This window comes from Breoghania corrubedonensis (assembly GCF_003053845.1).
GTDB classification, from domain to species: Bacteria; Pseudomonadota; Alphaproteobacteria; order Rhizobiales; family Stappiaceae; genus Breoghania; species Breoghania corrubedonensis.
On record NZ_QAYG01000001.1, the window covers coordinates 859214 to 974556 of the forward strand.

91 protein-coding genes and 1 tRNA gene (1 of these 92 cut by a window edge) are annotated in these 115343 nt (G+C 64.1%); 42 read left to right on the top strand and 50 right to left on the bottom strand.

Features of this window, described 5'->3' with window-relative positions; translation table 11 throughout:
• Positions 1-870, top strand: the 3' portion of a protein-coding gene (locus tag C8N35_RS03810) for a DUF1839 family protein (protein WP_107988255.1). The gene continues 144 nt to the left of window position 1, outside the view; only the last 870 of its 1014 coding nucleotides appear in the window; its start codon lies beyond the left edge, outside the window; the stop codon is at positions 868-870.
• A gap of 63 nt (positions 871-933) precedes the next feature.
• On the top strand, positions 934-3375 hold the full coding sequence (locus tag C8N35_RS03815) for a glycosyl hydrolase 2 galactose-binding domain-containing protein (protein WP_107989064.1): 2442 nt from the start codon (positions 934-936) through the stop codon (positions 3373-3375).
• Positions 3376-3424: 49 nt separating this feature from the next.
• Here C8N35_RS03815 and C8N35_RS03820 read toward each other — a convergent pair whose 3' ends face one another.
• Positions 3425-4720, bottom strand: coding sequence for a lipopolysaccharide biosynthesis protein (locus tag C8N35_RS03820; RefSeq protein WP_107988256.1), 1296 nt, complete (start codon positions 4718-4720; stop codon positions 3425-3427).
• Positions 4721-4925: 205 nt separating this feature from the next.
• On the opposite strand from C8N35_RS03820, the gene C8N35_RS03825 reads away from it, so the two are divergent.
• Positions 4926-5606 (top strand): polysaccharide deacetylase family protein, encoded by a 681-nt coding sequence (locus tag C8N35_RS03825; protein ID WP_107988257.1) that lies wholly within the window; start codon positions 4926-4928, stop codon positions 5604-5606.
• On the opposite strand, the gene C8N35_RS03830 is transcribed toward C8N35_RS03825, so the two are convergent.
• Complete coding sequence (locus C8N35_RS03830; RefSeq protein WP_107988258.1) at positions 5603-6511, bottom strand: glycosyltransferase family 2 protein; 909 nt, start codon at positions 6509-6511, stop codon at positions 5603-5605. The genes C8N35_RS03825 and C8N35_RS03830 overlap by 4 nt on opposite strands.
• A gap of 239 nt (positions 6512-6750) precedes the next feature.
• Here C8N35_RS03830 and C8N35_RS03835 point away from each other — a divergent pair, with 239 nt between their 5' ends.
• A complete protein-coding gene (locus C8N35_RS03835; protein ID WP_170122014.1) occupies positions 6751-8505 on the top strand; it encodes an alpha/beta hydrolase family protein in 1755 nt (584 codons plus the stop codon).
• Positions 8506-8514: 9 nt separating this feature from the next.
• On the opposite strand, the gene C8N35_RS03840 is transcribed toward C8N35_RS03835, so the two are convergent.
• From C8N35_RS03840 to C8N35_RS03855, 4 genes are all read right to left on the bottom strand, one after another.
• Entirely contained in the window at positions 8515-10113 is a 1599-nt protein-coding gene (locus tag C8N35_RS03840; protein WP_170122015.1) for a GumC family protein, read from the bottom strand.
• 151 nt (positions 10114-10264) lie between these two features.
• Positions 10265-11566 carry an O-antigen ligase family protein gene (locus C8N35_RS03845; RefSeq protein WP_107988261.1) on the bottom strand — a complete coding sequence of 434 codons (1302 nt, stop codon included), beginning with the start codon at positions 11564-11566 and terminating at the stop codon, positions 10265-10267.
• Between the two features lie 114 nt (positions 11567-11680).
• Positions 11681-13087: a glycoside hydrolase family 5 protein gene (locus C8N35_RS03850; protein ID WP_107988262.1), complete on the bottom strand. Its 1407-nt coding sequence runs from the start codon at positions 13085-13087 to the stop codon at positions 11681-11683.
• Positions 13084-14313 (bottom strand): glycosyltransferase, encoded by a 1230-nt coding sequence (locus tag C8N35_RS03855; RefSeq protein WP_107988263.1) that lies wholly within the window; start codon positions 14311-14313, stop codon positions 13084-13086. The genes C8N35_RS03850 and C8N35_RS03855 overlap by 4 nt, the downstream gene beginning before the upstream one ends.
• Positions 14314-14529: 216 nt before the next feature.
• Here C8N35_RS03855 and C8N35_RS03860 point away from each other — a divergent pair, with 216 nt between their 5' ends.
• Complete coding sequence (locus tag C8N35_RS03860) at positions 14530-15744, top strand: glycosyltransferase family 4 protein (protein WP_245926649.1); 1215 nt, start codon at positions 14530-14532, stop codon at positions 15742-15744.
• Between the two features lie 166 nt (positions 15745-15910).
• Positions 15911-16702, top strand: a complete 792-nt coding sequence (locus C8N35_RS03865; protein WP_487277088.1) for a WecB/TagA/CpsF family glycosyltransferase — start codon at positions 15911-15913, stop codon at positions 16700-16702.
• A gap of 85 nt (positions 16703-16787) precedes the next feature.
• Here the strand turns inward: C8N35_RS03865 and C8N35_RS03870 are convergent.
• Positions 16788-16863 (bottom strand) — tRNA-Ala (locus tag C8N35_RS03870).
• Positions 16864-17089: 226 nt separating this feature from the next.
• Complete coding sequence (locus C8N35_RS03875) at positions 17090-17548, bottom strand: TIGR02300 family protein (protein ID WP_146177341.1); 459 nt, start codon at positions 17546-17548, stop codon at positions 17090-17092.
• Between the two features lie 287 nt (positions 17549-17835).
• Between C8N35_RS03875 and aroA the strand changes: the two genes are divergently transcribed.
• The 8 genes from aroA (at position 17836) to C8N35_RS03915 (ending at position 25871) form a co-directional block, all read left to right on the top strand.
• Positions 17836-19185, top strand: coding sequence for a 3-phosphoshikimate 1-carboxyvinyltransferase (gene aroA / locus C8N35_RS03880; protein WP_210203376.1), 1350 nt, complete (start codon positions 17836-17838; stop codon positions 19183-19185).
• A complete protein-coding gene (gene cmk, locus C8N35_RS03885) occupies positions 19182-19799 on the top strand; it encodes a (d)CMP kinase (protein ID WP_107988266.1) in 618 nt (205 codons plus the stop codon). The genes aroA and cmk overlap by 4 nt, the downstream gene beginning before the upstream one ends.
• A gap of 399 nt (positions 19800-20198) precedes the next feature.
• The gene (gene rpsA, locus C8N35_RS03890) at positions 20199-21914 is read left to right on the top strand and encodes a 30S ribosomal protein S1 (RefSeq protein ID WP_107988267.1); all 1716 of its coding nucleotides are present in this window, start codon (positions 20199-20201) and stop codon (positions 21912-21914) included.
• A 314-nt stretch (positions 21915-22228) separates the two neighbouring features.
• Positions 22229-23236, top strand: a complete 1008-nt coding sequence (gene sppA / locus C8N35_RS03895; protein WP_107988268.1) for a signal peptide peptidase SppA — start codon at positions 22229-22231, stop codon at positions 23234-23236.
• A complete protein-coding gene (locus C8N35_RS03900; protein WP_107988269.1) occupies positions 23233-23535 on the top strand; it encodes an integration host factor subunit beta in 303 nt (100 codons plus the stop codon). Before sppA ends, C8N35_RS03900 begins: the two co-directional genes overlap by 4 nt.
• 379 nt (positions 23536-23914) lie before the next feature.
• Positions 23915-24283: a lipopolysaccharide assembly protein LapA domain-containing protein gene (locus C8N35_RS03905; protein WP_107988270.1), complete on the top strand. Its 369-nt coding sequence runs from the start codon at positions 23915-23917 to the stop codon at positions 24281-24283.
• 76 nt (positions 24284-24359) lie between these two features.
• Entirely contained in the window at positions 24360-25322 is a 963-nt protein-coding gene (gene lhpI / locus C8N35_RS03910; RefSeq protein ID WP_107988271.1) for a bifunctional Delta(1)-pyrroline-2-carboxylate/Delta(1)-piperideine-2-carboxylate reductase, read from the top strand.
• A gap of 159 nt (positions 25323-25481) precedes the next feature.
• Positions 25482-25871 carry a DUF302 domain-containing protein gene (locus tag C8N35_RS03915; protein WP_107988272.1) on the top strand — a complete coding sequence of 130 codons (390 nt, stop codon included), beginning with the start codon at positions 25482-25484 and terminating at the stop codon, positions 25869-25871.
• Positions 25872-25886: 15 nt separating this feature from the next.
• Here the strand turns inward: C8N35_RS03915 and C8N35_RS03920 are convergent, their stop codons facing one another.
• The 9 genes from C8N35_RS03920 to ahcY all read right to left on the bottom strand — a co-directional run bounded on the left by C8N35_RS03920 (position 25887) and on the right by ahcY (position 41570).
• Entirely contained in the window at positions 25887-26504 is a 618-nt protein-coding gene (locus C8N35_RS03920) for a trimeric intracellular cation channel family protein (RefSeq protein ID WP_107988273.1), read from the bottom strand.
• Positions 26505-26812: 308 nt separating this feature from the next.
• A complete protein-coding gene (gene grpE / locus C8N35_RS03925) occupies positions 26813-27469 on the bottom strand; it encodes a nucleotide exchange factor GrpE (RefSeq protein ID WP_107988274.1) in 657 nt (218 codons plus the stop codon).
• Between the two features lie 235 nt (positions 27470-27704).
• A complete protein-coding gene (gene trxA, locus C8N35_RS03930) occupies positions 27705-28025 on the bottom strand; it encodes a thioredoxin TrxA (RefSeq protein ID WP_107988275.1) in 321 nt (106 codons plus the stop codon).
• 103 nt (positions 28026-28128) lie between these two features.
• Positions 28129-31623 (bottom strand): double-strand break repair helicase AddA, encoded by a 3495-nt coding sequence (gene addA / locus C8N35_RS03935; protein ID WP_107988276.1) that lies wholly within the window; start codon positions 31621-31623, stop codon positions 28129-28131.
• Positions 31623-34730, bottom strand: a complete 3108-nt coding sequence (gene addB, locus C8N35_RS03940; RefSeq protein WP_107988277.1) for a double-strand break repair protein AddB — start codon at positions 34728-34730, stop codon at positions 31623-31625. The genes addA and addB overlap by 1 nt, the downstream gene beginning before the upstream one ends.
• Before the next feature lie 74 nt (positions 34731-34804).
• Entirely contained in the window at positions 34805-35539 is a 735-nt protein-coding gene (locus C8N35_RS03945) for a nucleotidyltransferase family protein (protein WP_107989067.1), read from the bottom strand.
• Positions 35540-35594: 55 nt separating this feature from the next.
• On the bottom strand, positions 35595-37106 hold the full coding sequence (gene tsaE / locus C8N35_RS03950) for a tRNA (adenosine(37)-N6)-threonylcarbamoyltransferase complex ATPase subunit type 1 TsaE (RefSeq protein ID WP_170122016.1): 1512 nt from the start codon (positions 37104-37106) through the stop codon (positions 35595-35597).
• Between the two features lie 136 nt (positions 37107-37242).
• Positions 37243-39912, bottom strand: coding sequence for a sensor histidine kinase (locus tag C8N35_RS03955; RefSeq protein ID WP_245926650.1), 2670 nt, complete (start codon positions 39910-39912; stop codon positions 37243-37245).
• 263 nt (positions 39913-40175) lie between these two features.
• Positions 40176-41570, bottom strand: coding sequence for an adenosylhomocysteinase (ahcY, locus tag C8N35_RS03960; protein WP_107988278.1), 1395 nt, complete (start codon positions 41568-41570; stop codon positions 40176-40178).
• Between the two features lie 288 nt (positions 41571-41858).
• Here ahcY and C8N35_RS03965 point away from each other — a divergent pair, with 288 nt between their 5' ends.
• Positions 41859-43181, top strand: a complete 1323-nt coding sequence (locus C8N35_RS03965; RefSeq protein ID WP_107988279.1) for an SAM-dependent methyltransferase — start codon at positions 41859-41861, stop codon at positions 43179-43181.
• 131 nt (positions 43182-43312) lie between these two features.
• Here C8N35_RS03965 and C8N35_RS03970 read toward each other — a convergent pair whose 3' ends face one another.
• The 5 genes from C8N35_RS03970 to C8N35_RS03990 form a co-directional block, all read right to left on the bottom strand.
• Complete coding sequence (locus C8N35_RS03970) at positions 43313-43612, bottom strand: HPr family phosphocarrier protein (protein WP_107989070.1); 300 nt, start codon at positions 43610-43612, stop codon at positions 43313-43315.
• Between the two features lie 86 nt (positions 43613-43698).
• Positions 43699-44100: a PTS sugar transporter subunit IIA gene (locus C8N35_RS03975; RefSeq protein ID WP_107988280.1), complete on the bottom strand. Its 402-nt coding sequence runs from the start codon at positions 44098-44100 to the stop codon at positions 43699-43701.
• A gap of 350 nt (positions 44101-44450) precedes the next feature.
• Positions 44451-44954 (bottom strand): HPr kinase/phosphorylase, encoded by a 504-nt coding sequence (locus tag C8N35_RS03980; RefSeq protein ID WP_107988281.1) that lies wholly within the window; start codon positions 44952-44954, stop codon positions 44451-44453.
• Positions 44955-44968: 14 nt separating this feature from the next.
• On the bottom strand, positions 44969-46750 hold the full coding sequence (locus tag C8N35_RS03985) for a stimulus-sensing domain-containing protein (protein ID WP_281261771.1): 1782 nt from the start codon (positions 46748-46750) through the stop codon (positions 44969-44971).
• A gap of 154 nt (positions 46751-46904) precedes the next feature.
• Entirely contained in the window at positions 46905-47603 is a 699-nt protein-coding gene (locus C8N35_RS03990; RefSeq protein WP_107988283.1) for a response regulator transcription factor, read from the bottom strand.
• 327 nt (positions 47604-47930) lie between these two features.
• Here C8N35_RS03990 and C8N35_RS03995 point away from each other — a divergent pair, with 327 nt between their 5' ends.
• The 9 genes from C8N35_RS03995 to C8N35_RS04030 all read left to right on the top strand — a co-directional run bounded on the left by C8N35_RS03995 (position 47931) and on the right by C8N35_RS04030 (position 56391).
• A complete protein-coding gene (locus C8N35_RS03995; protein ID WP_107988284.1) occupies positions 47931-48674 on the top strand; it encodes a HugZ family pyridoxamine 5'-phosphate oxidase in 744 nt (247 codons plus the stop codon).
• 330 nt (positions 48675-49004) lie between these two features.
• The gene (locus C8N35_RS04000; protein ID WP_107988285.1) at positions 49005-50621 is read left to right on the top strand and encodes a phosphoenolpyruvate carboxykinase; all 1617 of its coding nucleotides are present in this window, start codon (positions 49005-49007) and stop codon (positions 50619-50621) included.
• A 161-nt stretch (positions 50622-50782) separates the two neighbouring features.
• Positions 50783-51154, top strand: coding sequence for an XdhC family protein (locus C8N35_RS04005; RefSeq protein WP_107989071.1), 372 nt, complete (start codon positions 50783-50785; stop codon positions 51152-51154).
• Between the two features lie 40 nt (positions 51155-51194).
• Positions 51195-51923: an XdhC family protein gene (locus C8N35_RS04010; protein ID WP_107988286.1), complete on the top strand. Its 729-nt coding sequence runs from the start codon at positions 51195-51197 to the stop codon at positions 51921-51923.
• Positions 51920-53581, top strand: coding sequence for an NTP transferase domain-containing protein (locus tag C8N35_RS04015; RefSeq protein ID WP_107988287.1), 1662 nt, complete (start codon positions 51920-51922; stop codon positions 53579-53581). Before C8N35_RS04010 ends, C8N35_RS04015 begins: the two co-directional genes overlap by 4 nt.
• 23 nt (positions 53582-53604) lie before the next feature.
• Positions 53605-54315, top strand: a complete 711-nt coding sequence (locus C8N35_RS23560) for a hypothetical protein (RefSeq protein WP_146177342.1) — start codon at positions 53605-53607, stop codon at positions 54313-54315.
• Positions 54316-54465: 150 nt separating this feature from the next.
• The gene (locus C8N35_RS04020; RefSeq protein ID WP_428977099.1) at positions 54466-55068 is read left to right on the top strand and encodes a L,D-transpeptidase; all 603 of its coding nucleotides are present in this window, start codon (positions 54466-54468) and stop codon (positions 55066-55068) included.
• A gap of 35 nt (positions 55069-55103) precedes the next feature.
• On the top strand, positions 55104-55640 hold the full coding sequence (locus tag C8N35_RS04025; protein WP_342753477.1) for an OmpA family protein: 537 nt from the start codon (positions 55104-55106) through the stop codon (positions 55638-55640).
• A 538-nt stretch (positions 55641-56178) separates the two neighbouring features.
• Complete coding sequence (locus C8N35_RS04030) at positions 56179-56391, top strand: hypothetical protein (RefSeq protein ID WP_107988289.1); 213 nt, start codon at positions 56179-56181, stop codon at positions 56389-56391.
• Positions 56392-56419: 28 nt separating this feature from the next.
• On the opposite strand, the gene recF is transcribed toward C8N35_RS04030, so the two are convergent.
• The 7 genes from recF to mutM form a co-directional block, all read right to left on the bottom strand.
• Positions 56420-57559, bottom strand: coding sequence for a DNA replication/repair protein RecF (recF, locus tag C8N35_RS04035; RefSeq protein WP_107989073.1), 1140 nt, complete (start codon positions 57557-57559; stop codon positions 56420-56422).
• A 208-nt stretch (positions 57560-57767) separates the two neighbouring features.
• Entirely contained in the window at positions 57768-58886 is a 1119-nt protein-coding gene (gene dnaN / locus C8N35_RS04040; RefSeq protein ID WP_107988290.1) for a DNA polymerase III subunit beta, read from the bottom strand.
• Positions 58887-59155: 269 nt separating this feature from the next.
• Positions 59156-60646: a chromosomal replication initiator protein DnaA gene (dnaA, locus tag C8N35_RS04045; RefSeq protein ID WP_107988291.1), complete on the bottom strand. Its 1491-nt coding sequence runs from the start codon at positions 60644-60646 to the stop codon at positions 59156-59158.
• A gap of 311 nt (positions 60647-60957) precedes the next feature.
• Positions 60958-61404 carry a rhodanese-like domain-containing protein gene (locus C8N35_RS04050; protein WP_107988292.1) on the bottom strand — a complete coding sequence of 149 codons (447 nt, stop codon included), beginning with the start codon at positions 61402-61404 and terminating at the stop codon, positions 60958-60960.
• A gap of 1218 nt (positions 61405-62622) precedes the next feature.
• Entirely contained in the window at positions 62623-62886 is a 264-nt protein-coding gene (gene rpsT, locus C8N35_RS04055) for a 30S ribosomal protein S20 (RefSeq protein WP_107988293.1), read from the bottom strand.
• Between the two features lie 339 nt (positions 62887-63225).
• A complete protein-coding gene (locus tag C8N35_RS04060; protein ID WP_107988294.1) occupies positions 63226-63999 on the bottom strand; it encodes an enoyl-CoA hydratase in 774 nt (257 codons plus the stop codon).
• Between the two features lie 371 nt (positions 64000-64370).
• Entirely contained in the window at positions 64371-65279 is a 909-nt protein-coding gene (gene mutM / locus C8N35_RS04065) for a bifunctional DNA-formamidopyrimidine glycosylase/DNA-(apurinic or apyrimidinic site) lyase (protein ID WP_107988295.1), read from the bottom strand.
• A 228-nt stretch (positions 65280-65507) separates the two neighbouring features.
• On the opposite strand from mutM, the gene ubiE reads away from it, so the two are divergent.
• The 3 genes from ubiE to C8N35_RS23565 all read left to right on the top strand — a co-directional run bounded on the left by ubiE (position 65508) and on the right by C8N35_RS23565 (position 68666).
• A complete protein-coding gene (ubiE, locus tag C8N35_RS04070) occupies positions 65508-66290 on the top strand; it encodes a bifunctional demethylmenaquinone methyltransferase/2-methoxy-6-polyprenyl-1,4-benzoquinol methylase UbiE (protein ID WP_107988296.1) in 783 nt (260 codons plus the stop codon).
• A complete protein-coding gene (gene ubiB / locus C8N35_RS04075; protein ID WP_107988297.1) occupies positions 66291-67874 on the top strand; it encodes a 2-polyprenylphenol 6-hydroxylase in 1584 nt (527 codons plus the stop codon).
• A gap of 393 nt (positions 67875-68267) precedes the next feature.
• The gene (locus tag C8N35_RS23565) at positions 68268-68666 is read left to right on the top strand and encodes a hypothetical protein (RefSeq protein WP_146177343.1); all 399 of its coding nucleotides are present in this window, start codon (positions 68268-68270) and stop codon (positions 68664-68666) included.
• Positions 68667-68683: 17 nt separating this feature from the next.
• Here C8N35_RS23565 and C8N35_RS04080 read toward each other — a convergent pair whose 3' ends face one another.
• A complete protein-coding gene (locus tag C8N35_RS04080; protein WP_107988298.1) occupies positions 68684-69352 on the bottom strand; it encodes an alpha-ketoglutarate-dependent dioxygenase AlkB family protein in 669 nt (222 codons plus the stop codon).
• 405 nt (positions 69353-69757) lie between these two features.
• Here C8N35_RS04080 and dnaK point away from each other — a divergent pair, with 405 nt between their 5' ends.
• The 7 genes from dnaK to hslU all read left to right on the top strand — a co-directional run bounded on the left by dnaK (position 69758) and on the right by hslU (position 77831).
• On the top strand, positions 69758-71674 hold the full coding sequence (gene dnaK, locus C8N35_RS04085) for a molecular chaperone DnaK (RefSeq protein WP_107988299.1): 1917 nt from the start codon (positions 69758-69760) through the stop codon (positions 71672-71674).
• A gap of 405 nt (positions 71675-72079) precedes the next feature.
• Positions 72080-73219, top strand: coding sequence for a molecular chaperone DnaJ (dnaJ, locus tag C8N35_RS04090; protein ID WP_107988300.1), 1140 nt, complete (start codon positions 72080-72082; stop codon positions 73217-73219).
• 191 nt (positions 73220-73410) lie between these two features.
• A complete protein-coding gene (locus C8N35_RS04095; protein ID WP_107988301.1) occupies positions 73411-74013 on the top strand; it encodes a class I SAM-dependent methyltransferase in 603 nt (200 codons plus the stop codon).
• 161 nt (positions 74014-74174) lie between these two features.
• Positions 74175-74759: an NADPH-dependent FMN reductase gene (locus C8N35_RS04100; protein ID WP_107988302.1), complete on the top strand. Its 585-nt coding sequence runs from the start codon at positions 74175-74177 to the stop codon at positions 74757-74759.
• 135 nt (positions 74760-74894) lie between these two features.
• Positions 74895-75446, top strand: coding sequence for an ATP-dependent protease subunit HslV (hslV, locus tag C8N35_RS04105; protein ID WP_107988303.1), 552 nt, complete (start codon positions 74895-74897; stop codon positions 75444-75446).
• Positions 75433-76530, top strand: a complete 1098-nt coding sequence (locus tag C8N35_RS04110; protein ID WP_107988304.1) for a hypothetical protein — start codon at positions 75433-75435, stop codon at positions 76528-76530. Before hslV ends, C8N35_RS04110 begins: the two co-directional genes overlap by 14 nt.
• Positions 76527-77831, top strand: coding sequence for an ATP-dependent protease ATPase subunit HslU (gene hslU, locus C8N35_RS04115; RefSeq protein ID WP_107988305.1), 1305 nt, complete (start codon positions 76527-76529; stop codon positions 77829-77831). Before C8N35_RS04110 ends, hslU begins: the two co-directional genes overlap by 4 nt.
• 40 nt (positions 77832-77871) lie before the next feature.
• Here hslU and C8N35_RS04120 read toward each other — a convergent pair whose 3' ends face one another.
• From C8N35_RS04120 to dctP, 5 genes are all read right to left on the bottom strand, one after another.
• Positions 77872-78762, bottom strand: a complete 891-nt coding sequence (locus tag C8N35_RS04120) for a hydroxymethylglutaryl-CoA lyase (RefSeq protein WP_107988306.1) — start codon at positions 78760-78762, stop codon at positions 77872-77874.
• Complete coding sequence (locus C8N35_RS04125; protein ID WP_107988307.1) at positions 78759-80036, bottom strand: hydroxymethylglutaryl-CoA reductase, degradative; 1278 nt, start codon at positions 80034-80036, stop codon at positions 78759-78761. The genes C8N35_RS04120 and C8N35_RS04125 overlap by 4 nt, the downstream gene beginning before the upstream one ends.
• 25 nt (positions 80037-80061) lie before the next feature.
• On the bottom strand, positions 80062-81375 hold the full coding sequence (locus C8N35_RS04130; protein ID WP_107988308.1) for a TRAP transporter large permease: 1314 nt from the start codon (positions 81373-81375) through the stop codon (positions 80062-80064).
• Complete coding sequence (locus C8N35_RS04135; RefSeq protein ID WP_107988309.1) at positions 81375-81875, bottom strand: TRAP transporter small permease subunit; 501 nt, start codon at positions 81873-81875, stop codon at positions 81375-81377. The genes C8N35_RS04130 and C8N35_RS04135 overlap by 1 nt, the downstream gene beginning before the upstream one ends.
• Positions 81876-81975: 100 nt before the next feature.
• Positions 81976-83028, bottom strand: coding sequence for a TRAP transporter substrate-binding protein DctP (gene dctP, locus C8N35_RS04140; RefSeq protein WP_107988310.1), 1053 nt, complete (start codon positions 83026-83028; stop codon positions 81976-81978).
• A 702-nt stretch (positions 83029-83730) separates the two neighbouring features.
• On the opposite strand from dctP, the gene C8N35_RS04145 reads away from it, so the two are divergent.
• Both C8N35_RS04145 and C8N35_RS04150 read left to right on the top strand, forming a co-directional pair.
• Complete coding sequence (locus C8N35_RS04145; protein WP_107988311.1) at positions 83731-85428, top strand: phage tail protein; 1698 nt, start codon at positions 83731-83733, stop codon at positions 85426-85428.
• Between the two features lie 74 nt (positions 85429-85502).
• Positions 85503-92996 (top strand): LamG domain-containing protein, encoded by a 7494-nt coding sequence (locus tag C8N35_RS04150; protein ID WP_107988312.1) that lies wholly within the window; start codon positions 85503-85505, stop codon positions 92994-92996.
• A 25-nt stretch (positions 92997-93021) separates the two neighbouring features.
• Here C8N35_RS04150 and C8N35_RS04155 read toward each other — a convergent pair whose 3' ends face one another.
• The 7 genes from C8N35_RS04155 to pdxR form a co-directional block, all read right to left on the bottom strand.
• Positions 93022-94329 carry an NAD(P)/FAD-dependent oxidoreductase gene (locus C8N35_RS04155; RefSeq protein WP_107988313.1) on the bottom strand — a complete coding sequence of 436 codons (1308 nt, stop codon included), beginning with the start codon at positions 94327-94329 and terminating at the stop codon, positions 93022-93024.
• Positions 94326-95963: a GMC family oxidoreductase gene (locus C8N35_RS04160; protein WP_107988314.1), complete on the bottom strand. Its 1638-nt coding sequence runs from the start codon at positions 95961-95963 to the stop codon at positions 94326-94328. The genes C8N35_RS04155 and C8N35_RS04160 overlap by 4 nt, the downstream gene beginning before the upstream one ends.
• A gap of 10 nt (positions 95964-95973) precedes the next feature.
• On the bottom strand, positions 95974-96834 hold the full coding sequence (locus C8N35_RS04165) for an ABC transporter permease (protein ID WP_107988315.1): 861 nt from the start codon (positions 96832-96834) through the stop codon (positions 95974-95976).
• Positions 96835-96852: 18 nt separating this feature from the next.
• Positions 96853-97725, bottom strand: coding sequence for an ABC transporter permease (locus C8N35_RS04170; RefSeq protein WP_107988316.1), 873 nt, complete (start codon positions 97723-97725; stop codon positions 96853-96855).
• Entirely contained in the window at positions 97722-98882 is a 1161-nt protein-coding gene (locus tag C8N35_RS04175; RefSeq protein WP_107988317.1) for an ABC transporter ATP-binding protein, read from the bottom strand. The genes C8N35_RS04170 and C8N35_RS04175 overlap by 4 nt, the downstream gene beginning before the upstream one ends.
• 119 nt (positions 98883-99001) lie before the next feature.
• The gene (locus tag C8N35_RS04180) at positions 99002-100072 is read right to left on the bottom strand and encodes an extracellular solute-binding protein (protein WP_107988318.1); all 1071 of its coding nucleotides are present in this window, start codon (positions 100070-100072) and stop codon (positions 99002-99004) included.
• 250 nt (positions 100073-100322) lie between these two features.
• Positions 100323-101804, bottom strand: coding sequence for a MocR-like pyridoxine biosynthesis transcription factor PdxR (gene pdxR / locus C8N35_RS04185; protein WP_107988319.1), 1482 nt, complete (start codon positions 101802-101804; stop codon positions 100323-100325).
• 168 nt (positions 101805-101972) lie between these two features.
• Between pdxR and C8N35_RS04190 the strand changes: the two genes are divergently transcribed.
• Both C8N35_RS04190 and C8N35_RS04195 read left to right on the top strand, forming a co-directional pair.
• Entirely contained in the window at positions 101973-103079 is a 1107-nt protein-coding gene (locus C8N35_RS04190; protein WP_107988320.1) for a mandelate racemase/muconate lactonizing enzyme family protein, read from the top strand.
• Positions 103080-103082: 3 nt separating this feature from the next.
• The gene (locus C8N35_RS04195; protein WP_107988321.1) at positions 103083-104573 is read left to right on the top strand and encodes an aldehyde dehydrogenase family protein; all 1491 of its coding nucleotides are present in this window, start codon (positions 103083-103085) and stop codon (positions 104571-104573) included.
• Between the two features lie 12 nt (positions 104574-104585).
• Here C8N35_RS04195 and C8N35_RS04200 read toward each other — a convergent pair whose 3' ends face one another.
• Genes C8N35_RS04200 through C8N35_RS04220 form a run of 5 tightly spaced genes read right to left on the bottom strand, consistent with a single transcriptional unit; the run spans position 104586 to position 108040 of the window.
• Positions 104586-105293, bottom strand: coding sequence for an energy-coupling factor ABC transporter ATP-binding protein (locus C8N35_RS04200; protein WP_107988322.1), 708 nt, complete (start codon positions 105291-105293; stop codon positions 104586-104588).
• On the bottom strand, positions 105290-106039 hold the full coding sequence (gene cbiQ / locus C8N35_RS04205) for a cobalt ECF transporter T component CbiQ (protein ID WP_107988323.1): 750 nt from the start codon (positions 106037-106039) through the stop codon (positions 105290-105292). The genes C8N35_RS04200 and cbiQ overlap by 4 nt, the downstream gene beginning before the upstream one ends.
• Positions 106015-106632 carry a cobalamin biosynthesis protein CbiL gene (locus C8N35_RS04210; protein ID WP_107988324.1) on the bottom strand — a complete coding sequence of 206 codons (618 nt, stop codon included), beginning with the start codon at positions 106630-106632 and terminating at the stop codon, positions 106015-106017. The genes cbiQ and C8N35_RS04210 overlap by 25 nt, the downstream gene beginning before the upstream one ends.
• Complete coding sequence (gene cbiM, locus C8N35_RS04215) at positions 106629-107243, bottom strand: cobalt transporter CbiM (RefSeq protein WP_107988325.1); 615 nt, start codon at positions 107241-107243, stop codon at positions 106629-106631. Before cbiM ends, C8N35_RS04210 begins: the two co-directional genes overlap by 4 nt.
• A 23-nt stretch (positions 107244-107266) precedes the next feature.
• Positions 107267-108040, bottom strand: a complete 774-nt coding sequence (locus tag C8N35_RS04220) for a DUF4198 domain-containing protein (protein WP_107988326.1) — start codon at positions 108038-108040, stop codon at positions 107267-107269.
• Positions 108041-108178: 138 nt separating this feature from the next.
• Here C8N35_RS04220 and nikR point away from each other — a divergent pair, with 138 nt between their 5' ends.
• The 3 genes from nikR (at position 108179) to C8N35_RS04235 (ending at position 111527) form a co-directional block, all read left to right on the top strand.
• Positions 108179-108652 (top strand): nickel-responsive transcriptional regulator NikR, encoded by a 474-nt coding sequence (gene nikR / locus C8N35_RS04225; protein ID WP_107988327.1) that lies wholly within the window; start codon positions 108179-108181, stop codon positions 108650-108652.
• 383 nt (positions 108653-109035) lie between these two features.
• Positions 109036-110322: a glycerate kinase type-2 family protein gene (locus tag C8N35_RS04230; RefSeq protein ID WP_107988328.1), complete on the top strand. Its 1287-nt coding sequence runs from the start codon at positions 109036-109038 to the stop codon at positions 110320-110322.
• A gap of 80 nt (positions 110323-110402) precedes the next feature.
• Complete coding sequence (locus C8N35_RS04235) at positions 110403-111527, top strand: CaiB/BaiF CoA transferase family protein (RefSeq protein ID WP_107988329.1); 1125 nt, start codon at positions 110403-110405, stop codon at positions 111525-111527.
• Between the two features lie 63 nt (positions 111528-111590).
• Here the strand turns inward: C8N35_RS04235 and C8N35_RS04240 are convergent, their stop codons facing one another.
• Positions 111591-111950 carry an ArsC family reductase gene (locus tag C8N35_RS04240; RefSeq protein WP_107988330.1) on the bottom strand — a complete coding sequence of 120 codons (360 nt, stop codon included), beginning with the start codon at positions 111948-111950 and terminating at the stop codon, positions 111591-111593.
• Between the two features lie 281 nt (positions 111951-112231).
• On the opposite strand from C8N35_RS04240, the gene C8N35_RS04245 reads away from it, so the two are divergent.
• Positions 112232-112711: a glyoxalase superfamily protein gene (locus C8N35_RS04245; RefSeq protein WP_107988331.1), complete on the top strand. Its 480-nt coding sequence runs from the start codon at positions 112232-112234 to the stop codon at positions 112709-112711.
• Positions 112712-112866: 155 nt separating this feature from the next.
• Here the strand turns inward: C8N35_RS04245 and C8N35_RS04250 are convergent, their stop codons facing one another.
• Both C8N35_RS04250 and C8N35_RS04255 read right to left on the bottom strand, forming a co-directional pair.
• On the bottom strand, positions 112867-113940 hold the full coding sequence (locus tag C8N35_RS04250; protein ID WP_107989074.1) for a LacI family DNA-binding transcriptional regulator: 1074 nt from the start codon (positions 113938-113940) through the stop codon (positions 112867-112869).
• A gap of 247 nt (positions 113941-114187) precedes the next feature.
• Positions 114188-115174, bottom strand: a complete 987-nt coding sequence (locus C8N35_RS04255) for a DMT family transporter (protein WP_107988332.1) — start codon at positions 115172-115174, stop codon at positions 114188-114190.
• Positions 115175-115343 lie beyond the last annotated feature (169 nt).

The window sequence follows — 115343 nt, forward strand, 5'->3', positions numbered from 1 at the left end:
GGCCTGCCGCCGCAGGCATGCCTCGGATTCGCCGTGACGCAGGATTTCGAAGGCGACCAGTTCACCTTCTTCAAGACGCCGTTGGAGGATCTGGAAAGCCTGTTCGGCATCCGGGTCACCGAACTTGCGATCTACGACCTCGTTGAGCGGCACGTCACCGAGCAGATCGCGCGCGGACGGCTGACACTCGTCGAAATGGACAGCTACTACCTGCCCGACACCCAGGGCACGGCCTACCACAAGGAACATGGCAAGACGACCGTCGCCATCAACCGGCTCGATATCGGGAACCGGACGATGGACTATTTCCACAATCTCGGCCTGCACCGGCTGGAGGGCGAGGATTTCGACGGGATCTTCCAGCGGAAGGCCGAGCCGGATGCGGCGCCTTTCCTGCCCTACACCGAATTCGTCAAGTTTCCGGCCGAATTCCCGGATCAACGCCAGGTCGTTTCCGGTGCGCGGGAGCTTCTGCGGCGCCATCTCGAGCGGCGCCCCCAGGCCAATCCCATCGCCGCCTTCGGGGAGGTTTTCGCCGGGCAGGTGGCGTCCGTCAGCGCGCGACCATTCGGCTTCTTCCATCTCTACGCCTTCAACACACTGCGCCAGCTTGGCGCAAATTTCGAACTCTTCTCCAGCCATCTGGAATGGCTTGCCGGCAACGCTCACGAGGGTCTCGACGCAGCGATCGAGGATGCCCGCCAGATCTCGGCGACTGCCAAGATCGTCCAGTTCCAGCTTGCCCGCTCGGTGATGCGCAAGAAATTCGACAAGCTCGCACCGGCGCTGCAGCCGGCGGCGGAGGCGTGGGACAGGCTGATTGAACGGCTGGAAAGGGCTTCCCGCCAGACGAAAATCCGGGCCGCCTGAGGGCCTTCACAATCGAACGGAACGGATATGGCGCGCCGGGCATTCGCATCCGATGATCAGCCCATGCGGCTTGACGAGGGCTGGCAACTGACGCTGAGCGCACCGGACGCGGCCGCCGGCCCGGCCGATCTCGCGACGTTTTCCGACAGGATCGCGGCCCGCGTGCCGGGCACGGTCGCCGGCGCGCTTGCCGCAGCCGGGCATTATCGGGCCGAAGATCCCCTCCCCCTGCACGACAAGGACGCCTGGTTCGTTTGCCAGGTTGATGTGGCCAATCCCGGTGCGCGTGCCCTTCGTCTGGACGGCCTTGCGACGATCGCGGAAGTCTACTGGAACGGCGAGCAGGTGCTTTCCAGCGACAGCATGTTCCTCGCGCACGAGGTCTGCGTCGAGGCGCGGGCTTCCAACGAACTGGCGATCTGCTTTCGCGCGCTTGGCCCCCATCTCTACAAAAAGGGTCCGCGTGCGCGCTGGCGGCCGCAACTCGCCGTCTCGCAAGGCTTGCGGCTGATCCGCACGACATTGCTTGGCCACATGCCCGGCTGGTGCCCCGACGTTCACGCGGTCGGGCCGTGGCGACCGATCTCGCTGATGAAACCGGATGGCGCGCTGGTCACCGTCAAGCGCCTTGATGCACGGCTTGGCGCGGATGGAGCGGGGCTCCTGTCTCTCGTCTTCTCCATGGACGGTTCACAAGATACCGCGTTCCTCCATTGTGCCGGAGCGACGGCAACGGCCACCCTTGCCGATGACGGCGACTGGCGGGCGGAGCTTCGCATCCCCGAAGTCGCGCCCTGGTGGCCGCATACCCACGGCGATCCTGTCCTGCACGACATCGAGATCGAGGCCGGCGGCTTGCGCTTTGATCTCGGCCGCACCGGCTTCCGCCGCATCGAGGTGGACAAGGGAGGCGATGGCAAGGGCTTCGCGCTGAAGATCAACGGCGTCGATGTCTTCTGCCGTGGCGCGGTCTGGACGACGCCCGACATCGTCAATCTGCCGTGCGATCGCGAGAGCTATCGCCACCTTCTCGATCTTGCCCGTAAGGCCGGCATGAACATGCTGCGCATCGGCGGCACGATGACTTACGAGGGGCCGGAGTTCTTTGCTCTGTGCGACGAGCTCGGGTTGATGGTCTGGCAGGATTTCCAGTTCGCCAATTATGACTATCCGGTCAAGGACGAGGCCTTCGTGGCCTTGGTCGAAGCCGAGGCGCGCCAGTTTCTGGAAGCGACACAGGCGTGTCCCTCGCTTGCCGTTATCTGCGGCGGCAGCGAGATCTACCAGCAGGGCGCCATGCTCGGTCTGCCGGAGGAACGCTGGAAGGGGCCGCTGAGCGAAACCCTGCTCGCCGGGATCGCGAAAAACTTGCGCCCGGATGTTCCCTATGTGGCGAACTCGCCGTGTGGCGGGGCCCAGCCGTTTTCACCCAATGAAGGCATCGCCCATTATTACGGCGTCGGCGCCTATTTGCGCCCGCTCGAGGACGCGCGGCGCGCCAACGTGCGCTTTGCCGCCGAATGTCTTGCCTTTTCCAATGTCCCGCAGCAGCGAACGCTCGATGCGCACTTGTCCGTCAGGCCGGGGCATGATCCACGCTGGAAGGCCCGGGTGCCGCGCGATCGCGGGGCCGGTTGGGATTTCGAGGATGTGCGCGACCACTATCTCACGCGGCTTTACGGCGAGGATCCGGCGGCGCTGCGCTATGGCGATCCGGGCCGCTATCTCGATCTCTCCCGGGCCGTGACGGGCGAGGTGATGGAGGCGACATTCGCCGAATGGCGCCGCGCGGCCTCCTCGTGTGGTGGCGCTCTGGTGTGGACGTTTCAGGACCTTCTGCCGGGCGCCGGCTGGGGTGTCGTCGATGCAACCGGCGAACCGAAGCCCGCCTGGTATGCGCTGAAGCGCGCCTTCCGCCCCGTCCAGATCGCGCTCACCGACGAGGGCACCAACGGGCTCGCCATCCACACGATCAACGAAACGGCGGACGAGCGGAACCTGATCCTATCCATCGCCTGCCTGCGCGAGGGCAGGACGCCGGTCGTTTCCGGACGCAGGGAGCTTGCCCTTGCGCCGCGCCAGTCCATGGAAATCGCCGCGACCGATCTCTTCGGCGCCTTTTTCGACACGACCTACGCCTATCGCTTCGGTCCGCCCTCGCATGACGTGACGGTGGCGCGCCTGAGCGATCCCGCCACGGGGGAGAGCGTGGCCGAGGCCTTCCATTTCCCACTGGGTTTTCCGCATGCGCAAACGGCTCTGGAGCTTGGCGTCGGCGTGGAAGGAAACGAGCGGGACGGCTGGCGCATGCGCCTCACGGCGGATCGATTCGCGCAATCGGTACATGTCGCGGACGAGAATTTCCGGCCCGATGACGACTGGTTCCATCTGGCACCGGGAACGGAAAAGGTCATCTTGCTGACACCGCGCGACGACACTGTGAGCGGGGCCACACCACAGGGGCTCGTCGCCGCACTCAACGGCAGTGGAACTCAGTTCTACTGAGATACGGGCCTACTGAGATGTGCAGATTGCGTCTTCTCGCAAGTCCGCCTCAGGCCTTTTGGTTCTTCTGCCTGAGAACGATCGCCCACGTCACGATGATCAGCACGACCTGGAGCGCGAAGCGCATCAGGGCCGCGCCAACGAGGCCGCCCGTCGTCGCGCCGAACCAGACGACAGGGATCAGCGCCAGGCTGGTGACGATCAGCAGCGACATGCGGATGGTCTGAAGGCCGACCGCCCGCAAGATATCGGCACCGACGCCCGAAAGCCCCATCAACAGCGGATAGAGGGCCAGCGTTCTCACCACACCGGGCGTGTCGGCGAAATCCGCGCCAAGGATCAGCGGAATGTAATCAGCCCCCACGAACAACACGATGGCGACGGGGATGGCGAGCCCCGTGGCGATCGGCAACAGCTTGAGCCCGAAGGCAATGGAGCTGCCGCGCCCGGCCTCGGCGTAACGGAAGTGACGCGTGTAGGTGGCGTAGAGAAACGCCCTGACCGGCGCCGAAGCCGCATCGATGATCCGGAACCCGGCCGCGTACTGGCCGCCGGCGGCAGCCCCCAGCGCATGCACGACGACGGGCTTGTCGAGATCCTTCATGCTACCGATGGACAGGAATTCCAGACAATAGAGACCGCTCAGCTTCAGGTCTTCGCGCACGATCGTGAGCACCGGGCGTCCGAGGTCGCGGATCACGAAGAAGATCGCGACAGAGGCGGAAACGGCACCGGAGGCGAAGAACCACCAGGCCCAGACCTCCACGGTCAGGCCGGTAACGAGAAGCGAGGCGGCGAGCAGGAAGACAAGTTTCGACGCGGCCGCGAAAACGTTGATGAACAACTGCCGGTGCGCCTTGTCGAAGGCCATGTAGGCATTGGCGGACAGGACGACGAGGCGGGTGAACAGGAGATCGGACAAGGAGATGATGCACAGCGGCAGCAGGGCGATCGCATCGCCGAGGAGGTAGTGCAGGAAGAAGAGCGTCGGCAGACCGACGAGCGGAAAGGTCAGCGCCATCATCACCAGCGAATGGCCGAAATAGACGGGAAACGATTTCGGATCCACGGCGACACGCTGAACCAGCAGGTATTCGCTGCCAAGGCCGATGACCAGCGCGGCGATGATCGAAACGCTGGTGATGCTCACGAACACGCCGTAGCCATGCGCGCCGAGCGTGCGCGAGATCAGCATGAAGAAGCCGAGCTGGATCACCAGCTGCAGGCCGAAATTGATCGTGTAGGAGATCGTGTTCGCCACCAGCGGCGAGCGCCGGATGCGCCGAAAGAGGGCGACGGCTCGGGTTTGCAGCTTCTCCCCGGTACTGGATGGTTCTGTCGGCATTTTCGTTCCGAAAGGGGATGCGATCGCGGTGCGCGGGCGGTCCTGGGGAGAACACGAGTGAGCCTGAGCGGCATCGATAGCATGCCGATCTTCCGACCGGGTTAACACATAGGCGCATCGTGCAGTGGAAGAAGGCTCACGAGCTGTTGACCATTGCGTGCCATGATCGGCCCGGAACACTTTGCGAAATGGACGAAAGCGACAGATGCTGGCCAGAACCCTCGTTCTCACCTTCCACGGGCTCGGCGAGCCGATCGTCCCCCCGTCTCCCGGTGAAGGCCGGTATTTCGTTGCCTGCGACACCTATCGGCGCACCATTCATGCCCTTTGCGAACTCGAGGACAAGAACGGCATCCGCGCCCGCGTCACCTTCGATGACGGAAATCTCTCCGACTACACGCAAGGAATGCCGGCGCTGATCGAGGCGAAACGATCCGCGACGTTCTTCGTTCTGGCGGGCCGCATCGACCAGACCGGCTATCTGAGCGGCGCGCAGCTTCGCGAGATGGTCGCGGCCGGCATGACAATCGGTACACATGGCTGGGATCATGTCGACTGGTGCGGGCTCGACGCGGCGGGCCGCACGCGGGAAATGGTCGACGCGCGCCGCAAGATCGAGGACGCGGCGGAGTGCGCGGTGAATGAGGCCGCCATTCCGTTCGGGCGCTTCGACAAGGCCGTGCTGGCGCAGCTCAAGCGGCTCGACTATGCCCGCATCTACACCTCGACCGGCGGGCTATCGCGCGACACCGCCTGGTTCTGCCCGCGCTGGTCGGCCACCGACACGTTCGACCCGCAGCGAGACCTGCCTGCACGCGTCGGCCCCGGCCAGGTGCTGCGAGGCACGCTCTATGCCCCGCTGCGACGTCTGCGCTATCGCATCTAGTCGGGCTGCTTGTAGAGCTGGGCAAGCGGCAGGCCCAGAACCGAGCGTATTTTCCCCAGATTGAGCGCCGTCTTCTGGCGCATGCGGAAGGATGCCGCGCGGTCGAGCGGACGCAACAGCAGTGCCAGGGCGGACGCGACACCGACCTTTACCATCGCATCGAGCGCGAACAGCAATTGTCGGAGGAGACCGGAATGCTCCGCCCTGCGGGCATTGGCGTAAGACTGGCCGGAGCGAACGGCACGGCGCAGGACATAGGATGGCGCAAGCCGTTCCGGCGGCACGTGCTCGTGAGCGCGCGCATCGTCGGTGGCGACAATGACGGCGCCATGGGCGGCGGCGGCGGCGAAGAAGGCCGTATCCTCACCGCCGCTCACGCCGAGGGTGGGATCGAAACGCAGCGCGAGACGGCGAGCGAGACCCGTCTTCATCAAGGTATTGCCGCCGCGACCGGTGATGAGCCTTTTGCCCCGATGGCCCCAATCGTTGTAAAGCGGATTGGCACGGACGAACCAGTCTGGCGTGTCGGCGGGATAATCCGGATAGACCGGACCCACCACCACGTCGGCATCGAAGTCGCGGGCGGCGGCCATCAATCGCGACAGCCAGTCGGGCTCGACCCACTCGTCGTCATCGACGAGTGCGATCCAGTCGCCGGTGGCCGCATCGAGCAAGGCGTTTCGCGCGACGGAGATGTTGCCCGCGGCGACGGGCAGGCAGGTCACCGCGAGATTGCCGAGATCCAGACCTTCCACCACACGCGTTGCGGCCCCATCTCTGGAATCGTCGGCCACCAGAACGGAAACGGCGACGTCTGGCTCAAGCGAGAGACCGGCAAGCGAGCGTACCGTGTCGGCAAGCGACGGGCGGCCGATACTGGCGATGGCGATCGAGACGGCTTCCATCGGGGCGCGGGGCTCCTCGGTCGGTTGGCCGGAAATGGCGGGAGAAAATGTCAGGCACGTTACCCTCGGTATCTTTGACGTACCATTAAAGGAAGGCTAGGGGTTTTGCCGTCTAGTGGAGCCGCGAGCGCCCGTCGGGTCCACCTCCGCCAGGCCACTCGCCGACCTCGCCGTTTTCAGGGATCGCGGACCAGGCAATGAATGTTCTTCATCACGAGTTTTCCGAAACGAGCGGCAAAATGGAGACAATGACAGTGGCACCCGCCGAGCCGGTCGTTTTCGACGGCCTCGCCGGGTCCTTTCACGCGGCGCGCGGCGATACCGCCATCTTGCTGCTCAGCCCGTGGGGCTATGAGGAACTCTGTTCGCGCAAGAGCTATCGCATCCTTGGCGAAACCCTGGCGGCGCGCGGCTATCCCACCCTGCGCTTCGATTATCCCGGAACGGGAAATTCCGCCGGTGAGAGCGCCGGCATCGAGGACGAACGGAGCTGGCGCGACGCCGTTCGCCGTGCCTTCGACGAAGTCGGCAAACTGTGCACACCGAGCCGTGTGATCGTCATCGGTCAGGGGGTCGGCGGCGCGCTTGCGGCCGATCTTGCGAGCGAAACAGATGTTGCCGGTCTCGTTCTGCTGGCGCCGGTCGCTCAGGGACGCGGCTACCTGCGCGAACTGACCGCCTGGACCGCCATGACGAAACCGACGTTTCTCGTCGATGCGTCCGACGGACCACAAGGCGGGCTGATGGCGGGCGGATCCGTGCTTTCGGCGGCGACCGCGAGCGAGATTCGATCGCTCAATATTCTGAAGGCGCCCGCACCGCGCGTCTCGAAGGTCCTGCTGGTCGAACGCGACCACCATCCCGGAGACGCGAAACTCGCCGCCAATCTTCTGGAAAAGAGCGTCGCCGTCGACCGTCTGCCCTTCGAGGGGTATGTCGACTACGTCTCCAACCCGACGCTCTCCATCGTTCCGGTCACGACGATAGAGGCGGTCACGTCGTGGATAGCGACCCAGTTCCCTGCATCCGCGACGGCCAGTGCTCCGACCCAGGGAGCCTTGCCGTCAACGCTGCAGGAAGCGGACTACGAACAGACCCTCGTGCGGTTCGGAGCGAACGGGATGTTCTTTGGCGTTTTCACGCGTGCCCTCGCCCGACCGAACGAAACGGCTTTCCTGTTCCTCAATTCAGGCTATGACCATTCGGTCGGCTGGGGCCGTTCGACCGTTGATTTCGCGCGCGCACTCGCATCCTCGGGTGTGACCTCGCTGCGAATGGATGCGGCCGGGATCGGCGAAAGCCGGCTGTGGCCGGGACAAGCACCACAGGTGCTTTATGGCGACCGGCAACTCGATGACGTGAAGACCGCACTTGACTGGTTGACCGGCACGGCAGGGGTGGAAAAGGTCGTGCTGGTGGGCCGCTGCAGCGGCGCCTATCTCGCGCTCATCGCGGCCGAAGCGGATCCGCGGGTCACCGGTCTCGTCGCCATCAACGTACGCCGGCTGGTCTGGGACCCGGACGAGGACGTCGAGACGACCTTGCGCGAACCGATCCAGACGCTCGACACATACCGGCGCAAGATGGTCGACAAACGGATGCTGAAGCGCCTCCTGACAGGAGACCTGCCGCTATCGCGGGTGGTGACGCGGCTCGCCAGCGCCGTTTCACGCGTGCTCGACAGAAAACTGGCGCCGGTGCTTCGCGGCGCCTCACGTCATTACCGGCTCAACCGGATCGTCCAGTCCAGGTTCAAGGCGCTGCGGGAACGCGGCGTTCCTGTCAGCCTGATATTCTGCGAAGGCGATCGCGGGGTGCAGGATGTCCAGGCGTGGTTCAAAGAGGACTTCTCGGGCCTTGCGCCTTACGAGAATGTCGAACTGTCGATGATCGCCAACGCGGACCACAATCTGACGCCGCTCGCCTCGCGCGCCGAGGTGCTGGAGCTGTTGCGCGGCTTTGCTTCGTCACAGAGATTGCGTGCGAGGAAATGACCCGTTGAGTCAATGATGCGGGTCGGGCTCGGCGTAATACTCGTCCAGAGCGTCCAGAATCGCGGCAACAGCCTTGCGGTCGGCCTCGGGAAGATGTCTGAGCCGCGGAATGCTGTTCAAGACCGCGAGCATTTCGCCGTTCTCGGCCACGTCCTTATCCGGCACCAGATCGCGCGGAAGGAGGCCTTCCTTCGTTGCTGCATAGGTCGCGGGCGCCGGTTCACGCCGCAGGCTTGCCGAAACCTGTCGGATCACCTCGCCCCCCACCGCCAGAGCGGTACCCAGTAGCAGACCAAAAGCCGCGGCAAGAGCAACCAGCAGCTTCTTCTTCGGCCAGACCGGGTATTCCGGCGGCTGTGCGGGAGCGATCACACGCGCGCTGGGAGCAATCACCTGGTCGAGTTCGGCGATCTCCTTCGCCCGGCCCAGAATATTCTGGTAGAGGGAGCGCGTCGTCTCTGCTTCGGTTTCCAACGCCCGCAGCCGGATCGAGGCCGCATCGCTGACGTTTGATTTCGAGACGGAGGAATTGACCTCGCTTTCGAGATTGGCCACGCGCTCACGCGCCACGTCATATTCGATCCTGGCGGTATCGGCGATACGCTTCGTCTCCGCGCGAAGCAAACCCTCGATCCGCTTGACCTGCGCCTTGGCACGGATCAGGTCGGGATGGGAAGGCAACAGCTGCGCCTCCAGATTGGCTTCCTGGCGCACGGCGGCGGTATACTGGTCACGCAGACGCGAGACAGTTTGCGAGGAATTCTGTGAAGTGGAGAGGCCGTTGATCGCTTCCGGGCTGATGCCCTTTTTCATGACGGCGGAGATTTCGTTGTAGCGGGCTTTCTTCTCCGCCACCTCCGCGCGTGCTTCGGTAAGCTGCGAGTTGAGATCACCCAGTTCCTGATTGACGAGAAGCCCCTTGTCGCCGGTGCTCTGCAGGCCGTTCTCCTGCTTGAATTGCTGGACTGCAAGCTCGGCCTTGTGCAACCGTTCACGCAAGCCGATCAGACGCTTGTCGATCTGCTCCGTCACCTCGATCGAGGACGTCTCCTTCTGCCGCCTCTGGTCGGAGAGAAAGCTGTCCGCGATCGCCTGGGAAAGCTGGGCGGCCTTTTGCGGGTTCTTCGATTCCACCGAAATCGAGACGACGAAGGTCAGCCCTTCGCGCTTCACGCTGAGCGCCTTGCCGAGGAGCATGACCGACTTGTTCTCGCGCTGCGTCTCGCTCGCAGCCTTGTCGGCCGGTTCGATGTGAACCAGCGCACGCACGAGAGCGGTCAGCAGGTTTGGCTTTCCCTCCGCGCCGAATTCCTCATCCTCGACAAGGTTGAACCGGCGCACAACGGGCCGCAATACCGTGTCGGAGGAGATCAGCGCCACCTGGCTGTCGATAACGCCGCTTTCGTTCCCCGATCGTGAGGCGATATTGGGGTTTTCGAAGGGCTGGCGGACCGAGGGATCGATCATCACAAGCGTGGCGGCACGATAGACCGGCGAGACAAGCAGAGTAAAACCGGCCGTCAGCCCCGCAAGCAGAAAGGCCGTCGCCAATACCAGCCACATGCGTCGACGCAGGATCGTTGCGATCGCATGGATGTCGATCGGCATCTGGCTCGGGGGCATGTCGGGATGAACTTGCACGGTCGCGGGCCTGGGAACTAGAAAACAGTCTTAACCGTTGGTAACGCGCTTTGGTTAGGACTTCGCTAACATCGCGGCGTTGGGGCTGGAAGAAACCGGCTGGATCCGGGCACGCGCGTCAACGCACGCGGCGCTTGCCCGATGCCTGTGGCAGAAGCGCGGCCAGGACAAAGAGCATCCAGGTCAGCGAATACCCGCGAAACCAGCTGCTCTCCAGCATGTTGTGACACACCACGGTGACGACCAGCGTCATCGACAGCCAGCAAAGAGCAGGCCGCAGCGCGATCGCACGGGCGGCGGAGAAGAGAGCGGCGAGAATCAGCGCGATGAGGATCGACAGGCCGATCAGGCCGGTTTCCACGAGAACGTCGAGATAGCCGTTGTGCGACTGAAGCAGCCCGACGACAAAACCCGGCGCTTCACGCTCCACGATCGACCCGGCGCCAATCCCCCAGAAAGAGGAATATCCCTGTCCGAATAACGGATTGCGGGAAATGACGTCGACAACGAAGCTCCAGATAACGGTACGGCCGGTGAAGGTTTCGTCACCGAAGAGCAGCATGGAAAGCTCCTCGAAGCCGAAACGCGTCATGGCTGAGACATAAAACCAGCCAGCAAGGCCGAGCGCGAGGCAGAACAGCAGGAACAGGGCGACGTTCATCCGGAACGGACGGGTGATCAGAATGGCCACATAGATCAATATCGGCAGCAGGACCGCGAGGCCGAGCGACGTCTTGGATTTGCTCTCCACCAGCGCATAGAACGCAGCGACGGTCAGCCCGAGAAAGACAACCCTCAGCCGACCGCGCTTCGCCGCCGCACCGTAAATGCAGAAGAGCACAGAGAACGCCATGGCGGCGCCCAGGCCATTCTTCTGCGAATAGATGCCTTCATGACCGATCGGGCCCGGGGGCGTCAGCAGCACATCGGCGAAATTCACAAGCACCGTCACGGCGATCACGAAGAGGATGCGATCGAGCGTTTCGTCGCGATCGTCCGCCAGCACCGTGGAGATGCCCAGCGCCAGCACGACGATCGCCTGCAGGACGAGACGCCGGAACGCGATCCCCGGCACCGGCGACCAGAACACGGAAAGCGCGGCGAAAGCCAGATACAGCAACAGCAGCAATGTCACCGGATTGGTGAGCAACCGGCCGATATCCTTGAGATTGTGCCACGCGGAGCCGATGGCGGCGCCGAACACGCCGATCCAGAAAAGCTGGTTGAGGACGTTTGATTGGGACGCGGCAACGTTGATATCCACATCGCCGCCGGAATTGCCCCATTGCATGAGAAACGGAGAGATGAGGAACGCGTAGGCCATGATGATCGCTGGAATCCAGCGCAGCACGAAGCGGGCGGAGGCGCTCGCCTCCCGCTCGTGCGTCAGGATGGGTCCGCTGTAGCGATCGTCTGTCACGGGGCTTCGTCGAATTCCGCCTGCTGCTGCCGGTGTCGGCGTTTGCGCAAAGACAATAGCATTCCCCGCGATTCGGCACAGCGCGGGTTCATGATGTCTGTGAGAGCCGGGCGACTAGCGGCCAAGCGCCGAGATATCGAGGCCAAGGGCTTTCGCCGTTGCGATGTCAACAACACGGCCCGCATTGTCGGCAAGCAGGCCGAAGCCTCTCGTATAGTCCCACAATGCCCAGCCGAAGCCATGACGCTCGGCCGCCGCGCGCACGTCCGTGAGCCAACGCAGCCGGCTGCCGTCATCGACAACGTCGTCCGGCCAGCGGATCGCGCTGAACTCGCCGACGACGATCCGCTCCGGCGCGATACCGTGCTCCTTCGCCCAGGCGGTGACCATGTCGAACCGTTTGCCGATCGTTGCGGGCCCCGGGTTCTTGGTCGCGTAATAGTTGTTGATTTCCCGCCGGGCCGCATCAAGGGCGTCTGCCGGCTGAGGCTTTCCCTCCTTCGCCAACCGCGCGAGATGTTCCCTGGTCTGGCTCAGCGTCCGCTCGATCGTGCCGTTTGCGCCGGGGTAGCTGACGCCGGCGAGATAACGAGCTGGCGGCGAGGCCCACGGCAACGACTGGTGGGTGAAGAAATAGGGCTCGTAGAAATGGAAATCAAAGAACGTCGCGTCGTCGTAGGCGGCGGGATCGAGACGGACGAGGCCGTCCACCGATGACCAGCACCCACCTGTCAGGACCACCGGCATGTCGGACGCGACGGCGCGCACCGCCTCGAAGAGGCGCCTTTGCGAAACGGTCCAGTCTTCGCCATCGCCACGCACGCAGTCCGGTTGCGGCTCGTTCATCAGTTCAAGGGCGAAACCCTCAGCCGGCTGGTCGGACAGGAGGCGGGCGACGGTTTGAAGGAACGTCCGGTAGCGCGCGAATTTCACCCCGCGCGGATCCGCTAGGATGTCCCTGGGCCGCCAGGTGGAGGAATAGGTGGCGGGATGGATGTCGAGCAGCACGGACAGTCCATGGCCGCGCAGCCGCACGACCCACTGCCGCAGATCATCCAGCAACAGACGCCGATCGCTCTCGCCTGCTGCCAGAAATGGCCCGACATCGACGGGAAGGCGGACGAAGTCGAAGCCGAGACTGACGAGACGGTCGAGTTCGTGATCCGAAATTTCGGCCAGATCGCCTGCAAATGGTGGCCAGAGATAGTGGCCGGGCCGGGCCGGATCGGAGCGGGAAAAGCTCTGCTGCCGGGAGAGATTGACACCACGGCGAAAGAGGGGAAGTGCCGGCACCGTGGCGGCCTTGGCTGGTGCATGCGCCTTCCCGGCGACCGCCACCGGTCCCGGCGTCGTTTCCGCGGCTGCGACCTGGGCAGGCGACGACACCTCTTGCGGTGAGCGCCAGTTCTGCGGCGCGGGCGTCGGCATGGTGAACGCCAAGGCAATGACGCCCAGCGACAGAATGCCTGTGAGAGAGACGAAAAGCGTCCGCCAATATCCGCGACCGGATCCCGCGCTCATGTCGCCCCCCCGGCGAAAGTCAACAGATCGTGGTGGTAGCGCTCCAACACGGCATCGGGATCGAACCGCGCCAGCAGCTCTTCCCCGCTCTTGCCGATGGTCGCGCGATAGATGTCGTTGCGGGCCAGCAGCAGATCGAGCCCGGCCGCGATTTCGGAGACGTTTCCGGGGGGGACGGCAACGCCGACGTCCAGGCCGTCGAGATAGCCGTCTATGCCCGTCCCACGCCCGTAAAGGATGGGAATACCGGCGAACAGCGCCTCCAGATAGACCATCCCGAAAGTCTCGTTGAAGCTCGGCAGGACGAGGCCGAGATAATGCGGCAGGACCGATGTCAGCGCGTCGTTGTCCATGCGGCCGAGCAGGCGCACGCAACCGTCGAGGCCCGCCTTGTCGATCTGCGCCTTGACGGCGGCGATACTCTTTTCGCTGCCGTCGCCGATCAGGTCGAGGCCGACTTCCGGGTGCGCGGCATGATGCATCCGGAAGGCTTCGAGCAGGCTGCGAAAGCCCTTGCGCGCGCGGATATCCAGATTGAACACGCTGACGAAGCGCGGCTGTGGCTCGCAAGCAGGGATCAGGGCCCCGGTGTTGCCCACGATATTGGGCAGAAGCGCCTGCTTTTCCGCATCGATGTTCAGGCGCGCTTCAAGGATCGGCCGGAACCAGGCGGAGACGTAATAGATCCGTCGCGCACGATCTACGATCTTTTGAAGAAGCGACCGGTAGGCAGGCTTGAAGCGCAGAACCTTGCTCTCCGCCTCCCCGCGCACGGAAACGAGGAGGGTCACGTCGCTGCCAAGATGCTCGGCGAGCCACAATCCCGCTATTCCCTCGAAGGCGAACTTGTGGGCGTGGATCACAGCCGGACGCAGGCCTTCGCGCTCCAGCATGCCGGCAATCCGCCGCCCGACCGTCCTCATGGCCCGCGCGAGACCTATCCCGAGGGGCGGCGCGAAGTAGCGCAACGCGAACAGGCGCACGCCATCCACCATGCCGCAATCGCGAAGATAGGTCTTGTCGGGGCGGCTTGTACGGGTCGTGGAAACGACGATGTGCTGTACGTCGGGAGTGCCTGTGACAAGCCGCTTGATCGCGGTGGTCGTCGGACCGCGATAAGGATCGGGGTAGTCCGCACTGATATGCAGGACCAACGGCCTGTCCGCCGGGACGGTCTGTTGCGCGCGTTCGTTACAGGCAGCCGTCGCGCCCTGCACGGTTGTCATTGAAGGGGACTCCGGCTCGTCGTCGGGAACACTTGTCGGGCACGGACTTCCGCCGTCTCCTGTTCACCACGATAGGTCGCTCCGGTTAAGAACTCGTGGCGGGACCTGATTGCGACATCGTTAGGATGGCTGGAGGGAAATTTACGTACGATCCATCATTTCGTGCCATTTTCCCTTACGATCGCGACGCAGGCTGGAGCGTTTTGGATGAACACTTTGCTGCACGAGACGAGCGATGCCGCAGAGATATCTGACGTTCTTCCCACGCCCCCGGTGAATCAATCGCTGGACTCGCGAGAGATCGTTCATGTCGTGCGGCAGTACGCTCCGGGCATTGGCGGGCTGGAAGAGTTCGTAGCCAAACTGGCTGCGCGACAACTCCAGACATTTCGCAAGGTCCGTGTCTTGACCTGTAACAGAATCTTCGCCGCTCCGGGAGCCAGACTGCCCGCGCGCGAAGTCATCGACGGGGTCGAGGTCGAGCGGCTGCCCTATATCGGATCGCGCCGATATCCGATCGTGCCAGGGCTCTGGCGGGCGCTCGCGTCGACGGACATCGTCCATGTTCACGCGATCGACTTCGCCTTCGACGCGCTCGCCCTTACCAGGGCCCTGCATCGCAAGACCGTTGTCGCGACGACCCATGGCGGGTTCTTCCATACAAGCAAATTCGCGACATTGAAGACGATCTGGTTCAACACGCTGACGCGGGCATCCGTGCGCGGCTACGACGCATTGGTGTGTTGCAGCGAATCGGACCTGACCCGCTTTGCGCCCATCGCCGACGGGCGGGCGCAGATGATCGTGAACGGCGTGGACGTCGAGAAGTTTTCAGGCGCCAGCGCGCCGGACCTCACCCGCAACCTGGTGACGCTCGGACGTTTTTCCTCCAACAAGCGACTCGACCGACTGATCGACGTCATGGTGCATTTGAAGAAAAACGATCCGGCATGGCACCTCGATATTTGCGGCGTCCCCGGAGACGTTTCGGAGGAGACCCTCAGGGCGCAGATCACGCGAAACCGGTTGGAAAAACAGGTTGAGGTGCATGTCGGCCTTTCGAGCGAGGCATTGCGCGAGGTACTGGAGCGGTGCAGCTTTTTCGTCAGCGCATCGGAATACGAGGGCTTCGGCCTCGCCCTGATCGAGGCGATGAGCGCGGGCCTGGTACCGGTGGTCCACGCCAACGCAGCCTTCCAGGCATTCGCCGCTGTCCATGCAGGTGTCGTCACATGCGACTTCGCCAGACCTGAGGAAGCCGCGCAGCGGATCCTGCAGCGCCATGACGCCGCCGCGGCCAATCTGGAGTGGCTTCGGCAGCAGTCGGTCGATGCGGCGCGACATTATTCGTGGGATCGCGTAAAACTCGAGTACGACCGTGTCTATGCGACGGCTCTTGAGGGCCACGCCCGCGTGGGGTCGCAGTTTTGAAACCGGAAGCGCCCGCAAGGGCACGATATTTGGCCCCTTTTCCCGGTTAATTTCATCGTTAAGAGTTCGCTACGCTGATTTACTAAGAATTATAGCAATTCTTGTTTTTCGCCCACGGCACAAATAACCAGTATCCATTGCAGTTCCCAGTCAAGGTGGCTTTCTCGTGCTTTCCGACGTCAAGACATCTGACCAGCACGACGACTCTGCGATCCGGATTGGTCCACTCACCCTCCGGAGAATGGAGCGTGAGGATGCGATCGCGCTTGTTCGCACGTCTGTGGAGCAAGGCTCAAAGCTCGATATTGCGATCTGCAATGCGCACACGGTTCTGATGGCTCTGGACGATAACTCCTACGTCGACGTCCTGAACCGCATGACGCTGCTGAACGACGGGGTTGGCGTCAACCTCGCGAGCCGCATCCTGAGCGGCCGGGGATTTCCCGACAATCTCAACGGCACCGATCTGGTACCCGATATCCTGGCCAATGTCGGGGTGCCGCTCCGCATTTTCCTATTGGGAGCATCGCCCGCGTCGCTTGAAGGAGCGGCACGACATATCGCGCAAGCCTATCCCCATCACGAGATCGTGGGCTGCCGGGACGGGTATTTTGCGGGAGAGGACGTGGAGACGATCGTCGAAACGATCAATGCGGCACGGGCCGACCTGCTGCTGGTGGCGATGGGAAATCCCCGTCAGGAACGATTCATCGTCGCCAACCGGGAGAGGCTCACTCCCAAGGTTTGCATCGGCGTCGGCGCCCTGTTCGATTTTCTGTCAGGCTCGGTCGCGCGCGCGCCGCGATTTTTCCGGACAATGGGGCTCGAATGGCTGTTCCGGTTCCTTCAGGAGCCGCGCCGGCTTGGACGGCGGTACTTCATCGGGATTCCGCGCTTCCTCCTGGCCACCCTGCGCTTTCCGCGTCAGCGAAACAGGCCGAACCACCCGACCTGCTGAGACGCGCCTGAGCGCGCGCACGCGACGGAAAAAGCCCTTCGGATCAAGGGTTTTCGTCAAAAGATCAACGACGAAGAAGGGGAAATGGTGGAGCCAATCGGAATCGAACCGACGACCTCTTGAATGCCATTCAAGCGCTCTCCCAACTGAGCTATGGCCCCACTTGTTACCGGGTGTTGGGGACGGCCCCGGTGCCGTTCTGCGGGGCGGAAAATAGCCGCGCCCGCAAGGATGTCAAGCGGAAGATCGATCTGTTTTCAACCGAATGCCGTCAGGCCATCGTTTCCTGCCGTCAGACGCCGATCTTTGCCTGGGGATAATGGCGTGGATCAGCGCCTTCGCGCCGATCCACGCCGAGGGCAGGACACGCGCCGAAACGCGAACCCTCTATTCGTCGTCTTCGCGCTCCAGGACGATGCCGGGGACGTCGTCGTCGTCCTCGTCCTCGTCATCGGGCAGGAAGGCGTCATCGTCGCCGTCGGTGTCGTCGATATCCTCGATCTCATCGTCGTCGATATCCACTTCGGTCTTGCCGGTGGTGGTTGCCTCTTCATCGGCATCCTCCAGCGACACGACTTCTGCGCTTTCGACCGCCAGATCCTCGTCGTCTTCCACCGCCACGGGCGCAACCTTGGCAGGTTTGCTGGCTTTGGAAGGCCTGGGCCCGGTCGCGGCCGGGCTCACGATGGTGCCGCATTTCGGGCACGTGATCGGAGATCTGTTCAGATCGAAGAATTTAGTTCCGCAACTGGGGCACAGTTGCTTTGTCCCAAGATCCGGTTTCGCCACGATTTCAAACCCTGTGTAATCTGCAAATCTGTTGCTGAGCTGCGTCCCCATAACCATCGAAACGCTCGCCTGTCAAAGCGTAAAATGGGCCCTACGCGAAAACCCGATTGCCGAGATGACGAACCTCGACCGGCATGCTAGGAAACCGTCGCGCCGCAGTCGGCCCCAAAGTGTCCTGCTATCCGGGCCGACCTGCCCCGGACCGGGACTGCGATCAAAGCCATATGCTGCAGGCGCTTGCGGCGGCCACACGGCCGACGGGAAGAAACATGCATCCCCCCCTGACGCGCCGGGTCGAGGCACCTGGAAGACAGGCGCGAGCGATGAGGAAAACGAGCCAACTCATGAGCCATGCGACGAAGCCGATGATCGCCCGCGCGGGCAACCCGCTTGCCGGCACCATCCGCGTGCCGGGCGACAAGTCGATTTCCCACCGTTCACTTATGTTTGGCGCCCTCGCCGTCGGTGAAACGCGGATCGAAGGCCTGCTCGAGGGGGAAGACGTGCTCGCCACGGCCGCCGCGATGAAGGCTCTGGGCGCGAATGTGCACCATGACGGGCCAGGTTCGTGGCGTGTGGACGGCGTCGGCGTCGGAGGCCTTTGCGAACCCGAGCTACCCCTCGACTTCGGCAATGCGGGGACCGGCGTGCGCCTTGCGATGGGCATGGTCGCGAGTCACGCGCTTACGGCCACCTTCATCGGCGACGCCTCGCTTTCGCGCCGGCCGATGGGCCGTGTGCTCGATCCCTTGCGCGACATGGGCGCGGAAGTTCTGGCGCGCTCCGGCGACCGCCTGCCGCTGACCATACGCGGCCCCGAAACCGCCCTGCCGATCAGCTACCGCGTGCCGGTTCCCTCCGCGCAGGTGAAATCGGCGGTGCTGCTTGCCGGCCTTAACGCGCCGGGCATTACCACCGTCATCGAACCCATTCCCACCCGCGACCATACCGAGCGCATGCTTATGGGCTTCGGTGCGGAACTGGTCAGTGAACAGACCGCCGACGGCGCGCGCATTCTGCGGCTTACCGGTCAGCCGGAACTGAAGCCGCAGGCGATCACCGTTCCCGGCGACCCTTCCTCCGCGGCTTTCATGATCGTCGCGGCGCTCGTCGTGCCGGGGTCGGATGTAACGGTGGAAAACGTCCTCCTCAATCCGCACCGCACCGGGCTCCTCAAGACACTCGAGGAAATGGACGCCGATATTTCCATCGAGAACGTGCGCGAGACCGGCGGCGAGACGATTGGCGATGTGTGCGCCCGTCATTCGCGGCTGAAGGGCATCACCGTGCCGGCGGACCGCGCGCCTTCGATGATCGATGAATATCCCGTCCTGGCCATCGCCGCCGCCTTTGCACAAGGTCGGACCCGCATGCTCGGTCTGCACGAGCTGACGGTGAAGGAGAGCGACAGGCTCGCCGCCGTCGCCGACGGGCTGGCCGCCAACGGCGTGCCATACGAGAAGGGAGAGGACTGGCTTGAGGTCACCGGCGCGCAGAGCGTCAAGGGTGGAGGAACGGTCACCACCCATCTCGATCACCGCATCGCCATGAGCTTCCTTGTGCTGGGCCTTGCCAGCGACTCCCCTGTGAGCGTCGACGATGGCGCCCCCATCGCCACCAGCTTCCCCGCCTTCACCGACCTCTTCGCCGGGCTCGGCGGCCGGATCGACGTCCAGACGGAAGACGCGGCATGATCATTGCGATCGACGGACCAGCAGCCTCAGGGAAGGGCACGCTCGCGCGCCGGCTGGCGGAGCGTTTCGGACTCAACCATCTCGATACCGGGCTAACATACCGCGCGGTGGCAGCGAAAATGCTGGCCGAGGGCCTGCCGCTCGACGACGAGGCGCAGGCGGCCGCAGCCGCGGCCAGCCTCGACTTCTCCACCCTTGAGCGCGAGGCGTTGTCGCTGCACGAGATCGGCGAAGCTGCTTCCAGGATCGCGGTCATGCCTTCGGTGCGCCGGGCGCTGGTGGAAGGCCAGCGCCGTTTCGCGCAGGTTTCGCCCGGCGCCGTTCTCGACGGGCGCGACATAGGCACCGTGGTGTGCCCGAAGGCCGACGTGAAGCTCTTCGTCACCGCCTCGCCGCAGGTGCGCGCGCGACGGCGTACGGACGAACTTCAAGGACGTGGAATTGCCGCCGCCTACGACGATATCCTCGCCGATCTGATCCGCCGCGACGAGCGCGACAGCACCCGCAACGACTCTCCGTTAAGACCAGCGGACGATGCGCACTTGCTCGATACCTCGGAAATGGATATAGAGACCGCGTTCCGTAAGGCTGTGGATATCGTCGGCAGTCTGTGAGGGCGGAACTGCGAAGGGGGCACCTTGGGGTCGCGCCCTTTTTGGCATTTCGGGCCACAGGCCCAAACGGGAGGTGATCTTCATCCGGTCAGACCGGTTCGATCCATCCTTTTTTGTTGCCAATGCGGCCTTCGGCCCTCACGCGGTTGCCTAGGCAACCGGCCGCTCATGGCCTCCCGCCTTTCGGACACCCAGGGCAGGTTCTTTTCGATCGGACGGTTTCGCCCGAGCGAAAAGCGCTTCTGGTAATCGAACGAAGACCGCCCGCAGTCCAGACGCCTGCGCCGGCCGTTCGCCTCGTTGCGAACGGATGTCTCTCCAAGGAGGGGCCGGCTGGACCTTGCGGACAAACGCAACACGAACCACCGGCGCATGCCAGTCATGGCTTATGGAGTTTCAATGACCGCTTTGAATCCCTCTACCGAGGATTTTGCTGCCCTGCTCGACGAGACTTATGGCGGCTCCGAGATGCAGGAAGGCACCGTCGTCAAGGGGACGGTTATCGCCTTTGAAAAGGACCTCGCCGTCATCGACGTCGGGCTCAAGGTCGAAGGCCGCGTGCCGCTGAAGGAATTCGGCGCCAAGTCACGCGATGGCGAGATGAAGATCGGCGACGTGGTCGAGGTTTACCTGGAGCGCGTGGAAAATGCGCTCGGTGAGGCCGTCCTGTCGCGCGACAAGGCTCGTCGCGAGGAAAGCTGGATCCGTCTGGAAGTTTCCTTCGAGAAGGGCGAGAAGGTCACCGGCCAGATCTTCAACCAGGTGAAGGGCGGCTTCACCGTCGATCTCGACGGCGCCGTGGCCTTCCTGCCGCGCTCGCAGGTGGACATCCGCCCGGTGCGCGACGTCGGCCCGCTGATGCACACGCCGCAGCCGTTCCAGATCCTGAAGATGGACAAGCGCCGCGGCAACATCGTCGTCTCGCGCCGTGTCGTCCTCGAAGAGACCCGCGCCGAGCAGCGCTCCGAGCTGGTCCAGAGCCTCGAGGAAGGCCAGGTCGTGGAAGGCGTGGTCAAGAACATCACCGATTACGGTGCGTTCGTCGACCTCGGCGGCATCGATGGCCTGCTGCACGTCACCGACATCGCGTGGCGCCGCATCAACCATCCGTCCGAGGTTCTGTCCATCGGCCAGACGGTCAAGGTGCAGATCATCCGTGTCAACCAGGAAACCCACCGTATCTCGCTCGGCATGAAGCAGCTGGAAGCGGATCCGTGGGAAGGCATCGAGGCCAAGTATCCGGTCAGCGCGCGATTCACGGGTCGTGTCACCAACATCACCGACTACGGTGCGTTCGTGGAACTGGAGCCGGGCATCGAAGGCCTGATCCACGTTTCCGAGATGAGCTGGACCAAGAAGAACATCCATCCGGGCAAGATCGTCGCCACCTCCCAGGAGGTCGAGGTGATGGTGCTCGAGGTGGATCCGGTCAAGCGCCGCATCTCGCTCGGCCTCAAGCAGACCCTGCAGAACCCGTGGGATGCCTTCGCCGAGAAGTTCCCGGCCGGTACGGTCGTGGAAGGCGAAGTCAAGAACAAGACCGAGTTCGGTCTGTTCATCGGCCTCGACGGCGACGTCGACGGCATGGTCCACCTCTCCGATCTCGACTGGAACCGTCCGGGCGAAGTCGTCATCGAAGAGTTCAAGAAGGGCGACGTCGTCAAGGCCCAGGTTCTGGACGTCGACGTCGACAAGGAGCGTATCTCGCTCGGCATCAAGCAGCTTGAGGGTGATCCGTTCGACACCGCGGCCGCCGGTGAAGTCCGCAAGGGCGCCGTCGTCACCTGCGAGATCGTCGAAGTGAAGGACACCGGTCTTGAGGTGAAGCTCGCCGACAGCGACCTGACGGCCTTCATCCGCCGTGCTGATCTGTCGCGCGAACGCACCGAGCAGCGCCCCGAGCGCTTCTCTGTCGGCCAGAAGGTTGATGCCCGCATCACCCAGTTCGACAAGAAGACCCGCCGCATCTCCCTCTCCATCAAGGCGCTGGAAATCGCCGAGGAGAAGGAAGCCGTGGCTCAGTACGGCTCGACGGATGCCGGCGCTTCGCTTGGCGACATTCTCGGTGCCGCGCTGAAGGCGCAGCAGGATACCGGCGAGGAAGACGAGGAATAGGTCTCTCCTCGATCGCATGAAATCGGGGCCCGCGCGGTTGACGCGCGGGCCCTTTTCTTTTGAAGTAGCGCCGCTGGCACTCCCGTTCGCGGGTCTGCCGCGTTTGCGGTCCGTTTTCGACCAGATTGTACTGTCAGTATCCTCAGGTACCCGCCCGACCCCATGACGGCGGAGCGCTCCTTGAGCCACACTTTCGGAGACACCCTTCGCCAGGATGAGCGGCGAAGTGGACGGCCCGTCACTTTGAAATCGAGCGATGCCTGCGCACCGGGCTCCGGTTTTAGCGGGGGTTCGCTCCAAGAGGCAGATAGCCCATGACGTCCGATGCCGACATGATCGTCGACCGCCGCCGCCTGCGCCGAAAACTCACTTTCTGGCGAGTCTTCGCAATCCTTGGCATCACCGCCGCGATCATCGTCGCAGGCGCCTATGCGTTCGGGGTCGAGGGCGGAGCGAAAAGCCGGCCGCATATCGCGCGGCTCGATATATCCGGTCTCATAACCGACGATCGCGACCGTCTGAAACTGATCGACAGAATGACCAAGTCCGACGCGGTGAAAGGCGTCATCGTCACGGTCAACAGTCCCGGCGGATCGACCACCGGCGGGGAGGGTGTCGTCGAGGCACTTGCAAAGCTGCGCGCGAAAAAGCCCGTTGTCGCCCATATCGGCACGGTCGGCGCCTCGGCCGGTTACATGATCGCGATCGCCGCCGACCATGTGATCGCACGCCGCAACTCGATCACCGCATCCATCGGTGTGCTCTTCCAGTTCGGCAACGCCGCAAAGCTGCTGGACACGATCGGCGTCAAGATGGAAGCGGTGAAGAGCGCGCCGCTGAAGGCTGAGCCCGATTTCTATTCCGAGACAACTCCGCAAGCGCGCGCGATGCTCGCCTCGCTTGTCAAGGACAGCTACGACTGGTTCGTCGATTTCGTCGCCGAACGGCGCGGCCTGGACCAAGAGACGGCACGCGGCCTCGCCGATGGCCGCGTCATGACCGGCAATCAGGCGCTCGAAGCCAAGCTCATCGACGAAGTTGGCGGCGAGGACGATGCCCGGCAATGGCTCGTCAGCAAGAAGGGGCTCGATGCCGGACTGCCGGTCATCGACTGGCGCAAGGACGACACGGGACTGGGCGGCCTCGGCTTTACGGGTAAAGTCGCACAATTGTTCGGCAAAGGGGTAGCGGAAGCGGTGTTCGGCTCCACCTCGATCCGTAAAATAGTGCTGCCGGAAGCACTTATGCTTGACGGTCTGGTATCTGTTTGGCAGGCTCCTTCGATCGCCGAGACAGAAATGACCGGGGGGGCGAACGAATGATAAAATCCGAACTCGTTCAGCGCATCGCAGAACAAAACCCGCACCTGTACCAGCGCGATGTCGAAAACATCGTCAATGCGATCCTGGATGAGATCGTCGATGCGCTGAAGGGCGGAGACCGAGTGGAACTGCGCGGCTTTGGCGCCTTTTCGGTCAAGAACCGCCCTGCCCGTATCGGCCGCAACCCGCGCACCGGACAGAAGGTCGAGGTCACGGAGAAATACGTGCCCTTCTTCAAGACCGGCAAGGAAATGCGCGAACGTCTGAACGGCGGCAAGGATCTCGGCGCCGACGACTGAGACCCTTTCGCGTCGCCGCACGACCCCGGCGAAGATCCTGACGGCTTTTGCCCGCCTCGGCCCGACCGGTCATATTTGAGGGTCCCAACTCCTGTGGGGCCGTCATTCTGGGAGGCGGCCACGTTTCCGCCTCGCGCCCAGCGATCTGCCCTTGCAGGCCGTTTGCCCGGGCCATCGCTTTGAGAACGAGTGTTTGCGACAATCGAGCCCCTTGCCGGCTCCAGGCGGATTCTAGCGCCACCGCTGCGTCGGCATGCAGCACATCGCGGCATTTCCCCCCACTTGCCGCTTGCCCCCCGTTCGCTGCATCATAGGTTTGATTTGCGCTGCTTCGCGCCCAGGTGGGCGACGAGGCCCAACAGCATGAGGTTCCCCCGCCGTGCTTAAACGGATCGTCAAGACCATCCTGCTCCTGCCGGTCGCCCTGTTCGCCGTGCTGGTCATCCTGCTTGCCGTGGCAAACCGTCACGAAACGATGCTGTCGCTCGATCCGCTTTCGCCGGGTCAGCCGGCTTTCTCCATCACCGTGCCGCTCTTCTGGCTGCTCTTCGGCGCGCTTGGCATCGGCATCGTGCTGGGCGGCCTCGGCGCGTGGGCCCGACAGGCCAAGTGGCGCCGTCAAGCGCGTCACAAGCGCCGCGAGGCCGATAGCCTGCGCCACGAGACGGAGCGGCTGAAAGAAGAGGTTCAGGCCGCAAACCCGGACCGTCCCGGCCTTCCCGCTCCAGGCGACAAGCGCGCTGCCTGATATTTCGCGCGCCTGGCTCGTACCGTACCGCCGCTTTTTGCGGCAACAGACCGATACTGCAAGTCTTGGGTAGACGATGCGCGTCATAACAGCGTCTGAAATCAACGGCATCATGACCTTCCGCGATCTGGTGGAGACGCTCAGAAGCGCCTTCCGCGCGGAGATAGAGACGCCTGTGCGCCACCATCACACCATCGCTCGCCCGGACGGGGCGGATGCGACGTTGCTGCTGATGCCCGCATGGAACGATTTCGCCGCACAGGGTCATTCCCAGCGTGGCTATATCGGCGTGAAGATCGTCTCGGTCTTTCCCGACAATTCGAAAGTTTCCAAGCCTTCGGTCATGGGCACCTACATGCTCATGTCAGGCCAGAGCGGCGAACCGCTTGCGGTGATGGACGGACAGGCGATCACCCTGTGGCGCACTGCGGCTGCCTCCGCGCTTGCGGCAAGCTATCTGGCGCGCGAGGACAGCAACCGACTGCTGATGGTCGGTGCCGGCGCCCTGTCGCCCTACCTGATCCGCGCGCATGCCTCCGTTCGGCCTCTGAGCGAAGTCCTGATCTGGAACCGCACCCCCGCCGCGGCGGAAAAGCTCGCCCGCGCCATAAACGGCAAGCACGGGCTTACGGTGCGCGCCACCGAGGATCTGGAAGGCGGCGTGCGCGGGGCTGATGTCGTCTCGTGTGCGACGATTTCCTCCGAGCCGCTTGTCAAGGGCGACTGGCTCTCCCCCGGGACCCATCTTGATCTGGTCGGCGCCTTCCGTCCCGATCTTCGCGAGAGCGACGATGCGGCGGTCACAAAGGCACGGCTTTTTGTCGATACGCGCGGCGGTGCGTTGTCGGAGGCTGGTGACATGGCCCAGCCGATCGCGGCCGGGATCATCTCCGCCGAGGACGTGGCAGCCGATCTCTTCGAGCTTTGCCGCGGCGAAAAGGCCGGGCGGCGGTTCTACGATCAGGTGACGCTTTTCAAATCGACGGGTACCGCGATCGAGGATCTTGCCGCGGCCATCCACGTCTTCCTCAAGGCCTGACAAAGCCTGCCATATGCGTTTTCATCTGCGGCGGATCCCGTCGTCGGGCCGCGTGACCTTGCTCCAGCGCCATCGTGCCCCATCTCTATTAGGGGACGTCCTTGCTCCGGTAAACGGCTATAGCCGCGACCGGAGAGACGAAAGAGATGGAGGTGCGCCATGGTTTGCCACATCGCCCGCAAGATCGACAGTCCGTTCGACACCGTGCTCCAGCGTACGAAGGACGCGTTGAAGGCTGAAGGCCTGGAGGTCGTTTCCGAACTCGATCTGAAGAGCATTCCCGCCGGCAGCCTCGGCGGCCGTGAAGCTCCGCGCTCCGGGGAGGTCTCGGGAGATTTCGCCCACACAGGTGCCCGTCGCCTGATAATGGCGCAGGACGAGACCGGCGTTCTTCTTCCCTGCAACATCATCATTCGACAGACGGAAGACGGCGTGGAGGTTTCCGCCATCGACCCGGAAGAGGAACTCAGCCGGATCGAGAACGGGCGGAGTGCCGAACTCGCAAAGCCCGTCCGTGACAAGCTGCAATCCGCTTTCGCAGCGATCTGACCCGGCAACCGGCCCCTATTCGTTTCCCGGTGGTCGGTAGCCAGGAAGCGACCAGCCGAACTGGATCGCGCCCGCGCGCAATCCGAATGCGATGACACCGGAGACAATCGCCGCCGGCCAAGGTGGCATTGTGGCCTCAACCATCATCACATAGGAGAATGCGCCGCCGAAGGCTGCGGTGAGATAGATCTCGCGGTTGATGATGGCGCTCGGCTGGCTGGCGATCGTGTCGCGGATCACGCCACCGAAAGCCGCCGTCGCGACCCCCATGAGCACGGCAACCACCGGTCGGTCGATGATGGTCAACGTCTTGGCCGCACCCATCACCGAATAGCTCGCCATGCCCACCGCATCGGCCCAGCGCAGCGGCTTGCCGAGCGCCTCTCCCAGATGCGCGAGATACCAGGTGGCAATGCCGGCCGCGATGCAGATGAGCAGATAGGTCTGGTCACCCACCCAGAAGACCGGCGCACCCAGCAACAGATCGCGCAGCGTGCCGCCGCCAATCCCCGTAAAGGTCGCCAGCAGGACGAAGGCGAGGATATCGAGCTTCAGGCGCGAGGCGACAATGCCGCCGGAGATGGCGAAGACCGCCACGCCGATGAAGTCGAGGATCTGAAGAAGGTTTGCCATGGTACAGGCTAGCTCGAACGGGCACGGCGGGGAAATGGCGCGGTCGCACGCGACGGCAAAATCAAAATCGCACAAGCCGGGAGTGATGCAAAAACCATGATGATTTCACGGGTCTGGCGAGCCTGACCGGGCCGCCATCGCGCCGCGTGCTGGCGAAAGAGGATCATTCAAGATGGCGACACGGCCGCCGGGCCTTTCCTGAAGCCCGACAACACACGGGATCGTCATCTTGAAGAAGCGCGCCAGCTCCTTTCGAAGAAGGGGGCAATCGCACCTGTCCCGCATCTTTCGCTCTCGCGAAACGCGGCTTACGCGGTCTTGTCGATTGTCTGGCCGGCTTCACCTGCGCCTTCGGGCTTCGATGGCGCCTTCGGGCCGCCGCGCGCCACGCCGACCATGGCCGGGCGCAGAACACGCTCGCCGATGACATAGCCGGTCTGGACCACCTGCACGACCGTGCCGTTCGGCACCTGGTCGTTCGGCACCTCGAACATCGCCTGGTGGAAATTCGGATCGAACTTCTCGCCCGAAGGATCGATCTGCCGCACGCCGTGCTTTTCAAGCTGGTTCAGCATCTCGCGCTCGGTCATCTCCACGCCTTCGAGCAGCGACTTCAAGCCGTCATCGGCGTTGGCGCGCATCTCTTCCGGTACGGCATCGAGAGCCCGGCGCAGGTTGTCGCCGACATTGAGCATGTCGCGCGCAAAGCTTGCGACCGCATAGGTCTTGGCGTCGGAGATTTCGCGTTCCGTGCGCCGGCGAAGGTTCTCCATCTCCGCAAGCGTGCGCAGCATGCGGTCCTTCATCTCGGCGTTTTCCGTTGCAAGGGCGTCGGCATCGATCGGGCCGTCATCGTTGGCCGCACCCGATTGTCCAGCTTTCGGGCCGCCAGCAGCGCCGCGCGCATTCTCCTCGGCGGGATCCAACGCGGCTTCGTTTTCGGTGTTCTTGGCTTCGTCGCTCATAGTGTCCCCGTCTTGGAAACGGCAGGAATAATACCGATTGTGGCTCGCATTTGAGGGTTCCGGCACAGAAAATCAAGTCCGTATAGCCGGCGAATTCCGCGCAAGTGGCTGTCAGCACCACAAAGCACAGCATAAACGCAAAGGCCCCGGCGCCGTTGGCACCGGGGCCTTTCAGGAAAACGCGACCGTCGATCGGGCTTGCTTCAGCAGGATCTGCCTCCGCACGAACGACCGATCAGAGAGCGCTCTTGATCCAGTCCGCCAGCCGGCTCTTCGGCGCCGCGCCCACCTGGGTGGCGGCCAGCTCGCCGTTCTTGAACAGGAGCAGCGTCGGGATCGAGCGCACGCCATACTTGATCGCCGTGTTCTGGTTCTCGTCGACGTTCAGCTTGGCGATCTTGACCTGCCCTTCCATCTCGCTGGCGATCTCGTCGAGCGCCGGTGCGATCTGCTTGCAGGGGCCGCACCATTCCGCCCAGAAATCGACGACGACAGGCTCGGAAGAATTCAGCACATCCGTATCGAAGGACGCATCGGTGACCTTTTCAGTCGCCATTGGAAAACCTCTTCGGTTTGAGGGTCGCGCAACGCGACCCGTGTTGGGCCAAAAGTAGGAAGGCGGGCACGAGGCGTCAAGCGAACGCACCGCGACAACACCGTCAGGCCATGACAGACAATCCCTTCACGGCGGAAACGAGCACGTCTTCAGGGATCTCCATCAGACGCGGGGCCTCGGTCCACAACAGAATCGCCCGCACTTTGCGGTCAGGATAGAGCCGCGAGACGAGCATGCGATAGACCGCGAGCTGGGCGACATAATCATCCGAAACCGCTTCCAGCAGTAACGGGGGATCGGCGTTGGTCTTGTAGTCGATGATGAGCACGTCACGCGAGGTGGCGACGAGCCGGTCTATCTGCCCGGAAACGGCAAAGGTCTGCCCCTCGCCATTGACGAGCGTCCCGACGATCGGGACCTCCGCCCGGCTGCCGGCAGAAAAAACCGCTGCGAAAGCCGGATCATCGAGCACCGCGAAAACTTCGCGCAAAAGTGCGTCACCGCGATCAGCAAAGTGCTCATCGAGCGCGCTTTCGAGCAGGCTCCGTGCCCGCTCGCGCCGTTCCGACGCGTCGATATCGGGCAGCGACTGTAACAATCTGTGGACGATCTGTCCGCGCACCAGTCCCCAGTGGCCCGGATCGAGCGCGGCGGCCAGCGCGTGGCGCGGCTCCGGTTCCTCGATGGAAACGGCCAGCAGATCGACAGCACGAGAAGGGGCGAGACGGCGCGGCAGTCGGTAGGCATCGGCCGTGCGCGTTGCCCAGTCCGGGAGCGGCGCGGTCGCTTGCGGCGCGCGTTCCTCGTGCTCGCGCTCCTGGTGCGAAGTCTGATCCCTGTCATCGGGCGTATCGCCGGTATACGGCCTTTCCTTGTGCCAGCTGCGCGCCACCACCTCCCCGGCCGCATCGCGGGTCTCCTGCGCGCCGGGCGACAGAGCATGGTCCACGAGAGCGTGCCAACAGCCCTCCGACGGACCGCGCGACCCGGCGAAACCGCAAACGACCAGCCGGTCGCGCGCGCGCGTCATCGCCACGTAGAGAAGCCGGCGATATTCCTCTTCCGCCGCCTCCCGCACGGCGCCGATCGCCTCCGCATGCCATGCGGTCTGATCGCCGGACGCGGGCTTCCAGACGAGGGCCGGTGCCGCAATCGGGTCATTGGACAATGAAAAAGCGAGCACGTCCGGATCGTGGCCGTGATGGGCCGGCTTGCCACCCGAATCGACCAGAAAGACAATCGGGGCTTCCAGCCCCTTGGCACCGTGCACCGTCATGATGCGCACCGCGCCGCCGGCACCCTCCATCTCGCGCTTGATCTGGGTCGGGGCGGCGGTCAGCCAGGCGAGGAAGCCCTCGAGCCCCGGCACGCCGGTGCGTTCGTAATCGAGCGCGAGGTTCAGGAATTCATCCAGAACGTCATCGACCTCCTGCCCCAACCGCTCGCGCATGCGCCGGCGCCCGCCATCGGCACCCAGTATGCGGGCATAGAATTCATAAGGAGGCACGAAGTCCGCCCGCGCCCGCCAGTCCTCCAGCGTCGTGAGCGCGCCTTTCCAGATGTTCTTGCCATCGGCGCGCGCGCGCAGCGCCTGCCACAGGGTGCGTTCGCCGCGTTCGTACGCAATCTGGAAGAGATCATCGTCACCGAACCCGAAGAGCGGGCTCTTCAGCAGCGCGGCAAGCGACAGGTCGTCCTCGGCGAGCAGCACGAAGCGGCCGAGCGCGACGAGATCCTGAACCGCGATGTGTTCGCTCAAGGTGAGCCGGTCCGCGCCGGCCACGGCGACACCCGCCACCTTCAGCGCGCGGTTGAGGGCCGCGACGAAGGCACCACGTTTGCGGACCAACACCAGTACATCGCCGGCGTTCGCGGTTCCCTCGTGCTGCCAGCCGGCGACGGTGGCGGCGATGCGCTCCGCGACGCGGATCATCGGGCTTCCCGGCCCCGCGTGATCGAGCGGTCTTTGCCAGTCGTCGGGCGGCTCGGTCTTTTCCTCCCACGCCATTGGCCAGATCTCGACAAGCCCCGGATCGTTGCGCCGGACGGCCTCGTGTACCGGCGCCTCGCCATCACGCGAGAGCCCCTTGCGCACGGCCTCGTCGGCAAAGACGAGATCGACCGCCCCCAGCACATCCGCCGTGGAGCGGAAGGAGAGCGTCAGCCGCACATCGTGAAAGAGGCCGCCGCCCTCACTCGCACGGCGCTGGAAATAGCGCCGCATTTCCGCGAAATAGGCGGGTACGGCGCCCTGGAACGAGTAGATCGACTGTTTCTCGTCGCCCACGGCGAATAGCGTGCGGGTAACGGAGCGCGCGCCCGCGCCGGCGAAGAACTCCTCGGCAAGCGCGCTTATCACCTGCCACTGGCGCGGGCTGGTGTCCTGCGCCTCGTCGACCAGAATGTGATCGAGGCCCTGATCGAGCTTGTACTGCACCCACGCGGCCGCCTCGCGGGCGGATAGCAGATTGGCGGTCTTGACCACCAGATCCTCGAAATCGAGCAGCCCACGCTGGCGCTTGTCGCGCTCATAGTGCTGAAGGACGGCATCGGCGAGCCGCATCAACGCACCCGTCCCCTCCATGGTTACAATGGCCCGGCGGCGCTCGAACAGCGCCACGAGACGCGCCGCCTCGTCTGTGAGCCTTGAGACGACCTCGGGAAAGGCCTGCTGGATCGCCTTTGTCGCCGAGGTCTTTAACGGCTCGCCTTTTTTGGTGAGGAAAGCGGACAGATAGGCGCGGCGGCGCTCCTCCTCGGAAGAGGCGGAGATCGAGGCATCCAGCGCCTCGGCCTTGGCGAGATCGGTCTTGGCGCCGGTCCTCAGCGCCTCGGCGATCGCCTTGCGGCGTTCAGGCTCGATGCCCCCGTTCAGAATTTCGGCGTCGCAGGCGGCGACCGTTTCGCCGGGGGCTATACCGAAGGCCGCCGACAGGGCCACCAGCCCGTCTTCCAGCGTTCCCGCCTCCACGATCCAGCGGCGCAGATCGTCACGCTTGGCGATGACGGCGTCGACCACGTCGGCCACCTTGCCGTCGGACATGAGCGCGATGAGGCTGGCGAGCGCACGGCCGAGCGGGCCGTCCTCGTCCTCGGCCGCCTGGTGGAGCACCCGGGCGCGGGCCTCGGCCAGCAGTTCGTCCTGCACGCGCTCGTCGAGCACGGTGAAGTGCCCGGCGACATTCGCCTCCAGCGGAAACTGATGGAGAAGCGATTCGCAAAAGGCGTGGATCGTCTGGATCTTCAATCCGCCGGGCGTTTCCAGCGCAGTCGCGAAAAGCCTGCGGGCTCGAGCGAGCTTGTCGGCCCCCGGTTCGGGCTCGCCCATGTCGGTGATGGCGGCCACGAGCGCCTCATCGTCGAGCGAGACCCATGTCGCCAACGTATCGAAAACGCGCGAGGCCATTTCCGCCGCCGCCGCCTTGGTGAAGGTCAGGCACAGGAGGCGCGAGGGATTGGTGCCATTCAACAACAGCCGCACGACCCGGCGGGCGAGCACGAAGGTCTTGCCCGCGCCGGCATTGGCGCTCACCCATGCCGAAGCTTCGGGATGAGAGGCGTTGCGCTGACGCTCCAGCGTGACGGCCGGGATTTCCATCAGCTCTCCCCCTCCTCGCCAACCGACCATTCGCGCACCCGCGCCAGATGATCGTAGTCGCCGTCCATGCGGCCTTCGAATTTCGGGCGTGCGCGCGAGAGATAGCCGGTCTCCGGCCGGTCATAGGCGCCGATAAGTCCCGTCAGACGTTCAAACGAATCCTCCGCCAGGTCCGCGAGATCGACGTCTTTGGATTGCGCCGACTTGTATTGCCCCGGCTCCGTGCCACCGGAAAGCCGGATATAGGCGATCTCGGAAACGGGGGTGTCCGCCGGAATGTCCTTGAAGCCGCCGCGCACCGCCATGGCGGCTTCAAGCGGCAGCTGCGGCGCGAAGAGGCTCGCCACCTCCTTGGCAGATGGCGGCGTGCCGGTCTTGTAGTCGAGCAGCACGAGCGAACCGTCCTCCGCGAGGTCGATGCGGTCGGCACGGCCAGTGAGGAAGAATGGGCCGGCGGGCCCCACGATCTCCACACGTCCGGCGACTTCCGGATGGCGAGCCGCGATCCCGCTCCGTCCAGCCTCGAATTCCAGGACGAACCAGCCGGCGATACGTTCGAAACGCGGCCACCAGAGCGCATGGATCTCGGGAAAGGCGGCTAGGGGCGCGAAGCGTTCGCGTCCAAGTTCAAGGAGTCTGTCGAGGGCGGCCTGATCGAAGAGGCGGCGCCATTCATCGATGAAATCGGCGAGCACGTCGTGGATCAGCGTGCCGCGTTCCGCCGCCCCGGGAACGCCGCCGAGCGGGTCGACCGGATCGAGCTTCAGGATATCGCGGGCAAACAGCGCGTAGGGATCGCGGATCCAGGTTTCCACGGCGGTGACGGAAACCTTGCGCGGGCGCGCTTCGACCGGCGGTTTCGGCCAGGGCCGCGCGGCCGGGCGCACAGGCCCACTGGCGGCATCGAGCGCGCGGGCCCAGTCGAGAAAGCGCACGCCCCGCACCTCCATCGCCTTCGCGGTCTGATTGCCTGCCAGCGTCAGCACCCGCTGAAGCCAGCGCGAGGCGACCGTGGGGGCGGAGCCCGAACGCGCCGCGCGTGAGAGAACAACCCGCCGCGCGCCAAGCCCTTGCGCAAAATCATGGGCGGCGAGGCCGATGCGCCGTTCCGGCGGTTCCAGCCCGACCTCGTGCTTCATCGGCCGGTTGAGCCAGGGATCGTTGCGGGTGGTTGCGGGCCATGTCCCTTCGTTGAGCCCGGCCAGCAGCAGCACGTCGGGCCAGTGAAGACGCGCCTCAAGCGGCCCCCAGATATGGATGCGCGGATCCGCCGGCGCGCGGGTATGAACGGGGACACCGGAGATCAGCGCATCGAAGACGGGCGACCAATCGGCGGCCGGAATGGCGAGGCCGGCAGTGCCCGCCTCGACAATCCCCGTCAGCGCACCGGCAAGCGCCTCGCCCGCCTCACCGGAAAAGAGAGCGATGTCGGAGCCTGTCTCATCGGCTGCGAGCGCCTTCAGGCAGGCTATGGTGCGCTCGGCGAGGATCTCGACCGGCACCAGCCCGCGCCCTTCGAAAAGCTCCTCCAGCGGCCTCAGAGCCCCGGCAAGACGCCGACAGAGATCACGCGCCTCGCTCCACTCCGCTTCCGACAGGCGGCGCCAGCGCGGCAGACGGGTGGCGACGGCGGCCTCCGCTTCGGCCGCATCGAGCGCCTCCGTCAGTCCCCGCGTGCCGTGCCGCGCCCGAGGCCCGCGCAGGATCGCACGCTCCAGAGCCCGTGTGGCGTTGCGAATGGAGGCTGCCGGCAAGGACAGTCGGCAGAGAGGGTGCTTCAGGAGCGCCAGCAAGGTGACCGGCTCCAGCCCGTCGAGTGCCGCGGCAGTGGCGAGCCTTGCAAGTGTCGCCGGCGGAGACCGGTCAAGCGGCTGGCCAGCGCTGTCGTCGACGGCAAGATCCCATCGCCGCAATTCACCGGCAACCCGGCGCGCCAGCATCCGGTCGGGCGTCACCAACGCGGCCTGACGGCCCTCATGGACCGCCTCGCGTAAGGCGAGCGCCAGAGCCAGAGCCTCTTCCGCCTCGTTGCGGGCAACGATCAGCGACACCTCGGCAAAAGCCTGAGGCGCACGCTCGATGACGGGCTCCTTCAGGAACTCCCGCCAGGCGTCGGTCGTCTCTGCCGGGCGCAGCGCCTCGGCGGCGATCATTTCGCGATCGGCAAGATCCGACGAGGCGGGTCCGGTGAGATCCACCACCTGACCGCGATCCGCGTCCAGATGCATCAACAGCCGCTTCAGCCCGTATTGCGGGTGGGAGGGAACGGGGTCGGTGACGTCGGTCAGAGCCCGCCAGACGGCCTCGTCCATGGCGCGGTCGAGCCCCGGCAGGATGACGGCTCCCTGCTCCAGATGCGCCACGACCTTGATCAGATCGGCGGTGGCCGGAACGGAGCCCGTGGAACCAGCCACGATCACCGGCCCTTTGGGCGGGTTTGCCGCAAGCCGGGCCGCCTCGCGCCGGATAAGCGCGGAACGGCGGGCATTGGGATCCATGCAGCCGTTTTCGGCCAGATAGGCGGGCCAGATCTCGGTGGCGATCTTCAGGAATTCCAGCGTGATCTGCCAGTATTCTGCATAGTCATCGGGAACCAGCGACTGGATCGCGGACCAGTCCGCCTCCTCCGTCTCGATCTGGTCCATAAGAGAGAGAAGATCGCCGGCAAGCCATGCGGCATCGGCGGGCGATGCGGGAATGGCGATCGTCTCGCCGGGCTTGAGCTTCAGGATCTCGCGGCGGACCTTCGTGGCCCAGGCGAGGATCAGCCGGGTCATGGCGATCCTCCGCTCCATGTCGCTCATGGCGGGGGGCAGCGGCTCGAGGTCGGCGCTCGCGTGCAGCACCAGTTCGCTTTCGTCAACGCCGCCGAGCGGGCGTATGCGCGGCAGCAACGCCACATGGCCACCGAAGGCACGCTGAAATGCCTCGCGAATGGAGCGCGCCGCGCGTCGTGTCGGCAGGTAGATGGTGGCGTCGGCCAGCGCCAGCGGATCGCGGCCGGGCGCAAAGTCCGGCACCATCGACCCGTCGAGAAGACGGTCGACCAGCGTGTCCAGAAACGGCGCGGTCGACGGGATCGTGAAAAGGCGCGGTTCGGCCGGCATGGTCGCTCCCAAAAGGAATCAGCACCGGGAGCTTAGGGTATTTCGCAGGTCGGCCGAAACGCCTCTTGCGACCCTCAGGCCGCGCTTTCGCGGATCTTGGTTTCGGCCTTGGCGATCGCATCGGGCGTGCCGACGTGCAGCCACAGACCATCCATGCGCACGCCGTAGAGCCGGTCTGCCTCGATCGCCTTGTCGAAGAGCATGTTCAGCGAAAAGGCGCCTTCGGGGGCACCCTCGAAGAGGCGCGGGTGAAGAAGAGCGGTGCCGGCATAGACGAAGGGCGCCACCTTTCGTTCCTCGCGCCGCGCGAGCAGACCGTCACGCTCCATGACGAAATCGCCCGGGCCGGCATATCCCACTGTCTCGACGGTGGAGGCGAGCATCAGCAACGCCTCCATCCGGCTTTCATCCCAGGCCTCGAACATGACCTCCAGATTGGGTCTGGACCCCTCGATCCAGAAGCTGTCCGAATTAAACAGCAGAAAGGGATCGGGACCCAGCTTGTCGAGCGCTCGGACGATACCGCCGCCCGTCTCCAGGAGCGCGCCGCGCTCGTCCGAGATCTCGATCTTCGGCGAGGAACGCCGGGCGAGATGAACCTCGACCAGATCCGCCAGCCAGTGGACGTTGACCACCGCCGTCTCCACGCCCGCATCGACCAGCCGGTCGAGACTGCGGTCGATCAGCGCCTTGCCGGCGACTTCGACGAGCGGCTTGGGTGTCGTGGCGGTCAGCGGGCGCATGCGCTTGCCGAGACCGGCAGCAAGGATCATCGCCCGTTTGGGGCGGAACGTTTTCTTTTCAGTCATTTCTTCAATCTTCGAAGGCCGTTTTCCGGCCTCATCCATTTTCCGTCGCGGATTTCTATCGCGGTGCGAATCGATCGTACCAGAGCTTTATGTCGGAAAGCTCCGGGTGCGAAAGGGAGCGTTCCAGATAGGCAAAGAGCCGCGGCATGTGAACGAGATAGCCGGGCTTGCCGTCGCGCCGGGCAAGGCGCGTGAAGATGCCGATGATCTTGGTCACGCGATGCGCGGCCAGAATAGCGTAGTCGCGCCGCAACGCCGCTTCGTCGAATTCCGGATCCCGCGAACGGCGGATATCGACATAAGCCTGCACCAGCACCTGCTCCAGTTCGGCGGGCACGGTGACGCGCGCGTCCTGCGCGAGCGAGGCGAGGTCATAGGCTTCCGGTCCGATCACCGCGTCCTGGAAATCGATCAGTCCCAGCCGGTCTCTGCCGCCCGCCTTGCCGTTGCGCCAGATCAGGTTCGGCGAATGATAATCGCGCAGCACCCACGTCGTCGGCGATGTTTCCATCAGGCAAATCAATCGGTCCCAGCCCTTCCGGAAGACAGTGGCGGCGTCTTCGGAGACCGGCGCGCCGGTGACATCGGGCACGTACCAGTCGAGATAGAGTTCCGCCTCTATCATCAGGGCGTCGCGATCGTAGCGGGGCAGACAGTAGCGCGAGCCTTCGCCGACAGGAACTTCGCCCGGCCAGACGCGGGCATGAAGGTCCGCCAGCAATTCCACCGCTGCTTCATAGCGCTCCGCGATCGGAGCCCCGTCTGCAACGATCGCGCCGCGCCCCAGATCCTCGATCAGCAGGAAGCCTTCCTCCAGATCCGCGGCATATATTTCCGGTGCCCGGAACCCCGCGTTGCGCAGGGCCGTGCCGATCGCAACGAAGGGGCGCACATCTTCCGCCAGATGCGCGATGCGGCTGTAAGGCTTTCCCTCGCGCACGGGCGGTCCGTCGGGTCGGGCCGGTGCGTTCATCGCGATGGCGTGGCGCGCCGGCGTATCGACGGTCTCGTAGCGCCTCGCCGATGCGTCCCCTTGCAGAAAACGCCGGGTCGCATCTCTCCAGCGCGCATTGTGGAGAAAGGTGCGCAGCTGAAACGTGCGCGGAAGACGCTCCGCCCAGTCTCCGGCATCGGCCGAAAAGGTCGCGACGCGGGAATTGGCATCCGCGCCCGGTTCCAGCACCAGCCAAAGCGTATCGGCCGGCAGCATTCCCTCCGCCCGCTCCGGCCATTCGATGAGAACCGCCCCTTCCGCCAGCATATCGTCAAGACCAAGCTCCACGATTTCTTCCGGATCTTCCGTTCGGTACAGATCGAGATGCGCAACGGGGAAGCGCGCAAGATCGTATGGCTGGACGAGCGTGAATGTGGGGCTTGGGACCTCAAGTTGCGGATCGTCGGCAAGGATGCGCAGCAGGGCCCGGGCGAGAGTCGTCTTGCCGGCACCGAGATCGCCGTGCAACGCCACCGCGTCGCCCGGGCGCAAGATCATGGCGAGATCTTCGGCCAGACGATGCGTGGCGGCCTCGCTGGCAAGATCGACACGCAGGGGGCTCAGGTTGGACACGGCGGCTTTCTCGGGCGTTGTTGGAGCGTGCAAGCTTATAGCGCGTGTCTGATCCTGCGGTGAAGAGCAGGACACCAGTCAGCGGGGGCCGGCGCGGCGGCTTGCGAATGCCACATGCGGGAAGTCCGCAGCGCCGCTACTCGGCCGCGTCGCGCTCCGGCACCTTCGGCCTTTGCGGGAACTTGGCAACGACCGTGGTGCCAACGTTCTCCTCCGACTGGATCTCCACCGCCCCGCCGTGCAGTTCCACGAAGCTCCTGACGATGGCGAGCCCGAGGCCCGCACCGCGCCGGCGGGAGCCGGAAGTGTGGCCGACAAAGCGCGAGAACACGCTGTCGATGTGTTCCTTGGCGATGCCGCAGCCATGATCACGCACGACGAACCTGATCTCGCTGCCATTGCGGGTGCAGGCGAGTTCCACGACGCCACCTTCTTCGGAATAGCGGATCGCGTTGGATATCAGGTTGAAGAGCACCTGACGCAGACGCCGCTCGTCCGCGACGAAGGCGCCGATATCATCCGGCACGTCGACGCGCAGGTCGATATTGGCATCGACCAGACGATCCTTCACGCCTTCGATGGCGCCATCGACCGCATCGGCGATTTCGACCTCGCCCAGATCAAGTTCCATGATGCCGGCATCGATGGTCGCGAGATCGAGAATGTCGTTGATGATCGCCAGCAGCGCGGACGACGACGACATGATGTAGTCGGTGTATTCCGACTGTTTCGCCGTCAGCGTGCCGAACTTGGGATCGGACAACAGCTGGGCGAAACCGATGATATTGGTCAGCGGCGAGCGCAGCTCGTAGGAGACGTGCTGGACGAAGGTATTCTTGAGCTGGTCGGCCTCGCGCAGGGCCTCGTTCTTGTCCATCAGCGCGCGCTCGACATTGACCGAATCCGTCACGTTGACGAAGCCGACCAGCGTGCCGCCGTCGGGCAGCGGCACGGTGGTGTAGTCGAGCACGTTGCCGTCGGGGCGCTGCATGCGGCCAGAGGCGCGCGCGCGGTTGTCGGCCAGTCCGGTGATAGTCGTCGTCAGCGCCTTCCAGGCATCGGGATCGGGGAAGAGCCGCGCGCAGGTGCCGAAGACGGTCGAGACGTGCGGGCTCTCGCCGAGATCCTCATCGCAGAGCCGCCAGAAGGAGGCGAACGCGGGGTTCCAAAGCCTGAGCCGTCCGTCTGAGCCAAACACGGCGACGGCCTCGGTCAGGTGGTCGAGCGTCTCCCCCTGCACGCGGATCAGCGCGTTGTAGCGGCTTTCCAGTTCGATGCGCTCGGTGACGTTCTCATAGATGTAGGTGACGCCCCCCTTGGCATGCGGGTTGGCAATAACGCGCAGCGTCTGGCCATCGGGCAGATGCCACCACACTTCGCGCGGCTCCAGCGACTGGTAGCTCTCCAGATGCTTCTTCTGCCATTGCCGATAGTCGGCCTGTTCGGGCAGCTTGCGCGCCGCGCGCATGGCGTCGAGCACCGCGCCGTCGTCCGGTCCGCTTTCCAAGAAGGCGGGATCGAGGCCGAACAACGTCTGGAAGGCAGCGTTGTGGAACTGCAGGCGGCGATCGGGGCCGAAGATGGCGACGGCGGTGGCGAGCTGATCGAGCGTGCGGGCGTGAAATTCCACCGTACGCTTCAGTTCCCCGCGCATCTGTTCCAGTTCGGACGTATCGAGCGCCATGCCGGCACTGCCGGAGGAACGGGCGATATCGATGACATCGAAGACGTGCCGGCGGCCGGCGGCGACGACCGGCAGGCGGGACTTGAAGCGGCCGTCGTCGTCGCGCTCCTCGCTCATGGCACGCCGACCGGCGGCATCGAGAAGCTCGATATCCTGTTCGACCGCGTTTCCGGCTTCAGCTTCCACCGCGGCCGCATAGGCGCGGTTGACCCACGAGATGTGACCTTCGGGATCGCGCAGCCAGACGGGACCGTCCAGCGCATCGAGCAGCGCCTTCAAGGTCGTCATGTCGGAGTTGAGGCGGGCGTGATCGTGCGCGAGGTCCGCGTGACGAGCGCGCTCGCCTGTCAGGTCGCGCAGCCGCAGCACGGCCCAGCCGCCGGCGGTACGGCCCGATGCCTCGATGAAGCCGCCCTGACGGGCCTGCAGCGTCAACGTGAAGGCCGTGCCGTCCTCGCGCAGCGTCTCAAGAAGCCCTTCCAACCGCGCGGCGCTATCGGGCTTGAGCCACGTTCCGAAGGCCAGCAGCGAGGCCGGGCTGCGCGGCGCACCGCTCGCCCCGTTGAGACCCCCGAGCACAATTGCTTCCGCCTCACGCGAAGGCCAGACGACAAGGCGCTGGTCGTCCGTATCCAGAACACCTTCCAGCCTGTCGAGGCGCAACTTCAGGTCGCCGTTTTCCGTGGTCAGCCGTTCGATCTGACCCTGGGCACGGCGACGGATGCGCATCATGCCGGCGGCACTGGCAACGCCGAAGGCAATGGCGCCGACAAGGGCGGCGAACCAGATCACTTCCAGAGAATTGAGCGGGCCGGAAAGATCCGAAAAACCCGGCAGCGCGGCGGCCGCGGGAAAGGCCAGACCACCAAGGACGGGAACAGCGACGGCAAGGCTCGTCGAGGAACGCAGAGTGCGGATGACAGACCGGCGGAGACCATGAGCCCGCGTGCGCGCGGCGCCATTCGCACCCCTGCACGGTTCAGTGCGCGATCCATCGGCGCACTGTTCCATGCGGACAATACGAGGTTCGACGCTTGCCGCGCCGCCTTCCTGAATGTCACATGGAATCCGCCCGTGCCGTGCCGCATTGGTGCGCGCACGGATCTTGCCGCAGTCCGGCATCGAAACCGTCCCCTCCGCCGCTGGAGGCGTAATTGAAACCCCGAATCCCGTCGCCGTCTGCCTCGTGCGGCGTGTGATTCGCGTTACCATAACGCGTTTGGGAATCAGGCAGAAGAGTACCAACCCCTAAAACAAAAAGCGGAGCGCGCCTGTGACGCACTCCGCGAGTCAATCCCGGGGTTTGAGTCAGGCCGGAGCAGTGGAAAACCCTTGGACAACCAATAGCGTTGCCGCGGTGCCCACAATCCCTGGCCCGAACCCGATCAGTATTTGTAGAGTTCGCTCTTGAACGGGCCGGTCTTTTCGACGCCGAGATAGGCGGCCTGGTCGTCGGAAAGCACGGTCAGCTTCGCACCCAGCTTGTCGAGGTGCAGACGGGCGACCTTTTCATCCAGGTGCTTGGGCAGGACATAAACCGAGTTCTTGTACTGATCACCCTTGGTGAAGAGCTCGATCTGCGCCAGCACCTGATTGGTGAAGGAGGCAGACATCACGTAGCTCGGATGACCGGTGGCATTGCCGAGGTTCACCAGACGGCCCTCGGAGAGCAGGATCATGCGCTTGCCTTCCGGGAACTCGATCAGATCCACCTGCGGCTTCACGTTGGTCCATTTGTAGTTCTTCAGGCTTGCGACCTGAATCTCGTTGTCGAAATGGCCGATGTTGCACACGATCGCCATGTCCTTCATGGCGCGCATGTGGTCGATCGTAATGATGTCCTTGTTGCCCGTCGCGGTGACGAAGATGTCGGCCGTGGGGGCGACTTCGTCCAGCGTCTTGACGTCGAACCCGTCCATCGCGGCCTGAAGGGCGCAGATCGGATCGATCTCGGTGACGACGACACGTGCGCCGGCACCAGACAGGCTCTGCGCGGAGCCCTTGCCCACATCGCCGTAGCCGCACACGACCGCAACCTTGCCGGCCATCATCACGTCGGTGCCGCGGCGAATGCCGTCGACGAGCGATTCACGGCAGCCGTAGCGGTTGTCGAACTTCGACTTGGTGACGCTGTCATTGACGTTGATCGCGGGGAAGGGAAGCTCGCCGCGCTTCTCCATCTGATAGAGACGCATGACGCCGGTGGTGGTCTCTTCCGACACGCCCTGGATCGAGTCGCGGATCTTCGAGTACCAGCCCGGGTTCTTGGCCAGACGCTTCTTGATCGTGGCGAAGAGGGCTTCCTCTTCCTCGTTGGACGGCTTGTCGAGGACGCTCGGGTCCTTCTCCGCCTTGGCGCCGAGCAGGATGAGCATGGTGGCGTCGCCGCCATCATCCAGGATCATGTTGCAGGGCTCACCCTCGAACTCGAAGATCTTGTCGGCGTATTCCCAATACTCTTCCAGCGTCTCGCCCTTCACCGCAAAAACCGGAACGCCCGACTTGGCGATTGCCGCGGCAGCCTGGTCCTGGGTGGAGAAGATGTTGCACGAGGCCCAGCGCACTTCCGCACCCAACGCCACCAGCGTCTCGATGAGGACGGCCGTCTGGATCGTCATGTGCAGCGAGCCGGCGATGCGCGCGCCCTTGAGCGGCTTGGATGCACCGTATTCCTCGCGAGCCGCCATCAGGCCCGGCATTTCGGTCTCGGCGATGTCGATCTCGGTGCGGCCCCAGTCTGCAAGGGCGATGTCTTTGACGATGTAGTTGGTCGCGGTCATGAGAATTCCTGTGGTTGCGTGAACCGGAAATGGACGGAACGGGGCGCAGCCCCTCCACGTCCTGCGGCCGGAAGCCGGCCAAAACGATCGGCCGCGTTATAACGCCGATAGGGAAATGCGGCAATAAGGATATAAAGATTTCTTTATATTGATGGCCGAGACGTTAATTTCGCATGGCCGGCGTAGAGTTGCCCCCGACAGGCCGTCGCCATTTCCCCCACCAGGAATGCTAGAAGGACTGGATGGCTCGGCTTGTGGCCTCACAGTTTTGGAATAGGGGATAGCGAAATGAACGAGACGACGGAACGGCAGGGCGACGCGCGGCTGGCGGGTTCCTTGCGTCAGCTCATCGCAATGGTGCGAGCGAATCTCGACGCGCATTTTTCGCTTCGCCTGTGGGACGGGTCGGTCGAGCCGCTGGGACGTGATGTCGTTCCCGGGCTGATGCTAACGATCAACGAACCCGGCGTGCTGCCCTCGCTGCTCCGCCGGCCGTCGCTGGACCGGCTGATCCGCCACTACGCGCACGGCCATATCGACATCGAAGGCGGCACGATCATCGACATCGGCGCCCCCTTCGCGCTCGACAAGTCGGCGCGGCGGCAGTTGCGGCGCGTCGGCAAGCTGGCACTCGCCAAGGCGCTTTGGCCGGTCCTCATCGCGCGCGCCATTTCCCCCGACGAGACGCGCGGCTTCGGCGCCGCGGCCGACGGCAAGAGCCGTCAGACCAGCGACAACAAGCGCTTCATCAACTTCCACTACGACGTCGGCAACGATTTCTACGACCTCTTCCTCGATCCCGAGATGCAATATTCCTGCGCCTACTTTCCCACGCCCGAGACCGAGCTCGAGGCGGCGCAGCTGGCCAAGATGGACATGACCTGCGCCAGGCTTCGACTGAAGCCCGGCGACCGGCTGCTCGACATCGGCTGCGGCTGGGGCGGACTGCTGTGTCACGCGGTGCAGCATTATGGCGTCATCGGACACGGGGTGACGTTGTCGGAGGAACAGCTCGCCTTCGCGACGGCCAAGGCCAAGCGCCTGGGGCTCGACGACCGCATCACTTTCGAACTGAAGGACTACCGGCATCTCGACGGCACGTTCGACAAGATCGTCTCTGTCGGCATGTACGAACATATCGGGCTCGACAACATCCCGACCTATTTCGACACGGTGCGCCGATTACTGCGGCCCGACGGACTGTTCCTCAACCACGCCATTTCGCGCCGCGCCAAGCGCAAGCGTCACCGGCTGATCAAGCGGTCGGAACAGCGCGCCTTGCAAAAGTATATTTTTCCCGGCGGCGAGCTCGACGATATCGGCCACACAGTGATGGAAATGGAGCGCGCGGGCTTCGAGGTGCAGGATGTCGAGAACTGGCGGCGTCACTACGAGACGACAACGCGGATCTGGTGCGAACGGCTGACCGCGCGCCGCGCGCAAGCCGAAGCGCTGGTCGGTCCCGAACTCTACCGGCTGTGGGTCGCCTATCTGGGTGGCTGTTCGCTGGCGTTCCACCGCGGCTCGGCGCGAATCTACCAGACGCTTGCAACCCGGAGTGCGAAGGGGATACCGCCGCTGCCCCCGACGCGCGCAGATTTGTACTACTAGCGCCTTGATTCTATGGAGAATTTATCGAGACGGAAGGAAACCTTCCGTCTCGTTTCATCCCCCAGAACACCAGGCCTGAAAGTGGAAACCGGTTTCGGGGCCGATGCCAAAACAAGAAACTGAAGAGCCGCTCAATCCGTCTCGCCGAACCCCTCTTCGACCAGCTTCGTGACCGCCTCCAGAACGGCTTCGGCTTCCCTGCCCGCGACAGCCACATGAATGCAGCAGCCGGGGCTGGCGGCAAGCATCATCAGACCCATGATCGAGGTGCCTCCAACCGTCTGGCCGTCCCGCGAGACCTCCACCTGCGCGTCGAATTGCTCGACCAGCTTCACGAGCTTGGCCGAGGCGCGCGCATGAAGCCCGCGCCGGTTCACAATCCTGAGATCGCGTTCCTGCTCGGGCTTTTCGATGCGGCCGTGGCGGGACATGTCGTCCACTTCCGCCTCTTCGGCCAGCGCCGCCTGCTGTTGCTGCCCGGCGGACGGGCGATCATCATGCATCACGGCGCAGCCTCCTATTGACCCGACAGAACCTGACTGGCGACGGAGATGTATTTCCGCCCTGCCTTGCGGGCCTGTTCGACGGCGTCGGCGAGCGTGGTGTCGGCCCTGACACTCGCCAGCTTGATCAACATCGGCAGGTTCACGCCGGCGACCACTTCAACGTTCTTGCCTTCCATTACGGAGATGGCGAGGTTGGAGGGTGTCCCGCCGAACATGTCGGTGAGCAGCACGACGCCCGCGCCCTCGTTGACCCTCTCCACGGCGGCCAGGATATCCTGACGCCGTTGCTCCATGTCATCGTCGGGACCGATGGAGATGGTCGCGATCCGCTCCTGCGGACCCACCACATGCTCCAGCGCCGACTTGAATTCCTCTGCCAGTCGCCCATGCGTGACGAGGACGAGACCTATCATTGCTGACCCGCTTGCTTGTTTGTCGCCGGCGCACCGGACCGCTTGAGGCTATGGTCCGGCCAGAAGCATCGGCCGAAATCCCGGCGCACCCAGTGTCTCAGACACATCGCCCGGCCCGACATCAGATACTCCAACGCACAGCCCCCTAACGTTCCGCGTATCGCCGCCATTCCCGGTCCCGCCAGCTCGGCTTTCGAAGCCCGGCCCGGCACCGTTGGCCTGTTTTTCGGAACGCTCATCTTGGCGAGGCTTCGCCGCAGTGCAAGAAAAATCGCCAGCCGACCGGTCAAATTTCGTGCGACTGCGGCCATGGAGCCGGAGAGATGCAGGAAATTGCGGATAAAGTCCCTTCAAGGCATCCCGGCTTGTGTGCCCAATCGCGGCGCAGGAACGGGCGCGCGCCCGTGCAAAGAATGCTGCAACGCGGCCAGGGTCAGTGCCATGGCCTGCCCGACATCGTGTTCGGGCGCCGGCTGGCGCGCAAGCGTCACCCCGTTGACGACAGTGCTCAAGGTGTCTTGCTCCGGCATGCGGACAATCGTCTTGGCCGGAACCAGGTCGACCACGAGACGTACAACGGCGGCAGGCAGATAGGGCATGGGCCGGATGCCATGTCCGCGCTGTTCGATCAGACCGGCAATCGCCGGCGGCACCCGGGCAACGAGCCGTCCCCCGGAGACCTCAAGCGCGACACGATCATCGCCGACAAGCGCGGCGAAGTGTCCGGCTCCTTGCGCATGTTCCACCAGCGAAAGGCCCAGAGCCGACTTTCCAGACCCCGACGGTCCACGGATCAGCACGCCGGCGGTTCCGATAACGACGCAGGTGGCGTGGGTTGCTGCGGTAATGCGCATGGCCGGGGCCTTTCTCAGGAAATCCGGTGGGCGGGCAGGCAAACGGTGAAACGCGCCCCCAGTATCCGCTCATTTCCTTCCCTATCCGTTTCCACCCTGTTGCTTGCGGTGATGGTGCCGCGATGCGCCTCCACGATCTGGCGCGAAATGGAGAGCCCGAGGCCGGAATTGTTGCCGAATTCCTCGCCCTCCGGACGGTCGGTATAGAAGCGCTCGAAGATGCGCTCGGCGACGTCCGGCCGGATGCCGGGCCCCTCGTCGTCAACCGTGATGATGATTTCGCGCCCCTCGCGCCTGGCGGTCACGGTGACGTGGCCATCGGGTGGAGAGAACGAACGGGCGTTGTCGAGCAGGTTGTTGAAGACCTGGCCCATACGCGACCCGTTGCCGCGCACCTTGAAGGCATGCGTCTCGCGCGGCTTGACGAGGTCGAGCACGACCTGCGGCTGGCCCTGGCGACGCACCTGCTGGGCAACGTGGACGATCCCCTCCAGCAGTTCGGCGATGTCCAGCGGCTCGGAATTGGAACGGGCCAGTTCGGCGTCGAGGCGGGAAGCGTCGGAAATGTCGGAGATCAACCGATCGAGCCTGCGCACGTCGTGCAGGATCACGTGCAGCAGGCGTCCGCGCGAATCCTCGTTGCGTGCCAGCGGCAGGGTTTCCACCGCGCTCCTCAGCGAGGTCAACGGGTTCTTGAGTTCGTGCGAGACATCAGCCGCGAAGCGCTCGATCGCGTCCATCCGGTTATAAAGTGCGTTTGTCATGTCGCGCAGCGTGCGCGCGAGATTGCCGATCTCGTCCTGCCGGCCGGCGAATTCGGGGATCTCCTGACGCGAATCGACGCCGCGACGCACCCGCTCGGCGGCTGCCGCCAGCCGGCGCACGGGACCGGCGATCGTGCCCGCAACGAGCACCGCGAGCACGGTGGTGACGATGGCGGCAACGAGAAAGACGCGCAGAATCGCCCATCGTTCGGCAGCGACGATGTCGTCGATATCCCCGCCCTGGGTCGACAAGAGCAATGCCCCGAGCACCGCGCGAAAGCGCTGGACCGGCACGGCGACGGAGACGATCAGTTCGCCCTTTTCCGAAACCCGGACGATGGAGGCCGGCGACCCGCCAAGGGCGGCCACCACCTCCGGATAGCTGCGGCCGCTGCCGCCGCCGGCTTCCTCATAGAGTGGCAGATCACCGCGACGCAGCCAAAGCTTGATCTTCTGCCAGATGCTCTCCAGCCAGCCGGTCGTGTCTTCCTTGGTGGAGGGCAGGTCGAAGCGCAGGATCTGTCCGCGCGCGTAAAGGTGGCGGCTGTCGAGGATCAGCGTCCCGTCGGGATCATAGATGCGCGCGCGCGTCTTGGTGGGGGAGATCAGACGCCGCAGCACCGGTGCAACGCGCTCGGGATTGATCGGAAAATCGAGCGCGCGCGACTGCTCGTCATTGGGCGAGAGGCTCTCGCCGGCCTGAAGCTCCAGCAGCTTTTCCGGATCGATGGTGATGGCGTCGGTGTCGACCGTGGCCGACGCCGCGATCGCGCCTGCGATGATCTGCCCCTGTATCAGCAGGCTCTGGACGCGCGCATCAATCAACCCCGCGCGGAACTGGTTGAGGTAGAGAATGCCGGAAGCGAGCGCCAGAAGAGCCGCTAGATTGAGGACGACGATGCGTCGGGTGAGACTGGAAAAGACGTAGGTGGAGAGCACCGAGCCCACGCGCACGAGCAACCGCCGCCGCACCCTGCGGCGTTCCACGCGGCGCTTTTCGCCGGCATTCGCGGCTTCGGTGCGCGTATCGATGGTCGTCACTCCGGCTCAGAAACGTCATTCGGCTCGCGGAACCGACCACTGGTGACAGCGGCAGGCCGGTTTTGCCGCGCCGACACGGGTCAAGTCAATCTCCGCCCGGCAGGCGAGCACCTCACGAGAAACCGGCAGGACCGAACTGGATCGTTCAGCCCTCGCGGAACCGGTAGCCGACGCCGTAGAGCGTCTCGATCATGTCGAATTCCTTGTCGACAACCTTGAACTTCTTGCGCAACCGCTTGATGTGGCTGTCGATGGTGCGGTCGTCGACATAGACCTGATCGTCATAGGCAGCGTCCATCAGGGCGTTGCGGCTCTTGACCACGCCGGGACGCTGGGCGAGCGAATAGAGGATGAGGAATTCGGTGACGGTCAGCGTCACCGGCTGGCCCTGCCAGGTGCAGGTGTGGCGCTCCTGATCCATCACGAGGAGGCCACGCTCCAGAGTGCGGGCATCCTCGCCCTTGGGGGTGGTCGCATCGCGCGGCTGGGCACGGCGCAGGACCGAACGCACCCGTTCCACCAGCAGGCGCTGGGAAAAGGGTTTGCGGATAAAATCGTCGGCGCCCATCTTCAGGCCGAACAACTCGTCGATCTCATCGTCCTTGGAGGTGAGGAAGATCACCGGCATGTCGGTACGCTGGCGCAGCCGCCGCAGCAACTCCATTCCATCCATGCGCGGCATCTTGATGTCGAGGATGGCGAGATCGACCGGATCTCCCGTCAGCCCGTCAAGCGCAGAAGCACCGTCGGTATAGGTCTGCACCCGGTAGCCTTCTGACTCCAGGGCGATAGAGACGGACGTGAGAATGTTGCGGTCGTCGTCCACAAGAGCAATCGTGGGCATGAGGCGAGCCTGTTTTCCTGTTCTATCAAGAATACCGTCTTCCGGTCGCGTTTGGCGACTAAAATGCGAACAAATTAAGGCACATGCCCCGGAGATCGATTGAGTGCAGCTCGCACATATGCATTAAACAACTGGAATCAATAGGCAAATTCAAAACAAAGCGAAAAAGCCGCATGAGAGGCTTTGTCCGCGTCCGGTCCTGAGCGCGCTCGGCGGCTCGCCGCTTTTCATTGAACACGCGCACCGCGCTGGACACGGGCTGCGCGCATCGCCGATCCTTCCGGCGACGTATTCCCTGCCCGCCCCGAACGGAGCCCGAACGCCGCGATGAACGAGACAGACGATTTCCAGCCGATTACCGCAGCACGCAAGATCCTGCGCAGCGCCGCAACCGGGGCTCTCGCCACACTCGAGGTTGAGGGCGGCGCACCCTACGCCTCGCTGGTTACCGTGGCCACCGACTTCGAAGGCGCGCCTGTGCTCTTGCTGTCCGATCTCGCGCTTCACACCCGCAACCTGAAGGCGGATTCGCGTGTGAGCCTCCTTCTGGAGGAGCGCAACGCCTTCGAGCCGTTGCAGGGCGCCCGGCTGTCGCTTGCGGGAACGATCGCCCGCGTGGACGAAGACGCCCGCGTCCGCCGCCGCTTTCTTGCCCGCCACCGGGATGCGGAAGACTATGCGGGCTTTCGCGATTTCGGCTTTTACCGGGTGACGGTCGAACGCGGACACCTTGTGGCCGGGTTCGGCAGGATCAATGACATCGCGGGCAAGGATCTGCTGAGCGACGTCGCCGGCGCCGATGCACTCGCCGCAGCGGAAGAAGATATCGTCTCGCACATGAACCAGGACCACGGTGACGCGTTGACCCTTTATGCGACACGGCTGATCGGGATGAAGGGAGATGTCGGTGAGGAAGGCTGGATAATGACCGGTTGCGACCCGGACGGGATCGACCTTCGCAACGGCGACGGACAACACAACGTCCGCCTCGCCTTCGAGAGATCGGTAACGGACGCCTCCGGGATGCGCACGATGCTGGTGGCATACGCAAAGACAGCCAGGCATCGTTGAGCGGTCAAATTCTTTACCGCTACGGTACTCAAAGGAAGACGACCACAACTAAATCGATTTAGACGCCTGATTATGTTGAGGCCGAACCTTGTCCGCCGCAGAACGATCAACTAACGTCGCGCCACTTGGCAGCCCTTAGCCGGGTCTGCCCGGAACCGGGAGGGACAAACACGATTCCGCTCCCCGCATCGCGCCGCAGCGTGTCGCGGCACGACGCCTGCAAAACAACAAAACGGCCATAGGTCGGGTCTTGGTCTCAGGTGTGTCAGGAACCGGAACAAGAAGAAAATCCGGGCAGGAACGCGCAATGCAATCAGGGTATCTTCGAAGATGAAAGAAACAGGACTTCGCAACGCAGCCAGGGGCGCGGACCTTGTAGGTCTGACCAGCGCTGCCGGAGTGCACTGGAACCTGCTGGAACCCAAACTCTATGAGGAAGCCATCCGTCGCGGCGAAGGCGAGATGGTCGCCGGTGGTGCCTTCGTTGCCGATACCGGCCAGCACACCGGCCGCTCGCCGAAGGACAAGTTCGTCGTGGAGGACGATCTCACCCGCGACGTGGTATGGTGGGAGAACAACCCGCCCATGTCGACGGCCCACTTCGACGTGCTGTTCGAGGATTTCCGCGCCCATGTGGCCGACCGCGAGCTCTTCGCCCAGGATCTCTATGGCGGTGCCGACACGACCCACCGCATCGCCACACGCGTCTATTCCGAATACGCCTGGCACAACATCTTCATCCGCAACCTGCTGCGCCGGCCGGACCGCAGCGAGCTCGCCGGTTTCGACCCCGAGTTCACCATCATCGACCTGCCGAGCTTCCGCGCCGATCCCGCGCGTCACGGCTGCCGGTCGGAGACGATCATCGCCTGCAATTTCTCAAAAAAGGTGATCCTGATCGGCGGGACGGAATATGCCGGCGAGATCAAGAAGTCGGTCTTCACGATCCTCAACTTCCTGCTGCCGCCCAAGGGCGTCATGCCGATGCACTGCTCGGCCAATGTCGGTGACGCGAACGACACGGCGATCTTCTTTGGCCTGTCGGGCACCGGCAAGACGACGCTCTCCGCCGATCCCACCCGCACACTGATCGGCGACGACGAGCACGGCTGGTCGGAAACCGGCGTCTTCAACTTCGAGGGCGGCTGCTACGCCAAGACGATCAACCTGTCGGCGGAAGCGGAGCCGGAGATCTACGCCACCACCGGACGTTTCGGGACGATCCTGGAAAACGTCGTGATCGATCCGGAGACGCGGCTACCGGATTTCTCCGACAGCACCAAGACCGAGAACACCCGCTGCGCCTACCCGATCCACTATATCCCGAACGCCTGCCCGACCGGGCTGGCGCCGCAACCGAAGAACATCATCATGCTGACGGCGGATGCCTTCGGCGTGATGCCGCCGATCGCCAAGCTGACGCCTGCCCAGGCGATGTACACGTTCCTGTCCGGCTATACTGCCAAGGTGGCGGGCACCGAGCGCGGCGTGACCGAGCCGCAGGCAACGTTCTCCACCTGTTTCGGCGCGCCCTTCCTGCCGCGTCATCCCTCCGAATACGGCAACCTGCTGCGTGATCTCATCGCCCGATACGGCGTCGACTGCTGGCTGGTGAACACCGGCTGGACCGGCGGCGCCTACGGCACCGGCTCCCGCATGCCGATCAAGGCGACGCGCACGCTGCTGTCGTCCGCCCTTGACGGGTCGTTGCGGAACGTGGAGTTCCGGACCGATCCGAATTTCGGCTTCGAAGTGCCGGTGGAGGTACCGGGCGTCGACAGCTCGATCCTCGACCCGCGCTCCACCTGGGACGACAAGGACGCCTTCGACACACAGGCGAAGAAACTCGTACAGATGTTCATCGACAACTTCGCGCAGTTCGAGGACCACGTCGACGCCGCCGTGCGCGATGCCGCACCCAGCGGGCACAAGGCTGCGGCCGAATAAGGCCGACCCTCATTCAAGATCACGACAGGCGTCCGGAGGGATCCGGGCGCCTTTTTCGCTTCGGGACGAGACTTGCCCAACATCCCCCTTCCTCCCGTTGCGGCCGATCCTATATGCTTGCGCTCAAGGACAGCGGGAAACGGCGCGGGGAGAATGCCCAGATGACCAGTTCCACCCATTATCAGTCGGCCAATCATCAGGCTCTTGAAACGGTTCCCGACACGCTCGACGTGCTCGCCGTCGCCGAGGGCTGGCGCGCGGCCGGGCGCGACGTGGCGCTTGCGACCGTCATGGAGACTTGGGGCTCGGCTCCGCGTCCCGTGGGCAGCCATCTCGTCATCGACGGCGAGGGCAATTTCGAGGGCTCCGTTTCGGGCGGTTGCGTCGAGGGCGCCGTCGTCGGCGAGGCGCTCGACGTTCTGGAGAACGGAAAGCCGCGCATGCTGGAATTCGGCGTCGCCGACGAGACGGCCTGGAAGGTCGGACTTTCCTGCGGCGGGCGTATCCGCGTCTATGTAGAGAAGGTCGACTGATGATCCGTCCCGATCTTTCCCTCGCACCGGAGCTGACGCCATGGATCTTGCGCTCCTGAAGCAACTCAACAGGGAACGCGCCGCCCGGCGCGGCTGCATCCTGGTGAGCGAAATAGCCACCGGCGCCCAACGCCTCGTACTGGAAACCGATGATACGTCTGCCGATCCACTGGCGGAGGAATTCGCCGCCCGGTTTCGCTCCGGCAAGTCCGGCATGGTAAGCGACGAGGCGGACGGTCAGGTGTTTCTCAATGTCAGCGTGCCGCCGCCCCGGCTCGTCGTGATCGGCGCGGTACACATCTCGCAGGCACTGACGCCCATCGCGGCAATCGCCGGCTTCGACATGGAAATCATCGACCCGCGCACGGCTTTCGCGAGCCCCGAACGGTTTCCCGATGTGCCGCTTCATGCGGAATGGCCCGAAGACGTGATCCCCCGAAAGGTCTCGCTCGACCGCTACACCGCCCTCGCCGCGCTCACCCACGATCCAAAGATCGACGATTATCCGCTGATCAAGGCGCTCTCCTCCGGCTGTTTCTATGTCGGCGCGCTGGGCAGCCGCAAGACGCACGCGTCCCGTGTCGAGCGGCTGACGAAAGCCGGCGCGAGCGAGGCGGATCTCGCCCGCATCAAGGCGCCCATCGGCGTGAATATCGGAGCCGCGAGCCCTGCGGAAATCGCAGTCGCCGTGATGGCCCAGATCATCGAAGAATTGCGCAAGGGCGCGCGCGCCAGTGTGCCGGCGCCCGTCCGCGAGGCAATGGCGTGATCTTCGCCACCCTGCCGCTGGCAGAATGCGAAGGGGCGACCCTCGCCCATTCGCTGAAAATACCCGGGCTCGTCCTGAAGAAGGGCACAGAACTTACCGCTGCCCATATCGCCGCGCTCAGCGAAGCTGGTGTCGGGGAAATCACCGTCGCGCGGCTGGCGGAGACGGACGTCAAGGAAGACCGGGCCGCGGCCCTCATCGCCGAGGGTGTCGCCGGACCCGGCGTGACGGTGGAGCGCGCTTTCACCGGCCGCGCCAACATCTTCGCTGATGCCGCAGGTGTACTCGTCGTCGACCGTGCGGGCATCGACCGGCTCAACCGCATCGATCCCGCCATCACGCTTGCCACTTTGGGAGAATATGCGCCGGTGGAAGCCGGCCGCATGGTGGCGACGGTCAAGATCATCCCCTATGCCGTTGCCGGCGATCTGGTGGCCACGGCCTCCGCGCATGGACAGGAAGGCCTTCTGCGCCTTGCGCCCTACCGGGCGATGAAAGTCGCGCTCATCTCGACCCGGCTGGCATCGCTGAAGGAGCGGACCATCGACAAGACGGTGGCCGTCACGCGCGAGAGGTTGAGGCCTGCGGGGGCGAAGATCATCGCCGATATCCGCATTCCGCATGAGGCCGGGGTTCTCGCCGAAGCCCTGCGCAAGGTGCGCGCCGAGGGCGCAGAGCTTGTCATCGTTTTCGGCGCCTCGGCAAATGTCGATCTCGGCGATGTGGTGCCGCGCGCGATCGAGGCGGCCGGTGGCCGGGTGGAGCATTTTGGCATGCCGGTCGATCCCGGCAATTTGCTGGTAATGGCGCGCCTCGGCGACATTCCGGTAATCGGCGCACCGGGATGCGCGCGCAGCCCCAGCGAAAACGGTTTCGACTGGGTGCTGAGACGTACGCTTGCCGGCCTCGCCGTTACGGCAGACGATCTGACCGGTCTCGGTGTCGGCGGGTTGTTGATGGAGATCGTCTCGCGTCCGCAACCGCGCCGGGCCCCGCAGCCGGATATTTCCGGGGCCGCAGCGCCGCGTGTCGCCATTCTTGTGCTGGCCGCCGGTCGATCCACTCGCATGGGCGGGCCGAACAAGCTCCTCGCCACGATCGACGGTGAACCGCTTGTGCGCATCGCCGCGCGCCATGCGCTCGATGCGGATCCGGCCTCGGTAACGGTCGTCACCGGGCACATGGCGGACAAGGTCGGCGCGGCGCTCTCGGGGCTCGACGTCGCCATCGTCCACAATCAGGATTACGCCGAAGGCCTTTCCACCTCGCTCAAGGCCGGTATCGCGGCGCTGCCCGGGGAGATCGACGCAGCACTCGTCATGCTCGCCGACATGCCGCAGGTTTCACCGGAGATCATCACCCGTCTGATCGATGCCTACGATCCGCCGGCCGGCGCCCTCATCGTCGTACCGACGGTTGCCGGCAAGCAGGGCAATCCCGTTCTCTGGTCGAAACGCTATTTCGCCGATCTCATGACGATCCAGGGCGATGTCGGCGCCCGCCACCTGATCGGCACAAACGCGCAATCCGTGGTGGAAGTGGAGGTTGGCGAAGCCGCCCGGCTCGATCTCGACACGCCGGAGGCCCTGGCAGACGTGGGTGGGGAAATCGTCCGGACTCTCAATGTTCCTGCCACCTACGTAGTAGAGGATAAATAATATAACTTGGAGATTTATTTGAAATGCTTATAACGAAATATTGCACACCTGACGCCAGACAACATATTCTCTCTGGTAATTTCAAGATCGGCTCATTGTCAGAATATAGAAGTTCTGAAGCTGGTGGAGGACTAATGGCAGATCGAGGAGAAGGGATGGGAGAAATTGGCCTGGCTGGAAATTCGCTTATCCGTTCCGGTCGATTTGGTTCCTTTAATTTCTCGAATGTAGGCCTATCAGGCGATAGGCCATTCTTCACACAAGGATTTTCAATAGATGCGCACGTATACTGCACCTCAGTTGGCGGATACAATCGAGACACGCACATGAATATTCGAAATGGAACAAGATCGTATTGTGCAAACCCTAATTACAAATCTTTTATTGTTTTGGATCTAGATTATCTAATTAAAGCCTTCGAAGAAATAAAGTATTCTATGAATAAAGATGACACTAATATATATAATGGAGAAGTTAGGTATTGTTCGAGAGAAAAGGTGATTAGAAGTGAGAATTCAAATGTCAACTCAAGTGGCAATGATGTAGAAATGCATATGAAAGATATAATATTTATTAAACAAGATATTTTTCAAGTTGAAAATGAATATAGAATATCTATTTTTAGTATAAATAACGATAAATTATTGAAGAGTGTATATACAAGAGATATGAGCGAGTATATACAGAAATTATTTGTGCGTTCGATAGTAGACAAAGGTGCAAATCTCGAATAAAATGTGAAATATATTTTTGAAATTAAAATGTAAATATTGATAAATTATACTTTCTTGCTTTATGATTAAAGTAATCATCACCTTTCGAAAGAAATATAGCTATGAACCGACGCACCCTCTTCTGTGGGGCCGCCGCATGTTTGGGGGGCAATTGGCTTCAGCTTTAGCTCCTTACAGTCGCGCAGCCCCGCCTCCGCCGCCGTCTGGTTCTCCGGCACCGCGGAAGATGAGGGTTTCCAGTACCGTCGCACCAATTTCGGCACCATCAAGCCGCAGTGGCGACGACAGATGGTGAAGTATTTCTCCAGCGAGCCGCCGGGAACCGTGGTGGTCGATACCAAGCACCACTTTCTCTACTGGATCTGGGAGAACAACATGGCGCTGCGTTACGGCGTGGGCGTCGGCAAGGAGGGCTTCCAGTGGTTTGGCCACGCCCGCGTCGACCGCAAGGCGCTGTGGCCGCGCTGGGTGCCGCCACCGGAAATGCTGGAGCGCAAGCCGAACCTGCCGAAACTCGTCAAGGGTGGCGCGCCGAACAATCCGCTGGGACCACGTGCGCTGTATCTTTATCGCGACGGCCGCGATCTCGGCTACCGGCTGCACGGCACACTGGAGCCGTGGAGCATCGGCAATGATGTGTCCTCAGGCTGCGTGCGGATGTTCCCCGAGGACGTCATCGATCTTTATCAGCGCTGCCCGATCGGAACCCGCGTGCTGGTGCTGGAACATATCGCGGCCGCCAAGGAAGGCTGACGACGTTCGCAAGGGGCAAGGGGGGGCTGAACGCAGTGGCGAAGGGCAGCGGTCGTCTGGTGGCGGCATGGATTACGGCGGGCGTACTGGCTGGGCTTGGTGCGGGGTGCGCTGGGGGGCCGTTGACGGGCGGCGGCGACACGCCGGATACGACCAACGCACCTGCCGATGGCTTTGCGCAGGTGGCGCCGGGCTCGAAGCAGGACTTCATCATGAATGTCGGCCGGCGGACCTACTTCGCCGGGGGGGCGGCGGATCTGGACACGACCGCCAAACGCACGCTCGACAAGCAAGCGGTCTGGCTGCGAGCCCATCCGGAGTGGTACGCCAAGCTTCAGGGCCATGCGGACGATCCAGGAAATGCAGCCGCCAACCAGACCCTTTCCGCCAAGCGGGCGGAAGCGGTGATGTCCTATCTGGTCGCTCAGGGTGTGCCCGCCACACGCCTGTGGGCCAAAGGGTATGCGCGTCAACGCCCGGTGCGCGCATGTTCCGAAATCGAATGTACGGCACAAAACCGACGGGTCGTTACCAACTTGCGGCGCGAAAAGGATGAATCCGCCCCCGATTGACACGGGCAGTTCAAACCCCATTTACCCTTGCGGCAACCGCATGGCCCGTATGTGCAAGCTGCAATTGTGTCACAACTTCGGGCCGCGTATGCTCGCTTCAGGTGAACCGGATCCGGAATTCCGGTCGGCGGGAGGCAGAGCCTGATCGACGATGGAAGCCCCGGAAAGCGCGTCTCGTTGACGCCGATGCCATCAGGTTCCTGGCGCATCCACAGGTCTGACGGCATGGCAAAGCGTTCTTGGCACTTTGCCAGACGGTTCAGAAGTCATGACAGCACCACTGAGAAAACGGAGCGCTGCGAACAGGCGCTCCGTTTTCCGTGGTCTTGAAGGTAGTTTCGCTCGGACATGACAGGATCCGAGCGAAGGGTCCGCGCGCTGCGTGCGCAATTGAGAGTGATCCACGTTCATCGAAACGCGGACCGCTCCGGAGCACCGCTCCTTGCGTCCCGCTATCGATGATGGTGACCGTTGGCGGGGCCCATTTACGACAGACGCACCCGGCGCGGATGATGCCGGGACAAGGAAGGCAAGAACAATGAACGATCCCAGACTTCCCCGTACCGGCCAGTGCAAGTGGGCCGAAGGAACGGGTGGCAACTACGTCTTTCCGTGCAAGAACCGTGTCGAGCCGGGCGTTTCCTACTGCGCCGAGCACCACGCGCTGGTCTACATCTCCCCTGAAGAACGTCGCCGCCACCGCGAGCACCGCCAGCAGCAGATCGCCGCTCCCGCGCGCGCTGCCGCCTGAGGCAAAGGCGCCCCCGAGCCCAATTTCTTCAATCGATCCCCTGCACCGTTCCCTCGCTCACCGTGAAGCGCTGGGCATCGTCGGGCAGTGCTTCGAACAGGGCCTTGTCCGTTCCCGTCATGAAGACCTGACCGCCCAGCGCATCGAGCCGGGCGAACAGTGCCGCACGGCGGGACGGATCGAGGTGTGCCGCGACTTCGTCGAGCAGCAGGACGGGTGTCATGCCGGACACCCGGGCGGTCAGTTCCGCGTGGGCGAGCACCAGACCGATCAACAACGCCTTCTGTTCACCCGTTGAGGCGAGCCCCGCTGGCATGCCCTTGGCGACATGCGTGACGGCGAGGTCGGTTCGGTGCGGACCATCGAGCGTGCGCCCGGCAGCCCGGTCGCGCGGCCGTCCGCGCGCCATCTGATCGGCGAAGGCATCCTCCAGATCCACAGCAGGCGTAAGCGCCGCAAGTTCCTCGAAAGGGCCTTCGAGGGCGAGGGCCGCGCGCGGAAAGGCATCCCCGCCCGCATGTTCGCCAATAAGCCCCGAAAGCAAGGTCACCGCTTCGCGTCGGGCGAGGGCCATGGCGACACCGAGCGAAGCGATCTGCGCCTCCACCGCATCGAGCCACGCCGCCTCGCCGCCGGTTTCCAAAAGCCTGTTGCGACTGCGCATCGCCTTTTCGAAATCGGCGACACGACGTCCATGGCCAGGGTCCACAGCCAGGACGAGACGGTCGAGGAAGCGGCGGCGATCCCCGGCAGGGCCGGTAAAGAGCCCGTCCATCGCCGGGACCAGCCAGAGAACACGCACATATTGTGACAGCTCCTCGGCCGCACGGGCATCCGTTGCATCGATACGGATGCGCCTGGACGCCGCCGCGAACGAAAATCCGGTTCCCAGCCGCGTCTCACCGTCAGAATTTTCCAAAACAGCCGCCACGCTCCACCCGTCGGGGTGGGAATTGTCCCGGCGCGCCTTTTGCACGATGTCCGCAAACGCGGCGCGGCGCAGCCCCCGGCCGGGGGTCAGCAGCGAAATGGCTTCCAGCAGATTGGTCTTTCCCGCACCGTTGTCGCCAGTCAGCGCCACCAGTCGCGCGTCGATCTCCATCGAGGCGGAAGCGTAGTTGCGAAAATCGGTGAGGGTCAGGCGGGTCAGGCGAACGGAAGTGGGCATCACGGGCATGGCCTCGCGATGTGGATGGGGGCCGGGCCGAAGGTCATGGAACCGATTCGCTGCATGGCGCCGATAATGGGCAAGAGCGCCCCCGGCGTCACCCGCTCAGTTGCCTTCAGCACATGCCGAAAAGACCGCCTCCCCCGGAGCATGCCGGGGGAGTTGCCTGTTGTGATCGAAAGCGGGATCGAAACGGATGATCCCGCCGCTAGACCCGCATCGGCATCAGCACATAAAGCGTGTCGTCCGCGCCGGAATTCTGTACCAGCGTCGGCGAGCCGGCATCTGCCAGACGGAAAATCGCGGTTTCGCTGGTAAGCTGATTGGCGATATCGAGCAGGTAGCGCGAGTTGAAGCCGATCTCGATCGGCTCGGCGTCGTAGTCCACCACCAGTTCTTCCGTTGCGGAGCCCGAATCCGGGTTGTTCACGGTCAGCACCATGCGGCCTTCGCTCATGGCGAGCTTCACCGCACGGCCACGCTCGGAGGAGATGGTGGACACGCGGTCGACCGCCTTCTCGAACTCGGCGCGCTCGACCTGCAATTCCTTGTCGTTTCCCTGCGGGATGACACGTCCATAGTCGGGGAAAGTGCCGTCGATGAGCTTGGAGGTGAGCACCACCGGGCCAGTCGTGAGACGGATCTTGGTCTCCGACAGCTCGATCGCTACGTTGGCCTCCGGCTCGTCCAGCAGCTTCTGGATTTCACCGACCGTCTTGCGCGGAACGATGATGCCGGGCATGCCGACGGCACCGCCGGGCGCGGCGACCTCGGCCTGGGCGAGACGGTGACCGTCGGTCGCGACCGCGCGAAAACGCGCGCCGTTCGGGCTCTCCACCGTGTGGAAGTAGATGCCGTTCAGGTAGTAGCGCGTCTCCTCGGTGGAAATGGCGAACTGCGTGCGATCGATCAGCTTGCGGAAGTCTGCCGCCGCAACCTCGAAGGAATGGCTGAAATCGCCTGCGGTGAGATCGGGAAAGTCGGATTCAGGCAGCATCTGCAGCGCAAAGCGCGAGCGCCCGGCCCGGATTTCCAGCGTTGCCTGGTCGGATGAGGTTTCCATCACCACCTGCGAGCCCTCGGGCAACTTGCGCACGATTTCGTAAAGCATGTGCGCGGGCACAGTGGTCGCGCCGGGGGCCTCGACCAGCGCCGGCACGGTTTCCGAGATTTCGAGGTCTAGGTCGGTCGCCTTCAGCCGCAACTCGCCGCCGTCGGCGCGGATAAGCACGTTCGACAGGATGGGAATCGTGTTGCGGCGCTCGACAACCCGGTGGACATGGGTCAGGGACTTCAGAAGATCTGTCCGCTCGAGGGTCGCTTTCATGAAAGTCGGTCCGTCATTGGCCGGGCTGCGGAACAGGTCCGCGAAGGCCCGGAAACATCAAGGCTTCTCGTGAGCCGGGGGGATACGAAACTGCCCGGATTGCGTGCCGAATGCAAGGGGGCAGAAAGCCTGTGGGCGATCTGTTGATTGCGTCGCGAAGGCAAACCGCCGGCAGAGCCTCTCCACCTTGCAAAAATGCGACCCCGTCCGCCGGGACAGAGCCGCATTTTGAAGGAAACGAACGTAAGAGGCCGTTTCGATTGACGCTATCAGCTGTCCAGCATCCGCTTCAGGAGTTCGATCTCCTGGGCGAGCGCGGGATCGTTCTTAACCAGTTCCTCGATCTTGCGCACGGCATGCAGCACGGTTGTGTGGTCGCGGTTGCCGAAGCGGCGTCCGATCTCGGGCAGAGAGCGCGGCGTCAGCATCTTGGCCAGATACATCGCGATCTGGCGCGGCCGGACGATGGTGCGCGTGCGCCGCGCCGACAGCAGATCGGGCTTCGACACGTTGTAGTGCTTGGAAACGACGCGCTGGATGTCCTCGATCTTGACTCGGCGCGGCTCGTGCGTGCGCACCAGATCGCGCAGCGTCAGCTCGGCCATTTCCGGCGTGATCGGCTGGTTGGTGAGCTGATTGTGGGCGACCAGCCGGTTCAGCGCCCCTTCAAGGTCGCGCCCGTTGGCGGTGACGTTGGAGGCCACATAGTCGAGCACACCGTCAGGCATGGCGAAATTGGGATGGGCCGCAGCCACCTGACGCGTACGGTTGGCGAGGATCGCCCGGCGCAACTCGTAATCCGGCGTCTGGATGCCGACGACGAGACCACCGGCAAGCCGCGAGCGGACGCGGTCGTCAAGCGTCTCCAGTTCGCCCGGCGCACGATCGGCGGCGACCACCACCTGGCGGGCGCCGTCGATGAGCGAGTTCAGCGTGTGGCAGAATTCCTGCTGCACCTGCTTGCCGTGCAGAAACTGCATATCGTCGATGAGCAGCAGGTCGATACCGCGCAGCGTGTCCTTGAAGGCCAGAGCGGACTGCGACTTCAGCGCCGCCACGAAGCGGTACATGAAATGCTCGGCGGTCAGATACAGCACCTTGCGGCCACCGTGGCGCGCTTCCGCCGCGATGGCGTGCAGGAGGTGGGTCTTGCCGAGACCGACGCTGGCATGGAGGTAGAGCGGATTGTAGGTGACCGGACCATTTCCCGCGATCTGACGGGCAGCCGCGAGCGCCAGCGCATTCGAGCGGCCTTCAACGAAGGTTGAGAACGTATATTTCGGATCGAGCGCCGCACCTTCCAGTACATCGGCCGCGGCCATGGACTGACTGCCCGATTCGACCGGACGGAACGCGCTGACGGTGGCCGGGCGCGACTGCATCATGTCGGGTACCGACATGGAGCGCGTATCGCCGACCGACGACTTGAGCGATCCGGCGGTGGCCACGCCGCCCTGACTGGCGGCCTGGGCAACGACGGAGGGCCGCGCCCGGATCGCACCGCGAACCGTCAGCTCGATGCGGTTGATGTCGCCGCATTCGCTCTGCCACAGGTTGATCAAACGGTCGCGATAGTGCGACTGGATCCACTGCTTCAGGAAACGGGTGGGCACCGACAAACAGACGGTTCCGTCGGCCCCGCGGCTTTCGAGGTCGACCCGCGCGAACCAACTCGAAAACACGTCCTCACCGAGCTCCGCCCGGAGCCGCTTTTTCACGCGGCTCCATTGTTCCGGTCCCGGCACTCCTGAAACGTCCATGCCTGCATCTCCAATCTGTCGATGGGGCGGGCCGCCGCGCCCGCGCACCTCCTGTAAACAAGCCGCGTTTCATGCGCGGCCTCGTTCTTGCGCCGGTCGTTCGCATCTCTTTCGATGCCCCGCCAACGCTTGTCTTCCTGTCGGTTTCCCCGGCCTCTTCGGTCGGGCTCCGACACGGACGGTCATTACCGCCCCAAAATACGCAATACGCCTAAGCCGCCTTACCTCTCAAAAACGTATGAACATGCCGTCGTCCGGGCCGGTCTGCCGGTCACGAAGAACCAGCACCTGGCGGATACGGCCTTTTCAGATCAGGATTGCCGCCAAGGCAGTCCTTCGTATTTCCATCCCTCGAGAGAACCGCGATGCCGGTCCGTGTCGGGCGAGCCTTCAAAGCCGCCGATCACGTTGTAACAGGCACCGAAGCCCGCCGCAGTCATCGCAATGGCCGCAGCGCGGCTACGCACGCCCGAGCGGCACAGAAAGTAGATAGGCCCGTCCTTCGTCGCGCCGCGCTCTTCCACAAGCCCGGTGAGCGTGGCGACAAAGTCGGGGTTGGCGGCTCCGGTCGGATAGGTCTGCCACTCAACGAAGAGAGCGTCGCGCCCCAGCGGCGAGAGGTCCGGGATACCCACGTAGTTCCATTCTGCCTGGGTCCGGACATCGACCAGCGTGGCGGTCGCATCCTCTTCCAACGCTTTGTACGTCTGCGCCGCCGAAGCGTCGCCAGCGTAAGCGCCGGCCGTTGAATTAGACATAGAGCCCCCTTGCAGCAGGCCGGAGCCGGCTACATGATTTCTGGTCAGTTAAAGGTTTATTCGGATCGGACGCCGGCGCGCGGGCCAGCCAGGACGGGCGAAGACATAAGCTCCAAAGGTCGTTCTGTCGAGCCGTCTTCTGAGGAAGAGTCAGCGCCGCCGGTGTCCTGGGAACAGTTAAGATTATTATTTAGGCAATACAGTCCCATTGCTCGCACCAGAGCCCCCTAAACCTTCTTTTTTAGATTAACACGAGGTGCCGCGCCCCGGTTAAATTGAACATAACCAGCTTGCCGGATGTGGGCAACCACGTGGATTCCACTATTCGGCAAGGCCAGCTTGACGACGCGGGGTCAGCTGCGTCGAGCGATGACGAGGGCATTTCGATAAGGCTTGTGGACTCAACGGATTTCGAGAACCACTGCGACCTGAGGACGCGCGAACATTGCGCGCGATTTTTTTTTCGACACGCGATCTTGACTCACACGGAATCGACCACGCCACCTCCGCCGGACTCGCAACATATCAGTAAGTATCTGTATTCATGTCATTTTTCTTGTCATCCTGATAGCCGCCGAAAGAGCCGTACAGGTGCCTCTTTTTACGATCCGCAAGCCCTGTCCAATTTGCCGACTAAAAGAAAACCCGGCATAGAGCCGGGCATCAGCGAGATCATCCCGCAGGGTGAGAAATGAAGGCGCGACCTCGCAAAAACCGTCAATTTTGACGATATCGTTAACGTCGTCGCGAGGATCGCGCTAGATCCGGTCAGGCCTGACACGGGACCGCCCACGGCAGCCCCATGGACATCATGATGGGGTCACACGCAGCGTCCCGATGACGGCACCGGCCCATGCGCCTTTCGCGTTCACTATCGCGGTCCCCCGAGCCACGCCTCAACCTCCAATAACGCACACGCAAAGACCCTTCATGACACACATGAGGGGCTGCGACCGTCCATCGGAAGCACAAGACATTTGGGGGAAGAAACGGTGTGCGCGAAGCCGATCGCGGGCGAAGGCGCATGGCCTTCATTGCCACGAGCACCGCTTTCCCGAAGCGGGAGACGCCGCTTACAGGAAACAGCGCTCCGCGACTCCGGTCCAGCCAGATCCGAAATCCACACGCACTGCGCGCCACGAAGACCAGCCTGTCGGCCCCGATGGGGCCGACGGACGCATCAACGCCACGGTTCTCTGCGCAGGACCAGGAAAACGATCAGGCGATCGCCTTAACCCGCTTGTTCAGACGGGAGACCTTGCGCGCACCGGTATTGGCGTGCAGCACGCCCCGGGTGACGTTGGCCATGATGACCGACTGGGCGGCCTTCAGGGCTTCCGACGCGGCGGTCTTGTCGCCAGAGGTAATGGCTTCCTCGACGCGGCGGATGAAAGTCCGCATGCGGCTGCGGCGTGCCTGGTTGACGGCCGTGCGGCGGGCAATCTTGCGGGCCGCCTTCTTGGCCGAAGGAGTGTTGGCCATAGGCTCAATCCTGGTCCAATGAGTGAAACTGTCGAAATGCGGTTTCGAAGTGCCGGAAGCGATCCACGCATAACGAGATCGAAAGCCGCATCATGCACTGCGCCCGGCACAAACGAAACCGGCGGCGGAAGACCGCCACCGATTGGATCGGGCTTATAGTGCGGCACGGCCTTGAGGTCAACGACCTAGAGCGCTTTCCGTTCAGACGAAACCGTCTGAACAACAAAAAGCCGTTCCAGATCAATTATTTGAGCATATTCTTTTCGATCAGACTGAATCAATCCGGCCCAAACGTGCTCTGCGGCCGGTCTTGTGAACCGCACCCGCTCCTTGTTGGCCTCACTTGTTCTTGAACTGGGGCGACCGCTTCTCGATGAAGGCGCGCATTCCCTCATTCTGGTCCTCTGTGGCAAAGGAGGCGTGGAACATCCGCCGCTCGAAACGCGTGCCCTCCGCAAGCGTCGTTTCATAGGCGCGGTTGACGCTTTCCTTGATCATCATGACTATAGGCAGGGACATTTCCGCGATCTTGTGCGCGACGTTGACGGCCTCCTCGACGAGGTCCGCAGCCGGCACGATGCGGCTGACGAGACCGGCACGTTCGGCCTCCTCCGCATCCATGAAACGGCCGCTCAGGCACATTTCCATCGCCTTGGACTTGCCGACGAAGCGGGTGAGCCGCTGGGTGCCGCCGGCACCGGGCACCACGCCGAGCGTCACTTCCGGCTGGCCGAACTTGGCGTTGTCGCCCGCGATGATGAAGTCGCACATCATGGCCAGCTCGCAGCCGCCGCCCAGCGCGTAGCCCGAGACCGCGGCGATGACCGGCTTGCGCACGCGCGTCACCCGTTCCCAGGGCGTGATGTGGTCGCGCTTGTAGGCTTCGGCGAAATCGAACTCCGACATTTCCTTGATGTCCGCGCCGGCGGCAAACGCCTTTTCCGACCCGGTCAGCACGATGCAGCCGATCTTGTCATCCGCCTCAAACGTATCGAGGGCGCGGTTGAGTTCTTCAAAGAGAGCGTTGGAGAGAGCGTTGAGCGCGGATGGGCGATCGAGCGTGATCAGACCGACCCGGCCGCGCGTCTCCACCCGAATATTCTCGTAGGCCATGATTCCTCCGAAAGGGCAGGCGAGATCCCGTGCGACGGGATCGTCGCGGGGCCTCGAGGCTTGTTGAGGCCGGAAGTGTCGCTTCCAGCTTCCAGACAAAAGGCGTATCGGCTGGCGCTGCGTGGTGCAACAGGGCTTATGCGCGCCGCCACGCGCGAAACGCGCTCTCTGCGCGAGGCTGCGTCACCGCTCTTGAGCGTTTGGCGGATGCACATGATCCGCGAAAATGACGAAGGGGATTTCTGGCTTCGAGACGACGAGCCACGGTATAGTCGGCACATCGCAAGGCACAAGGGCATCTCGCGGCATGCCAAACGGGGCAGACGGTGCGGCCTAGAGCCGCCCCCCGCCCGGCGGAACGGTTCCCCGGCTCAGCGCTGACAGACCCCACAATAGAAAGTCGAGCGCCCCGACTGCACGATACGGGCGATGGAGCCCCGGCAACCCGGGTGGCGACAGGAGGTACCCTCGCGGTCATAGGCGGCGAAGGAGTGCTGGAAATAGCCGAGTGAGCCATCGGTCTTCATATGATCGCGCAAGGTGGAGCCACCCGCCGCGACCGCCTCGGCCAGTACCGAGCGGATCGCCTCGGCCAGACGCCCGGCCGCGGCCGAAGGCCGGCCGGCTTTCGTGACCAGCGTCCCCGCCGCGCGCATCGGCGAAAGCCGCGACCGCCACAGCGCCTCGCACACATATATATTGCCGAGCCCGGCAATGACCTTCTGGTCGAGAAGGGCGGCCTTGAGCGGCGTCGTACGCCCAGCGAAGGCCTTCGCCAGCCAGGAAGCGTCCAGCTCGTTACCCAGCGGCTCCAGCCCCAGATGCGCGAAAAAGGGATGGCTCTCCAGCCCCGCTCGCGCGACGAGCGTCATGAAGCCGAAGCGGCGCGGGTCGTTGTAGATGATGCGCGCCGGCACACCGTCGGCGGGCTCCAGATGCAGCACCACGTGATCGTGGCGTTCGTTCTTGGAGCGGGGATGATGGAAGGCGCCCGGCGCCTCTTGTGCAGCGATGCTGACGCTCGGGGCCTCCGCGATCCTGAACGACCCGGACATGCCCAGATGCATGACCAGCACGTCGCCGGAAGACAGGTCGGCCAGCAGATATTTCGCGCGTCGGCCAAGCGCCTCGATGCGCTGGCCCTCGAGCCTCGCCACGAAATCGGTGGGGAAGGGAAACCTCAGGTCCGCGCGCCGCTGCTCGACCCGGGTGATTCGCGCCCCTTCCATGACCGGAGCGAGGCCGCGGCACACGGTTTCGACCTCGGGCAGTTCGGGCATGGTTTCTCCTTGAGCCGCTTTGGCTTAAAAGGCGATGGAATCGAACGGCGCTGTCCAGGCCGGGCCGTGGCGTTTCATGCCCGCCGGCACAAAGCCGCGTTACCTGCCATAGATATGCTGCGCTGCGGCCTATATCCAAGAGCGGGCGAAGCGGCACCGTAAAAATGGGTCGGACGAAGGGCGGGGAAGCCTCTATAAGAGCCGGGCACCGAATAAGGAGTTCTTCACATGGCAGGCGACGGCAGCAGCGGCGCACGCACGGCGGAACAGGCGAGCTTCGGCTTCCGCACGGTTGCGCTCGGTGAAAAACAGGGCATGGTCGACCACGTCTTCCATCAGGTGGCGAGCCGCTACGACCTGATGAACGACCTGATGTCGGGCGGCTTGCACCGTCTTTGGAAGGACGCCATGGTTTCCTGGCTCGCCCCGCCAAGGAAATCGCGCCGCACCTGGCGCCTGCTCGATGTGGCCGGCGGCACCGGCGATATCGCGACGCGTGTCGTGGAAAGCGGTGAGCGCCTTGAGGCGACGGTGTGCGACATCAACAATTCGATGCTGACGGTGGGCCGCGACCGTGCGGCGATGCGCGGGCATGCCCACGATATCCGCTTCGCGCAGGGCAACGCCGAGAGCCTGCCCTTCCCCGACAATCATTTCGACGCCTACACGATCGCCTTCGGCATCCGCAACGTCCCGCGCATCCAGGTCGCGCTTGACGAGGCCTTCCGCGTCTTGAAGCGCGGCGGCCGATTCATGTGTCTGGAGTTCACGCAGGTCGACGTTCCGGTGCTCGACAGGATCTACGACCTTTATTCCTTCAACGTAATCCCGCGCATGGGACAGGCGGTGACGGGCGACGGCGACAGCTACCAGTATCTGGTAGAATCGATCCGCAAGTTCCCCAACCAGGCGCGCTTCGCGCACATGATCGAAAAGGCGGGCTTTTCGCGCGTCGATTACCGCAATCTGACGGGCGGCATCGCCGCGATCCACTCCGGCTGGAAGATCTAGATGCTGTCGACGGTGATCAATCTCGTCCGCCTTCTGCATGCGGGCTACGTGATGGCGCGCGAGGGCGTGTTCGGGCTGGTGGAACTGCCCGACCTGCCACCGGGCCCCCGCCTCGCCCTGCGCCTCATCCGTCTGATCGAGCGCAAGTCCGCGCGCCGGGCGGATGCGGGCGCACGCATTTCCGTCGCTTTCAACCGGCTGGGCCCCTCCTACGTGAAGATGGGCCAGTTCCTTGCGACACGGCCGGACGTGGTCGGGCGCGAGGTCGCCACCGAGCTTTCGCTGCTGCAGGACCGGCTTGAAGCCTTCCCGCGCGACGAGGCGGTTCGCATGGTCGAAGACGCGCTGGGCGCCCCGATCGACCAGCTCTTCACCGACTTCGGCGAGCCTGTCGCCGCCGCCTCCATCGCCCAGGTCCATCCGGCTTTCATCGAGGATGAGGACGGCGAGACGCACAAGGTCGCGGTGAAGGTGCTGAGGCCCGGCGTCGCCCGCCGTTTTGCCCGCGACCTGCAATCCTTCTATCTGGCAGCCCACATCATCGAACGCTTCCACGCGCCCTCGCGTCGACTGCGCCCGCTCGCCGTGGTCGACACGCTGGCGCGTTCGGTGGAGCTGGAGATGGATCTCCGGCTGGAAGCCGCGGCACTTTCGGAGATGGCGGAAAACACGGCCGACGATCCCGGCTTCCGCGTGCCGCAGGTCGACTGGACGCGCACGTCCAAGGGCGTATTGACGATGGAATGGATCGCCGGCCGCAAGCTCTCCGACGTCGACGGCATCGCGGAGGACGGGCACGATCTGGTGGCGCTGGGCGCGAATGTCATCCAGAGCTTCCTGCGCCATGCGCTGCGCGACGGCTTCTTTCATGCCGACATGCACCAGGGCAATCTCTTCGTCAGCGAGGAGGGCGACCTCGTCGCCGTCGACTTCGGCATCACCGGCCGGCTCGACAAGGCGGAGCGCCGCTTCCTGGCGGAAATCCTGTTCGGCTTCATCACCCGCGACTACATGCGCGTGGCGGAAGTGCATTTCGAGGCGGGCTACGTGCCAAAGACTCAGGATGTCGGCGTTTTCGCCCAGGCCATCCGCGCCATCGGCGAACCGATCCACGGCCACAAGGCTTCCGATATCTCCATGGCGCGCCTGCTCACCCAGCTTTTCGAGGTGACCGAGCTTTTCGCCATGACAACCCAGCCGCAGTTGATCATGCTGCAGAAAACCATGGTGGTGGTGGAGGGCGTGGCCCGCTCGCTCGATCCCGGCCTCGACATGTGGAAGACGGCGGAACCGGTGGTGCGCACCTGGATCGAGCGCAATCTCGGCCCCGCCGGACGCATTCAGGATGCGGGCGAGAGCCTCGCGACGCTTGTGCGGCTTGCCGGCGAACTCCCCATGCTCGCCAAGCGCGCGGAACGCATCGTGGAAGAGATCGATACGATGACGACGCGCGGCGTAAAGGTCGAGCCCGACATGATGGAGGCCTGGGCGCGCGCGCGCTCCAGGAGCAACCGGCTCGGTGCTGTCGCGATGTGGGTCATCGCCGTGGCGCTGGTCGCGATCGTATTCGAGGGGTGGTGGTAGGGGAGCGCACCGCTTGGAACTACACGGAGATCTCGCCAACCTTGTATGTTAGTTAATTCCTGACGTAATCGAATCTTGGTTGGACGGTAGCAGAGGGAGGGGGGCACGCATGACGCTGAAGCAAATTTGGGACGGGCTTATCAAGCTAAATACCATTTTTGCGCTGGCTAGCAATATCTATACAGTCGTACCAACTGCTATCCTCTTTAGTATATTTGTAACTTCTATAACTAAATTAAATGGAATTACGGGAAATTTTGGATTTTCTGGCTATGTAATCATATTCTTGATTATATTATTACTTTTAATAACGACATTCGAGAAAATAAGAAAGCTATCTCCAAAGCGTAATAATGTTTCGAAATATGACTTAGGACCATTTTTTCAGTAAAATTGAAACCAGAAAAAATAAATTTTGATGTGGCAATTCTCATTTTTTCTGGAATATCAATAATAGATACTAGTGCAGCAAAGCGTCTACTGCAAAAAATCTATGAGAACAATATTCCCGTATATGGATCCATATTTTCTATGCCAGAAAATTTAGTCGATCATTGGGTTGAAGTTGACTTTGGACCTGAGCATAGGATACCGAACGACAAAATTACTGAATTAAAAATAACAGCAATGCCAAGAGAGTATTCGTCTGCAGCAATTTATGGGTCTCTATATTTTGAGGACCAAGAAAAGAAAAAATATGGAAGGCTAACTGTAAATATATATGACATACTAGTTATTTATGATTTTAATTTTTCAATGCTAAAGAAAGATTATCCAGATTTTTTTAGCTAATTATCGTTTTTTTATAGTTACACAGGCACTTTCCTCACCCGCCTCAACGTCAGATTGATCCGCCCGCCGTCTTTCAGCAGAGTCGAGGTTCCCGGATAGATCCGGTCCACCCCGTGAAAGACCGTTCGCGCCTCGCCTGCCAACAGCACGATGTCGCCCGAGGCGAGCTTGAACGAGGATGTCGGGTCCTTGCGCACCTGCCCGCCGACGCGGAAGCGGCAGGTGTCGCCCAGCGAGACCGAGAAGACGGGGGCCGAGAAATCCTCCTCATCCTCGTCGCGATGAAGGCCCATGCGGGCCGTCTCCTCGTAAAAATTGATGAGGCAGGCCTCGGGCTCCGCCGGAAAACCGGAAATCTCCGCCCACAGATCGAGCAGCATTTGCGGAATGGCGGGCCATGGCTTGCCCGTTACCGGATGGGCGGACTGATAGCGATAGCCCGCCTCGTCCGCGACCCAGCCCAGTGACCCGCAGTTCGACATTTTCACGCTGAGCGGCTTGCCGGTGCGCGGCATCACCGGCTGAAAGAGCGGGGCGGCGCGCACCACGGCGCGGATTTCCGCCAGAAGCGCCTCCTGAGCGGAGCGGTCGAGCCGACCGGGAAGATAACGAAAGCCCGGCGGCGGACCTTTCCCCGCGCCAGATGACGGATCGGCGGTACGGTCTGATGCGGGACGGGATGACATGGCTCGACAAGCTCTTTCATTGGTCCAGGCGGTATTGCAAACTCTTCCACAGCTAGGGGGCATCGCGGGCGAGGTCCAGTCTCGGGGCCTTGCGGCGGCGCGCAGCGTGTTCGACAGACGCCTTACTTCCCGCCCTGTGCAAGGCTGCGCAAACGCGCCCGGCCAAAAGGCGGGCAACGAAGGCGGCGACGTGCCTTGCAGGCATCCAAAACGCCTCTTATATAGCGCTCAGCAGGAGTTCGCCGGGGATCGATACCCGGTTCGCTTCGAACGGTCATCAACAACGGTCTAGGGCCGGCCGACTTCGCGTCCGCTGGCCAGGTCAGATGGGAACCGGCCGGGTTTTGACCCCGGCTTTGCCGGATGCCGTATGGGTCCGGGCGGTTTGCCGAAAGGAGACAGACTATGGGTAAGGTCATTGGCATTGACCTCGGCACGACCAACTCGTGCGTCGCCGTCATGGACGGCAAGAATCCGAAAGTGATCGAGAACGCGGAAGGCGCGCGCACCACGCCCTCCATCGTCGCCTTCACCGATGACGGCGAGCGTCTCGTCGGCCAGCCGGCCAAGCGCCAGGCGGTGACGAACCCCTCCAACACGCTTTTCGCAGTCAAGCGGCTCATTGGCCGGCGCTACGACGACCCGACGGTCGGCAAGGACAAGGATCTTGTGCCTTACACGATCGTCAAGGGTGGTAATGGCGACGCCTGGGTCGAGGCGGCGGGCGAAAAGTACTCCCCCTCGCAGGTTTCCGCCTTCACGCTGCAGAAGATGAAGGAAACGGCCGAGAGCTATCTGGGCGAGAAGGTCGAGCAGGCGGTCATCACCGTGCCGGCCTACTTCAACGATGCCCAGCGCCAGGCGACCAAGGACGCCGGCAAGATCGCCGGTCTGGAAGTCCTGCGCATCATCAACGAGCCGACGGCTGCTGCCCTTGCCTACGGCCTCGACAAGAACGACGGCAAGACCATTGCGGTCTATGACCTTGGCGGCGGCACGTTCGACGTCTCCATTCTGGAGATCGGCGACGGTGTCTTCGAGGTGAAGTCGACGAACGGCGACACCTTCCTCGGCGGTGAGGATTTCGACATGCGCCTCGTCGACTATCTCGCCGCGGAGTTCAAGAAGGATCAGGGGATCGATCTCAAGGGCGACAAGCTCGCCCTGCAGCGTCTGAAGGAAGCGGCCGAGAAGGCCAAGATCGAGCTGTCCTCCTCGACGCAGACCGAGGTCAACCTGCCCTTCATCACGGCGGACGCCTCCGGCCCGAAGCACCTGACCATGAAGCTCACCCGCTCCAAGTTCGAGGCGCTGGTGGAGGATCTGGTCCAGAAGACCATGGCGCCGTGCAAGGCGGCGCTGAAGGACGCGGGTCTGTCGGTCGGCCAGATCGACGAGGTGGTCCTCGTCGGCGGCATGACGCGCATGCCCAAGATCCAGGAAGTGGTGAAGAACTTCTTCGGCAAGGAGCCGCACAAGGGCGTGAACCCGGATGAGGTCGTTGCCATGGGCGCGGCCATTCAGGCCGGCGTGCTGCAGGGCGACGTCAAGGACGTGCTGCTGCTCGACGTGACGCCTCTGTCGCTGGGCATCGAGACGCTGGGTGGCGTGTTCACCCGCCTGATCGACCGCAACACGACAATCCCGTCGAAGAAGTCGAACACCTTCTCCACCGCCGAGGACAGCCAGAACGCGGTTACCATCCGCGTCTTCCAGGGCGAACGCGAGATGGCGGCCGACAACAAGATGCTCGGTCAGTTCGACCTGGTCGGCATCCCGCCGGCTCCGCGTGGCGTGCCGCAGATCGAGGTCACCTTCGACATCGACGCCAACGGCATCGTCAACGTGTCGGCCCGCGACAAGGGCACCGGCAAGGAGCAGCAGATCCGCATCCAGGCCTCCGGTGGCCTGTCCGACGCCGACATCGAGCAGATGGTGAAGGACGCCGAGGCGCACGCCGAGGAAGACAAGAAGCGCAAGGAACTGGTCGAGGCCAAGAACCAGGCGGAAGCGCTGATCCACTCCACGGAGAAGACGCTGTCCGAGCATGGCGACAAGGTTTCCGAAGCTGACAAGTCGACCATCGAGGCAGCACTTGCCGAGCTGAAGAGCGCCAACGAGGGCGAGGACGGCGAGGCCATCAAGGCCGCGTCGCAGAAGCTCGCCGAGGCGTCCATGAAGCTGGGCGAGGCGATGTACCAGGCGCAGCAGGCCGAGGGCGAGGATGCCGGCGAAGCCGGTGAGAGCGCCTCTGGCGAAGCCGCCGACGACGTGGTCGACGCCGACTTCGAGGAAGTCGACGACGACAAGAAGTCGGCGTAATCGGGTCGCCGATTGAAATCGCGAAAGCCGGTGCAGCGCGCCGGCTTTCGCATAATTGGCGTTACGGAGCGCGAGCCGCCGGTCCTGATGGCTCCGGCAGGAAAATCGCGCCGATATTCGAATGAGCAAATGGGAAGGATCCGCCGAACCGATATCGGCCGGACTTCTCGCTCCGGGGGCCTCAGGTGAAGCGCGGAACTCTCCGCCCCGGTCGGGCCTGCGGATCGGCGGTACGCGGACGTTCCACCGTGATCCTGCCGCTTTCTCGAATTGATAGCGCCCCGCGAATGTGAGCCTACTGCGTTGTGACGCCCGCGACGGCGAACGCGCACCGATCGCTCCGGCTTCCGGGGGCTTGCTTACTGGGTCCGGTTACCGGCCCCGTCGTTGAGGTATGGACAGCCAATGGCCAAGCTGGACTATTACGAGGTTCTGGGTGTTACCCGCGAGGCGGACGACAAGACGCTGAAGAGCGCGTTCCGCAAGCTCGCGATGAAATTCCACCCCGACCGCAATCCCGGCGATTCGGACGCGGAAGCGAAGTTCAAGGAAATCAGCGAAGCCTACGACGTCCTGAAGGACGCGGAACGGCGCGCGGCCTACGACCGCTTCGGCCATGCGGCCTTCGAGAACGGCGGCATGGGCGGCCAGCGCGGCTTCTCCGGCGATTTCGCTTCCACCATGTCCGATATCTTCGACGAATTTTTCGGCGGCATGGGCGGCGGCGGCGGGCGTCGCCAAGGAAGCGGCGGCCGTGAGCGCGGGGCGGACCTGCGCTACAACATGGATATCGATCTGGAGGAGGCCTACACTGGCAAGACGGTGGAGATCGAGGTTCCCTCCTCCATCGTCTGCGAGACCTGCACCGGCACGGGCGCCAAGCCCGGGTCGAGCCCCACTACCTGCCGCACCTGCGGCGGCGCCGGCCGGGTTCGCGCCAGCCAGGGCTTCTTCACGCTGGAGCGCACCTGTCCGCACTGCCAGGGCCGCGGCGAGATCATTGCCGACCCCTGTCCCGACTGCTCCGGCAGCGGCCGGCGGGTGGAAGAACGCACGCTTTCGGTCAACATTCCGGCCGGCATCGAGGACGGCACCCGCATCCGGCTTGCCGGCGAGGGCGAGGCGGGCCTGCGCGGCGGGCCTTCTGGCGATCTCTACATCTTCCTGTCGATCCGGCCGCATGCCTTCTTCCAGCGCGACGGCGCAGATCTCTTCTGCCGTGCGCCCATCTCGATGACGACGGCAGCACTCGGCGGCCAGTTCGAGGTGCCAACGGTGGACGGCGGCAAGACGCGGGTCAAGGTTCCCGAAGGCACCCAGACCGGCAAGCAGTTCCGCCTCAAGGGCAAGGGCATGCCGGTCATGCGCTCGACCCAGTTCGGCGACATGTACATCCAGGTGACGGTGGAAACGCCGCAGAACCTGACCAAGCGCCAGCGCGAGCTGTTGCAGGAATTCGAGGAAAACTCGTCCCACGAGAACAATCCTGAATCGACGGGATTCTTCGCCCGCGTGAAGGATTTCATCGACAATCTTGGAAGCTGAGCGGGACGTCGGCGCGGATCATTTTGGCGAGGCGAGTTTTGCGGAGGCGCATTTGGCCTTAGATTTGCCATTGCCTGCCCACAGGTTGACGCGCCGCCTGAGTGCATGCTCCGGTCGCAATTGAAGAAGTCCGGCCGGAAGGCTTCGCGTCCGGACACAGAAGAACAGCAATCATCATCCGGGAGACCTCGATGAATCACCCCGTCGCGGTTCGGGCCAAGCGTTTTTCCTCCAAGATCCTGGACGAGGCGCGGTTCATTAGAAGCTGGGTTGAAAACCCTATGAAGACAGGGGCCGTCAGCCCCTCCGGGCCGGCGCTTTCGAAGCTCATGGCGAGCCAGGCGGAACCCGAGCGCAAGGGCCCCATTCTTGAACTGGGGCCCGGTACGGGCGTCGTCACCAAGGCGCTTGTCGATCGCGGCATTGATCAGAACCGTCTGGTCGCGCTTGAATACAACCCCGACTTCTGCCTGTTGCTGCATCGTCGCTTTCCCGCGCTGGCGGTCGTGCAGGGGGATGCCTATGCGCTCAGTGAAACACTCAAGGGAACCGAGGCGGGTTCTCTCGCCAGCATCGTTTCCTCCCTGCCGCTCTTCTCCCGCCCCCCGGCCGAGCGCCGCGAGCTGCTGATCGAGGCCCTCGACCTGCTGGAGCCCGGCGCGCCCTTCATCCAATTCTCCTATGCCCTCGTACCGCCGGTTCCTGCCGAACCCGGTCTCTTCACCGTGTCGCGCTCGCCCTGGGTGCTGATGAACCTGCCGCCCGCGCGCGTCTGGGTCTACCGCAAGGCGTGAAAGCCTGCGAGTGCGTGCATGAACCGCAACAAGCCTCGCCCAACCGGTCATTGATACCCTGCCCGACTTGCCTTAGTTGAGAGCAATGGCAGGAGATGACCGGATGTGCGCAGCCCCTTTTCAGCACAGCTTGGCCATGTCTCGCGCAGAAGGATACTTTCATGCGCCATCCAAGGATTCTCGTGTTCGCTGGTTCCACGCGCGGCGGGTCGATCAACGCGCGGCTGGCGGCGGCTGCGGTGAAGGAACTGGCGCTGGCGGATGCCGAGGTCACACGGATCTCGCTCGCGGACTATCCCCTGCCGATCTACAACGGCGATCTTGAGGACGAGCACGGCGTGCCGGAGCCGGCGAAACGGCTTGTGCGACATTTTCTTTCCCATCACGGCATTCTCGTCGTGACGCCGGAATACAATGCCTCCATCCCCGCACTGCTCAAGAACACGCTTGACTGGATGAGCCGGCGCGGCGCCGCAGGCCAGCCCTACGAGAGCCCGTTCCGCAATCGGGTCTTTGCGATTTCAGCGGCGACGAACGGACAGTTCGGCGGCATTCGCGCCTTGATGGCGCTGCGCCCGATACTTGAGCTGGGGCTCGGCGCCACGGTCATTCCCGAACAGCTCGCACTCGCACGCGCCGAAAACGGGTTCGGTGAGAACGGTTCGCTCCTTGACGAACACGACGCTGGCAGCCTGCGCCGGGTCACCACCCGGCTTATCGAAGAGGCCGTGCGCTACACGCTTTAGGCAGTCTCACGCCCGCGAGAGGTTGGAACCGGGCTTCTTCGCGCATACATACAAGGGCCATCCCTTTCAACGCGCGGAGGGTGCGCGGCCGGTCCGCGGCGCCCCGCGCCACCCGGAAACGAGCGGAGCTGAAGAATGAGCGACTTCGAGGTCTGGCACGGCACGACCATCGTCACGGTGCGCAAGGGCGGCAAGGTCGTCATCGCCGGCGACGGACAGGTCTCGCTTGGCCAGACGGTGATCAAATCCACCGCCCGCAAGGTCCGCCCGCTCGCCAAGGGCAACGTGATCGCGGGTTTTGCGGGTGCCACCGCAGATGCCTTCACGCTGCTGGAGCGGCTGGAATCGAAGCTGGAGCAGTATCCCGACCAACTGATGCGCGCCTGCGTTGAGCTTGCCAAGGACTGGCGCACCGACCGTTACCTGCGCAAGCTGGAAGCGATGATGCTGGTCGCCGATCCGAGCCATTCGCTGGTGCTGACCGGCACCGGCGACGTACTGGAGCCGGAAGGCGGCGTCGCGGGCATCGGCTCGGGCGGCAACTATGCGCTGGCGGCCGCGCGTGCGCTGATGGATACGGACATGGACGCAGAGGCGATCGCCCGCAAGGCGATGGCGATCGCCGCCGATATCTGTATCTACACCAACGGCAACGTGGTGGTGGAGAGCCTGGATGCTGGATCGTGAGGAACTGCAGAGCGCGGTCGACGCCGGGCTGCTGACGCCGATCCAGGCGGATGCGCTGGTGGCCCACTACGCGCGCACCGACGAGACCTCCGCCGACCGCGAGGAGGTGCGCTTCGCGCGCGGCTTCCACGACGTGTTTATCTCGATCGGACTTGTGATCTTCTTCGTCGGTCTGTTCCTCGGCATCCCGAGCCTGCTGTCCTTTGGTCAGCCGAAGACCCTTGCCACCTATGGCCCGGCTACGGTGATTGCGTGGCTCCTGGCCGAATGGCTGGCCGGACGGCGCAAGCTTGCCCTGCCAGCGATCCTACTGTCCGTTCTCTTCACATGGTTCTTCGCCGTCACGGCAACGGCGATCTATGGACATGTCGGCGGCAGGGTCGTAATGACCAGTGACATCGGCAATCCGCTCTTTGGACCATTCGGGTTCGATTGGGGCGCGCATGATAAGGTCCCGCTGGTGTTCGGTCTTGCGGCCTTTTTCGGTGGCGCCCTCTATTACGGACGCTTCAAGGTGCCGATCGCACTGAGCGGCCTGGTCGCCGGTGCCCTAGTGACGCTTGCAGCGCTGATCGAGACGGCTTCCCCCGGGCTGGTGCTGCGCCACGTCGCGCCCTTCCTGCTCGCCGCCGGTCTCATCTGCTTCGCGCTCGCCATGTATTTCGACGCGCGCGATCTGGCGCGTACGACGCTCAACACCGACAAGGCCTTCTGGCTGCATCTGATGGCAGCCCCGCTGATCATGCACTCGGTGCTGGCGATGATCCGCAGCGACACCGGCACCACGGGCGAGGCCGTCGCGATCATTGCCGTGGTTCTGGTGCTGGGCATCGTGGCGCTCGTTGTCGACCGGCGTGCTCTGCTCGTCTCCGGCCTCGTCTATCTGGGCGTTGCCATCTTCAACCTGCTGAAATCGAGCAATGTGGACGGCCAGACCGGCATCGCCGCCTCGCTCCTCATTCTCGGCCTGTTCATTCTCACCCTCGGGTCCGGCTGGACCTCCGTGCGCCGCCTCGTGCTGGCGCCGTTTTCCGGGTCCAGGCTCTTCGACTACGTCCCTCCCATCAGGACACGCGTACAATGACCGACTTTTCTCCCCGGGAAATCGTCTCGGAACTCGACCGCTTCATCATCGGCCAGAAGGACGCCAAGCGCGCCGTGGCCATCGCGCTTCGCAACCGCTGGCGCCGCCAGCAGCTGAAGGGCGACATGCGCGATGAGGTGCTGCCCAAGAACATCCTGATGATCGGGCCGACCGGCGTCGGCAAGACGGAGATCTCCCGCCGCCTCGCCAAGCTCGCCAACGCGCCCTTCATCAAGGTGGAGGCGACCAAGTTCACCGAGGTCGGCTACGTCGGGCGCGATGTCGAACAGATCATCCGCGATCTGGTGGAATCCGGCATCACGCTGGTCAGGACGGAAAAGCGCAAGTCCGTGAAAGCAAAGGCGCAGGAGCAGGCCGAAGAGCGCGTGCTTGACGCCCTCGTCGGCCCCGCCGCGTCCCCGGCGACCCGCACGAGCTTCAAAAAGCGCCTGCACGACGGGGAGCTGGACGACAAGGAAATCGAGATCGAGGTGACCGCCCAGCCTTCCATGCCGACATTCGACATGCCCGGCATGGGCGGCGGTTCGGTCGGCGTGATGAACCTGTCCGACGTGCTCGGCAAGGCCTTCGGTGGCGCCAAGAAGACCAAGCGCGTCACCGTCGCCGACAGCTACGAATTCCTGATCAACGAGGAAAGCGACAAGCTTCTCGACGAGGATCAGGTGGTGCAGGAGGCGATCCGGCTGGTGGAAGAGAACGGTATCGTCTTTCTCGACGAGATCGACAAGATCTGCGCCCGCGAGAGCCGTGGCGGCGCGGACGTCAGCCGCGAGGGCGTGCAGCGCGATCTCCTGCCGCTGATCGAAGGCACCACCGTTTCCACCAAGCACGGCTCGGTGAAGACGGACCATATCCTGTTCATCGCGTCGGGCGCGTTCCATGTGGCCAAGCCCTCGGACCTGCTGCCGGAGCTTCAGGGCCGTCTGCCGATCCGGGTGGAACTGAAGGCGCTGACCCGCGATGATTTCCGCGCGATCCTCACCGACACCGAGGCGAGCCTGATCAAGCAGTACGTGGCGCTGATGGCGACGGAGGAGGTGACGCTGGAGATCACCGACGACGCCATCGACGAGATCGCCTCGATCGCGGTTGAGATCAATTCCTCCATCGAGAACATCGGCGCGCGGCGTCTGCAGACGGTGATGGAGCGCATCCTCGACGACATTTCCTACACCGCGCCGGATCGCGGCGGCGAGACCTTCGTGGTCGACGGCGCCTATGTACGCGATAATCTCGGCGACATAGCCCGCAACGCCGATCTGTCACGGTTCATCCTGTAGGAGCCGGCAAAAAGGTGCGGCTGAACCGGGAATTCGCGCTTCAGCCGCGCCGCGCCTTGAAGACACGGCTCACCGGCGCGATGCCCATCGTATCGCCGCAATAGGCGGCGGCATCGAGCAGCCCATCGAGATCGATGCCGGTCTCGATCCCCTGGCCGTGCAGCAGGTAGACGATATCCTCGCTGGCGACGTTGCCGGTGGCGCCGGGTGCGAACGGGCAGCCGCCGAGACCGCCGACCGCCGCATCGACCGTGCGCACGCCGAGCCGCACCGCCTCCCAGACGTTCGCAACCCCCATGCCGTAGGTGTCGTGGAAATGGGCGGCAAGCGCCTCTATCGGCACATGGGCGGCAACCGCCTCGATGACCGCGGCGATCCGGCACGGAGTTGCGCGGCCCAGCGTCTCGCCAAGCGAGATCTCGCCGCAGCCCATCTCCATCAGCGACCTTGCCACCGGCACGACCGCCTCGGGCGCGACCTCACCCGAATAGGGACAATCGGTAATCGTAGAGATGTAGCCGCGAACCGCGACGCCCGCCGCGCGCGCCGTCTCCACCAACGGGGCGAAGCGCTCCAGCGAGGCGGCGATGGTGCAGCCGATGTTCTTTTGCGCAAAGGCATCGCTCGCCGCAGTGAACACGGCAATCGTGCGCGCGCCGTGCGCGATGACCTGTTCGAGCCCGCGGGCATTGGCAATGAGCACCATGTCACCGGGTTCGGCCCGCGACCCGACCGCGTCCATCACCTCCCCCGTATCCGCCATGCGCGGCACATGCTTGGGTGAGACGAAGGAGCCGACCTCCATCCGTTTCACGCCCGCCTTGCGCAGGCGTTCGATCAGGCCGATGCGGGCGGCGGTCGCGATCGGATGCTTGCAGGCCTGGAGGCCGTCCCGGGGGCCGACCTCCACCAGCGTGACGGATCCGGTCACTTGCCCGCCCTGATGCGCGCGAGGATTTCTTCCGCCAGATCCTGGCGGACCTTGCCGAGCGCCTTCAGCTCGGAGGCGACGAGGTCGATCTCCACGCCGACAGCACCCACCATCAGCGCCACATTCTGCGCGTGCAGCGCCATGTGGCCCTTCTGGATGCCGGTCGTCGCCAGCGCCCGCATGGCGCCGAAATTCTGCGCAAGGCCGACCGAAACGATGATGCGGGCAAGCGCATCCGCCGTCTTCACGCCGAGGATTTCCAGGTTCGCCTGCGCGGTCGGGTGGATCTTGGTCGCCCCGCCGATGAGGCCCACGGCCATCGGCATTTCCAGGATACCGACGAGGTTGCCGTCGCCGTCCGTTTCCCAGCGCGACATGGAGCGATACCAGCCGTCACGCGCCGCATACGCGTGGGCGCCGGCCTCGATGGCGCGAGTGTCGTTGCCGGTCGCCAGAACCACGGCCGAAACGCCGTTCATGATGCCCTTGTTGTGGGTGGCGGCGCGATAGGGATCGGCGTCCGCGAAGTGATAGGCTGACAGCATGTCGTCACGCACCTCTTCCCCGCCGATCTCGGAAACCGGCCAGACGGCGCGGGCGCGCACGACGCGGCGGTCGGCGAGGTTGGTCAGGATACGCAGCAGCGAACGCGCGCCCGTCCACTCGGATAGCTTCGGCGCCAGCGCCTCGGCCATGGAGTTGACGGCGTTGGCGCCCATGGCATCGCGGGTATCGACGATAATGTGGACGATGGTCATCGGCCCTTCGTCGGTGTCGATCACGCGCACATCGATGTCCCGGAAGCCGCCGCCGAACTTCACAAGCAGTGGATCGGTCTCGTCACAGATGGTGCGGATCTCGTCGATGCGCTCGTAGACCTTGAGCCGGACGTTCATCGGATCGGAGGCGCCGAGCAACTGGATCTGCGCGGCCATGACCGGGCCGGAGGTGGAGGTGACAAAGCCCCCGGTCGACCGGCAGCGCTTGGCGGAGTTGCATACGGCGGCGATGACGGAGGATTCCTCCGTCGCCATCGGCACCAGCACCTCGCGCCCGTCCACCACCATGTTGGTGGCGATGCCGACGGGAATGGCCATGGTGGAGATGGCGTTTTCCACCAGTCGGTCGGCGAGTTCGATCTGGCCTTCTGCAGCTGTCGCAAGGGCGTCGATCGCGGAATTGCCGAGCCCGGCCTGCCGGGAAACGGCCTGAAGGCGCTCGGCCGGGGTCATCTTGTGGAGGCCTTCGATACGGGACGATCGCGCGTCGCTCATCGTGTGTCTTTCCGCTTTCTTGTCGCTACTTGATCATGGAGTGGGGGAGCCAGAGCACCAGTTCCGGGAAGGCCGCGCAGATGAGGATTCCCAGCGCCTGCAGCGCCATGAAGGGAATGATGGCGCGGTAGACGGTGCCCATGCCGATGCCGGGCGGCAGCACGCCCTTCATGTAGAAGAGCGTGTAGCCGAAGGGCGGGGAGATGTAGGCCATCTGCGCAGACACCAGGAACAGGATGCCGAACCACAGCCGGTCGAAATGGAGGAAATCGATCACCGGCAGGAAGACGGGCACGCACAAGAGGATGATTCCGATCTCGTCGAGAAACATGCCGAGGAAGAACAGGATCGCCAGCATCACCGCCAGCACCACCCAGCGGTTGGCATCCAGATGCTCGATGAAGCCAAGCAGGAAGTCCGCCCCGCCGGTGCCGGTGAAGATCGCGACGAAGGCCCGCGCGCCGATGGTGATCCACAGGATCATCGTCGTCACCTTGACGACGTCGAGCGCAACGCCCTGAAACAGCTGCCAGCCCAGTCGCCGTTCAATTGCCGCGGAGACGAAGGCCAGCGCGACGCCGACAGCCGCGGCTTCCGTGGGCGTGGCAACGCCATTGTAGATGGTGCCGAGCACGCCGAGGATGATGAACATCGGCAGGACGAGCGACTTCAGCGCAGCGATGCGCATCGCCCAGGTGATGGTTTCGTCCTCCGGCGGACGCGGGGCGACCTGCGGATTGAGCGCCGAGCGCAGCACGATGTAGCCGATATAGAGCGAGGCGAGCAGCAGCCCGGGCACGACGCCGGCAATGAACATCTGGCCGATGGAAGCCTGCGCGGTCACCGCATAGACGATGGTGATGACGGAGGGCGGAATGAGGATGCCGAGCGTGCCGCCGGCGCAGATGGTGCCGATGGCGAGTTCGGGCTGATAGCCGCGCTTCAGCATGGACGGCAGTGCCAGCAGCCCCATGGCGGCCACCGCCGCCCCGACGATGCCGGTCATCGCGGCGATGATGGTGCAGATGGCGATGGTGCCCACCGCCAGCCCGCCGGGAAGACGCCGCGACCACAGCTCCATCGCGTTGTAGAGGCTCTCGATCACGCCGGAGCGCTGCAGCACGCTCGCCATCATCACGTAGAGCGGGATCGCCAGCAGCGATTCCGAGTGCATCGTGTCGTAGAGGTTGAGCACCGTGACGGTGAGCGCCGCCTCGCCCCACAGCGTCATGGTGAAGAGAAACGCCAGGGAACCCAGCGTGAAGGCGAGCGGCACGCCGGTCAAAAGCAGGCCGACGAGGCTTGCGAACATGATGGCGAGAACGAATTCGGATCCCATCACAGCGCCTCCTCATCCGAAGGCGCACGCGCGACGTTCACAATCTCCACCAGTGCCTGCGCCAGCAGCATGACGAAAGCGAGAGGAACGATGAACTTCATCCACCAGACCGGCGGGTTCCAGGCGGAGAAGCTGGTCTCTCCAAGCTCCCAGGCATTGACCGCCAGCGGCCAGCTCACCTTCGCGAACACGGCGGCGAAGATCGCGACAACGAGGAAGGCGAAGATCTCCAGCGCCTTGCGCGGGACGTCGGCGGCCTTCTCGCTGAGAATGTCGACGGCGACGTGACCCCGCATGTGCAGCAGGTAGGGCCCCGCCAACATGAAGTGGGGCCCGAAGACAAGCGTGCTCGCCTCCATCGCCCAGACTGTCGGCGCGTCGAAGACGTAACGGGCGACAACCTCGTAGAGCAGCATGGGAACGACGGCGAAGATGATGGCGGCCGCAATCGCGAAGAGCAGTCGGTTGGCGGCTGTGACGAAGGCGCAGATGCTTTGCATGAAAAGGCCGGAATGCCGCGTATTTCGCGGATGAAACGAATCACGTGCCCCACCCGGCATTTGCCTGCCGGGTGGGGTGTCTGCTCTCGGGAGGAGCGCTCTAGAGGAGGCCGAGAGACTGCATGAAGCCGATCTGGCTGTCGACGATCTTGGTCGCCAGCGGATCGTTCTTTGTCGCCTTCTTCCAGGACGCGACCGCCTTGATGCGGTTCGCGGCGACGTCGGCGGGATCAAGGCGGATCACCTCGACGCCGGCCTCCGCGTACTTGCCCAGCACCTGCGTGTCCTGCACCAGAATGTGCTGACGCAACGATCCGGAAATCTCGCGCGCGGCGACCGCCAGCGCGGCCTTGTAGGCATCCGGCAGGGCATCAAAGGCGCCCTTGTTGGCGACGTAGCTCGTCGCCGTGGTCGGCTGATGTACACCGGGCAGGATGATGTACTTGGCCACTTCCGCAAGCCCGGCCTCGTAGTTGGCGGTGAGATCGCCGCGGTCGGCGAAGTCGATCAGCCCCTTCTCAAGCCCGGTATAGACCTCGGCGGTCGCCATCGGCGTCACCGCGACACCGAGATCGCCCATCACGGCGGAGGCAAGACCGACAAAACGGCCCTTCTTGCCGGCCATGTCGGCGATGCTCTCGATCTTCACCGTGGAGTGCATCGGCTCTTCGCCGTAGACGGTCGGCGCGATGTAGAACAGGCCCGCCTTGGCGTAGGCCTCGCGCGCCATGTCCAGCCCACCCAGTTCGTAGAACCAGGCCTCGTACTGGTCCGGCTCGGGGAAGCCGAAGGGGATGGTCGATGTGAAGGCGAAGGCCGGGATCTTGCCGGCCTCGTAGCCGTCGAAGGTCTTCATCATCTGGAAGGCGCCAGAACGTACCGCATCGAAAGCCTGGTTCGCCGGCACGATCTGTCCAGCGGAGAACAGCTTGATGTTGAAATTGCCTTCGGTGAGTTCGGCGATGCGCGCGACGAATTTCTTCTCGTATTCGTAAGGCGTGGTGCCACCGTCCCACAGGGCCTGCATGCGCCACTCGACCTTTTCGGCGGCCTTCGCCACACTCGGCATCGCCAGCGCCGCCGCGCCGCCCACTGCCGCCACTCCACCCAGCGTCGACGCGGTCAGAAACCGGCGCCTGTTCACGTCCGTCATGTTCGTCCTCCCAAACGGCTCAACATGCACAGTGTCTTTGTCATTGCGGCTGAAGTGTCATAAAACGAAGTGGGACAATCAAGGGACAGTTTAAGCCAATTTCCGCTGCACTGTCCCAGTAAAAAAATTGGGACGGTCGCGCGTTTACAGCCCCATGCCCCCACCGCGCAATGGACGCCGCACGACACCCGGCGGAGACACAAGCCCGGCAGATCTGCGCGTGATAACGAAACGGTGATCTGGCCGATTGCGAGGGGGTCAACGGGTTGACTTGAACTTCGAAGGACGTAACGTAAGGGTATATACGCATTTTAGCCAAGTGCCTTCGATCGAATTCGTTTCGACCGGTTCATCATTGAGGCTTTCCGATGACGCGTGCGTCCTCAAGTTGTTGCCCGCGTCTGATCGGCAGTCCCCGATGGAATGCTTCCGATCGTCGGGACCTCCCTGCCATGCAGGCCGGCCCGGACGGTTCGGGCTGATGCGCGCCGCCTTTGCTCCATAACCCTTCGGGTTGCGAACCTGATCGCGCAGCGGCCTTCAGCATCAATACGTGAGGGCGCCAACTTTTCGAAATCCCTTCTTCTCCAGCAACAGGACCGGCGCGTGCGCGCCAATCCGATCAGCCCACCTGCGGACACGCCTCTTCCTGCCGCAGCGTAGCCTGGCGCTCGGCCAGACGCATCTTTGAAGGAGACTCCGATGGAGCCGACCAGCAGACTGCCCGACGCGCAAATTGACATGGGCCCCGACGTCCCAGTCGGCACGATCGTGGCCTATTTCGGATCCGTCGAGAGCGACGCGGAGAAAGCCGATCTGGAAGCCAAGGGCTGGCTTTCATGCGACGGCGACACCTGCGCGCGCGATGCCTGGCCCGATCTCTTCGCGGCCATCGGAACGGCCTTCGGCAACCGTTCCGATGACGACTTCTGCCTTCCCGATCTGAGAGGTGTCTTCCTGCGCGGTCAAGATGCCGACGCAGGTCGCGATCCGGATGCCGCGGTGCGAATCGGGTCTGGGCCCGGCGGCGCCGGCGCGGCGGGCGATGCCATCGGCAGCCTGCAGACCTATGCGACCGCGCTGCCACGCGATAACGGCTTCAAGGTTTCCGACCGCCTCGCCTTCGGCAGGAATACAACCCACGGCGGTGGCGGCGACAGCGGGGTGCGCATCAGATACCACGGCAACGTGACCGACGTTGCCGTGACAGGCGGGGATACGGAAAGCCGCCCCGTCAACATTACAGCTCACCATCTCATAAAGGCGAAACCGAACACATCCGTCAGGACAGGGGAAACCCGGGAGGGTGGCGCGGCGTCAGGCAAACAGTATCCGGTTGGCCAGATCCCCGTCGGGGCCGTCATATCCGCACCCTTCCTGCCGGCGTTCGACGACAACGTGCTGAGCAATGCCTGGCGGATTTGCAACGGCGCCACCTACGTTGCGCGACAGGGCGCAACCTTCTTCGAACTGTTCCGGGTGATCGGAACCGGCAGCGGTGGCGCCCGGGAACTCGACAGCGATGCGACGAAGGAATTCGATGTGCCGGATCTTGCCGGCATGTATCTGCGTGGTGTCCCGGGCGAGCGGGCAGGCGTCGAGTTCGATCCTGATCGCGACACTCGCCTCTCCCCCCGTCCGGATCGCGAGATCAAGGGCAATTCCGGCAACACGGCCGCCTCCTACGAGACGTGGGCTACGGGGCTGCCGCGATCGTCCAGCTTTGTGATCCCCCTGAAATCCTTCCCCTTCAACGCCAGCCCCAACTACGATGCCGGAAGCGCGACGGCGGCCCGCTATCGGACCGGTTCCAGCTTCTCGCTTGCCGGTGGCGATGCGGAGACACGGCCGGCGAGCCTTGCCGTCAACTGGCACATTCGCTTTCAACCCACCGGCGGCCAGACGCCGGGGGCGGAACTGCCCGTCGGCGTCATCCTGGCGACCGCCACGGATATCGAGCTGGAAAACTGGAAGACGTGTGACGGCGCGGACCTGGATGTCCGGGAATACGCCTCCTTGTTCGCCGTTCTGGGAACGCGCTTTGGAGGCGATGGCGACACGACTTTCAAACTGCCAGATATGCGCGGCCGCTTTCTGCGCGGAGCGGGGCGACGCGGCGAGGAAGCGTCGCCGCTCGACCGCGGCGATCCGCCCGCGGTCGAAGCTTTCGACGAACAGATGGGCCTGTACCAGGACCACGGTGCCGCTTCTCCCAAAACGCCTTTCACGATTTACCTGCCCGGCTATCCGGACACGTCAAAGGACAACGTCGCGTCCTGGCCCAGCGGCTCCGACGTCCTGAAAATAACCGGCGACAAGACGATCGCCGCACAGGGGGGAGACGCCGAGACGCGGCCGATCAACGTTTCCGTCCGTTTCATCATCAAGACGCGTTCCTGAGCCTGCCGCCGGCGAGTTCCTCTCGGATCTTTCGTCTTTCCCTTCGTTCCTCCCGCCTGTCGGAGCGCACTGTCATGATCAGCTATTCCAATCCCACCGCCGTGCGTCACCAGGGACGGGGCATCCTGATCGCGGAACGCACCGTGAGGGACGATGCCGGCACCGTCACGAAACACGAATTCGTCTACAACGTCCTTTCTGGCAACGATGATGTCGTCGACGATGGGCTCGGCTGGCAGGGTTTCTTTCCGCTTCCCGACAACCCGCAGCAACAGACGAGCCTTGCCGGCTTCAGCGTCTTGCGGCTGCTTGGCCGCGCCACCCCTCGCGGACCGGTACAGGTGGTCTCCGACGAGACGCACGTCTATCTCTTTCGCGCCCTCAAACAGACCCTGCTCGTGGAGCGCTTCCTTCTCGTCGAGACGTCGAACGCCAATGCCCGTGACGGGCGTGGCCTTGCACTGGAACCGGACTGGGAGGTGCGTTTTCGGCGCAGCGCGAGCGCAGACCTGCCGGCTTCCGACAACGACGTCTCTGCCTACCGCTCTCCAGAGGGGGCGCCCTTCCTGAACCCCCGCCGCTATCTCTCGTTCGCGCCGGGCGAAGGCTCCATCGATCTTGAAACGGGGTTCAGCGTTGTCCTGATGCCGGGGAGCCAACCGGGGGGAACCGAATGGCGCATCTTCACCGGACAGGGCGATCGAACGCAACTCAATGTCTATGTCGTGCCGCGCCTGTCCGATGGCTGGTTCGATCTCGGCGCGACATCGCTGGATGAGGCAGGACGCATACAACCCCGCGCATCCTTCGAGCTTTCGCTGGAGAAATCGGGAAAGACGGAACCACTCGTCCTGACCGGCTTTCCCGCCACCGCTCTCTACCAGCAACTCGAGCCGATGGTTTCGAGCAACGACGAAGCGGTGCAGATGCGCACGGTCAATCGTCTCCTCCTCGCGTGTCCTGCCAAGCCCGTCGCCGAAACCGACGCAGCACCCGTAAGCGATGGCGATGCTCTCCTGCTGACACTAGACTTCGAGGTGGACGTGGCCGGCGGTGTCGCCTTCGACGGCGCGATGAACCAGCCGCTCTTCGCCGGACCCACGGCGGCGGAGGCGTTGTCGGTCGACTTTCCCCTGCCCAGCGACGCCCGCATCGCCGCACCCATCCGGCTGCCGGGAGACTTCACGTTGCAGGCCTGGCTCTCGCCGCAGCGCGGGCCGGTCGGGGGCGACACCGCCAACGAGACACGCCAGGTCCTGGGCGGCAGCCAGTCGCCCGAAACGCGGGCTCCGACGCTCGAGATCGTCAACCAGTTCCGGGTCCGGGCATCATTCGGCACCGGCAGTGAAATCGTCTCGACCATGACGCTCACCAGCGTTCTCGGCTACGGGACGTGGTGCAATGTTACCGCCACCTATGACGGCAATGCGTTCAGGATCTTTGTCAACGGGTCCGAGGTCGAGGTCGAAACGCAAGGCCCTCTCGGGGCCAGGCCGGCAGGGGGTGCGATCGACCGCGTCGGACTTTCCCATGGCGGCTTCGTCGGCCAGATGACGGAGGCGCGGGTATGGTCGCGGGCGCTCTCGTTGGAGGAAATCCTCGACACGGTCTTCACGCCGCTTTCCGGTCCGGCCGAACGCACCGGACTTGAGGCCTACTGGCCGATGGATGGCGGAACCGGCACGACAATCGAGGATGCCTCGGGCAATGGCCATGATGCGATGATGGCCGGTTGCGTGTGGAGCGGCTGGGCGGCTCCGCTTGCGCGCCCCGACCGGCCCATCAACCAGATCGACGCAAAGAGCCGCGCGGTTTCGGCCGGCCTTCTGACGCCCGAGGACAACTTCCCCGGATTTGGTGCGGTCGCCCCCAATGCCCGCCCCGCCGTGCTTTCGACCGGTGACGGTCCGCTGCATGTCTACTATCCCGGCCCGGGGCGGGTACTGAGTGTGGCGCGCTGCTCGGGTGTCGCCGCGCGGGCCTTCTTTGTCGGCGGATGGACGGCCCGAGACGGGACCTCGGTGACGCAGGAGACAGGCGGCCTCGCGTTCGTGACCCGCCAGACGGGGGCCTACAACAGCTTTTCCTCCATCAAGATCAAGGAAGCTCCAGGCGGGATCACCTGCGATGTGGAATTCAACGGGCCGGGCGCCGATACCCGGTTCGGCGGCGGTGCGCAGAAACTTCTCGGCCGCAGCGTGCAACCGGCGATCGAAACATGGAAGGGAGTGGCGCGGCGGGTCGACCTCTTCGAACAGACCCTCAACGGCCGGGCGGTCGGCGATCCCAACGACCCGCGCATCTCGCAGGGGACCGCGGTCTTCTACGATTATTCCGGCATGTACCGGCAGGCTCTTCTGCGGCTCGGCGCAACGGCGCTTCTCTCCGCCGTACGTTTTGCGAGCCTCAGGCCGAGAGGGCTTGTCCTCGCCGCCCTTTCCGCCACGCAGGCAGGGGATGAGCTGACGGTCTCGGTGACGCTCGAGAGTGACACGGGCACGCCTGTGCACGCACGTCTGGGTCCGGTCCCGGCAACGGCGGCTGCGCTCGTCGATCTCTTCCGCGGTACTTCCGGTGATGCCGCTTATGCGGCGAATGCCGCGTCCACGCCGGTGTGGGGCCTGCCTGGCACGTCACGCCATCTCTTTGTCATTGCGCGGCGGTGGGAGGAAAGCGCGCAAGGCAGCAAGCCGGCCGTGAGTGCCGCGCGTTTCACGCTCACGCCCGGCTCGAGCTTCGAGACGGCGGATTTTGAAGCCGAACTGACGCTGACGAATGACGTTATACGCGCGACGTGGAGCCAGGTGCCGCGCGACGGCGAGGGCTTCATCGCCGCATTGCAGGCAGGTACGGCAGCAGAGCAGAAGCAGGTTCTGGCGGAACTTATCTTCCTGGAAGCGCTCGAGGGGCAGCTTCTGAATGTCAACGCAGCGACTGTCACGAACGTCTCGGACCTGCGTTATGTCACAGGGCTCGTCGGCGCCATTCGTGAAGGCGGCGACGGCGAAATCGGCGGATCGTTCTCGCTCCAGGCGGACGTTCTCCAGGGCGTCGAGGGGCGTAGCGCGACGCCGGGGGGAACGATCGCCTCCGGCCTGTTCTCCGTACAGCCGGTGACGCGCCCCAACCGCGGCTATGCCGCGGCGGTGGACCCGGGCGAGACGGGCGGCACGATCGTACTCGCATCGCCGGGACGCAATGGCGGCTGGCTCCGCGACCCGCCGCGCTACGCCATGTCCTTCGACGGCACAGGTGCGCTCGGGGTCGACCTCGACGCGCTCGTGCCGGCGCCCGACGTCTACGAGCAGGAAGGGCCGGTCACGATCGAGGCATGGTTGCGGCCGGCCGAATCCCGCTGGGTGCCGAGCGTCGCCGACGAGACTGCCCAGAGCGTGCTGCATTTCTCCTCCGGCCCGGACGGCATCGGTTACGGCCTTTCCTACCGCCCGAGCGAGACGCCGCGCTTCTTCCGCGACATTTCCTTCGAGATCAGTGACGCGACAGTCCCGGCGGACCAGACGGACGACAAGCTGGTGCGCGAAGGGGCCTACACCATGCAGGTCTATCTGCGGCCCATGCTGCTGTGGGACGGCGAGTCATGGTTCTTCCGCCGCCTCGACGGAACCGAGGTTCTCGAGGAACTGTCGATCGCCATACCGGCGGTCAATGGCGGGCAGCCCACCCACTGGAGCCTGGTCTTCAGCTGCGGCGGACAGAAGGTGGCGACGCCGGCCGACATTGCGGGTGGAGCCTGGACGATGGTGACGCTGGTGCGCGACAACGAAACGGTGATCCTCTACGTCAACGGCGAGGAGGCCGCGCGCAGCGATGATATCGCGATGCCGGATGCAGAGATCGACACCTTCGTATTCGCCAACCCCTCCGAGGTGTTCGAATTCGAGCCCAATGAATTCTCGGCCTGGAACATCGCACGCAACGCCGAGGAAATCCGCACAAACTACCTCCGTCCGCTGGGTGGATCGGAAACGGGCCTCGTCGCGCTCTTTCCGATGTCGCGGGCGGAGCCGAACCACGGGCTGATAAACCGCTCGCGCTGGACGTCCACCGTGTATGACACGGTGTTGGGGACGAAGTCCTTATCTCCCTTCTTCACGCGCACCGGCCTGTTTTTCGACGTCATCGCCCAGTGCGGCGGCTTCGCGGCGACCACGACCAGTGCCAGCCTTTCGCCGCATCGCTGGCGGCATATCGCGGCCACCCTCGTTCGCCGCGGCGCACTGCTGACAGGCAATGGTTCGGCCAAGACGGACGGCAAACACAAAACGCAGCTGGGCGAAGGATTTTCGGTCGATGCGCGGGTGTGTCTGTCCTCCCTGGCCTCTGAACGCCAGGTGATCGCAAGTCGCTTTCAAGGGGCGGAGGAAGACCAGATCTACGAGCTCGGCATTCAGTCGAACGGGCGGGCCTACATCACCGTTCGTCTCAGTCGCGCGGCGGAGAGTTCGAGTTCGCCGGGGTCGGTGATCTTCACCTTTTTCAGCGACCTGTCACGGCGTATAGAGACCGGCACGCCACATCATGTCGCCGCCAGCCTCAGGTTGGTCACCCTCACCGACAAGACCGACGGCCTGCAGGTGACGGCGCTGGATGCCAGCGTCTACGTCGATGGCCTCGGCCTGGAACAGATCAGTCCGCCGGCCGCGGGCGTGGTCAACGACTATCGGCTGGTCACGGTGATCGGCGGACGCGGGTCGGGCTACTACATGGCCGGCCAGACCGTACGGATCGAAGCAGATGACGCGAGCCGCTTCACGCGGTGGTACGGTACCGTCGAGTTCGAGGGCGGCAGCTCTTCCAACGCGCAAACCACCTTTGTCATGCCGGAAGACAAGGACTTCCGCGACGTGGTCATCGCGGCCAATGCCTTTACGGATCCGATGAAATTCGCCGATGCGCCGACGCGAACCCGCGTCGGCATCAGCGGTCCTCCCGCGTCCGGAAACGACCAGCCCAGCGGCACCGGCGCTCTCCACGGGCAGATTTCCGACGTTCGGCTGTGGACGCGTGCATTGCGACCGAACGAAGTGGAGGTGATTGCGTCCCAGCCGGGCGCCACGCCCTACGACGACGACCTTCTGTCGTGGTGGCGCTTCGACGAGCAGTCCGGCCGTATCGCCAAGGATTCTGTCGGCGACAATGACCTGAAGCTCACCTCAAGCACCCTTTGGGGCTGGTTCGATGGGGCATCGGTTTCGATCTTCGCCGACGGGGACCCCATTGCCACCGCGGGAATGTCCATCCCGCTGAAAAGCAGCTCCCACCGGCAGATGGGGATCGGTGGACGCAGGGACGATAACGGTACCTTGAGCGCCACGATGCGCGGCCAGCTCGATGAATTGCGCCTGTGGCGCAGCATTCGAAGCGGTGACGAGATCGTCAACAACATGGCGCGCTACCTGACCGGAGCGGAAACCGGCCTCATGGGATACTGGCGCTTCGACACCGGCTCGGGCGATATCGTTGTCGACAGGACGGTTCACCTTGGAAACGCCCGCAAATACGACATCGCCGGCGCGCCCGCAGCGATCCAGTGGACGGCGTCCGAGGCGCCCATCGGCTTCGACGCGCCGGTGGTCGACGACACGCTCGACACACGCAGCAGTCCCGAGGCGATCGAACTCGCCGACGCGGCGGCGGCGATCGCGGTGTTCGAATATGCCGACACGCTGACAACCGGCGCGGGCGAAAAGCGGAGTGTGCTGAAGCGCAGCTACATCTACGAGGGCATCGGCGGACTTGCCGACGAGACCGGCTACAAGGTCGGCGATCTGGAGCGCGTGTATGTCGGGCAGATCCAGAGCGACCCCTCGGTGATCGGCTACATCGAAGGCGCGCCGCCTCTCCCCAGCGAGAACCTGATCCGGCCTCTTACCGCCGCACCCTACGTTCACACCTATGCCGGCATCTCCTCGGTAACGCTGAACGACACCCAAAGCCAGAACGTGGTCCTGGATTTCTCCAGTTCGAGAGTGCGGACAACCGACATCAAGTTTACCGGAGGCGGAGGTGTCGCGGGAAAGAACGATGCCGTCCTCGGCGTGCCTCCGGTCCAGTCGGCGGTGCGCACCACAGAGGCGGAAGTCAATATTTCGACCCACATCCAGTTCCTCAAGGGGAGCAACAGCGGATCGGGCGACAAGGTGAACTCCGCTGCGGTTCGCAGCCAGAAGCACACGCTCTCGAACGGGGGAAGCTGGGAAGCCAGATCGCCGGATGGGCGGTATTTTCTGGAAAGCGGCGAACGGCGCTACGTCCCCTCCAACGTGGGATCGGCGCTGGTGAAGTCACGGGTTGCGGATCTCTTTGCGCTCAAGCTCCAGGCGACCGGGGCTCTGGTCTCCATGTCCGTGGAGCCCAATCCGGACATCCCGGAGGACATCAACATCATCCGTTTTCCAATCGATCCGCTCTATCAGCTTGCCGGGTCGCTGGATGGTCGTATCGGGTTGCAGAAGGCACCGCAAACGGAGACGAGCTACTACAAGCCGCGCGACGCCTACACCTTGAAAGACAAGGTGGAGCGCCAGCGCCAGGCCCTCAAATCCTATTTCGAAAGCACCGACCTTGGCGCCATATTCGAGCCGGAAACCGAGGCGAGCTCCTCGGAGGAGGAACGAGATCCGGAGATCCTCCTGCAACAGGCCAGGGATTCGGCGATTGCCCGCAATCCAGCCTTTTCCAGTGAACTGGAAACCCCTTTACGCGACATGGTGAACACGTACGTGTGGGTTGCGGGCGGCGGCACCTATGCGGAAAGCGAAGGATTCAGCACGGAACTGACCGAGACCTACAGCGTGGGGCGTTCGGATACGACCAGTGGAGGCATGAGCTTCGCTTTCGACTACATGTTCGCAAGCGGCAAGATCACGGGTGGCTTCGGGCTTGTGGGCAGCCTGGCGAAGGCTTTCAACGTCACCAAGACATTCAGCCGCAACCGCGCCATGACGCTTGAGATATCCGCTTCGCCGGACGGGTTCCCCCACAAGTACGACGCGGCCGGCGAGGATTTCAGCGACGAGCTCATCCCCGGCCGGGTGACCAGCTATCGCTTCATGACCTTCTTCCTGGCCAACGAGCCCCAGAACGCCTCCGACCTTTTCACCACGGTGATCGACCAGAAGTGGCTGAACCAGTCGCAGGATCCGAACGCGGCGGCGTTGCGCGAGGCCCGGGCAGCGGCAGACAACATCGCGCCGTGGCGGATCATGCACCGCGTGACCTATGTCAGCCGCATACCGCCCGCTTTCCAGGCGGTTCCGACCATCACCGACGAGATCGCCACCCCGGAGGCGCCAAACCAGGCGCACAATGCGGTTTTCCTTTATCTGGTACGCGCAAAGCTCTCCACAACAGAACCGGTGCCGGCCTCCGCGATTTCGACCGCGGTGCGCGACGTGCTGGAGAGCGACCTGCCGCTGCTGCTTCCCTGGTGGGGCGACTACCTCACCGAGGCCAGTGTCGAGAATTCCGCCGCGCAGGGCGAATATGCCGGGATCCTCGGCAACGCCGTCGCCTACGCGGTTTCGGTGATCGGCGCCACGGCCTGAGAGATCCGCCGCGCGGACCGGATCCCTACAGATCGAGCCTGTCGCGAATGCGGTAGGCGAGGACGGAGGGAGCCAGGAACCAGGGATTGCCCGAATAGAAGGGCCGGGTCTGGAAGGCGAGGCCGTCGAAGGCCGTGCGGCCCGCCTCCTGATCCACCGCCTGCTGGCCGATGCGCATGCCGAGGTAGCTCGCCATGCCGACGCCCGAACCGCAATAGCCCATCGCGTAGTAGAGACCGCCCTCGCTTCCCAGATGCATGAGTTCGTCGAAGGAATAGGCGACGAAGCCCACCCAGGAATGCGACACGCGCACGCCGGCAAGCTGCGGGAACAGGCGGACGAGCTCGGTCTGCAGCTTCACGGCGCTTTTCTTCGGATCGGTTTCCGACAGCGACACACGACCGCCGAAGACGATACGGGTGCGGTCCGGCGACGGTCGGTAGTAATAGACGAGCTTGCGCGTATCCGACAGGATCCGGTTGGTCGGCATTACCTCGTCCATCAGGTCGGCTGGAAGCCCCTCTGTCGCGATGACATAGGAGCCGATCGGGATCACGCGGCGGCGGTGCCAGGGGCTGAGCGGTCCACTGTAGCCGTTGGTCGCCAGCACCACCCGGTCCGCACGCACGACGCCGCGCGACGTGTGGAGCCGGAAGCCGCCGTTCATCCGCTCCAGCTTGTCCACCCGGCAATGCGCACGGATATCGACCCCTGCCCGTTCGGCCACAGCGAGAAGGCCCGCGTGATAGCGCGCGGGATGAAGGCTCGCGTGGCGCGGCAGCACCATGCCGCCGTGATAGTGCGGGGTGTCCAGTTCACACGCCATTTCCGCCTTTGGCACGACATAGGCGCCGGTATCGAGCACGGGGTGCCCGGTCTCGCAGTCCCGTTGCATCGCCTCGAACCGCCGCGCGGTGTGCGCGCCATGGAAACGGCCGCAGACGGCGAAATCGCATTCGATACCTTCCTGCGTGACGAACCGCTCGATGTGGTCGAGCGAGGCCTGGCCTTCGCGCAGGATGGCTTGCGCACGCTCGCGCCCGTGCCGTCGTGTCAGCGTCTCGAAAGCGGGCTTGATGGAGGTGGAGACCTGCCCGCCATTGCGCGTGCTGCATCCCCAGCCGGCAGCCTCCGCATCGAGAACGAGCGTGGTAGCCCCGGCCCGTGCGCTCGCCACGCTTGCGTGAAGGCCAGTGTAGCCGGCCCCCACCACGGCGATATCGACCCGCTCCGGCAAGGGGTCGTCTCGCGTCGCTTTGGCGGCGGGCGGACGCGGCGCTCCCTCCCACCAGTAAGGCTCGGGCTTGAAATCCTCGGTGAATAGCGCGCTCATCGGGCAGGGCTCCCATCGGTTGCATGATCGGCCAGGATCATGTCCGCCCCCTTCTCGCCGACCATGATCGCGGGTGCGTTGGTGTTGCCCGAGGTGAGCGTCGGGAAGATCGACGCATCCACCACCCTGAGCCCGGCGACACCGTGAACCCTGAGCCGTTGATCGACCACGCCGTGAGCCCTGTCCGGCCCCATCCGGCAGGTGCCGACCGGATGGAACACCGTTCCCGCGCGCGAACGGATGTCGGCGACGAGATCTTGCGTCGAGGTGACGTCCGGGCCGGGCTTGATCTCCGCATCGATGACATCTTGAAAGGCCGGCATGGCGGCGAGGGCGCGCATGAACGCAGCCCCCTCCAGCATCTCCTGCAGGTCGGCGTTGGTGGAGAGATAATTGGGATGGATCGCCGGGGCCTCGAAGGGATTGGAAGAGCGTATTTCCAGATAACCGCGGCTCGTCGGCCGCGTCGGCTGGATGCCGAGCAGGAAGCCGGGGAAGGGATCGGGGCTCATCAACGGTCGTTTGCCTGGCGGTGCCTTGGTGTAGCTCACCGGCGAAAAGAACAGCTGCATGTTCGGACGCGTCAGTTCGGGCCGGGTGCGGATGAAGCCACCACCCTGGTTGACGCCGAGCGAGAGCGGACCGCGCCGCGTCAGCACGTAACGCAACCCGTACCACAGCTTGCCGTAAAGGGGCCGCAGCTGCTGGTTCAGCGTCGGCACGCGAGAACGGTAGAGATAGTCGAGGCCGAGATGGTCCTGCAGGTTGCGGCCGACGCCGGCAAGGTGATGGCGCACCTCCACGCCCTTGTCGGCGAGCAGATGCGCGGGGCCGATGCCGGAAAGCTGCAGGAGCTGCGGCGAGTTCACGGCACCGGCCGAAACGATCACCTCGCGCGCGGCGGTGACGGTTCGCCGTTCGCCGCGACAGATATATTCGACGCCCGTCGCCCGGCTGCCCTGAAACAGGATCCGGGTCGCGTGCGCATGGGTCACCACGCGCAGGTTCTTCCGCTTCATGGCGGGGCGCAGATAGGCGCGGGCCGTCGACATGCGAAAGCCGTTCCTGGCGGTGTTCTGGTAGAGCCCGACGCCTTCCTGGTCGGCGCCGTTGAAATCCGGATTGCGCCGCAGTCCCAGTTCCTCGCCGGCCTTGAGATAGGTTTGGCAGAGCGGGTGCAGGTCGCGCGCCATGGTGGCCACGTGCAACGGCCCGTCGCCGCCGCGCCACTCGTCGGCGCCCGCATCGTTGGTCTCCGCCTTGCGGAAATAGGGTAGCACGTCGTCCCAGCCCCAGCCGGGATTGCCCATCGCCTTCCAGTCCTCGAAATCCTGGTGCTGGCCGCGGATATAGACCATCGCGTTGATCGAGGACGACCCGCCCAGCACCTTGCCGCGCGGCCAGTAGGAGCGCCGCCCGCCGGTGCCCGGATCTGGCTCGCTCATGTACATCCAGTTGATGCGGGGATCGTAGAAGGCCTTGCCGTAGCCGATCGGCATCCAGATCCAGAAATTGAGGTCGCTGCCGCCAGCCTCCAGCAGCATGACGGAATAGCGGCCACTGGCGGTGAGCCGGTCGGCCAGCACGCAGCCGGCGGAGCCCGCGCCGACGATGACGAAATCGACGTCTGTCATGAAGTTTCGCCTAGGAAGGGGATCTGTCGCGCTGGACCAGGATGGAGACCAGCGCGAGCACTCCGGAACCCAACATCAAAACGAGCGAGACCGCGTTCAGCACCGGAGTGGAGCCGACCTTCACCATGCGGTCGTACATGATGACGGTCAAAGGCGCCTCGGAACCGACGAGGAACAGGGTGGTGTTGAAATTTTCGAAGGAGACGAGGAAGCCGACGATGCCGGCGGCGATCATCGCCGGACGCAGATAGGGGAGCGTGACGGTGGCCAGCACGCGGGCCCGGCTCGCTCCCAGATTGAGCGCGGCCTCCTCCATCGCCATGTCGAATTTCCTCAGCCGGGCGACGATCACCAGCGAGGCGATGGTGACGATGAACGAGAACTGGCCGAGCACGACCAGAACGATACCCGGACGCAGGAAGGAGAGTTCGATGCCCGTCGCCTGCTCCAGCGAATTGGCGATCGTGCTTGCGAGCACCAGCAGCGCGATGCCGAGGATCACGCCGGGGATCACCAGCGGCAGGATCATGACGACATAGAGCGCGTTCTTGCCGGGGAAGTAATGGCGCACGAACAGGAAGGCGTTGCAGGTGCCGACGAAGACCGACAGCGCCGAGACGCAGGTCGCGATCACGAAGGAATAATAGAGGCCGGAAAGCAGACGCCGGTCGTGGAACATGCCGAGCTTCGGTTCGGTGGCGGAAAAGAACCAGTCCAGCGTGAAGCCCTGCCAGGGCAGCGAGGGAAACAGAGAATCGTTGAAGGCGAAGGTGCCGGCGGCAACCAGCGGCGCGGCCAGGAAGACGAAAAAGGCCGCGATGTAGAGCCGGTATCCGATCAGCATGAGGCTGGGGCTCTTGCGTGCGCTCATCGGTTCATCTCCCCCAGCTCAGCTTCTGGCCACGGTTGTCGAAAGGCTCTGTCCCGACAGCTTCAGACCGATCCACACGACGACGGAGGTGAAGGCGAGCAGCAGCACGCCGAAGGTCGCACCCGCCTCCCAGTTGTAGCGGGTGATGAACTGGTCGTAGATCTGCGCGGTGAACCAGCTTGAATTCTTGCCGCCCAGGAGGATCGGCGTCAGGTAGCTGCCGGCCGTCAGCATGAAGGTGACGATGCAGCCCGACACGATGCCCGGCATGGCGTAGGGGATGATGATCCGGCGCAGCACCGTGAAGCCGTTGCCGCCGAGGTTGTAGCCCGCCTCGATCATCGCCTCGTCCATGCCGTCCAGCGTGGAGACGAGCGGCACGATCATGAACAGGATGACGGTGTAGACGAGCCCGACAACCACCGTCGCATCGGTGTAGAGGAATTCGATTCCGCCGGACACGAGCCCGCTCCATTGCAGCAGCGAGGAGACGACACCGGTCTCGCGCAGCAGCAGGATCCAGCCGAAGGCGCGGATGAGATCGCTCACCCAGAGCGGGATCAGGATCAGCAGAAACAGGGCACCACGGCTCCTGCGACCGGCGATCTTGGCGATGTAGTAGGCGACGGGAAAGCCGATCACCAGCGCCAGCGCGGTGACCAGCAGCGACATGGTGGCGGTTCTGAGAAGCGTGTTCCAGTAGATCGGTTCGCCGGCAAACGAAACGTAGTTTGCGAACCCGTATTCGTAGACGCGCGGGGCTATCTTTTCGCGCAGCGACAGAAAGAGCATGCCAAGCTGCGGCAGGGCCACGAGCAGCACGATCCACAGTGCGAAGGGCGCGAGGAGCAGGAACAGCGACAGGCGCCGGATATCGCGCTGGGACCTCATGCGGGTTCGGCTCCCGGGTCTGCCCCGGTTGCTGATCCGGCTGCGGCGAAGCAGCGGGTCTGCTCGGCCGGCCAGCTCAGCTCGACCTTCTCGCCGGGACGCAGATCCTCCTCGCCGCCGGTCAGCGTCACGTCGGCCTCGATCCGCATGCCCTGCGGACCGCGCACGAGCACCCGGCTCTTGGCGCCGTTGAAGAGCTGGCTGTCGATGATGCCGGGAATGACGTTGAGAGGCCCGGCGCGCTCCGGCGAACCGTCCGTCCTGACGCGTTCGGCGCGAATGAACTCGGGGCGCACGAACAGTTCGCCATGCGCGCCCGCCTGCATTGGCGGATTACGGCCGCAAGCCACACCCGTAAGCGGAAGGCCGATCTCCGTCTCCACCCGCAGCGTTGTACCGAACGCTTCGACGACGCGGCACGGCCAGCGGTTGGCATCGCCGACGAAACCGGCGACGAAGGCAGTCTTGGGCTTGTGGTAAAGTTCCTGCGGCGTGCCGATCTGCTCGAACCGGCCGGCATTCATGATCGCCACATAGTCGGACATCACCAGCGCTTCGGACTGGTCGTGGGTGATGTAGATGAAGGTTGTGTTGAACTGGTGCTGGAGCAGTTTCAGCTCGATCTTCATCGCCTCGCGCAGCTTCAGGTCGAGCGCGCCGAGCGGTTCGTCGAGCAGCAGCACGTCGGGGTCGAGCACCATGCAGCGCGCGATCGCGATGCGCTGCTTCTGGCCGCCGGAGAGCTGGTGAATCTCGCGGTCTGCCACGTCCGGCAGTTCGATGCGCGCCAGCACGTCGCTCACCCTGCGCTCGATCTCGGCCTTGGACATCCGGTTGCAGCGCAAGCCATAGGCGATGTTCTCGTAGACGTTCATCATCGGGAACAGCGCCAGATGCTGGAACACCATCTTGACGTTGCGCCTGTTGGGCGGGGTGTTGAGGACCGAGCGATCCTTGATGCGGATATCCCCGGCGCTCGGCTCCTCGAAGCCCGCGATCATGCGCATCAGGGTCGTCTTGCCGCAGCCCGACGGGCCGAGGATGGAAAAGAAGCTGCCGTTCGGGATGTCGAAGGAAACGTCGCGAACGGCGCGCACCGCACCATAGTTCTTGGACACGCCAAGGCATTGCAGGTCGTAGGACGCAGTCTCGGTCATGCGGGAACGCCAAACGGTTTCAGGACCGGATACGCGGCGGCACCGGGCAGGGAACGGGGAAATGGGGGTAAAAAGAACGGCCCGGCAGGTCTTTTGCCCGCCAGGCCGCTTCGCAGGGATCAGTTCGACGTCGCCGCCTGGATCTTTTCCAGCGTCTTGCCTTCCATGTCCTCCACACCGGGAGGGATGTTGGCGAAGAACTTCAGGTTGTCGATGTCCTCGGCCGTGAAGGCCGCCTTCACCGCTTCCTGCTTGTCGGCGGGCAGAAGCTCCTGTGCTCCCTTGATCGACGCCATCGCCCCGGTGCTGGCCGACATCAGCTTCACGATATCGGGTTGCAGGACGAAGTTGATCCACTTGTAAGCAGCGGCGTCCGCTTGCGCCTTGCGCGGCATCGCGAAGGTGTCGATCCAGGCGAGAGCGCCGGTCTCCGGCGGCACGAAGCGGATGTTCGGGTTCTGGCTGTAGAGCTTGAAGGCCGTGGAGTCCCACGTCTCCGAGGCCACGATTTCGCCCGACAGCATCATCGCCGACAGGTCGTCGCCGCCCTTCCAGTAGGCCTTGATGTTGTCCTTGCAGGCGATCAGCTTGTCGGCGACCTTGTCGAGGATCTGCTGGTACTTGGCCAGATCCGAATAGGCCGAGAACGGATCCTCGCCCATGGCGAAGGCCGTGCCGAGCAGGATCGTGCGGCGCAGCCGCATCGAGGTCTTGCCCTTGTATTTCGGGTCGCAGAGATCGCCCCAGCTCTTGATGTCCGGCGCCTTGGTGATGTCGGTCATCAGCCCCGACGTACCCCACTGGTGCGGCACGGCGTAGACCTGGCCCTCGATCGTCGTGTTTTCCTTCACCCCGGCAAGCAGCTTCGGCTCGACGTTGGAAAGATCGATCTTCGACAGATCGAGCGGCTTGTAGATGTTGTATTCGTACTGCGCCGCATAAATGCGGTCGTGGCTGGGCTGGGCGAGATCGTAGCCGGCACCGCCCGTGGCGCGCAGCTTGGCGATCATCTCCTCGTTGTTGGAGAGCGTGACCTCGACGTTGATGTCGGGATATTTCTCCTCGAAGAGCCGGATGACTTCCTCAGGGGCATAGCCGCCCCAGGTCAGCAGCCGCAGGGTTTCCGCCTGCGCGGTCCCCGCCATCAGCATCGCGGCAAGAGCGCCCACAAGTGTTGCTTTCAAACGCATTCCAAAGACCTCCCTCTGGAGCTGAGCGGATGAAGGATCTTCTGCCCTCACAATCTGCAAGTCCGGAAGCTTAGAGAGGCATTGGCCTGCGTCATATATCCATTTACGACCTTTCGACTGTGCCAATTTACGAAAGGGAAGGAACGGGCCATTTCCGGCCAAGGAGGCCCTTGCGCCGGGTGCCATCGGGTGTGGGCCGAATTTCCCTGGAAATTCCGGGAGCACCGGGCTCGACAGTGCTCTCTCCGCCCTAATCCCGCCCCGGCCATCCCTTCAGCGCCTCCGCCGCGCGGCGGATTTCGTGCGGGGGGGAGCTGCCGAAGCCTATGACGAGACCATGTGTATCGATCGGCTCAAGGCAGTAGCGCGAAAGCGGCGAGAACTGCACCCCGCGCGCTGCGGCCCGCTCGACGGCCTCGTCCTCGCCGACATCGCCGCAGAGCAGGCCGATCGTGTGGAACCCGCTGTTGGTGGGCTGGACGTCGAAGCATCCAGCGAACGGCGCGAAGGCCTCCATGAGGGCGGCATAACGCTCCTGATAGACGTGGCGCATGGCCCGGATGTGGGTCGCGAAGAGCCCTTCCTCGATGAAGTCGGCGATGGTCGCCTGCGGCGCCGTCGGCACGCCGGAGAGCCAGGCCATGCTCAATTGCGAAAACGTGTCGACAAGCCCGTCGGGGGCCAGGATGAACCCGATCCGCAAGGCCGGGAACAGCGACTTGGAGAAGGTGCCGACATAGATCACCCGGCCGCGGGTATCGATGCTTCTCAGTGGCGGGTGCGGCTGGTTGGAGAAGGGGAACTCGCCGTCATAATCATCCTCGATGATGAGGGCGTCGCTGTCTTCCGCCGCCTGAAGCAATTCCAGGCGGCGGGCGAGGCTCATGACATGGCCGAGAGGCTGCTGGTGGGAGGGCGTGACGAAGGCGAGGCGAAAGTGCGGGGCGCGCTCCAGCCCTTGCGCTACAACCATGCCATGCTCGTCGACGGACACGGGCACGAGATCCGCACCGCTGGAAACGAGCGCATTGCGCGCGCCGATGGCGCCCGGGTTCTCGAACCAGATCCGGTCGCCGGGATTGAGCAGCAGCCCGCCGATCAGCGAGAACGCCTGCTGCGCGCCGCCGACGATGAAAACCTGAGCGGGATCGCAACGGATACCGCGCAGCGCGTTGAGGTGGGTGGCAATCGCCGCGCGCAGCCGCGGCAGGCCGAAGGGATCGCCATAGCCCATCACCTCACGCCGGTCGGTTCGCCAGTGGCGCGCGGAAAGCCGCGCCCAATGGGCCATCGGGAAGGCATCGACCGCGGGCAGCGCGGTAACAAAAGGCAGCGGGCGATGCGGCAGCCGGCCTCTTTCCGCAAGGTGGCGGGCGGCGTGGCTCGTGGCATGCGACAGTCGCGGTTCGGCGCGCGGGGCCTGCTCGTTTGCCGACGCCGTGCGGGGCATTCGCTGCTGCCCCTGCAGCGCGACGTTGACATAGGTGCCAGAGCCGACGCGCGCCTCCAGCAGCCCTTCGGTGATCAGCCGGTCGAGGGCATTGGAAACGGTCGTGCGCGACAGACCCAGTTCTGTGGCCAGCGTGCGGCTTGCCGGTAGCCGCTCCCCGGCCTTCACGCCCCCCGACAGGATGAGATCGCGCAGCGCCATGTAAAGCTGCACGGTGATCTTGCGGCCGCCATCGCGATCAACGCGAATCGACGACAGCAACGCGCCGGCTTGCGTCTTCATGTGCTTCCCCCCTCGTTGCGGAAACCAGCCTTTGCCAACGAACGCAGGGGCGGCATGGGGTTTTCACAGAAATTGGCCTACATGAATCCTGAAAATGGACCTTATGTCGATACCAATCGACACTAGGGTGTCCTTGCCGGCCACCGGGCGCACGCTGCCGAGGACATCATGCGGATTGCCAGTATCGAGACGTTCACCGACCCGTTCGTCTGTTTCGTTCGGGTCTCCACCGACAGCGGCGCAACCGGCTGGGGCCAGATCGCGCCCTACAACGCCGATATCACCGCGCAGGTGCTGCACCGTCAGGTGGCGCCCCATGCGCTGGGCGCCGACGCGCTCGATATCGCCGGCCTCGTCGATATCATTCCCGAGCGCGAACACAAGTTCCCCGGTTCCTACATCGCGCGCGCCATCGGCGGCCTCGACACCGCGCTGTGGGACCTGCGCGGCAAACTGGAGGGAAAGCCCGTTTGCGCGCTGATTGGCGGAACGCCGGGGCGGCTGCGCACCTACGCGTCCTCGATGAAGCGGGACATCACGCCCGCCGAGGAGGCGGAGCGGTTCCAGAGGCTGCGCGATGCGCATGGCTTCGACGCCTTCAAGTTCCGCATCGGTGCGGAATGCGGCCGCGACACGGACGAATGGCCCGGCCGTACCGAGGCGATCGTACCGGCGATCCGCAACGCGCTTGGCGACGACGTGGCGCTGCTGGTCGATGCCAATTCCTGCTATTCGCCGGCACGCGCCATCGAGGTCGGGCGGATGCTGGAAGACCACGGCGTCTCGCACTACGAGGAGCCCTGCCCCTACTGGCACTACGAGCAGACGAAGCGGGTCACCGACGCGCTCGATATCGACGTCACCGGCGGCGAGCAGGACTGTTCGCTCGTTGACTGGCAGCGGATGATCGACGGGCGGGTGGTCGATATCATCCAGCCCGATGTCTGCTATCTGGGCGGACTGGAACGCACGCTGGAAGTCGCAGGCTGGGCAGCGCAAGCCGGCTTGCCGTGCACACCGCACAGCGCCAATCTCTCGCTCGTCACGCTCTTCACCATGCACTTGCTGCGTGCCATTCCGAATGCCGGCAAGTACCTGGAATTTTCCATTGAAGGGCCGGACTACTACCCGTGGCAGGAGGACCTGTTCGTCGCATCGCCCTATGGCGTCACGAACGGCGAAGTGGAGGTGAGCGACGCGCCGGGCTGGGGAGCGGAGGTTCATCCCGACTGGCTTGACCGCGCGACCTATCAGATCAGCGAACGGGAGGCCTGAACCATGGCGAACGCCAGCGACATCGTCGCGCGCGCGCGGCGCACGGGAACACTCGACGGCCTGCCGGACGGGCTCTTTCTCGACGGCGCATTCCGGCCGGCGGTATCGGGCGCGAGAATGGAGAGTTTCGATCCCGGCCGCGCGTCCGCTTTTGCCAGTTTCGCAAGCGGCGGGGCGGACGACGTCGATGCCGCCGTCGAAAGCGCTAAAAAAGCCTTCGAGACCGTGTGGCGCGACACGGCTCCGGCCGGGCGCGGCCGCATCCTGGCACGCGCAGCACAGCTCATCCGCGAGCAGGCGGACCGTCTCGCCGTCGCCGAAAGCCTCGACAGCGGCAAGACGCTTTCCGAGGCGCGCGGCGATGTCGGCGGTGCGGCGCGGTGCTTCGAATATTACGCGGGTGCCTGCGACAAGATCGAGGGACGCAGCCTGCCGCTCGGCGCCGATTATCTCGGCTACACGCTGGCCGAGCCGGTCGGCGTGACGGCCCACATCATTCCGTGGAACTATCCGCTCTCCACCGCCGCGCGCGGCCTCGCGCCAGCACTTGCCGCCGGCTGCACGGTTGTGGCGAAGCCGGCCGAAACGACCCCGTTCACCGCGCTGATGCTGGCCGAGATCCTGAGCCAGGCCGGGCTGCCCGATGGCGCCTGCAACGTGGTGACCGGCACGGGCGCGCAAGCCGGCGCCCCGCTCGTCGCGCACGCCGACATCAACCAGGTGACCTTCACCGGATCGGTGGCGACCGGCCAGTCGGTGATGCGCTCGGCCGCCGACCACGTCACCCGGCTGGTGCTGGAACTGGGCGGCAAGTCACCGGTGATCGTGCTTTCCGACTGCGACCGCGAGGCAGCACTTTCCGGCGTCATGGGCGCGATCTTCGAGAATGCCGGGCAGATCTGCTCGGCAGGCTCCCGGCTGGTGATCGAGCGCTCCATCGCGGACGGCTTCGTCGCAGAACTCGTCGCGCGGGCCGCCAGGCTGACGATCGGCCACGGTCTCGACGATCCCGACATGGGCGCGATCAATTCCGCCGGGCATCTTGCCAAGGTGACGGGCTTCCTCGACCGGGCACGGACACGCGGCGCTGAAATCCTGACTGGCGGCACACCGACGGTCGATCCTGAAACCGGCAAGGGCTGGTTCTTCGAGCCAACCATCGTCGGCGATCGGCCGGCGGATGACGAGCTTGTGCAGGAGGAAATCTTCGGCCCCGTGCTCACCGTCCAGATCGCAGAGGATGCCGACCACGCGCTGGCACTCGCCAACGGGACGCGTTACGGCCTCGTCGCCGGCATCTACACGTCCGGCTTCGGCACGGCGCATCGTCTGGCGCGTCGGCTCGAGGCAGGCCAGGTCTTCATCAACGAGTATTTCGCAGGTGGCATCGAGGCGCCCTTCGGTGGGACGAAGTTCTCCGGCTTCGGCCGTGAGAAAGGTCTCGAAGGCCTTCTCGGCTACTGTCGCACGAAGAGCGTTGCCGCACGACTCTAGGGAGCCCGTCGTTCACTCGTCTTCGGGGTGAACGTGCGGATGAACGTGCGTGTGCGCATGGCTGTGGATCGACGCGGGCTTCAACTGTCCCGCCTCCAGAATCAGTGCCCGGTTCGCCAGTTCCGCGACGAAGGCGCTGTCGTGGGAGACCAGCATCATCGCACCCGTATAGCCCGCAAGCGCATCGCGCAGCCGCTGGCCGTTGGCTGTGTCGATGCCGTTGGTCGGCTCGTCCAGCAGCAGCACATCCGGCTTCATCGCGAAAAGACCCGCAAGGCAGACGAGCCGCTTTTCTCCGCCCGATAGCTTGTGGCTGATGCGCTGCGCAAGGTGAGCGATGCCGAGGCGGTCGAGCGCGCCTTGCGCGATTTCCTCAGCCTGCGCCGCCGTATGCCCGGTATTGAGCGGGCCGAAGGCGACGTCCTCGATCACCGTCGGGCAAAACAGCTGATCGTCGCTGTCCTGGAACAGGAAGCCGATACGCGGACGGTAGGCGCGGAACTGCTTCTCAGCTTCGCAATCCTCGCCGAACAGCCGGATGGTGCCGGCGTCGGCACGCTCCAGACCGATGATCGTGCGCAGCAACGTGGTCTTGCCGGCACCGTTGGGGCCGACGATCGCCAGCCGTTCGCCGGCGGCAAGCTGCATCGATATGCCTTGAAGCACAGGCTTTGCATCACGCGCGACCGTGACGTCGTCCAGCACGATGGGGTCTGTCATAGACGGTCCCATAGCAGCGCGGCGGCGAAGAGACCAGTCAGCACGGCGAAGGAGAGCCAGTCGCGCACCGCCGGTGCCGGTATCGCGGCATAGGGAAAGCGGCCCGAGTAGCCCCGGCAGCGCATCGCCTCCTCCACCCGCTGCGCGCGCTCCAGCGCCCGCACCAGCAACATGCCGATCAGATAGCCGTAGCTGCGCCAGGTGTGGCGGTTGGAGCGCGGATGGAAGGCGCGAGCCCGCATGGATTCGCGCAGGCGGTGAGCCTCGGCGCGGATGAGCGTCAGGTAGCGCACCGTCATCACCAGCAGCCGGACGATGGTTTCGGGAACCCTGAGAGACTGCAGCGCGGCGCCGAGACGGCTGGCTTCCACCGCTCCCAGAAACAGCATCAGGATGAAGGCGGCGGCCGAAACCTTGCAGGCGACAAGACCGGCGCGCGCGAACCCTTCCGCGCTCGCGGCAAGCGGCCCCAGCGTGAAGAGCGTATGGCCCTCGACGGCGAAAGGCAGGGTCGCCAGCAGTAGCAGCACGAAGCCTTCCACATGAATGAGCCGGCGCAGCAGGCGGCGCTCGATGCCGGCGGCGAGCGTCATCAGCACCACGGCGGCAAGCGCGATGGCGGCGACGTGAAGATCGTGGAGCTGCGAAAGGGCGGCGACGCCGAGGAACGCGGCGACAAGGCGAAGCCGCAGGTCTTGAGGGACGATCAGCCCGATCATTGTCAGTTGCGCCGCGCGCGCACCCATAGCCCTATCCCGACAAGTCCGATGATGAGGAAGATACCCGACAGGATATCGGTGAAGCGCAGACGATCGTCCATCTCCTCGATGCGTTCCAGAAGCGGCTCCACCTGCCGCTGGACGGCGGCCTCTACCAATACCGCAACCTGGCTGTCGGAAAGTCCCGCGACAGCGGCCGGAGGTGTCGTGGCCTGTGTTGCCGCGCCCGGAGATTGCACTTGCGCCACTGCGGCTGTTGCTGCGGCTGGGGCAGCCGGTTCCACGCCTTTCGCCAGCGATCCGAAACGGTCGGCGACGATGGTGGCGGAGGCGATGTGGCCCTCATGGGTATTCACCGTGACGGTGATGTCCGATGACACGGGCTCGCCCGGCACCAGCTTGAAGCGGCCCTCGTCGTCCGTCTTGCCGGTGGCGAGCACCTTCCCGTCCGCATCCTTGGCGGTCCAGGATGTACCCATGGCGCGGCCGCCGCCGATGAAGAAGGCGTAACCGGCAATGGCGTCGCCTTCCACCGCGGCGAACACCTTCAGTTTGTGAGCCGCGGCCGGACTGGCGAGGCCAACCGCAAGCGCCAGTGCGAGAAGAATTGCACGGATCATGTCAGGACAGGCCTCAGGGCATCGGGGGAAACGCGGGCGAGGAACGAGACCGCCACGGCGGTGATGAACGCCTCGCCGATCGCCAACGGGACATAAGTTGCCAGCAGCACGCTGGCGACCGGCGCATAGTCCGGTGAGGACAGCGCCAGCGACAGGGCGACCAGCCCGCCTGTGCCAAGCACCGACAGCGCGCCGACGGTCGCCGCGAGTCCGAGGCGCAGGCCGGCGGACGCGGTGGAACGAATGGTCGGGCCCAAAACAAGGCCGAGCACGACACCCGGCAGCGCGATGTTGACGATGTTGACGCCAAGCGTCGTCAGCCCGCCGAAGCCGAACAGCAACGCCTGAAGAAGCAGCGCCACGGCCATGGCGGGAAAGGTGCCGAAGCCGAGAAGGATGCCCATCAGCCCCGACAGCAGCAGGTGCACGCTGGAGGGTCCGACAGGCACCGCGATCAGCGAACCGGCGAAGAAGGCGGCTGCGAGAATGCCGGCGCGCGGGATCGCGCGGTCGTCGAGACGCTTCAGGCCAAGGCCCACGCCGCCCGCCGCGATGATGGCGCCCCCGATGAGAACGGGCGCGGACAATATGCCGTCGGGAATATGAGCCATGACCTGTCGCTTTCGTTTTACGTCTACTTCGCGCCCATGTCGGTCGCCTTGACCCAGATCAGGGCCCCTTCCTCCACCGGCACTTCCTTGCCTTCCGGCGAGGTCATCGGCTTGTCGCCGTCCAGAAGCGCGGCAAAGCCCCACCAGCCCGCGCGCGGCATGGCATAGGTGAAGGTGCCGTTGGCGTCCGCCTTGATCACCTGCGTGATGAAGGCGTCATTGGGCGCCTTGACGGTTCCGTCATTGATGAACTCCACCTCGATCTCGGCGAAGGGGGCGGGCTTGCCGTCCTTCAGCACGACGCCGGAGAAGACGTTGCCTGTCCACACTCCGGTCGGGCGGGTCAGTGGCTGGATCTCCGCGGGCAGGCCGACGAGTTCGTCCCAGCCTTCGCCCGAGGCGTAGCTGTCGACCACCACCTTGGAATAGTGCACGATGTACTTGCCTTCCGCCGGCTCCCAGTAGGGCTGCGGTTCGACATAGAAGATCGCGGCGCCCGGCTCCTTGAGATCATAGGAAACCGACCATGCCGCTTTGCCATCCACCGGCTTTTCGGCTATGCGCGGCAGGAGATCGACACTCTTGCCGTCGAAGAGAACGCCGAGCCGCTCCGGCTTCTTCATGTCCATCACCGGGCCGCCTTCGAAGGGGTGGGTGAAGAGCATGTCGAGCGTCACCGTGCCACCGTCCTCAAGGACGTCAGCAGATGGGATGATCTCCTGGAAGTGGGCCGACGCAGGAACCGCAAAGCCGATGATGCAGGAAAGTGTGGCGAGGGACATCAGAGAACGGCGCATGAGGACTCCTGAAAGTATGAAATTTACTGAGAAAAATCATACTCGATCTGACCACGCAACCCCAGACCGGCATTTTGCCGCATCTTTCAATAAGTTAACGCAGCGATATCAGGCCGCAAGGCGGCCGGTGGAGACGCCATGCAACGTATAACCATCACAATCGACGACGACCTCGCCGCCGAACTCGACGCCCACATGACGGCAAGCGGGGCCTCGGGGCGGTCGGAGGCGATTCGCGATCTGGTGCGGCGCGGGCTGGCGACGGTGCGCACGGAACCCGGCGACGAGCGGTGCTACGGCGTCGTCAGTTGCGCCGTCGACCAGTCGGTCCGCCAGCTCGCTGCCCGCATCCCGCAAGGTCGACTCGACCGGCACGACCAGACGATCGCCGCGCTGTCCGTCCCGCTCGATCACACCACGTCCATCGACGTGGCCGTGATGCGCGGGCGCATGTCCGACGTCACGGCCTACGCGGAAGCCCTTTTCCTGGAACGCGGCGTGATGCACGGCTCGCTCGGGCTTATACCGGTGGCGGAGGGCACCACCAAGCATGTCCACGAGCACGGCCACTCGCACGAGCACACGCATTACAAGGTGCAGAGCAGCCTGTGAGGGGGGAGGGCGTTTCCCGCACCTGTCATTCCGGCGGCGACCGCAGCTGCTTGAAAAATGTTCACCTCATCAACCGGCCTCTCAAGCGTCATCCCGGACGCGATGCGGCACGTAGTGACGCCTCGCAGATCCGGGATCGTCGCTCGGTGTTTGCCGCTCGAGGTCCCGGGTCTGCGCGGCAACGTTCCACGTTGCGGCGCGCCCGGGATGACGTCGGAAAGGCTCTGTCGGGAACGGCGGCAAAGGAGTGAGCCCGTCGCGACGGATGCGGGCGCTGCCTCAATGACGCCCTGCAGAGCGCCGCGCCCTTCCCCATTCGTCCCCTTGGCACGGCGAGCGAACTCGACAATGCTGTCTCGCGAAACGTCGGAGGAGTGGGTGGAGTGAAGTCGGCAGCCGAGGCACGGACATTTCTGGAGGGGCTGTTTCACACGGCCGTCAAAGCCGCCGATCCGCAAACCTGCATCGCCGGCCACCTGCCGGAGCCTCCCAAGGGCCGCACCATCGTCGTTGGTGCCGGCAAGGGCGCGGCGCAGATGGCCCGCGCACTGGAACGCCTGTGGCCCCGCACCCTGGCAGCCCCGCTGGAAGGCACCGTCGTCACGCGCTACGGCTACGCTGCGGCGTGTGAGCGCATCGAGGTGCTGGAAGCCGCCCATCCGGTGCCCGACGACGCGGGGCTTGCCGGATCGGCCAGATTGCTGGAGCGGGTTACGGGCCTGAGCGCGGACGATCTCGTCATCGCGCTCATCTGCGGCGGCGGATCGGCGCTGCTGCCGGCCCCGCCCGAGGGGTTCACGCTGGCCGACGAGATCGCGCTCAACGAGGTCCTGCTTTCCTCCGGCGCACCGATCTCGGCGATGAACACCATCCGCAAGCAGTTCTCGCGCATCAAGGGCGGTAGACTGGCCGCTGCGGCCTATCCCGCGAAGGTGGTGAGCCTGATCGTTTCCGACATTCCCGGCGACGTGGCCGCCTTCGTCGCCTCGGGGCCGACGGTGGCGGACATGGCGATACCGGCCGACGCCATCGCGGCAGCCAGGCGCTACGCCATCGACCTGCCGGAACCGATCCTGCGGCATCTGGAGACGACCGGGGGCGCGCCGGCGGCCGATGATCCGCGCTTTGCCCGCAACGAAGCCCACATTGTCGCCTCCGCCCGCGTCTCGCTGGAAGCGGCAGCGGCAGCGGCGCGCAAGGAGGGTATCGCGGCCGCAATCCTGTCGGATGCGATCGAGGGCGAGGCGCGCGAGGCAGGGATCTTTCATGCCGCTCTCGCGCTGGAAGTCGAGCGCTACGACCGACCATTTGCAGCACCCGTCGTGTTGTTGTCTGGCGGCGAGACGACGGTGACGCTGCGCGGTACGGGCAAGGGAGGGCGCAACACCGAATTCCTGCTGTCGCTCGCCACGCGCATCGCGGGATCGCGCGCCATCACGGCGCTCGCCGCCGATACGGACGGCATCGACGGAAGCGAAGACAATGCCGGCGCTTTCGCGGATGGCGAGACGGCGGCACGTCTTGCCGCCGCCGGGATCGATGGCGCCGCGCTTCTTGCCAACAACGATGCCTGGACAGGGTTTGCGACGATAAACGATCTCTTTTCGCCGGGCCCGACCGGCACCAATGTGAACGATTTCAGGGCGATCCTGATCGATCGCGGAGATTGAAAACGACAGGAACAATGAAAAACGCAGGCAAAGACCGGCGCTAGGGAGGGTGTAATGACGACGATCTCGGGGAATTGCACGTGAGCGGCGCGGCATCGGCGGGACCGCTTGCCGGGCTGAAAGTGGTGGAATTTGCCGCCATCGGCCCGGTCCCGTTCGCGGCGATGGTGCTGTCGGATCTGGGCGCCGAAATCGTGCGCATCGACAGGCCCGGCGCAACGACGACGGACCCTCGCGACATCACTTGCCGGGGACGCTCAGCCCGTCTTGGGCTCGATTTGAAGAACGCCGACGACGTGGCGCTCGCTCGCCAGCTCATCGCGAAGGCCGACGTGCTGCTGGAAGGCTTCCGCCCCGGCGTGCTGGAACGTCTTGGCCTCGCCCCCGCCGATCTGATGGTTGATAATCCGGGTCTCATCGTCACGCGGGTGACGGGCTGGGGTCAGGATGGACCGCTCAGCCCCCGCGCTGGCCACGACCTCACCTATATCGCGCTTTCCGGAGCGCTGCATGCCATTGGGCCGGCGGATCACCCGATCCCTCCGCTCAATCTTGTGGGTGACTATGGCGGCGGCGGTATGCTGGCGCTGGTGGGACTTCTGTCGGCGCTGTTTGAACGCGCGCAGTCGGGCCGGGGGCAGGTGGTCGATGCCGCCATGACGGATGGCTCATCCCTGCTGATGGCGTTCGTCTACGGGCTGAAGGCGATGGGTCAATGGCAGGACGTGCGCGAGACCAACATGCTGGATGGCGCCGCGCATTTCTACACGACCTATCGCTGCCGGGACGGACGTTTCCTCGCGGTCGGCCCCATCGAGCCGCAGTTCCATGCAACCTTCGCGAAGATCATGGGCGTGGAGGATTTCGGCCCCGACCAGTACGACACCACACGCTGGAGCGAACGGCGGGATCGCCTGCGGGAGATCTTCCTCACGCGCGACCGCGACGACTGGGTCGCGGCCTTCGACGGAACGGACGCCTGTGTGGCACCGGTTCTGGCTATGGAAGAGGTGCGTCATCATCCGCACAACGCGGCGCGGGGGACGTTTGCCGAGGTGGACGGTGTGGTCCAGCCCGCCGCTGCCCCACGCTTCGACCGTACACCGGGAGCGATCAAGGCGGCGGGAGAACGGGAAACGGAGGACGTGCTTTCCGGCTGGGGCGTTGATGCAACGCTTGTGGAGACGCTTGCCGGAAAGGGATAGGAGGGCAAGCGCGCGGCACTCACGGTGTGTGCGAAAGCACCCTCACGCGATGGGAAGGCGCGTCTATTTCAGGTCCCCGGCGGCCAGCGCGATTTCCCAGGCCGTGAGATCGAATCCGAGCAGACGGCGACCGTCGGCTTCCAGGATCGGGCGCTTGATGATGGAAGGTTCGGCGAGCATCAGTGCTATCGCCGCCTCTTCGTTGGCCGTCGCCTCCTTCACCTCATCGGGCTGCTTGCGCCAGGTCGTGCCGCGGGTGTTGAGGATCTTTTCCCAGCCGAATTCCGCCACCTGAGCACGAAGGGCCGCTTCGTCGACGCCCTTCTTCTTGTAGTCGTGGAATTCGTAGTCGACGTTCGCCTCCGCCAGAAAGCGTCGAGCCTTCTTCACCGTGTCGCAGTTGGCGATGCCGTAAAGCTTCATGGGGGTCTCCTGTGCGTGGCGTTCGGGGGGCCAGATAAAGACGAATCGAGCGCATGGGGCAAGCCGCATGCGCCGGCCGAGGGACAGCGATTGACAATTGCCGTCGGGATGCCTATCTCCGCGACCGGGTGGAAGGCCCCTGCCGCTCGCGGGATCCGTCAGGATCATGGTGAAGCCCTTCCCGAATTTCGTTCCGCCGCCGGTCCTGTCCGAGAACGCGGTGCGACGGCAATGCGAGCCCCGTCCCTTCAGCCGCACATTCGGATGAGAAGAGGCTTGCGATGAACAAAACCACCCTCCCAACCCTTGACGACGCCAAGCGCCAGGCGAAACGCCTGCGCGGCGATCTTGCCGCTTCCGGCACCGACCTTTCCCACGGCCGGGCGCTGGAACTCATCGCCCACCAGCATGGCTACCGGGACTGGAACACGTTCCATGCCGCCATCGGCAACGGGCCGCCGCCAGAAGCCGTGCTTTCTCCCGAACGCACGGGAAGTCCGGTCCAGGTCGGCGAGAGCGTACGCGGCACCTATCTCGGCCAGCCGTTTTCCGGTTCTATCGTCTCGGTCCACATGCTTGGGCGGACGGATGGCGCAGCCACCCGCTACCGGGTCGAGGTCGATTTCGACGAACCCGTTGACGTCGTCACCTTCGACAGCTTCTCGTCGTTCAGAAAACGGGTGAACGCGACGCTGGACAGCAATGGGGTAACGGCGGCCAGAACCTCCAACGGCGAACCGCACATGCGGCTCGTCAGGTAGAAGACCTGTCCGACCCGCCTCTTTCGGCGGGACGGACCGACGCCCAGCGCTGCGTGAGGGGGCACGGGATCGCCCACATCCAAGGCGGTCCAACTTCCCCTCACCTCCGCCCTCCTGCCATCGAAGAGAGGGCGGAAAGCGCGCCACACGCGTCTTCAATCCTCGCAAGTGCCCGTGCTTTCGCGCTCCACGAGCCGTGGCGTGATGACCACACGATCAGCCTCGATCGGTTCGCCGGCAACCTGGGCAAGGATCATCTCGGCGGCACGCGCGCCAATCTCGCCCGCGCCGTTGTTCACCGTGCTGAGCGACGGGGTCGCGGTGGCGGCATCAAGCGTGTCGTCATACCCGATAACCGCGATATCGCGTCCGGCCTCGCTGCCGTGCCGGCGCAGCGCCTCGATGAGGCCGCGCGCCACCATGTCGTTGAAACACATCACCGCCGTGGGTCGGGGCTTGCGGTCGAGCACGAGCCCCACTGCCTCGAAGCCCTGAGCACGCGTCATCATTTCCGGTTCATAGAGCTGGGCGCCGGGGTCGATCCCCACCTCGCGGAGCGCCCTGACCCAGCCTTCGTGCCGATCGCGGCCGGTCGAGGATCCTCGCCGGCCGCCCAGAAACGCGATGTCACGGTGACCGGCGGCGATCAGATAGCGCACGGCCTCCAGCGTGCCGGCGATATCGTCGCCGCGCACCACCGGCGCGCGGGCGCCTTCCACATCGCGACAGATCAGCGTGACCGGCAGGCCGGCATCGACGAGCCGATTGATTTCCGCCGGATCCGTACCAACCGAGGGACACAGCACAAGTCCGTCGGCCCGGTGCTGCAACAGCGCCTGAACGAAGGTGCGCTGGCGTTCCACGTCGTCGCGGTGATTGCAGATGAAGACGATCTGGTCGTTTTCACCGAGCGTGTCTTCCAGGGCACCGAAGATCTCGGCGAAATAGGGATTGAGAATGTCATGGACAGCGACGCCGACCACGTTGGAACGCGCGGTTCTCAAGGCTGCGGCGGAGCGGTTGTAGATATAGCCGGCGGCCTCTGCCTCCCGCTTCACCCGCTCGCGCGTTGCCTGCGCCACCAGCGGAGAGTTGCGCAGGGCAAGAGAGATCGTGGCGGTGGACACGCCCAACTGCTCGGCCAGATGGCTGAGCGTCAGCCGTTTGCGGCGGCTTGCGCCTTCCGCAATGGCAGGCCGGACTTTGGGGCGCGTTCGGTGATCGTCCATCTCGGCTCGGAATGTCATTGCGGAATTGGGATTCAAGCCTTCCCGGCCCCGCATTTCAATGACAATTGTCGGGGCTTTGACGCTGGGGCACGGAAAAGCCGTCTTTCTTCAATGCGGTGACGGGAACCGCCCTGTCGCACGAGACAATATGCCGCTGACCTTACCTGCGGCGGTTCCTCATAACAGGGCACGGATGGCGATCACGCGGTGCCTGTCGTCAATATGTGAGATCAATTGATACCCTTCCCTAGACTTCCGGGATGGGCGCGACGGGACGGTTGAGCTTGCGCTCGCGGTAGAGAAGGTAGAGGCCGGAGCCAACGATGATCGAGGCGCCGAGAACCGTCGTGGCCCCGGGAATATCGGCAAAGACGATATAGCCGAGCCCGACCATCCAGACGATCTGGCTGTAGAAGAAGGGCGCCAGCACGGGGGCGGGCACGAGGGCGTGCGCCTTGGTGAGCAACCAGTGGCCGAGCCCGCCGTAAAGGCCCGTGGTCGCCAGCAGCGCCCACAGACCGGGGGTCGCCGGCGTTTCCCACACCATCACCATGGAGGGGGTCATGACGAGCATGGCGACGGCAGCGGAGATGATCAGCATCCCGTCGATCGATTCCGTTTCGGTCAGCAACCGGGTCGTCAGCGCATAGATCGCATAGGAGACCATCGCGGCGAGCGAGAAGCCGACCGCCCAGTGCAGTCCGCCGAGCCCCGGACGGGTCACGACCAGCACGCCGCAAAAGCCGATCAGGATCGCGCTCCAGCGCCGCCGGCCGGCCCATTCGCCCAGAACGGGGCCCGCCAGCGCGGTGACCAGCAGCGGGCCGGCGAACATGATCGAGACGGTTTCGGACAGTTGCAGATGTTGCAGCGCCTGAAAATTGAAAAAGGTCGACCCCAACAGGCCGAAGGACCGCACGATCTGGAGAAACGGACGGCGCGTCCGGACGATGTGACGCCGCTTCCACAGCCGGAAGACGAAGATCGCCAGCACCAGATGAGTAGCGAAGCGAAACCAAACCACCTCCAGCGGCGGCACATGCTGGCCAAGATATTTGGCCGTCGTGTCGAGGCAGGAAAACAGGGCCACCGCGGCGACGATCAGCAGAATGCCCGCCAACCGCGCCTTCAACTGTTCCGCCGTGAAATCCTGGGCCTTGTCGACATCGACGCCCACGCGCGCGGATCTCTGGGTCTCGCCCGTGGGGGCGGATCTCGGGGGTTCGCCCGTCATGGGGGTGGGGGTCCGTTGTCGCTGGAGGTATGGAGTCTTCGTGCGTCCACGGCTCTGAGGCCGCTTGAATTCGCAAAGTAAAGCAGCCACGCCGTCGCTGCCATTGTGGCATACGCATGGCTGAACTCGCCAGACCCGCATCTGGCACATACGCCAGGCCGGCAAGGGC

Coding starts and splice junctions, on each gene's coding strand:
- C8N35_RS04150 (WP_107988312.1), top strand. CDS start 85,503: ATGATCAGCTATTCCAATCCCACCGCCGTGCGTCACCAGGGACGGGGC.
- cbiQ (WP_107988323.1), bottom strand. CDS start 106,039: ATGGGTGCGCGCGCGGCGCAACTGACAATGATCGGGCTGATCGTCCCT.
- ubiB (WP_107988297.1), top strand. CDS start 66,291: ATGCTGTCGACGGTGATCAATCTCGTCCGCCTTCTGCATGCGGGCTAC.
- hslU (WP_107988305.1), top strand. CDS start 76,527: ATGACCGACTTTTCTCCCCGGGAAATCGTCTCGGAACTCGACCGCTTC.
- C8N35_RS04135 (WP_107988309.1), bottom strand. CDS start 81,875: ATGCAAAGCATCTGCGCCTTCGTCACAGCCGCCAACCGACTGCTCTTC.
- trxA (WP_107988275.1), bottom strand. CDS start 28,025: ATGGCGACTGAAAAGGTCACCGATGCGTCCTTCGATACGGATGTGCTG.
- C8N35_RS04175 (WP_107988317.1), bottom strand. CDS start 98,882: ATGACCGAGACTGCGTCCTACGACCTGCAATGCCTTGGCGTGTCCAAG.
- C8N35_RS04190 (WP_107988320.1), top strand. CDS start 101,973: ATGCGGATTGCCAGTATCGAGACGTTCACCGACCCGTTCGTCTGTTTC.
- C8N35_RS04200 (WP_107988322.1), bottom strand. CDS start 105,293: ATGACAGACCCCATCGTGCTGGACGACGTCACGGTCGCGCGTGATGCA.
- dnaJ (WP_107988300.1), top strand. CDS start 72,080: ATGGCCAAGCTGGACTATTACGAGGTTCTGGGTGTTACCCGCGAGGCG.
- C8N35_RS04000 (WP_107988285.1), top strand. CDS start 49,005: ATGAAAGAAACAGGACTTCGCAACGCAGCCAGGGGCGCGGACCTTGTA.
- C8N35_RS04155 (WP_107988313.1), bottom strand. CDS start 94,329: ATGAGCGCGCTATTCACCGAGGATTTCAAGCCCGAGCCTTACTGGTGG.
- C8N35_RS04145 (WP_107988311.1), top strand. CDS start 83,731: ATGGAGCCGACCAGCAGACTGCCCGACGCGCAAATTGACATGGGCCCC.
- C8N35_RS04110 (WP_107988304.1), top strand. CDS start 75,433: ATGCTGGATCGTGAGGAACTGCAGAGCGCGGTCGACGCCGGGCTGCTG.
- aroA (WP_210203376.1), top strand. CDS start 17,836: ATGAGCCATGCGACGAAGCCGATGATCGCCCGCGCGGGCAACCCGCTT.
- C8N35_RS04060 (WP_107988294.1), bottom strand. CDS start 63,999: ATGGCCTACGAGAATATTCGGGTGGAGACGCGCGGCCGGGTCGGTCTG.
- C8N35_RS04125 (WP_107988307.1), bottom strand. CDS start 80,036: ATGAGCGACGCGCGATCGTCCCGTATCGAAGGCCTCCACAAGATGACC.
- C8N35_RS03975 (WP_107988280.1), bottom strand. CDS start 44,100: ATGATAGGTCTCGTCCTCGTCACGCATGGGCGACTGGCAGAGGAATTC.
- rpsT (WP_107988293.1), bottom strand. CDS start 62,886: ATGGCCAACACTCCTTCGGCCAAGAAGGCGGCCCGCAAGATTGCCCGC.
- C8N35_RS03900 (WP_107988269.1), top strand. CDS start 23,233: ATGATAAAATCCGAACTCGTTCAGCGCATCGCAGAACAAAACCCGCAC.
- C8N35_RS03920 (WP_107988273.1), bottom strand. CDS start 26,504: ATGGCAAACCTTCTTCAGATCCTCGACTTCATCGGCGTGGCGGTCTTC.
- sppA (WP_107988268.1), top strand. CDS start 22,229: ATGACGTCCGATGCCGACATGATCGTCGACCGCCGCCGCCTGCGCCGA.
- C8N35_RS04245 (WP_107988331.1), top strand. CDS start 112,232: ATGAACAAAACCACCCTCCCAACCCTTGACGACGCCAAGCGCCAGGCG.
- C8N35_RS03875 (WP_146177341.1), bottom strand. CDS start 17,548: ATGGTTATGGGGACGCAGCTCAGCAACAGATTTGCAGATTACACAGGG.
- C8N35_RS03830 (WP_107988258.1), bottom strand. CDS start 6,511: ATGGAAGCCGTCTCGATCGCCATCGCCAGTATCGGCCGCCCGTCGCTT.
- recF (WP_107989073.1), bottom strand. CDS start 57,559: ATGCCCACTTCCGTTCGCCTGACCCGCCTGACCCTCACCGATTTTCGC.
- dnaN (WP_107988290.1), bottom strand. CDS start 58,886: ATGAAAGCGACCCTCGAGCGGACAGATCTTCTGAAGTCCCTGACCCAT.
- C8N35_RS04100 (WP_107988302.1), top strand. CDS start 74,175: ATGCGCCATCCAAGGATTCTCGTGTTCGCTGGTTCCACGCGCGGCGGG.
- C8N35_RS03850 (WP_107988262.1), bottom strand. CDS start 13,087: ATGAGCGCGGGATCCGGTCGCGGATATTGGCGGACGCTTTTCGTCTCT.
- C8N35_RS04005 (WP_107989071.1), top strand. CDS start 50,783: ATGACCAGTTCCACCCATTATCAGTCGGCCAATCATCAGGCTCTTGAA.
- dnaK (WP_107988299.1), top strand. CDS start 69,758: ATGGGTAAGGTCATTGGCATTGACCTCGGCACGACCAACTCGTGCGTC.
- grpE (WP_107988274.1), bottom strand. CDS start 27,469: ATGAGCGACGAAGCCAAGAACACCGAAAACGAAGCCGCGTTGGATCCC.
- C8N35_RS04080 (WP_107988298.1), bottom strand. CDS start 69,352: ATGTCATCCCGTCCCGCATCAGACCGTACCGCCGATCCGTCATCTGGC.
- pdxR (WP_107988319.1), bottom strand. CDS start 101,804: ATGAAGACGCAAGCCGGCGCGTTGCTGTCGTCGATTCGCGTTGATCGC.
- C8N35_RS03915 (WP_107988272.1), top strand. CDS start 25,482: ATGGTTTGCCACATCGCCCGCAAGATCGACAGTCCGTTCGACACCGTG.
- rpsA (WP_107988267.1), top strand. CDS start 20,199: ATGACCGCTTTGAATCCCTCTACCGAGGATTTTGCTGCCCTGCTCGAC.
- C8N35_RS04170 (WP_107988316.1), bottom strand. CDS start 97,725: ATGAGGTCCCAGCGCGATATCCGGCGCCTGTCGCTGTTCCTGCTCCTC.
- C8N35_RS04160 (WP_107988314.1), bottom strand. CDS start 95,963: ATGACAGACGTCGATTTCGTCATCGTCGGCGCGGGCTCCGCCGGCTGC.
- C8N35_RS03995 (WP_107988284.1), top strand. CDS start 47,931: ATGAACGAGACAGACGATTTCCAGCCGATTACCGCAGCACGCAAGATC.
- C8N35_RS03955 (WP_245926650.1), bottom strand. CDS start 39,912: ATGCCGGACTGCGGCAAGATCCGTGCGCGCACCAATGCGGCACGGCAC.
- C8N35_RS04095 (WP_107988301.1), top strand. CDS start 73,411: ATGAATCACCCCGTCGCGGTTCGGGCCAAGCGTTTTTCCTCCAAGATC.
- C8N35_RS04210 (WP_107988324.1), bottom strand. CDS start 106,632: ATGATCCGTGCAATTCTTCTCGCACTGGCGCTTGCGGTTGGCCTCGCC.
- dnaA (WP_107988291.1), bottom strand. CDS start 60,646: ATGGACGTTTCAGGAGTGCCGGGACCGGAACAATGGAGCCGCGTGAAA.
- ahcY (WP_107988278.1), bottom strand. CDS start 41,570: ATGACCGCGACCAACTACATCGTCAAAGACATCGCCCTTGCAGACTGG.
- C8N35_RS04195 (WP_107988321.1), top strand. CDS start 103,083: ATGGCGAACGCCAGCGACATCGTCGCGCGCGCGCGGCGCACGGGAACA.
- nikR (WP_107988327.1), top strand. CDS start 108,179: ATGCAACGTATAACCATCACAATCGACGACGACCTCGCCGCCGAACTC.
- C8N35_RS03980 (WP_107988281.1), bottom strand. CDS start 44,954: ATGCGCATTACCGCAGCAACCCACGCCACCTGCGTCGTTATCGGAACC.
- C8N35_RS03990 (WP_107988283.1), bottom strand. CDS start 47,603: ATGCCCACGATTGCTCTTGTGGACGACGACCGCAACATTCTCACGTCC.
- C8N35_RS04180 (WP_107988318.1), bottom strand. CDS start 100,072: ATGCGTTTGAAAGCAACACTTGTGGGCGCTCTTGCCGCGATGCTGATG.
- C8N35_RS03945 (WP_107989067.1), bottom strand. CDS start 35,539: ATGACTGAAAAGAAAACGTTCCGCCCCAAACGGGCGATGATCCTTGCT.
- C8N35_RS04165 (WP_107988315.1), bottom strand. CDS start 96,834: ATGAGCGCACGCAAGAGCCCCAGCCTCATGCTGATCGGATACCGGCTC.
- dctP (WP_107988310.1), bottom strand. CDS start 83,028: ATGACGGACGTGAACAGGCGCCGGTTTCTGACCGCGTCGACGCTGGGT.
- C8N35_RS04010 (WP_107988286.1), top strand. CDS start 51,195: ATGGATCTTGCGCTCCTGAAGCAACTCAACAGGGAACGCGCCGCCCGG.
- C8N35_RS04220 (WP_107988326.1), bottom strand. CDS start 108,040: ATGCGCCGTTCTCTGATGTCCCTCGCCACACTTTCCTGCATCATCGGC.
- C8N35_RS03840 (WP_170122015.1), bottom strand. CDS start 10,113: ATGCCGATCGACATCCATGCGATCGCAACGATCCTGCGTCGACGCATG.
- C8N35_RS04130 (WP_107988308.1), bottom strand. CDS start 81,375: ATGGGATCCGAATTCGTTCTCGCCATCATGTTCGCAAGCCTCGTCGGC.
- C8N35_RS03820 (WP_107988256.1), bottom strand. CDS start 4,720: ATGCCGACAGAACCATCCAGTACCGGGGAGAAGCTGCAAACCCGAGCC.
- C8N35_RS04240 (WP_107988330.1), bottom strand. CDS start 111,950: ATGAAGCTTTACGGCATCGCCAACTGCGACACGGTGAAGAAGGCTCGA.
- lhpI (WP_107988271.1), top strand. CDS start 24,360: ATGCGCGTCATAACAGCGTCTGAAATCAACGGCATCATGACCTTCCGC.
- C8N35_RS03965 (WP_107988279.1), top strand. CDS start 41,859: ATGAACGAGACGACGGAACGGCAGGGCGACGCGCGGCTGGCGGGTTCC.
- cbiM (WP_107988325.1), bottom strand. CDS start 107,243: ATGGCTCATATTCCCGACGGCATATTGTCCGCGCCCGTTCTCATCGGG.
- C8N35_RS04250 (WP_107989074.1), bottom strand. CDS start 113,940: ATGGACGATCACCGAACGCGCCCCAAAGTCCGGCCTGCCATTGCGGAA.
- C8N35_RS04255 (WP_107988332.1), bottom strand. CDS start 115,174: ATGACGGGCGAACCCCCGAGATCCGCCCCCACGGGCGAGACCCAGAGA.
- addB (WP_107988277.1), bottom strand. CDS start 34,730: ATGCCGGCCGAACCGCGCCTTTTCACGATCCCGTCGACCGCGCCGTTT.
- cmk (WP_107988266.1), top strand. CDS start 19,182: ATGATCATTGCGATCGACGGACCAGCAGCCTCAGGGAAGGGCACGCTC.
- C8N35_RS03825 (WP_107988257.1), top strand. CDS start 4,926: ATGCTGGCCAGAACCCTCGTTCTCACCTTCCACGGGCTCGGCGAGCCG.
- hslV (WP_107988303.1), top strand. CDS start 74,895: ATGAGCGACTTCGAGGTCTGGCACGGCACGACCATCGTCACGGTGCGC.
- C8N35_RS03855 (WP_107988263.1), bottom strand. CDS start 14,313: ATGACAACCGTGCAGGGCGCGACGGCTGCCTGTAACGAACGCGCGCAA.
- C8N35_RS03970 (WP_107989070.1), bottom strand. CDS start 43,612: ATGTCCCGCCACGGCCGCATCGAAAAGCCCGAGCAGGAACGCGATCTC.
- addA (WP_107988276.1), bottom strand. CDS start 31,623: ATGGAAATCCCGGCCGTCACGCTGGAGCGTCAGCGCAACGCCTCTCAT.
- C8N35_RS03835 (WP_170122014.1), top strand. CDS start 6,751: ATGGAGACAATGACAGTGGCACCCGCCGAGCCGGTCGTTTTCGACGGC.
- C8N35_RS04050 (WP_107988292.1), bottom strand. CDS start 61,404: ATGTCTAATTCAACGGCCGGCGCTTACGCTGGCGACGCTTCGGCGGCG.
- ubiE (WP_107988296.1), top strand. CDS start 65,508: ATGGCAGGCGACGGCAGCAGCGGCGCACGCACGGCGGAACAGGCGAGC.
- C8N35_RS04030 (WP_107988289.1), top strand. CDS start 56,179: ATGAACGATCCCAGACTTCCCCGTACCGGCCAGTGCAAGTGGGCCGAA.
- C8N35_RS03815 (WP_107989064.1), top strand. CDS start 934: ATGCGGCTTGACGAGGGCTGGCAACTGACGCTGAGCGCACCGGACGCG.
- mutM (WP_107988295.1), bottom strand. CDS start 65,279: ATGCCCGAACTGCCCGAGGTCGAAACCGTGTGCCGCGGCCTCGCTCCG.
- C8N35_RS23560 (WP_146177342.1), top strand. CDS start 53,605: ATGCTTATAACGAAATATTGCACACCTGACGCCAGACAACATATTCTC.